The organism is Parabacteroides sp. AT13, from assembly GCF_002272965.1.
In the GTDB taxonomy this organism is placed as follows: Bacteria; Bacteroidota; Bacteroidia; order Bacteroidales; family Tannerellaceae; genus Parabacteroides; species Parabacteroides distasonis.
In genome coordinates this window covers 461,374-576,716 of the sequence record NZ_NQMH01000002.1, presented here as the reverse complement: position 1 = coordinate 576,716, position 115,343 = coordinate 461,374, and the positions used below count along the sequence as shown (strand labels likewise).

The window sequence follows — 115,343 nt, the reverse complement described above, 5'->3', positions numbered from 1 at the left end:
CGGATACGATCTCCATCTCAAGGCTTGCCAAGATACTTTTCACGGTTTCTACCGGAATATCCTTACCGATCAACGTATTGATCTTCTCGTAAGTCACCTCAACCGTATACGGTTCCGCCACGGCAGGATAAACATCCTGTACAGCACCCGTGATCTTACCTCCCGCCAACTCTTGTATCAACAAGGCGGCACGTTTCAATACATACATCGTATTGTTCGGATCCAAACCACGCTCGAAGCGGAAAGAAGCGTCCGTATTCAAGCCAAAACGACGGGCGGTCTTGCGAATCCACGTCGGATGGAAACAAGCGGATTCCAAGAATACGTCGGTGGTCTCCTCCGTCACGCCGGAATCCAAACCGCCGAACACGCCACCGATACACATCGGTTCCTCGACGTTACAAATCATCAAGTCACGATCGGTCAACGTACGCTCCACGCCATCCAACGTGACGAATTTCGTACCAGCCTCGGCCGCCTTGACAATCACTTTATTTCCTTTGATCTTACCCGCATCAAAAGAGTGTAAAGGCTGCCCTAACTCATGCAGGATAAAGTTCGTTATATCCACTACGTTATTGATAGGACGAAGGCCGATCACACGCAAACGGTTTTGTAACCACTCCGGGCTCTCCTTCACCGTAACGCCCTTGATCGTAACACCGGAATAACGGGGACAAGCCTCCATATTCTCTACCACGACCTCTACGCCCGGTGTCTCGTCGTCAATCTTGAAAGCGTCTACCGAAGGACGTCTCAATTCGGCGGGCTTGCCGTTTTGCTTCAAATAAGCGGCCAAGTCACGGGCGACACCGAAATGGGAAGTAGCGTCTACACGGTTCGGGGTGATATCCACCTCCAGCACGTAGTCGCTCTTTACATTATAATAATCTTTAGCTAACGTACCTACAACAGCGTCGGCGGGAAGTACGATAATACCGTTATGGTCGGTACCGATACCGATCTCGTCCTCGGCGCAAATCATACCGTTGGACTCAACGCCACGGATCTTGGATCTCTTGATGGTAAAGCATTCGTCACCGTCGTACAGTTTCGTACCGTTCACGGCTACGACCACTTTCTGTCCGGCAGCCACGTTCGGGGCACCGCATACGATTTGTAAAGGAGCCTCGCCACCTACATTTACGGTCGTAATATGTAAATGGTCAGAATTCGGGTGTTCCTCACAAGTTAACACTTCACCGATAACCAGTCCCTCAAGTCCGCCCTTAATGGTTTGAACTTCCTCTACTCCACCGGTTTCCAAACCGATAGAGGTAAGCGCCGCAGCAACTTCTTCTGGCTCCAGATCGAAATCAAGATACTCTTTCAGCCAATTGTAAGATATATTCATCGCTATAAAATTTATTCTCTAAAGAGACGGCCTCTATTGATAGCCGCCGAATTGACGGACAAAAGTACGAATAATAATTCAAACGATACAAAAATATCCTCATGAACTTCTACGAACTCTTAACTGCGCCAACGCATGCGTTTCATTCATTCTTAATTTTCTATCGCGAATCATAGATAATAGAGACTCACTTTACGATGAGTCAGAATAAAGATGTACCTTTGCGGGAGGTTTTAACGTTACAACTATTTTTTATGCGTATAGATATACTTACCGTACTTCCCGAGATGATCGAGGGGATGATTAATTGCTCTATCGTCAAGAGGGCGCAAGATAAAGGATTAGCGGAGATTCATTTACATAACCTACGGGATTACACCACTAATAAATGGAGGCGGGTGGATGATTATCCGTTCGGAGGAGAGGCCGGAATGGTGATGCAGATCGAACCGATAGACCGGGCGATCTCAGCGTTGAAAAGCGAACGGGAATATGACGAGGTAATCTATACCTCCCCGGATGGCGAGACACTCAACCAGCCCATGGCCAACAGCATGTCTTTACTAAATAATATGATTATCCTCTGCGGGCACTATAAAGGGATCGACTATCGTATCCGTGAGCATTTGATAACGAAAGAGATATCCGTAGGAGACTATGTCCTTACCGGAGGAGAGCTGGCCGCCGCTATCATAACCGACGCCGTGGTACGCTTGATACCGGGAGCGATCGGCGACGAGCAAAGCGCCCTCTCCGACTCCTTCCAAGATGACTTACTGGCCCCGCCTGTTTATACACGTCCCGCCGATTACAAAGGTTGGAAAGTACCCGAGGTACTATTATCCGGGCACCAGCGCAAGATCGAAGAATGGCGCTTGCAACAAGCACAAGAGCGTACGGCACGCCTCCGGCCGGATTTATTGAAATAGCAGCGTTAAAAAACAAGGCCGGGGATCATCCCCCCCGATGATACCCCGGCCCCTCTATCCACAAACAATCATGGCTACAACATCACTCTTATTTATTGAAACGTTCTTTCAATTTAGCTAACATGTCTTTTGTCATGGCATCCAAATCATACTCCGGCTTCCAGCCCCACTCTTGGCGGGCGCAAGTATCATCCAAGGAGTTCGGCCACGACTCGGCGATAGCCTGACGCAAAGGATCTACCTCATACTCCATCTGGAATTCAGGCATATATTTCTTGATATTATTAAAGATGATCTCCGGATCGAAACTCATCGACGCAATGTTGAAAGAGTTGCGATGAACGAACTTCGTAGAATCCGCCTCCATAATCTCGATAGCGGCACGCAAGCCGTCCGGCATGTACATCATATCCATGAAAGTACCGGCTGCGATCGGGCAAACGAATTTCTCGCCCTTAGCGGCCGAATAGTAAATATCGACAGCGTAATCCGTCGTACCACCACCCGGAGGTGTTACGTAAGAGATCAATCCGGGGAAACGAACCGAACGTGTGTCCACGCCGAAACGGATATTATAATAATCGCTTAACAACTCGCCGGATACCTTCGTCACGCCGTACATCGTACGAGGATTACGGATCGTATCTTGAGGAGTCTTGTCTTTCGGGGTATTGTTACCGAAAACGCCAATAGAGCTCGGCGTAAATACGGCGCAGTGCATCTCACGGGCCACCTCAAGCACATTGAACAAGCCCCCCATTCCGATCTTCCACGCCAACTGAGGTTTAGCCTCTGCTACAGCCGACAAAAGAGCCGCCAAGTTGTAGATCGTATCAATATTATATTTTGATACCGTCTCAGCGATCTGCTGCTCGTTCGTGATATCCACGATAGCGGAAGGTCCCGATTCTAACAACTCGCCTTTAGGTTCCGCACCCGGGATATAACCCGCTACTATGTTCCCACCGTAGATACTTCTTAATTTCATGGTTAACTCTGATCCGATCTGACCGGTAGAACCAATTACTAATACATTCTTCATCGCGTTTAATGAGATTTAAGTTTTTTTCCGTCGGCAAAGGTATAGAGAATAAAACAGTTTAGACATGAATTTCTTCTCTTTTTTAGTATTAAAATTCAAAAAAAAAACAGACCTTTGTCTGTCGCTTTGACAACGAAGCTACTACTCACATCTAAATACTAATAAAAAACGAAGTTTTTATGTACGGAAAACTTAAAGAATTCTTGACAAATGAACTTGAAGGCATCAAAGCCGCTGGTTTATACAAGAACGAGCGTATCATTACTACGCCGCAGAGAGCCGACATCAAAGTAAATGCCGGAAGTGATGTTTTAAACTTCTGCGCCAACAACTATCTTGGCCTGTCCGATAACCAACGACTGATCAAGGCCGCGAAAGAAGCCATGGATACACACGGTTATGGCATGTCGTCCGTTCGTTTCATCTGTGGAACGCAGGATTTGCACAAGCAATTGGAAGCAGCCATCTCCGACTATTTCAAGACTGAGGACACGATCCTTTACGCCGCATGTTTCGACGCTAACGGTGGTTTGTTCGAGCCATTGTTCGGCGAGGAAGACGCTATCATCTCGGATGCCTTGAACCACGCCTCTATCATCGACGGTGTTCGTTTATGCAAGGCGAAACGTTATCGCTACGCTAACGCCGATATGGCGGACTTGGAGCGTTGCCTACAAGAGGCGCAGGCCCAACGTCACCGTATCATCGCCACGGACGGCGTGTTCTCCATGGACGGCAATGTCGCTCCGATGGACAAGATTTGCGAGCTTGCCGAGAAATATGACGCATTGGTTATGGTGGACGAGTCTCACTCTGCCGGTGTCGTAGGCCCGACGGGTCATGGCGTAGCCGAGCAGTTTGATGTTTACGGACGTGTAGATATCTTCACGGGTACGCTGGGTAAGGCGTTCGGTGGTGCCATGGGTGGCTTCACGACCGGAAAGAAGGAGATTATCGATATGTTACGCCAACGTTCTCGCCCCTACTTGTTCTCCAACTCCGTGGCTCCGGCCATCGTAGGCGCAAGCTTGGAGATGTTCAAGATGTTGAAGGAGAGCGACGCTTTACATACGAAATTAATGAACAACGTAAGCTACTTCCGCGACAAGATGCTGGCAGCCGGTTTCGATATCAAGCCGACTCAATCCGCTATCTGCGCCGTTATGTTGTACGACGCTAAGTTGTCTCAAGATTTCGCCGCCAAGATGCAGGAAGAGGGTATTTACGTAACCGGTTTCTATTACCCGGTAGTACCGAAGGGACAAGCTCGTATCCGTGTACAATTGTCCGCCGGCCACGAGACTGAGCATCTGGACAAGGCTATCGCAGCGTTTATCAAGGTAGGAAAAGAGCTAGGCGTTATCAAATAACACCTCTCTCATTCATCATACAAGGCCACATCCGGGCAAGATGATCTGGATGTGGCTTTTTAATCACTAAGAACAATCATGCAACTCAGTAACTACCATAGTCATTGTACTTTTTGTGATGGAAGAAGTATTCCGGAGGATTTCGTGAGATTCGCCATAACACACGGGTTCCGTGCGTACGGTTTTTCCTCCCACTCGCCGCTTCCGTTCGAGACTTTCTGGAATATGTCTAAAGACGATATGCCGGAGTATCTGCAAGAGATAAAACGACTGAAACAGAAATACAGCGATCAACTGGAAATATATGCCGGTCTGGAGATTGATTATCTGGACGAGACCTATAACGCCTCGATCCCCTATTTCCAAGAGTTGCCCTTGGACTACCGGATCGGTTCCATCCATTTCTTGCCCGTATCAGAGCGTCTGGTCGAAGAGAACATGGTCTGTATAGACGGCTCATTCAGGGAATACGCCCACTCCGTGGAGCGTCATTTCGAGGGAGATGTCCGGTTGCTTGTCAAGCGTTTCTTCGATACCACGATGAAAATGATAGAGGCCGGAGGCATCGATATCGTCGGGCATATGGATAAGATCTATATGAACGGACAGAAGTACGAGATCTTCAATTTTGAGGAGGATTGGTATCGGAAGCCTTTTGAGGCTTGTCTGGATCTGGTTCAGGAGAAAGGATTGATGGTAGAGGTCAACACCAAGAACTGGACCAAGAAAAAAGAGCTTTACCCCCGTGTGGAATACCTATCACGGATGCGGGAAATGAATATCCCTGTCATGGTGAACTCCGATTGCCATTATCCGGATTTGGTGAACGACGGTCGCAAGGAGGTTTTTGAGTTGCTAAAGCAAGCCGGCTTCAAGTCCACCCGTGAGCTCGTGAAAGGCAAATGGCAAGATATCGCCCTCTAGGATTTATTTTTCCGCTTATACAGAAAGGATTGCCAACGCTCCTCGGCGTTCCCTTGACGAAACATGTCATAACGTGCCATCGTAAAGAACAGATCCGATAAACGATTCACGAACGCCATGATCCCGGCAGGAACCGGGTCTTTCCGATTCAATGTCCACAAGCGGCGTTCGGCCCTGCGGGTGATCGTACGGGCCAATTGGAGGTGCGCCGAAACAGGTGTGCCTCCCGGAAGGATAAAATACCCGTTATCCTCCATCTGGGCGGATAGATCATCGATATGGGACTCACAAAAGACGGTCAAATCATCGGGAAGCGGATTCGGATTCTGATCACGGATCGCCGATGGTGTCGCCACATGAGACATCACGGCCATCATCTCACGCTGTATCCTACCCAGCAACACCTGCCATTCATGATCGGGAGGCAGCAACGTACGGACAATACCGATCTCGGCGTTCAACTCATCCAACGTCCCATTCGCCTCGATACGGATGTCATCCTTATCGACACGCTCACCGCCATGTATGCCGGTTTTTCCTTTATCTCCTCCACGGGTATATATTCTCATAGGATACTCATTTTAGGACTTATGAAAAAAGACTACCGTATTCCGGTGATAAACACTATAGTATTCATCTTCAAACACTACTGTGTTTATCCACGAATACTATAGTGTTCTCACACGAACACAGTAGTCTTTTCTATTCGTTAATCAAAGAAGTGCTTAAACTTACTGAAGATTTTCTCTTTCATCGTCTTATTAGGCTGGAAGTTCGGTGAATTCTCCAATCCGTTCAGCGTCTCTTTCTCCGTAGACGACAAAGTCTCGGGGATATATACACTCACGTTCACCAACAAATCGCCCGTACCATAACTATTGATGGAAGGAAGTCCTTTATTACGCAAACGAAGCACCTTACCCGGCTGCGTACCCGGCTCGATCTTCAATTTCGCCTTCCCGTCAATGGTCGGAACCTCTACCGTGGCTCCCAAAGCTGCTTGCGGAACACTCAGCAGGAGGTTGTATAACAGATCGTTCTCATCACGAATCAACTCCGGATGCGGTTCCTCCTCGATAAGGATCAATAAGTCACCGTTGATTCCACCATGTCGTGCGGCGTTGCCTTTACCATTCATGGAGAGTTGCATGCCCTCGGCTACACCGGCAGGGATATTGATCGTGATAATCTCATCGTCGCGAACGACGCCCTCACCATTACACTCCGTACATTTCTTGACAACGATCTTGCCCTCGCCACCACAAGTAGGGCAAGTCGTCTGCGTCTGCATCTGCCCTAGGATCGTGTTGGCGATACGGGTAACGACACCGCTACCTTTACACGTATCACACGTCTTCACACCCTCCGAGCCTTCCGCCCCGCTACCGTGACAATGCGAACAAGGCACATACTTCTTCACCTTGATCTTCTTTTCCACGCCGTTAGCGATCTCTTTCAGGTTCAGCTTCACCTTCACACGCAAGTCCGATCCACGGTTCACACGGCGTCCTCCACGAGAACCGCCGAAACCACCGAAGCCACCAAAACCGCCAAAATGTCCACCAAAGATGTCGCCGAACTGTGAGAAAATATCCTCCATGGACATACCACCACCGAAGCCGCCACCTTGTGAAGCCCCGCCGACACCCGCATGACCGAATTGATCATAACGCTGACGCTTTTGCGGATCGCTCAACACGTCGTATGCCTCAGCCGCCTCCTTAAAGTTCTCCTCCGCTTGCTTATCGCCCGGGTTCTTATCCGGGTGGAATTGTATCGCCTTCTTGCGGTACGCTTTCTTTATCTCATCCGCCGAAGCATTCTTCTCAACGCCCAGCACTTCATAGTAATCCCTTTTAGCCATCCTTGTATTTGTTATTTGCCGATTTTCCGATTATTCTCCCACTACTACTTTAGCGTGACGTATTACCTTGTCAAATAAGGTATATCCAGTTTGTACGCAATCCAATACCTTGCCCTTCATGTCCGGTTCCGGAGCGGGAATCGTAGCGATAGCCTCAAACTCCTCCGTATCGAACGGCTTGCCTATGGCCTCGATCGGCTTCACGCCCTGCTGAGACAGATAGCCCATGAACTTACCGAAAATCAAGTCCACGCCTTCTTTAACGGCCTCTACATCCTCCGCCGCACGGACGTTCTGCAAGGCACGCTCGAAATCGTCGATAATAGGAAGAAGGTTCTTTAACGCACCCTCGCCGCCAGTCTTGATCAAATCGGCCTTCTCACGCATCGTACGTTTACGGTAATTGTCAAACTCTGCCATCAAGCGCAGGTGGGAATCGTTCAATTCGTTATATTTCTTTTGCAAGGCTTCCACCTCGCCCGACACATTGTCAGAGCCGGCAGTTTCATCTGCCGCATTTGACTGTTCTTCCTGCAAATTTGTCGCTTCCTCATTATTCACGTTTTCGTTTTTTGAAGCGTTTTCTTTTTTCTCGTTTGGATTCATCTTGCTCATAATCTATCTGATTTTTTTCATTACTAACTAATTGTAAGCGAAATACGGTACCACATAAATACCCTTAAAAAGTATATACACAGCATCCATATCAAGTTCATACACTATTATAGCAGCAAATATATTGCCAACTATTCCACCACATCAAAAATATCTTTACCTTTGCCTATGTTTTAAACGAAACAGGTATTTTTAGAGTAAATAAAATTCCAGAATATGATGAGAAGTGTGATTTTATCAACGTTGCTATTAGTATTGGCGGTCTGTACGGTTTCCGCCCAAAACAGGAATACATCCATCTGCCGACTAGGCTTCACATACGATATCAGCCAGAGCAAGAACTGGGGAAACAACAAGCCGGTCATTAAAAGTATCATCCCTTATTCATCCGCCGAGCAAGCAGGTATTAAGAAATATGACGTGATCGAGGAGATCAACGGGGTACCCGTGACGGAGGTATCTGTCGACGAGATCCCTCAACTGCTGAATCCCGCCGGAAGAAACGATGTCCTATTGACTATCAGCAACCTTTCCTCTCCTTCTAAACAAGTATTGGTAAAGAAGGACTGCAAGAAAAGTAACGCCATCACGGAAGACCAGCTGGCGTCCGCCTATGCGATGTATAGCTTGGAGACAACCAATGAGCAAGAATTCGTATGCCCGTTCAAGACTACCGTCACATCCGACGGCGTAGATTTCGGTAACTTCAAGACATTCGCCTTCTCGACCATCGACGAGAATAACCGTAAACTGGAAACGGTCATCAACGAATGCATCGAGAACGAGTTGACCAAAAAAGGACTTACGGTTGATATCGCAAAGCCGGATTTATTGATACAGACTTTCTATTTCTTCGATAAGAACCCGAACTATCTGGGAGCGAATAAAGTATTGGTAGAAAAAGAACCGACTTACCGGTACAACTTCTCGCACAGTAAGATGGAGAAATTCCCGTTCTTGAATTACGCCGCCGCCGAAGCGGAAGCCGAATATCTGTTGCAATTCGGTATCCGTATCATCGATCAAAAAGATATCCCCGGACGTGTACTCTGGGAATGTGAGGCGAACGAGTTGCTGGAAGACTCTTATCGTTTAGACGAATACGCCCGGGTGCATGTCCCGTTGATGTGTATGCAATACCCATACACGAAATACGGACGTAACGTACCGTTCAAGGTGAGCAAGAAGACCTATAATTATACGGGGATCAGCTACGATATCGACAAATTGGATCAAGTGGTTGACGTAGATCGTAACTCTCCCGCTTATGCGGCAGGCATCCGTCCTCGTGACATTATAGAAAAGATCGGCCGCCATAAGATGGATCATTCGGCAGAGGAGTTCTCATCCGCCTACAAACGCTTTATCACGAACACGATGCAATATCGTGATCCGAAGACGATGTTTACGGACGCGAACGGTTTCAAATATTGCATGTTTTGGGACGTATTCAAATATCCCCAAATAGCGGATGCGTCGCAAAGCTCCGATTACTTGCCGGCGTTCTCTTATTTATACTATTTCGCCCCTTATATTAATCCGTCCGGCAACAACGCCTGTACATTTAATATAAAGCGTGGCAAGACAAAATTAGAAGTAATTATCCGTCCTACCATTCGCTCTGAAGTGACGGTAGAGATCAAATAAAGATTTTACAAACACGTGATATATCCACAAAATTTTGAACAAAAGACGGGCTTTGATAAGATCCGTCACTTAATCACAGAAAAATGTTTAAGCCCGCTCGGGGAAGAGCGGGTAGCGGAGATGGGATTCTCCGCCGATTTCGAGGTCGTATCCAAGCGATTGGAACAAACCGATGAGTTTATCCGTATCCTACACGGAGACACAGAATTCCCCGCCAGTTATTTCTTCGACGTGCGCTATTCCTTGAAACGGATTCGGCCGGAAGGTACTTGGCTGGATGAACGGGAGTTGTTCGACCTCAAACGTTCCTTGCAAACGATCAATGACATCGTACGCTTCTTCAAGCCCATGGACGATGAGGAAATCAAGTATCCGGCCTTGACTGAATTGGCGGGAGATATCTTTGTCTTCCCCCAATTGATTGGAAAGATCGATAGCATCCTCGATAAATTCGGCAAGGTCAAGGACAGTGCTTCCTCCACCCTATCGCAAATCCGCAGGGAAATGACGATCACGATGAGCGGTATTTCCCGCAGCCTGCAATCCATCCTCCGTGCGGCACAATCGGACGGGGTTGTCGATAAGGACGTGACACCGACCATGCGCGACGGTCGTTTGATGATCCCGGTAGCCCCGGCCTTCAAACGAAAGATAAAAGGTATCGTACATGATGAGTCCGCCAGTGGCAAGACGGTCTTTATAGAGCCGGAGGTGGTCGTGGAAGCGAATAACCGCATCCGGGAACTGGAAGGGGAAGAACGCCGGGAAATCATTAAGATACTGACGGAATTCACGAACGTGATCCGTCCTTTAGCTCCGGATATCCTACAATCTTACGAGTTTCTTGCCGACATTGACTTCATTCGTGCGAAAGCGTTATTCGCGGAGCAAGTCAAGGCGATCAAGCCGATCGTGGAGGATAAGCGACAAATGGATTGGGTACGTGCCGTGCATCCGCTCTTATTCCTGTCTTTACAGAAACAGGGCAAGCAGGTAGTTCCCCTCGATATCGAGCTGACCGAGGGAAAACGGATCTTGATCATATCCGGTCCGAACGCCGGTGGTAAATCCGTTTGCCTGAAAACGGTCGGATTACTTCAATACATGTTGCAATGTGGTTTATTGATTCCTTTGCATGAGCGATCAAGAACCGGGATCTTCGAGCATATATTCATCGATATAGGCGATGAGCAAAGCATCGAGAACGATTTGAGTACCTACAGTTCCCACCTTACCAACATGAAGTATTTCGTGAAGAATTGTAACGAGCGGACCATTATCCTAATCGATGAGTTCGGTAGCGGTACGGAACCCCAGATTGGCGGCGCTATCGCCGAGGCTTTATTGGATCGCTTCAACCGGAATCATAGCTTTGGGGTAATCACGACCCACTACCAGAATTTGAAGCATTTCGCCGAGGATACGGAAGGTATCGTAAACGGTGCCATGTTGTACGACCGCCATTTGATGCAGCCCTTGTTCAAGCTTTCTATCGGAAATCCGGGTAGCTCTTTTGCCGTAGAGATCGCACGCAAGATCGGTCTGCCCGAGGACGTGATAGCCGACGCTTCCGCGAACGTCGGAGCGGATTATATCAATATGGACAAATACCTGCAAGATATCGTACGCGATAAACGGTACTGGGAAAGCAAACGGCAGAATATCCGTCAGCAGGAGAAAAAACTGGAAGATGTCACTTCCCGTTATGAACAAGACTTGGAAGCCGTAAACAAGCAACGGAAAGAGATCATCCGGGAGGCAAAGGCCGAGGCCCAACGTATTCTAGCGGAGGCTAACGCCAAGATCGAGAATACCGTCCGTGAGATCAAGGAGGCCCAAGCGGAAAAAGAACAGACCAAACTGGCCCGCAAAGCCTTGGAAGAGTTCAAGAACTCCGTCATGGCGACCGAAGAAGAAGACGATAAGATCGCACGCAAGATGGCGAAGCTCAAGGAACGGAACGAACGGAAGAAACAGAAACAAAAAGTGACGGCCCAGCCGATATTTAATAAAGAGGTGATAGAGGTCGGCGACAATGTACGCCTTAAAGGGCAGGTTTCCGCCGGAACCGTTATGGAACTACAAGGAAAGCAGGCCGTAGTAGCATTCGGGATGATCAAAAGCACGGTTAAGCTGGAGCAGTTGGAAAAGGTAAGCAAAGGCCAGATCAAACGGGAAATCCAGAAAAGCACGTTCGTCAGCTCCCAGACCACTGACAATATGCATGAGAAGAAGATAAACTTTAAGCAAGAAATCGATGTGAGAGGAATGAGGGGCGATGAGGCATTGCAAAGCGTGACTTATTTTATCGACGACGCCATTCAAGTCGGGGCAGGCAAGGTTCGCATCTTGCATGGAACCGGTACGGGTATCTTACGTCAGCTAATCCGGGATTATCTGCGCACGGTTCCCGGTGTCCGTCGTTTTCAAGACGAGCATGTGCAGTTCGGAGGCGCCGGCATCACCGTTGTTGAATTCGATTAAAAAGAGATCCTTATTATGAGACGGAATGAATATACACACAGGAGAAGACATATATCCAACCGGCATTTATCGGACAAGTATTATTACGCCGGCGAACATGAGACAGCAACCGGCATCCGTCTCACGCAATACAACGAACAATCTTTGCATACGAAAGAGGTGCGGATAACCGACACCTCTTTCAGCAAACTATCCGACCCGGATCAGATCAATTGGTTCGAGGTTAGCGGATTGACCAACGCGGATGCCATTACCCGTATCGTAAAAGATTTCGGACTGCATAATCTGGACGCTAAGGATATCTTGACTCCCCAACACGTGGTCAAGGTAGAGGAATACAAAGGACGAATGCTTATCGTATTAAACTCCTGCTATTACGATGTCAATAACGAGATGCGGTCTGAGCACATCAGTATACTGGTAGCGAACAATACGGTTATCACTTTTACGGAAAGCAACAACCCCGTATTCGAGGCCGCTCATAAAGCGCTACTATCCAACATGCTGAACATCCGGAAAAAAGGCAGTGGATTGCTGCTCGCTTTCCTTCTAAACACCATCATAGCGAATTTAGTAGAATCCGCCTCAAAGGTAGAAGAGATACTAGAGGATATAGAAGAGACTTTGCTCGATCCTAAGAACGATCAGGGTAATATGGGTTCCCTAATCCAACAACACCGCCATGAGTACATGATTATCCGTAAGAATAGCCTACCGCTGAAAGATCAATTCTCAAAACTATTACGAACAGAGAACGGGATTATCACCCCGGATATCCTGCCGATCTATAATGACCTGCAAGACCAACTCCAATTCGTTATCCAAACAACGGAAAGCTGCCGGGAAATCACCTCTTCCCTTGTCGATCTTTATATATCCAATAACGATCTTAGGATGAACGCCATCATGAAACGGCTGACGATTGTCTCCACCCTTTTCATCCCTTTGACATTCTTGGTGGGCGTATGGGGTATGAACTTCAAGATAATGCCGGAATTGGATTGGCGTTACGGTTATTTCATAGCTTGGGCCGTCATGATAGCTACCGGAGTATTGACTTGGCTATATATGAAACGAAAGGATTGGTATTAAAACCAATCCTTACGATCTGAAGAATTTCTTCCTATACTTATAAAAAGTATTCTTAGAGACGTTGAAATGCTCGCAAATCGATCCTACCGATTCTCCCCGCTCCAACATGTTCATGATCTCCCCCTTATGGGCGTCTAAGAAGAACAACTTGGATTCCGAGCCTTTAGGACGTCCCAACCGCTTTCCCGTACTTTTCACCTGTTCCAAGGCGTCTTTTGTACGTATGGAAACCAGACTGTGATCAATCTCGTCTACTTGCTTGAAGACATTAATCATCAATTGGCGATCCATCCGGTCATCGAATATATAACGGTCGTTTATACAATAGACCGTCACGTCCTTCTCCATGCAAACGGTAAGTATCCCCATCAACTCATATAAGGTAAGACACAAACGGGTAATATCCGATACGATCAAGGCATCCCCTTTCTTCAAGCGTTCGAGAACAAGTTTTAACTTTGGTCCCGGCTGTTTCGCTTTCTCTCCGGATACTTCCATGACCCATTTATCCACATGGATATCTTTGGCCGCGGCAAAAGAAGAGATCTCTTCCCTTTGAATATCCAAGTGTTGCCGGTCTGTAGCCACATTTAAATACGCTATCGTCATAAATTTCACTAATTGTTTCTAGCGTGAAGGTACAAAAAGAATGAGTATATCTTCAAGATTATGGGATGTTTAACGCTTTATTTCGTACATTTGCGTTTATATTCATATATTATGATAACACATATACGAGTAGCTAGCCAACAATTGGAACAACCCCGATTCGAGTCCCCGAAAGAGTTGGTCTCTTGGATGGGCGCTATCCAGGCGCAGGAGTATGAGATGGCCAAATGGGCGATCGGTATTCGCTTGAGATCCTCTTCCCTTGAAAAGGTAAATGAGGCTTTGTACAAAGGTGATATTCTACGTACCCATGTGATGCGTCCTACTTGGCATTTCGTGGCCGCCGAGGATATCCGTTGGATGCTTATGCTATCTTCCGAGCGTATCAAGGCTGCCGTTATGTCGTACGCCAAGGGACATTTCGGGAAGATAGAAAAAACGCTGTTCACAAGATGCCTAGATCAGATCGGAAAGATACTGGAAGGATACAAAAGCCTGACCAAACAAGAAGTAACGGCGGAATTGCAAAAATCCGGGATTTTGCCCACCATAGATCACGTAAACCTTTTCCTTACATGGGGTGAGGTGGAAGGCATCGTCTGTAGCGGGATCGATAAAGGAAAGAAAACGACTTACGCCTTATTGGACGAACGTGTCCCTCCTACTCGTGAACTTTGCAGGGAAGAGGCTCTGGCGAGATTGGCATCCAGATATTTTCAAAGCCACTCCCCTGCCCAGTTACAGGATTTTGTTTGGTGGTCCGGGCTAACCGCTACCGAGTGTAGGCTCGCTATCAATCTGATCAAGGCGGAGTTAATGACCGAGACGTTCGATTCCCGTGAATATTTCATCCACCAATCATGGAAAGGAAAAAATGAGAGCGAACCTGTACTGCGTCTCCTCCCCGCCTTCGATGAATACTTGATCAGTTACAAAAACCGCACGGACGTATTGCCGCTAGAACATCATCCAAAAGCGTTCAACCGATTCGGCACCTTCTACCCGGTTATCTTGTATAACGGAAAGATAATAGGCAATTGGGGCCGCTCCGTCAAGAAAAACTCCATCCAAATAGAAATGGACTTTTTCGAGAAGAAGCCCCGCATTCCAGTGAAACTAATCCAGCAGGCCGAAGCGCAGATAAACGCTTTTTATGGAGGCTTATCGCACCACCCAGCGCTTCAATGTCGGGAAAAATAATTTCATATTCGCTACGGCCTCCTCTTTCGTATAATGAAAGTCCGCATCTTTATTGAACTCATCGACAAACTGGGCACAATGATCGATCATCTGATCCATCGTACAGTCCATCGTGAAGGCCCCGTCCTTATAACAATAGCAACAATATTCCTCATTCTTGCTTCCGTCATGGTTCGTTCCTAACTCCTCATTCTTTTGCAGCGGCATACCGCAGCTTTGGCAAAATTTTGTTTCCATACTAATTTATTTTATTGGTATATAAATCTTTGTCACTTGCGTATCGTCATCCTCTTCCGAATAACTCACATATTCCTCAAACGCCATTCCATGCCGTTTGGTATAATTGAAATCTATATTTATAGTATTATATAGTTCTTGTAATCCCGCATAACTACCTTTTAAGGTATAAACCGCATATTTTCCTTTCTGCAAACGAATCGTACCGAACATCCCTGATGGAATAATCTCCTTCCCGACCGAAGCGCAAGCATAAAAACGACATTGGTCCGGATGAGTGACGTTCGGGTCATCAAAACTTAGACCAATAAAGCGGGTGTCCTCTGATAACGCTTGATTCTCTTTTAAGAATCCGATCAACAGATTCCATGCCTCCTCATAGGGTTCGGCCTCACCATATTTTCCAAAAATCCGGATATAAACCAAATCTAAATCATCTACCTCACAAACCTCAACTTCAAGATCGTGTGGATTACTCCACTTCTCGGTCTCTTCTCTCAGACGTGCTCGCAACTTATCCATATAAGCTTTCGGAGATACGCTGAATTGTTTCTTGAACGCTTTCGAGAAAGATTGGGGGTTATCATAGCCTACCCGACTCGCTAGATCTGCCAGACTCATATCTTCCGTATGCATATATAGAACCGCTCGCTCTACACGTTGCCTCGCCACATAAGCATATAATGACTCATTCAAGGCTCCTTTCATAATACGTAGTAGCTGCCGCTCGGACACGTTTACTTGCCCGGCTATTATATCCAGTCGTAAAGGGAGATGCAAATTCGCATTGATATAATCAATTACTTGATTGATTTTCCGTTGATATATGTTTTCCGTATCAGGCTTCATCCTATAGATTCTTATGATGACAAAAATACATAATCCCAACAGACTGACAATTGTCCAATCTCGCCAATTTGAGATATCCCCTATATTTGTTTAAAAGCCATCAACTTCAAGATTCTATAGATTGTAAAATCAGTAATTCTGTTACACTTATCAGTAATTGGTATACAAAAGTAATGGAATATCTTAAATAATTTTGTGATATGGATAAAATCAAGAAAACAAATATGAATATAAAGAAAATAACCATTGCCATGTTGATCACATTAATCTCTATTGGCAATATAAACGCACAAGAAATGAAAACTGAAATTCCAAAAATTAGTGAATTCCCTACAGGAAATGAAAACACCGGGTTTGAACAATATTTCTCGGGGAAGTCTTGGCTAGCGCCATTAACAAGCAATAAGGATTTAAACGTACCAATGTTTAACGTAACGTTTGAACCTAACTGCCGAAACAACTGGCACACGCATACAGGAGGGCAGATACTCATCGCCGTAGGTGGTGTGGGTTATTATCAAGAACGAGGTAAAAGCGCCCGTCGTTTACTACCCGGGGATGTTGTCGAAATCGCACCAAACGTAGAGCATTGGCACGGCGCCTCACCGGACAGTTGGTTTTCGCATATCGCCGTAGAATGCAATCCCCAAACCAACAAAAATACTTGGCTTGAGCCGGTAAGTGATGAGGAATATGGGAAGGCCGTAAATGATAAGTAGTAAATTTTCCTTATCGTTTACACAAACCGAGCCTAAAAGACACTCCAGTTTCCATAGGAAGAAACTGCAGTTTCTTCCTATGGAAACTGGAGTTCCCTCCTTGGGAAACTACAGTTTTCTGCTAAAAAAACTATAGTTTCATAAGGTAGAATTACGATAAAACTGTAATACACTAGTAAACAATATATTGAATAAACATTTCCTCATCCTATAAAAGAAGTTGGAATCTCTCTATCAAAGAATTCAATCCGTACAATTAATATCATTAACAGATTCATTCTCATACACAGACTTTTGTGATTTTATAAATATATCACGGTACTCATCAAGTAAGTTAATGTCCTGCAAATCATTAACGCCTAAAATCTCACGGATTAAATCCGCCTTGCCTGCTTCTATCTCCACTTTCGGTATCATATATCTTAATTTAGATTAATAAATAAAATCATCTGTTTGGTGTTTTAAACAGACATCGTCACCCTTTTGTTTATACAAAATTTAAATTTAACACAACAAATTTTACAGTATCGAAATTTATCCCCTTAACTTAATCAACCAATAAGGATAGTCAAATCCCTTTCTAAATTGTTATTCACTAACAAGGATATTTCAAAATCAAAAAATCAATCTTATGGAGAAAAATATTTTCTGGTTAGAAAATGACCAACTCAAAGAGATAGCCAGTTCATTTCGGGAAAAGGTTGAAGAGGGATTAAAACATGAAAATGCGGAGATACAATGCATACCGACTTTTATCTCTCCCAAAACCTCTGATATTAATGGAAAAGCATTGGTTCTCGATTTAGGAGGAACCAACTATAGAGTAGCGACCGTCGATCTTGGACAAGGATCACCAACCATCCATCCCAACAATGGGTGGAAAAAAGACATGTCGATCATGAAATCACCGGGATATACTCGTGAGGAGCTATTTAAAGAATTAGCCGATATGATTGTCGGGATAAAACGGGATGAGGAAATGCCAATCGGCTATTGTTTTTCTTATCCAGCAGAATCCGTACTCAGTGGAGACGCCAAATTGTTACGTTGGACAAAAGGAGTCGACATTAAAGAAATGGTAGGGCAATTAGTAGGCAAACCACTTCTCGACTACCTAAACGAACATTGTAAAATCAAATTTACAGGTATTAAAGTATTAAACGATACTATCGCCAGCTTGTTTGCCGGCCTAACCGACAATAGCTATGACGCCTATATCGGTCTGATCGTAGGAACAGGCACCAACATGGCCACTTTCATTCCGGCGGATAAAATAAAGAAATTAGATCCGAGCTATAATATACAAGGCTTAGTCCCTGTCAACCTAGAGTCGGGTAACTTCCATCCTCCATTCCTCACGACAGTCGATGATACGGTTGACGCCATTTCAGGCAGCCTTGGAAAACAGCGGTTTGAGAAAGCGGTTTCGGGTATGTATCTAGGCGATATATTGAAAGCAACTTTCCCTTTGGATGAGTTTGAGAATAAATTCGATGCCCAAAAATTGACCGCTATCATGAACTATCCGGATATTCACAAGGACGTATATGTAGATGTAGCTCATTGGATCTACAACAGATCAGCACAATTAGTCGCCGCATCGCTACTGGGCCTTATTCAGTTACTGAGATCATATAATAAAGATATACGAAAAATCAGTTTAGTAGCCGAAGGTAGTCTATTTTGGAGCGAGAATAGAAAAGATAAAAACTATAACATTCTTGTTCTGGAGAAATTACAAGAACTCCTTAATGAATCCGCATTAGCGGATATAGAAATCCATATCAACAATATAAATAACGCAAACTTGATAGGAACAGGTATAGCGGCGCTCTCTTGAAATCAATATGAATGAAGTGAATCTTGAACTATAAAATTACGTTTTTCAAAATAAATAGAAAGTGCGGGTATTCTTTACATACGACACCCGCACTACTTTTTCCGCAGAAAAATGATTGTATAATTCACTTATAGCGCATCGCACAAATGGGTTCAGCCCCAGAGAATGAAATATAACCGTAATCATATCAATATTAGCTAGTGGTTTGGATTGGATATCGTAATCAATAGAGAATACCGAAATTTCCCGCCTTATTGATAGCTTCGATCGCATTATCTACATTTAGCTTTGCCAATATATTCTTTCGGTGATTATTTACCGTATAAATACTAAGATTTAGCTTATAAGCGATCTCTTTGCTCAGAAAACCTTACCGAATTAATATTAGTATTTCTTTCTCACGCTTGGTTAATTGAGGTTCGGCTAGAACAATCGTCGACGCAAGTATCAGTCCTGTCTTTCTATTGATAACTGTCCGTTTAATTCTTTCGGTAGGCGATACAATCGGGATAATACTTGGTTCCGAAAATCTGTACCCGCTGATATTGTGCAAATTGTATCTGTTCTCATTTATCTATTATGCTTTACTTTGCATTATTTTAGTTTTCAAATATATTTAATGATTATGAAGTTGAAATTTGCCAAAAGAATGTCTTATATAAAGGCTTCGGAAATAAGAGAAATACTCAAAGTTACAGAACGGGAAGATGTTATTTCATTTGCTGGTGGACTACCTGCCCCTGAGCTATTCCCCATAGATGAAATTAACAAAATGAATCAGGTCGTTTTGCAAGAAGCAGGAGCAAAAGCTCTTCAATATACGACTACTGAAGGGTATTATCCTTTACGTGAATGGATTGCCAAACGAATGAATGAACGCTTAGGGACATCGTTCGATAAGGATAATATTCTTATAACTCACGGTTCGCAACAAGGATTAGATTTATCCGGAAAAGTATTTCTGGACGATGGTGATATCGTATTGTGTGAAAGCCCCACCTATTTAGCAGCAATTAGCGCATTCAAATCATATGGGAGTGGCTTCATTGAAATTCCAACAGATGAAGAAGGCATGGATATGGCTACTTTGGAAGAGGTACTGAATAATACTCAAAATATAAAACTAATATATGTAATACCAACCTTTCAAAATCCCACTGGAAAAACATGGAGTTTGGAAAGACGAAAAAAACTGGCTGAACTATCTGCTTTATATGATATTCCTGTTATTGAAGATAACCCTTATGGAGAATTAAGGTTTGAAGGAGAGTCTTTACCCTCTATAAAGTCTTTTGATAAGGTAGGTAATATCTTATGCACTGGTAGTTTTTCTAAAATCTTTTGTCCGGGCTTTCGGATTGGGTGGATTGCAGGTGATAAAGATATTATCCGCAAGTATGTGTTAGTTAAGCAGGGCACTGATTTGCAGTGTAACACAATAGCTCAAATGACTATTGCCGAATATCTAAAACGATATGATATTGATGAGCATATTAGCAAAATAGTAGAAGTCTACAGAAAACGCAGAGATATAGCTTTAGAATGTATTGAACGCTATTTTCCTAATGACATAAAATATACTCATCCTCAAGGCGGGTTATTTACTTGGATTGAATTACCCGAAAATATTTCAGCGCATGACATCCTGCAAAAATGCATTGAACAGAAAATAGCCTTTGTACCCGGCAGTTCATTTTATCCTGTTGAGCACAAAGAAAATACTTTTAGAATAAATTACTCTAATATGCCAGAAGATAGAATCATGAAAGGACTTCAAGTAATAGGGGAAGTACTAAAAGAATACATACATCAGTTAAAGTGATTTTTAATTATATCCCCCAATTGTTTTAAGCGTTCTTCAAGAAGTGGAGTCCATCGTTGTCCATAGCTTAAACGCATACAATTGGTATATTGCTCTTGTAATGTAAACATACGTCCGGGGGCTATGCTTATTTTTCGCTGCATAGCCCGATAATAAAGTTCTGTTGTATCAATCTGTTTGTCTAATTCCACCCAAAGCATAAATCCTCCTTGTGGAGTAACAATTTTTGTATTCTCGGGGAAGTAATCCATGATGGAATGGGCAAAATGAATACTGTTTGCGTATAATTCTTGTCGCAGTTTACGTAAATGGTTTTCGTATCTGTCATTCTCCATGAAATTGGCAACCGCTTCTTGATTAAGCGCAGGCGTAGAAATAAGGTGAATATTCTTTTGGCGAATAATAGCATGTTTAAATTTGCCGGGAGCAATCCATCCTACCCGATACCCCGGCGCTAATGTTTTAGATACCGCACCACACCATAAAACAAGCCCCTTCTTGTCAAAAGCCTTGCAGGGCTTAGGACGTGAATTTCCAAAAAATAAATCACCATATAAATCATCCTCGATCAAAGGTATATCATATCCGGCCAGCATATCAACAACTACCCTTTTATGTTCATCAGGCATACAACTTCCCAATGGGTTATTAAAGTTGCTTATAAGCAGGCAAGCTTTAATTTGTGGTAAAACTTTTTTCAGCGCATCTGGATCAATCCCTGTTACTGGATTGGTAGGTAATTCCAATATACGTAACCCCATACTATTGGCTAATTGTAACATTCCAAAATAGACCGGACTTTCAACCGCAATAGTATCTCCTACCTTAGTAATTACAGATAAAGCTAAAGCAACCGCATTAGTAACTCCGGCAGTTGTCACTATATCATCTTCTGTCAAGTTTCCCTTCCAACTATACGTAAAACGAGCTATAGATTTACGTAATCGCATATTTCCCTGTGTTTCATCATACCGGGTTCCATTACCCGGAAGTGCCTGCATAGCTCTTATAAGTTCTTTATTAAGTTTTGCAATTGGTAATAAAATATCTTCGGGCATTCCTAATGAAAATCGAGTGATCGATTTATCTCCTATTTCTAACGAGCTGTATACGTCAGCAATCAAATCTACCACCTCTTTGCTCTCAGGCTTTACAGACGGTTGTGTTGTCGCTGGAACAGATAGGCGTATGGGTTTGTAATTGACAATATACCCTGATTTTGGGCGTGATATTATAAATCCGTCTTTTTCCAATTCATAATATGCCTGAATTGCCGTATTAAGACTTACACCATTTTCATTGCTAATAGTGCGTAAAGAAGGTAGTTTCTCACCAGCTTTCCACACGCCTTTCTTAATTTGACAGGCAATAGTTCTCGCTATTTCTTGATATAGGATTTCTTTTTTCATACTTGTTAGGTGTTATCTGTATCCTGCAAATATACAAAAATCGTGTCTGTATCTGTTTTGGACTTTGAAATACTTTTACAGAATGACTTTTGTATTGCTTTGCTATTCTTAAATGGAAGAAAGGTATTCAAGTAAACAACTGAATTTAACCACCATTAATAAAAAAATCACAGTAAAACAGGTTTCAGATGATAATATCTAAAATCAATACAGAGATTGAAACCTTCTGCATAGATAGTGATTTCCGACAATCGTACCCCCTAATCGTTTTTTTGGGAAGGGGGTACGATTTGGATACTCAACCGTGTCTTTTCGTGCCCCTTTTTTGTCTTTTAAGCAAGACTGAAACAAAAAAAAAAGTCCTACAATACGTTGATATTGTAGGACTTGTCTCTTTTTTGTCGCCGTTTGGCTTTGTTCTTATGTGATCCGCCTGGGATTCTCCTTGCAGAGTTAACATGCTGATATTTAAAAGTTTATATTTTAGCTTCAAGCATATCCCATGAATTATCCCACTAATTTGCTACGTGTTTTTGCGGTAGTTTGCTCATGGAGAATACTGAATACAAAGATAATGACTTCTTGGATTTTTGCAAAGTTTAAATAAGTATTTCTCATGAGCTAATATTTTGTTTTTTATAGTTGAATAAAAACCATAGTATAGTATTTTACAAATATAAGCTGGTAATATTAAATACACCCCATTATGATTGTAATTCAACAATTCTATTTTCTACAGAATAATTCATTTCATCCTCCAATTCTGTCCATAAAATTTTGTAAATAAAATCAGGAATTAATGGACTTAAAATACGGTTGTTAAAAATTCTATCTTGTATATTACGTAGTTCTTCAATTTCTATTACATCATTTCTAGATAATGAGGATAATTTATTCTCAATTATTTCTCTTAATTTCTGCAGATTATCCACTGATTCTATATTTTGATTGATTTCCTTATAAGTGAAATTTAGAATAGGTATGGAAGGTAATATTACTTCTATAATAAATTTTTTTAATGAAAAATCGTTTGTTAAAGAAATAATAAGCAGTGTTATAAATGTTAGAACAGAAAGGGAAATGAGTAGTTTATTATATTTCTTTTTTATGTTTTGATCATAGCAAATATTCATTCTTTGACAAAATAGTATTGCTATGTTAGTCTGCAAACAATCTATTCTAGTAGAATACCAATTAGTAACCCTTGATATTTTGTTTGCATTCAACTTGTCTTTCTTTGAATATTTTCTAACTATGTCATGGTCTATGAAAACGGAATTAAGAAGTTCATTTTCCGGTATATCAAAAATATTAGTATCAAATTTTTCTTGTATAGAAGCCGCTGTTTTTTTATTTCTGTCGATGAAAATTTCTAAGATTTTTTCTCCGAATATAACTACGATAGCATAAATCGTATAAATCCAGCTTGTGTCATCTATTCTTAGATTAGAAAAATTGGTAACAAAAGCGATTAAGACTGGAATTATAACAGTAATGGCAATAAGAATATATTGCATTATTTTGGCATTAGAATATAATCTTCTTTGTGCCAGCAGCCTGTCTATATTAACATCTAGATTCTGCTTATATAGAATTTCTTGACCTTTATTCATATTTAGGATATTTATTACCGAAAATTTCACGCCATTTGTTTATTGCTTTTTCTTGGTCTTTTTCCTTGATTTCAGCATCAATAGCTTCTACAGCTTTATCATGTGCCCATTTAGCCTTTTCTGAAATGGACTTTCTTTGTTCATATGTTAGACAGTTCAAATCACCTTGTATTCCCTTAGGATCATTTACTGCATAGTATATATATGTTGATAAGTAGCTGAAAAAGTCCTTGATATTAATATCAATCCATTCACTTAATGCTGTTTTACTTTTAGTGAAATTTATAACAATTTGCTCAAATAAATACGACGATAAAGTAAAAGAAGAATTATGTCTATTCCAAAATTTCAAAATTCTAATTAATTGAAGAAGTCTCCCTGCATAATTTTGATTAGTTTCAGTTACGAGATTCTGATCAATTCTTGGATCTGTTGCTTTCCAGTTACCATTTCCGTCTGGAATTAAGTATAACTCTGTGTCTGTATAAAAACAAGGAACAATGTCATAAACCCACTCATAAGTTAATAGATTTAAGGTCGCTGCTTCTCCACGACTATGTAATTCTGCAGATTTATAATGTTCAACTTCTGACAATGCTGATTTTAATTTGTTGACAACTTTTCTCGAATTTAGAATATCATTGTCAGATAGATTTTTCAATCTACTACCCGCATTAGGGGTATTTATATAGTATGTAGAACCGTATAAAGTATATGTAGCTCCATTTGCTGTTAAACAAAACATCAAATCAATATCATCTAACTCTCTAATTTTTGTTTTTCGAGCAAAAGAACCAAATTTTATATGTTTATCCTCATATTTGAAAGGAAAGTTTAAATTTTCTTTTGAATCTAACTTATTTAATTGTCCCCATAGCCAATCTCTGCTAGAAATAGCTTTGCTCGTTCTGTCTGGATCTAAATTAACTACATTTTTATTAAACTCCTCAAAAGCACTATTTACTGTTGCTGCCATAATAATTAGATTTATTAATTATTTCAGTTAATTTACAATCAAAAACTATTCCAAAACAGATTGTGTGACAAAATGGCAGAATAATATGATGATCTGTATACTGAAAACTTCTTTTTTGTCAAGACTGACAAATTTATTATCATAAAGAGGATGATTTGTTTATTTCTACTCTTTCAAAAGCCATAAGTAGAAGTCGGCTTTCAATTCTTCGGATGCGTAAATACAAATCTATTCAGCTATTCCTACGGGGAGTAATAACGTTATCTTCTGTCAGCCTTACAAGTGATTTGCGATACTTGAGCTGCTCCATCAGGTAACAATCTATTTTAGCTCTTAACTGTTTATATTTTATCATCTTCTTATTCCCTTTCGTTTCTTCTTTTTACGTTTCTGTGCTTGTAATTCCTCTGTCAATGTAGCATCATAGCCATTGTCATCTTTCAATGAGAAGATAGATAATAGAGAATCACCGCCACTGTTATTTTGCTGATCGTTAGAGTGGCTATTTTTTGTCGTGCGATCAAGATTGCAAGAAATATTGTTTTCTTTTTCACCAGATTGGAATATCTCTTTCTTCTTTTCGCCAGTAAAGTTTTGATTCTGTATTTCAAGTTGTTCAGAGACAGAACCATTCTTCATCGTATTGTGGTAATCAAACGATTCGGACTGTTGGCGGTTGTAGCTAAAGAGTTTATCAAAACCTTGTTCCACTTGTTGGAACAGATTTACACGGTTAAAGCCACCTTTGATTACTCCGTTCTTCGTGTTTTTGTGATTGGTAAGTGGTGAAAGTTTCTTTTTATTAGCTTGGTCTTTCCGGCTCACTATTAAATGACAGTGCATATTCTGTTTATTATCAGAACGACTACGGTCAAAATGAATCTTGCCATAGAACTTTATATCCGATGCTGATAGTCCTTTGTTGAAGTTCTTGGCATATTCAGGGATAAATACCTCACGAATGTAGCGTTTCATCGCTTCGGCTTGTTCCTGTTTGGTGTTACCCATTGCCCGAAGTTCACTTTCCGATGGGCTGACATGGATAGCGTAAAATTTAGCATCTGTTTTCAGCAGTTGCCCGATATTACTGTCTATATCCTTTATCAAAACCGATTTATAGATATTATCCTTCGTCAGATTAAAAAATCCATCGGTATAGATTCCCTTTTCCATACGCTCCAAATCTTCATGTTCCATGTAACTTGCCAGTTGTCGGCTACTCCCTGCATTGTTGTATGTCCCTTTTGAGGGTGGAGCAAAATCTATGTGCATAAGCCTATGTATTTATCAGGTTTGTAATCTCTACTTTTAGGTTTTCTTTCCGTTTGCTATCCATCACACCACAAGCGGAGAGTTCAGAATATAGCTGTATCAGGTGGAGTAGCTTCTTATAGTCCCGTTGATGTATCTGATAGAGTGTCGAAAGTTGTTTGCCCTGCTGATTGATTACATCGGCATGATTATAGAACTGTTCACTTAACTTTTTTAGCACGGCTGCTTGTCTCTCTTGGCTGGCTTCCAGTTGAGAGAGAATAAGAGTTTCCAAAGTTTTGCCGATAGTATCGAAGCGCAAAGCAATAGAATTAGTTACCCGTATCATGGGATTCAGTTGTTCTTCCTCGTAGTGACGAATGAAGCGGATAATATCATCCTGTCTCTTATTTATTTTCGCCAGTTCTGATTTTACGGATTCAGGTGCTTCGGATGGGTTGATATGTGCCTTGTCTATATACCCGAACGCCAACTTTACAACTTCACTCTTTTTCAGTGAATAGCGTTTGCATATCTTCTCTACCAAAGCTGCCGTTTCCTTGTCTATGGAAATGGTAGTGAATATCGTTTTTCGACTGCTGTTTGGCATGGTAATTACTTTTTTATAGAAACATGAATAGATAAATTCCTGATAATAAGCATTACAAAGAAAATGCTTATTACAGGTGTCATTACAGCGTGTTACAAGAACACGCTAAAGCCGAAGGCTTTGCCCCGCAGGGCAAGAGGGAAGAACAGGACTTGTCCAGTTCCCTCTTGCTCGATTTAGTGAAACGGGCTGAACCGATGGGTGAAGCGGTTTCTGCTAAATCGGGGTGGTGACACAAAGGGATAGCTTAAACACAAGCTTCTTTCCTCTGCTGCATTTTGCTGTCAGAGTTTGTTTTCTAATTGATTGGCTTTTTCAAACTGTTTATAAGTTTGATAGTCGGCTCGTTCACGTACAAAAGCTCTAATATCGCTAGCCCGATAGTAGGTTTTATGCCCAATAGTAAAGTAGGGGAGCTTACCTTTTAGTCGATAGCGTTGTAAAGTTCTGAAAGACACTTTTAACAGAAATGCTAAATCCTGATTATCAAGTAATCGTTCATTTTCATCTAATACCTGATCGGTATTGATAAAGGATTTTAAGTCTTGTCCTATCTCAGTGAGTTTCTTAGATAGCTTCTCCATCCATTTATCGAAGTTTTCGTTATCTATATACATTTTGCTTCATTTTTTAGTTTAACATTATTGTTCTCAATCGATTGATGAAGCAAAATTCAGTAAAACAATGTAGCAGAAAAAGAGGAGTAGTTACCTACTCCCCGAAAAGAGATTTGCAAATCTCTGGAAATAAACAGTTTGCACAAATATCTTTTTTGATCTTTATCGGTTCTTACGTTTTCGATCCTCTTTGATGATAGCATTTCGTAAGGCATCCAATGTTTTGGTAAGGTTGTACGGCTTGCGGGTAAATACTTCACCTGCCTTATCGTAAATACTTCCGAATTTTAGATTGAAAAGCTGCTCAAAGCCACGAGCTAAACGAACTTCTGGGACAGGTTTTCCATCTTCGCCAACGATTTGCCCCTGTAGAAACAGAGCTAATACGATTTCTGCGATGCCAATAATCCCCAAGTCTTTTGACTTAGGGATTACATATAGGTCGGACTTGAACGCTGTAGGAATAGATAACTTAAATTGTTCTGGATGGTTAATTTTTAAGTTGATTAATTGTAGCTCGGCATCAATTGTCGATAACGCTTTGTGGACATAGAGAATTTTAAGCGCATTTTTCCCCCTGCCCACATTGATATAACTCTTTTAGGGGTACTATCTCAATACGGGTGAGATTTAGCATCCGAAAGATATAGGAATAATCTTCTGAATTGCTAATAGCGACTATGTGCTTGACAAATTCTCCATAGGCATCTTGCATTTCTGTGTTAGTAACTTCTTGTGAAGTTTTAGACAATAGCTCAAAAAACTTCATTTTCAATAACTCATTCATAAGCATAATTTTTAGATAGTGAATAATATTAATTCGTATAATCGTAAATTCAATATGCTTATTTAGGGGGCTATATTTTTATATATTCGGTATTAATAGTATCGATTTTAGAAGAAACTATATTTTTGTGCTGTATCTATTATATAATATGTAAATCAGTCCGCCAGAAAGAAATATAGTTGGTAGAATAAACCAATAGTTATTACTTATTAGAAACTTGGCTATCCAAAAAGAAGGGAGAAATGAAAATATATATTGGGTACTATCTGTAATAACAAAAGGTATAATTAGCCCAACCATAACTAAAGCAGATACTTTTGCAAGTGCCATACCTTCCACTTTATTTCCCGCGTATGCCAAAATAATCATAGCAGCCACAACGCTTAGTATTGTAGCCAATATTGATATTATAAATGTAGTCCATAATGACATACCTGATACAGAACAAAAAGAAAGCAGCACAAAAGAAACAATAGCTGCAAATAAAACAGGAATAAGCAATCTTGATATAAGATAACCCTTCTTCCCAAGTGGAGTGATTGTGATATACCTGTTGATTTTCATGTCTGTTTCGTCTAATACCACTAAGACCGAAGCGAAGCAAATCATGTAAGGACACATAATTGCAAGGAATAAATCCAATATCGGATAATATAGACTGAAATCCTTTAGCATCGGATAATGCTGTACAATTAAGGGGAAAACAAACCTATATATTGCCGCTAATATTAGCGGAATACATATTATTGCAGATAACATACCATCTGAGAATATGTTTCTGATAAACATTTTGAAAGAAATAATATTCTGATTCATAATTATATCGTCATCATTTTTTTTACTGACAGACAAGAAAAAATATACATCACAATGCACCAAATGCTTATTACCATTAGAGACATGACGCTGATATTTCCAGACATAAGTTCTATAAAACTTATACTTGGATGTAATAGCATAGCTCCCGATTTATAGCCCATTGTATAAACAGATATGGGAGCTACAGATATTATTAAAGTGGCAACCATAATCAGCATAAAATTATTCATGGTTGAAATAAAAGCAGAAAGTGATATTCCAACCAGTGTGAATAATGCTGAACCTAACATAATTCCAACAGCAAGATGTATGTAAGAATGTTCCATGCCTGAGAACAATGCGATGAGAACTCCACTTAGCAAAGAAATTAGTCCAATGGAAATTACCTTTGACAAAATGTATGTGTGTATCGATATGGGCGAAACAGCTAATGCCTGCATTACTTTTTCGCTTTTCTCGAATAATATTATTGCTCCCATAAACATTAATCCGATCAGTACGGGATCTGAAAATATAAGGGTAGTTGTACATAGTTCTTTCCACGGCATAGGAAGAATGCGCAATACTGTAATATACATTAGTGTAAATAACGTATATAGGGCATAAAAACCATATTTGTATTGTTGCCGAATATCACCTAGTATTAAACCTTTAAGCTTCATAGTAATTTCCTCCCTGTTATTTCTGAGAATATATTGTCTAATGTTGGCTCATTGCTATGTATTGATAATAAGGCATTAGCTTGAATCAGAGATTGTAGCTTTTTATCTGTACTTATTTTGTCAAGTGCGATTGTAGTATTTAATTCTTTTTGATTCTCCAAATATGAATATGTTACTTCATTATAACGCCTTGACATGATAAGATTATGAGGAGTGTCCATAGCTTTAATGTTGCCATCAACAATAAATGCTACACGATCACAAAGTTCGGTTGCATCGTGCATATTGTGAGTAGTCAGAATGATTGTTACTCCTTTATTTTTAAGATCAAGAATAATGTTTTTCATCACTTGGGAGTTCGAAGGATCTAAACCAGATGTTGGCTCATCCAAAAATAACACTTTGGGCTGATGAATAATTGACCGGGCAAAGTTTAATCTGGATTTCATACCTTTAGAAAAACCTGCCACTTTCTTATTGGCATGTTGTGATAGTCCAACCATTTCTAATAATTGTTCGATAGGAATCAGCTTACAGTCATATAAAGAACCAAAGAATTTTAAGTTCTCCAATGCGGTGAATTTCTCATAAAAACTAGGAAATTCAAAATCGACACCAATACTCTCATAGAACTGGTCAGACTTATTTCTAATTTCATTATTATTAATAGAAACACTCCCTTTATATTTAGGGAGCATACCTATTAATATCTTTTGGAGAGTGCTTTTTCCTGCTCCAGAAGGTCCTAAGAAGCCAAATATTTCTCCGCTTCTTACTTGAAAATTCATATTCTCAATAAATGGTAGTTGAGAATAACTAAACGATAAGTTTTTTACTGTAATCATAATTTTTAAATTTTATATCGTATGACTAAAATTGTTTATATAGTCATATTGTAAATTCAAAGTATCGCTATGTAACATATTTGCACATAGTCAGTTGATATTATATAATCTTGTTGTATTGGATTAGTCTTTAAATAGTTGCTGTACTATTCCCCTAACTATAAACTTGAAAACTTCATTGTAAATATCTGTTCCAATTGTTTTCTCGTTTAGAATAGTCAAGAATGCAGCTCTTAAAGCCCCTGCAAATACTTTTGTATCAATTAATTTACTTTCTGGAATAAATTTCAGTAGTTCGTTTGCTAGCATGACATCATCATCTACGTGTTTTGAAAGTACTTCTTGAGGGAGCTTTCTATTTAGATATTCCACATCACTATTAACGAAGATAGATACAAAGTATGGTTTGTTGTTGATTAGCAAGTCAGATATAATATCTGTCAATGTATCAACCGTAATATTATTGGTATGCTTATTTATGGCATTAAGAAATTCTTTTTCCAATTTCTTATGATAGTCTATTATTGTATCGAAAAAAAGAAGTTCTTTTGATGTATAGAATAGATAAAATGCTCCTTTAGAAATATTGGCATATTTAACAAGCTCATCTACAGAAGTTTTACGTACCCCTTGTTGCTGGATAAATAGCAAAGCTCCTTCTTTGAGTTTATCCTTTATAAGCTTTCTTTCGTTGTCATCAAATGCTTTTGCCATACCGTGTGACTACTTTGTTATTATTGGTCACTGCAAACATAAGCGTTATTTTTGAATTGACAAAGAAATATCGGTTTATTTTTCTTTGTTTCTATATGATCTGCCTAAATCAATGAGTATTTGGTCTATAAATCATTGTATTATGTTGCCACGATAAGTACATATTAAGTCATTAAGAACTTTACTTCGCCACTTTCGGACAGTTTTGAAAACGGCTCATGATTCTTCTTTTATTTGCCGATGAAAATAAAATCGACACGTTTTATAAACCTTTTAAAATTGAAAGTATGGAAGTAGTAACTATTGAAAAGAGAACCTTTTCGTATGTCTGCGAGAGGTTCACGGAGTTTGCCAAACGGATAGAAAGTTTGTGCAGCACTCATACCCAGAAAGTCGAAAACTGGCTGGATAGTCAGGAAGTGTGCCTGTTGTTAGGCGTTAGTAAGCGAACTTTGCAGTATTACAGAAGTAGCGGAAGATTGGCTTATTCTCAAATTGGTAGTAAGATTTATTATAAGCCTTCCGATATTGAAAGAATTATTGCAGACAGTGAAACGCAAAATCAATCACCCAAACACCCCACGTCTTATGAAAAGAATTAAAAAAAATTATCCGTTTTTCAACCTGTTTTCCATTGTTGGCACATGGGAAAGCATTAATCTGAATCCTACGGTTATCATCTATCGGAATGATAAAGAATACCTTCTTTCTATTATATATGTATCGGAAACTACCAAACAGGCTTCACCCGCTACTTATGAGATACAGCAAGATGGTAGCCAGTATTTTATTGCCACTGCATCCAAACGGCTCTATGTAGATTATGATCCGGCAAAAGATGTACTTAGCATTTCATCGCTGGGTGACTATCTGCGTAACTAGCCAGCTATCTAGCCATCTTGAAATCAATATTTCAATAAAACAATCTTTCAATCATGGAACTAATAAATAAAGATACCCCGCAAGTTAAAGAGTTTGTTTCTTCGCTTGATTCGATGCTGAACGGTATTGAATCTATAGTCAAGCATTATAAACCCCACCTGGACGGGGAGCGTTTTCTTTCTAACAATGAAGTTTCCAAGAAACTGAATGTCAGTTTGCGAACCCTGCAAGAATGGCGAGATACAGGGCTAATCCCCTTTATCCAGATAAAAGGTAAAATCATTTACCGTCAGAGTGATATTGATAAACTGCTTCAAAAGCACTACTTTGAAAGTTGGAAAGAGTAACCTGCCAAGCCCAAAACATTTTTTTTCGGAATTTAATTTGAATCATTGACTTTTCCAGTGAAGTATTTAGCCTGTGCAAGTCTTTGGATAAAAATACGCTCGGAATGAAATGGAGAGGAAGATTTTTATTCAAACCGAAGGCTCGGACTTGAACAGACTGAATACGGAACTTACCTTTGTCAATACTTCATATTAAGTTTTGAAAAATTTACCTTAAAAAAAGGATTGAGAAAATGAAATTCATTCTTCCCAATCCTTTTTCTATATTGGCTACTACCTTTATTATATAGTTAATTCTGATAAACAGCTATTTACTTTTTGCATATCCTTGAAAATATTCTGATCCAATACCCTTGCATAGTGTTTTGTTACGCTTGTATCTGCATGACCTAACATCTTAGCAACATTCTCCATACTTACGCCATTTGCAAGGCAAATGCTTGTAGCATAGCTATGACGGGCGGTATGTGTGCTAAGATTTTTATGAATTCCGCACACATCGGCAATCTCCTTCAAATAACTGTTCATGCGTTGATTACACAATACAGGTAAAAGTTTTCCGGTACACTCTGCCACATCCTTATATTTATCAAGTATAGAAGCTGCCACAGGCAGCACAGGAATGTTACACATGATTTTTGTCTTTTGCCGGTTCTTCCTTATCCAAAGTTCCCCTTTGTTGTCTTTTACCAAGTGTTCGGGTGATAAATCTTTTACATCGCTGAACGCCAAGCCAGTAAAAATGCAAAAGACAAAAACGTCACGTACCTGTTCTACTCGTTTAATTGTAAACTCTTTGGCGAGAATGATTTTAATCTCGTCCATCGTCAGAAATTCAGGATCGGTTTCTTCCAATTTGAAACGGTAGTAAGCAAACGGATCTTTCTTTATCCAGTCGTTTTCCAAAGCAATACGGATAATTTTCTTTAAGTTTTTCAATCGGGTTATAGCCGAATTCTGTGCACAACCCTTTTCAATCTTCAAAAAAGCATCGAACTTAGAAATGAAGTTGGCTTCCAAGTTGTTCAGAGCAATATCCGATAGCTGGTATTCTTTTTTAATGAATTCTTCCAAATATCGGGTAGTGGTTTCATACCGTTGAACGGTTTTACTAACAAAGTCTTTGCCGATCAGCTTACGACTTTGTTCGTTGTGTTCTCTGAATACTTGCAAAAGGGTTTTGCTTTCTTCATCCACACCATAATACAGTTTTCTCACAAGATCAACGGTGATAACCTTGTCGGAAGTTTCCAGTTCCCTATAAATTTGGTGTATGCGTGAGCGTGTGATTTCCAAGTAGTGGTTCAGTTCCACCGACATACGGTCTTTTCCTTTTGAATTCTCTTTTGCTTGATTCCATAGGTTTACGGGACAACTTCTTTTGATAGAAATATCTACCATACAGCCGTTTACAGTGATTCTCATGCACACAGGTGCTTCTCCGTTCTTTAATAACTTGGCTTTTTTGATAAAGAACAAAACAGAAAATGATTTTCGAGCCATTTTTACATCGTTTTTTAAGTTACAAAACTATGTATTCTCTTCCAAAGTAAGTCTATGCAAAATGCTATGAATCAGCGAGAAAGATGCAAATTCGTGGGACTTTTTAGAACTAAATTTTAGTCCCACGATTTATCCACCGATAATATGCTTGAAACGGCTATTTTCTGCTACCTGCTAGAAAAAAGAAATCCCTGATAATGTCTGATTATCAGGGATTTGCTTGATTTTTCTTTTATTTTCGGTGATCCGCCTGGGGCTCGAACCCAGGACCCCAACATTAAAAGTGTTGTGCTCTACCAGCTGAGCTAGCGAATCATCCTGTGCGTTACTTTTGTAATGCGAGTGCAAAGATAGGGGGTTTTATTTTATTATACAAATTTCAAGAGGGGTAAATTTTAGTTTTTTCATGGGGAGCAAATGCAAGAAACAAGATATAAGCACTTTACATCACGTATTACATCATGCATAAACCGGTTACATATCTTCACAAGACGAAGACGAACCACAATCCTAAATCGTTAGGATCACACAACCTAAAGCCACATGATCGCACAGTCCTAACCACAACGCCGCACAACCTCTCCTACCCTCATTTATGATAACGCTAAAGCTCAACTTCCGAGGCATAGCATATCTACCGGCTTCTTGCACAAGAGAATTGAACCGAGTAATCTCCACACGCCAAACTTGGCAATCGGTAGATATCTGATACCTATGATCTTTGTTAATTTGTAAAATAAAAGATATTTACGTAGATTTGTACACCATTATTTTAAGTTAAGGAACCAATTAACACACAAAAAATTATATGGCAGACGATAAGAAGATTATTTTCTCGATGGTAGGCGTGAACAAGATCTTTCCGCCTCAAAAACAGGTTTTAAAGAATATATATCTGTCCTTTTTCTATGGGGCGAAGATCGGAATCATCGGATTGAATGGTTCCGGTAAATCTACGTTGCTGAAGATTATCGCCGGTATCGATAAGGATTATCAGGGAGAGGTGGTCTTCTCCCCCGGGTATTCCGTAGGGTATCTGGAGCAGGACCCTAAGTTGGAGCCGGGCAAGACCGTGAAGGAGATCGTGCAGGAAGGCGTGCAGGAGATCGTGGACACCTTGAAGGAATATGAGGAGGTGAACGAGCGATTCGGCGATCCGGAGGTGCTGGAAGATCCGGATAAGATGGATGCCTTGATCAACCGTCAGGCGGAGTTGCAGGACAAGATCGACGCTACGGACGCATGGAACCTCGACAGCCGTCTGGAACGTGCCATGGACGCTTTGCGTTGTCCGCCGGAGGATCAGGTGGTGGATACGTTGTCCGGAGGCGAGCGTCGCCGGGTGGCCCTTTGCCGATTGCTGCTCCAGCAGCCGGACGTATTGCTGTTGGATGAGCCGACCAACCACTTGGACGCCGAGTCGATCGACTGGCTGGAGCAACATCTGCAACAATATGCCGGTACCGTTATCTGCATCACGCACGACCGTTACTTCCTAGACCACGTGGCCGGATGGATCCTTGAGCTGGATCGTGGCGAGGGTATCCCTTGGAAGGGTAATTACTCCTCTTGGCTAGACCAGAAGACGAAGCGTATGGCTCAAGAAGAGAAGCAAGTCAGCAAGCGCCGTAAGACCTTGGAGCGTGAGCTGGAATGGATCAATATGGCGCCGAAGGCCCGTCACGCCAAGGGTAAGGCACGTCTGAACTCGTACGAGGCCCTCTTGAACGAGGACCAGAAGGAGCGTGAGGCTAAGCTGGAGATCTTCATCCCGAACGGCCCTCGCTTGGGCAATAAGGTGATCGAGGCACAGCACGTGGCGAAGGCGTTCGGCGATAAGCTGCTGTTCGATGATTTGAACTTCATGCTTCCCCCGAACGGTATCGTGGGAGTCATCGGGCCAAACGGTGCCGGTAAGACTACCTTATTTAAGATGATCATGGGCATGGAAAGCATCGACAAGGGGACCTTCGAGGTGGGCGAGACCGTACAAGTAGGTTACGCCGACCAGACCCATAAGGATATAGACCCGAAAAAGACCGTTTACCAAGTCGTATCCGGCGGACAGGAATTCATCCGTATGGGTGGCAAGGAGGTGAACGCACGGGCTTACCTGTCTAAATTCAATTTCGCAGGAGCGGATCAAGAGAAGCTATGCGGCGTACTCTCCGGAGGAGAGCGTAACCGCCTGCATCTGGCGCTGACGCTGAAAGCGGACGCTAACGTATTGCTGCTCGACGAGCCAACCAACGATATCGACGTGAACACGCTACGTGCCTTGGAGGAGGGTCTGGAGAACTTCGCCGGTTGCGCCGTCGTTGTCTCTCACGACCGTTGGTTCTTGGACCGTATCTGTACGCATATCCTGTCGTTCGAGGGTGATTCCAACGTGGTCTTCTACGAAGGGACCTATTCCGAGTACGAGGAATACAAACGTAAGACCTTGGGCGACGCCGAGCCGAAACGGGTACGCTATCGCAAACTAATCGTTGATTAATCATACTATAAATAGAGTTTAATGCCATGAAAAAAAGAATGCTATCTTTGGCTGTATTAGCCGCCTCCCTCTTCTGTTTCTCCAATGGGGCGAACGCACAGAAGACCGAGAAACTGTTCAACGGGAAAGACCTGTCTAACTGGAATTTCGTAGTCGACAAAAACTCCGTCCCCGCCGATCAGGTCTATTCCGTACGCGACGGTAAGATCTTCATCACCGGCCAGCCTTTCGGCTATATGTACACCAAGGAGAAATACAGCGACTATAAATTGCACGTGGAATGGCGTTGGCCGAATGGGGATTCCAACGCCAATAGCGGTATCTTCTTACACATCGTAGATTTCCAGAATCCCTTCCCGAACAGTATCGAATGCAATCTGCAAGCCGGGAGGGCCGGATTGTTCGTATTGCTGGGAGGCTCCGACCTTGTCGAGTACCAGCAACGCCCGGGAGAGGAACGTCCCTTCTTCCCTGTCGTAAAGAACGTGAACCCGTCCAGCGAGAAGCCCGCCGGAGAGTGGAACGAGGCGAACATCTTCGTGAAAGACGGCGTCATCACCGTTTACATCAACGGCGTATACCAGAACACCGGAACCAACAAGGTGAAGGAAGGCCATATCGGGCTACAGAGCGAGGGTAAGGAGGTTGAGTTCAGAAACGTAACCCTCACCAAGTGGTAAGCGGAGCCATTTCCGGCGCATCTGTAATAATTAAACGGAATCTTTTAAATAGTATTAAAATAATATAGTACATTCGCGAGGATTCCTTTTCAATGAGGAACATATCATTGCAATAACCAATTTAAGAGGTAATGAAAAGAGACAACATCATTTTTGACATTATCGAGAAGGAGCACCAACGCCAATTGAAAGGCATTGAGTTGATCGCTTCCGAGAACTTTGTCAGCGACCAGGTCATGCAGGCCATGGGAAGCTGTCTGACCAACAAATACGCCGAGGGATATCCCGGCAAGCGTTATTATGGGGGTTGCGAGGTAGTAGACCAAAGTGAAACGATCGCTATCGAACGGTTGAAAAAGCTATTCAACGCCGAATGGGCCAACGTGCAGCCTCACTCCGGGGCGCAGGCCAACGCAGCCGTATTCTTCGCCGTATTGAATCCGGGCGACACGTTCCTCGGGTTGAACCTGTCGCATGGCGGACACCTGTCCCACGGTTCACCAGTAAATAGCTCCGGCGTTCTCTATCACGCTACCGAATATAATGTAAAGGAAGATACCGGACGGGTGGACTACGACCAAATGGAGGAAGTAGCCCTTCGTGAGAAACCGAAATTGATCGTTGGCGGTGGTTCCGCTTATTCCCGTGACTGGGATTACAAACGTATGCGTGAGATAGCCGACAAGGTAGGCGCCTTATTGATGATCGATATGGCTCACCCGGCAGGCCTGATCGCCGCCGGTTTACTGAACAACCCGCTGGAGTACGCTCACATCGTAACGTCTACGACGCATAAGACCCTGCGGGGTCCTCGTGGCGGTATCATCCTGCTGGGTAAGGATTTCGAGAATCCTTGGGGCAAGAAGACACCGAAAGGCGAGATCAAGAAGATGTCTCAGTTGTTGGACTCCGCCGTATTCCCGGGTATCCAGGGTGGTCCGCTGGAGCATGTGATCGCGGCCAAGGCCGTAGCCTTCGGAGAGGCTTTGGAGCCGGAATACAAGACGTACCAAGCACAGGTGAAAGCGAACGCCGCCGCTATGGCCAAGGCCTTCACGGACAAAGGGTACAAGATCATCTCCGGCGGTACGGACAACCACAGCATGCTGATCGACCTGCGCACGAAGTTCCCCGACCTGACCGGTAAGGTGGCCGAGAAAGCCTTGGTAGCCGCCGACATCACGGTGAACAAGAACATGGTTCCGTTCGACAGCCGCTCGGCCTTCCAGACCTCCGGTATCCGTGTGGGTACGCCCGCTATCACGACCCGTGGCGCTAAAGAGCCGCTTATGGGCGAGATCGTGGAACTGATCGACACCGTATTGGCCGCTCCCGAATGCGATAAGACTATCGGCGCCGTTCGTGAGAAGGTGAACGGTATCATGAAGGAATATCCTATCTTCGCATGGTAAATAGGAAATTGAGAATTGAGAATTGAAAAGGATGCCAAACGGCATCTTATCTTCAACTCTCAATTCTCTTTTTAAACTCTCAAAAACATCTAAACAATATTCAATTTTCAACTTTCAATTTTTAATTCTATGAAAAAGCTCCTTGCTACAATCTGCGCCGGCGCTGTCTTGGGCCTGATGGCCTCATGTGATGATGCTCCCGGTAAAGCGAAAGCTTACAACCAAGGTATCAACATCATCCCGACACCGGTCAGCCTTACGCAGAACGAAGGAAACTTCAAGCTAAACAAAAACACGAAGATCTACGCTTCCACCCCGGAGGCGAAAACCGTAGCCGAGTTCTTCGCGGCTAAAATGAACACGGCGACAGGCTACCAGATAGCTACCGCCGACAAAGAGACTTCCGACGGTATCTCGTTGGTTATCGACGGCGCTCTGGACGTAAACGACGAGGGATACACGCTCGACGTAGCCGACAGCGGCGTCCGTATCAAGGCCAAGACCCCTCAAGGTCTTTTCTACGGTATGCAATCGTTCCTGCAATTGCTGCCCGCCGAGATCGAGAGTCCTTCCGCCGTGCAAGGTATCGCATGGACCGCCCCGGCCGTATCTATCAAGGACGAGCCTCGTTTCGGCTACCGCGGTATCATGCTCGACCCCTGCCGCCATTTCATCCCGGTAGAGAATATCAAGAAGCAGCTGGACGTATTGGCCCTGTTCAAGATCAACCGCATGCATTGGCACCTGACCGACGACCAAGGATGGCGTATCGAGATCAAGAAGTACCCGAAACTGACCGAGATCGGCTCTAAGCGCATCGATGGCGAGGGTACCGAGTACGGAGGCTTCTATACCCAAGAGGAGGTGAAGGAGATCGTTCGATACGCGGCGGATCGTTTCATCACGATCGTTCCCGAGATAGAGCTTCCGGGACACGAGATGGCCGCTATCGCCGCCTATCCGGAGCTGTCTTGCGAGGGTAAGCAGGGTACTCCCCGTATCATCTGGGGCGTGGAAGACATCGTATTATGCGCCGGCAAGGAAGAGCCCTTCCAGTTCTTCGAGGACGTGATCGCCGAGGTAGCTCCCCTATTCCCGGGCGAGTATTTCCATATCGGAGGCGACGAGTGCCCGAAGACGAGCTGGGAGAAATGCCCGCTTTGCCAGGCCCGTATCCGTAAGGAAGGCTTGAAAGGCGACAAGGAACATTCCGCCGAGGAGAAATTGCAGAGCTATTTCGTACAACGCATGGAGAAGGTCGTAAACAAGCACGGCAAGAAGATGATCGGATGGGACGAGATCCTTGAGGGAGGTCTGGCCCCGTCGGCCACGGTCATGTCTTGGCGAGGTGAGGAAGGCGGTATCGCCGCCGCTAGCATGAACCACGACGTGATCATGACCCCGGGAAGCGAGGGCATGTATATCGACCAGTTCCAAGGCGACTACAAGATCAACCCGGTATCTATCGGAGGATTCACCACGGCGGAGCGGGTCTACAAGTACAACCCCGTCCCCGACACGCTGGCAGCGGCCGGTAAAGGGCATTTCATCAAGGGCGTGCAATGCAACGTATGGAGTGAGTACCTGTATAACACGGACATCATGGAGTACCGTATCTATCCCCGTATCCTAGCCCTCTCCGAGATCGCTTGGAGCCCGCTGGACCGGAAGGATTACAAGGACTTCGAACGCCGTCTGGACAACGCTCAGGTTCGCCTAGACGGACACGGTATCAACTACTACATCCCGCAGCCCGAGCAACCGAACGGTTCTTGCAACTTCGTGGCTTTCACGGACAAGGCTACCATGACATTCACCACGAACCGTCCGATGAAGATGGTCTACACGCTGGATGGCACCGAGCCTACCCCGGAATCTACCGTATATACGGCTCCTTTCGACATCACCGAGACTACGACCGTGAAGATCGCTTCCGTATTGCCTTCCGGCAAGATGGGTAAGCCTCGCACGATCCTCGTGGAGAAACAAACGCTGGCTCCCGCCAAGGAGGTAGCCAAGACGGCTCCGGGCCTCGACATGGAGGTATTCGATGGCATGTACCTGAGCGTAAAGGATCTGGAGGCCGCCCAGAAGACCGGTAAGAAACAGGTCATCAAGACGACCCGTGAGCTGACCAACCAAGTGCCCGCCCCCGAGTCCATGCGAGGCGTGAAGCAATACGCCGCTATCGCTACCGGCTACGTGAATATCCCGGAGGATGGCGTTTATTACATCTCTTCCGATTTAGAGGAGGTATGGATCGACGGCAAGCTGATGGTTAACAACGGTGGCGAGGTAAAACGCTTCTCCCGCCATGACACCTCCGTGGCCTTGGCGAAGGGCTTGCACGAGATCAAGCTGGTATTCCTCGGACACATCATCGGAGGTTGGCCTTCCAACTGGAACGACGGTAGCGTACAACTCCGTAAATCGGATGCCGAGAAATTCACGCCGATCACGGCTGAGATGCTAAGTCATTAAGATCATTTCCGAAGGGGGGAAGCGAGCGATCCTCCCCCCGATATATAAACCGCAGGGGCGGGATTCGTCCGCCCTCCCACGCATACACGGGAGGGCGGACAGATCCCGCCCCTACCGCATTCTTCCGGCGAATATAATTGTGTTTAATAGCGAACACTACTGTGTTCAACCTTGAATACAATTGTGTTCAACCGCGAACACTACTGTTTTTTTACCCTCAACTCATACAAGTCGTGGCGACGGTCCCGAAGGTTACGCACGCTACCGTACGTATGCAACTCGTTGAGCAAATCAAGGTCCACGTCCGATACGAGGATCATCTCCGTATTCGGGGTTGCCTCCGCACGCTTGCCATCGGTAGGGAAAGCGAAATCGCAAGGCGTGAACACACCCGACTGGGCGTACTGTATATCCATATTATGCACACGAGGCAGGTTGCCCACGCTGCCCGCTATCACCACGAAGCACTCGTTCTCGATCGCCCGGGCCTGGGCACACACACGAACCCGAGAGTAACCGTTCTGCGTATCCGTAAGGAAAGGCACGAAGAGTATCTGCATCCCTTGGTCGGCCATGATACGGGAAAGCTCCGGGAATTCCACGTCATAGCAGATCAGCACGCCGATCCGGGCGCAATCCGTGTCAAACGTCTTCACCATCTTCCCGCCCGAGAGTCCCCAGCTCTTCTGCTCGTCCGGGGTGACATGTACCTTCTCGTACATCTCGTAGGAGCCGTCACGACGGATCAGGTATCCCACGTTATATAGCGCCCCGTCCTCCTTCAGCAAAGGCATGCTACCGGTGATGATATTGATATTGTAACTGATGGCGAGGTTCACGAATCGCTCACGGATCTCCTCGGTGTACTGGGCCAGCCCACGGATGCTCTGCGCCTCCCCCAGATGGTTGAACTTGGCCATCAGCGGAGCGTTGAAATACTCGGGGAAAAGGATGAAGTCGCTCTTGTAATCGGACACGGCGTCGACGAAGAACTCCACCTGCTCGAACACGTCGTCCAGTGTCTTATAAGGCCGCATCTGCCATTGTACGAGGCCGACACGCACGGTTGTCTTCTTATCCACGTAATCCGTCGTAGGCGGCTGGTAATAGATATTATCCCATTGCAGCAGGGTAGCGCAATGCTTCGACTCCTCGTCGTTCGGCAAGTAGTTCATCATCACCTTCCGCACGTGGAAATCGTTGGAGAGCTGGAAGGTGAGCACCGGGTCGTAGATCTGGCGTGAGCGCACCTTCTCGATGTATTCCTTCGGACGCATATGGTCGGCGTATTTATAATAGTTCGGGATACGTCCGCCGAACATGATCGCCTTCAGGTTCAACTTCTCGCACAGCTCCTTCCGGTACTCGTACATACGGCGGGCCAGCCGGAGGCCCCGGTAGTCCGGATGGATGAACACCTCTATACCATATAATATATTCCCGTTCGAGTTATGCGTGTTGAACGTCTCGTTACCCGTTACCTTGGCGTAGGTATGATCCCCTTTCACCATGTCATAATCCACGATGATGGAGAGGGCGCATCCTACGATCCGGTCATCCACCAGCGTCACGACCTGTCCCTCGGGAAATATCCGTATCAACGTCTCGATCTGCTTGCGGGTCCAGAAAACATCCTTGTCGGCGTACACCCTCTTGAAAGATTGCGACAACTGCGTATAGTCCTCAAGCTGCAAGCTCCGGAGCTCTACCTTGTTTATCTTATGCATTGGTTCCATAACACATTTTTTTGTTAAAGTCGCCGCGAAGTTAGGATAAATACAGATAAAGTGTACCGGCCCTCCTGCCCTATCTGGCCTACTCCATGTATAATTTCAAGATCGTCACCGAATTAGGCGGGAAATTATAGATAAACGGGCCGCTCATCGGGAATACGACAGGCTCGGTGACAGGCGTTACGGCCCCCGGGTTCTCAAACGTATTACGGGCCTCCGGCTCCCCTCTCAATTGGATCAGCTCCGCCTCGTTACGGATATTAACTCCCTCGATACGCAAAGAGGTCTTCTCCTCGTGGCGGGTCGTATTCACTACCTTCAGGTAAATCACCCGGTTCTCCTTGTCGAGGGTAGCGACGGATACCAACGACGGGATCGGGCGCATATCCACCTCATGCAGCAATACGCCGTCCACATAGCAACGGACGCGCTCGTACTCGCACGTCACGCGAACCGTATACCACCGGTTACTCTCAAAAGGGAAGCGCACGGGAGAGACCAAGCTATCCTTCACGCCACCTACCTGATGGTACAGCTCGCTCGTTCCCGCCCCGATCGTAAAGGCGATATAATCCGCCTGCTCGCCCGTCCGCCCGTTGTCGCGGAGGCGAAGCTGTATCTGCCCGCTACCTTTCGTACGCCGGACGGTAGCCGTATATTCATAGGCGTAGCTCGTAGAGTCGCCGAACAATACATGGTTCCACCGGTTGGCCTCCGGCACCAACGTACCAGCCTCCGGGACCTTCCATCCCCCGCTCATCACGGATATATCCGATACGGGCACGCCGTCGATCCGCACGTCCTTGAACTCATAGCTATTATCAAACATCTCTACGCCCGCCCGGCCCGTACGTACCTGTGGTTTCTCGTAGGTATCCACGATCGTCTTCAGCACCTCATCCCCCCGATGGCGGGTAAACATCTTTAATAAATGGTAGGAAGGAGAGACCACCGCCTGATGGGTGTTGAAAGAGATCAACGGATGGCGCTGGTTCTCGAACCCGGCGTTGCCCAATACCGGGGCATACGCCAAGCGGCGTACCATATCCGGGTTCTCCTCCGCCCCGACCAAGAAACAGGCCTCGGCCACCGCCGCCCGGAGCGTACCGGCCAAGGGCCGCTCCGTCGTCCCGAACTCCCCGATAAACACCGCCGGCGAACGCCGGGAATACCGGTCGCTATTGAACCGGCCGGAGTTAGACAGGAAGAAATGCTCCCCGGCGTAATAATGGGAATCCACCCACTCGCTACGGCCTCGCTTCGTGAGGGGCGAACTGCTGATAACGGTAATCTCCGGATAAGCCTCCTTGATCGCCTTGCGGAAAAGCTCAAAGCGCCTGAAATACTCCCCGCCATAGTTCTCGCTGCCGATCTCGACATACTTCAAGTTGAAAGGTTCCGGATGCCCGTTCCTCGCACGCAGGGCGCCCGGCAGGGAATCCGCCGGGGCGTTCGCGTAGGCGATAGCGTCCAAGGCATCTCCCGTGAGCTTATCCATCGCCGTGATATCCTCGTAGCGGGGCCGGCGGCTTTGGCTCGTGATCCCGCTATTAATAACGTAGATAGGCTCCGCCCCCATATCCTCGCACATTTGCAAGTACTCGTGGTAGCCCATGCCGTTCGTCGTACCATAGGCCCATACGTTCCAGAAATGCTTACGCTCCGAGATATCGCCCAGCGTCTCCCTCCAGATAGGGTACGTACCCGCCGTATACCCCTCCACGAAACTGCCTCCGGGGAAACGGATAAAACGAGGGGCCAAGGAATCGACCAGCGCCGCCAAGTCCGGTCTCAGCCCGTTCTTCCGTCCCTTCCACGTATCCTCCGGGAAGAGGGATACCACATCCAGCCAAAACACGGCGGAGGTATCGGCCGTGATCGTCAAGACCGCGTTCGGCGCATCCTCCGTAGCCGTAAACGTATGCCTGTATCGTTTCCACTCGTATAGCGGCGCTACCTGAAACACATCGCTCAAGACCGTATTAGCCATCGAGTCCTCCAAGGCCACCCGGATGGTACGGGGCACCATATTCGCCCCCTTGGCGAAAAACGATAGATCGTATCGTTCCCCTTTCCGGATCGGTATCCCCCGGTATCCCTCGGCTATCACGCCTCCGCGCCCCGACTCCCCGGAAGTCGATACGGCCACGAGCAACGACCGCCGGTTCTTATCATTCACCAGCTCCTTCATATCCGGGTATATCTGTGTATTAGGGACGATCCGCCTCCATCCCGGTACGGAATCTCCCCGCATGAAAGGGATCGTCCAGCCATTCGGGGTAATCAAGACGTTCCGGGCGGCGTCGTAAGGGCAGTTCAAGGGTGGCACGCCATCCTCGAAGCTCCGGTTCTGGATCAGCTCGGCGTACAGCCCCCCATCGATCCCGTGGTTGATCTCCTCAATGGTCAAACCATACAGATCCGGGTTCACGGGAACCGTCAGGCCATCCGCCTCCACGGTTATCGTAGAGATCACCGGCATCTCCGGCTGGCAAGAGGACAAGCCCATCCCGACAATAGCGCCAACCAATAAATGAATAACATCAAAATCTATATATTTCCTCCAACGCATCTTCGAATACTCATCTCATTTATGTGCGTACAAACTTAATCAAAAAATCGCAGTTTCCCCTATTTTCAAAGTCCGAACTGTTTTTTCAAAAAAACAATTGAAAAACATAGATTTTTTCAATTTAATATCCTAAATTTGCATAATAGATAAAACAAAAGACGACAATATTATACGACTCTATGGAGAAATCTGTTCTTTTAGTGGATGACAAGCAAGAAATCGCAAAGATAATCATGCTTTATTTATCAAGTACTTACAAGGTATCCTATAAAGAAAATCCTTTGAAAGCGATCGCTTGGCTTCAAGAAGGCAATTTACCGGATTTGATCATCTCTGACTTGAATATGCCAGAAATGTCCGGAGAGGAATTCTTGGTTTATTTAAAAGCGAACGATATGTTCAGCCATATACCGGTCTTGATCCTATCGAGCGTAGAGAGCAGCTCAAATAGAATACGTTTGTTTGAGGAAGGGGCGGAAGACTTTATCTTGAAGCCTTTCAATCCAGAGGAATTAAGGGTAAGGGTAAAACGAATATTAAGATAATGAATTATGTCTTTTTCGGTAATAACGTGCCGTTGGCCGAACGTTTACGTAAGGCATTAGGCACCGGGGTCATAGAATGTATAACGCTTCTGCAGATGAAAAACACGCTTCTTCCTGCCGAGGAAATGGATTATTGTGTATTCATCGAGAAAACAGATCCTACGTTAAACATTCCTGCGATCATGCATTTGCATAAGACGTTTCAAAATATCTATATCGTATTAATCGCCCCGGAAATGACCCGGGAGGAGAAAATATCCTATTTGCAAGCCGGAACGGACTGTGTCATCTCCGAGTCTACCTCTAAGGAAGATTTAGTGAAGCTACTGGGTATCGCCGAGAAATGCAAGAGAATGGAAAAAGCGCGTAAGCCTCAAATAAAAGAGCCTGATCTCGCCATTTTCAAGCTGCCTTTATGGAAAAGGGTCTTCGACATCATTTTCTCATCCATGGCGCTCCTCTGCCTCTCCCCTATCTTTATCATCACGGTGATTTGGATCAAGCTGGAGGACAAAGGCCCCGCTTTCTACAAGTCGAAACGAGTAGGCAGCAACTATAAGGTTTTCGATTTTTATAAGTTCCGCTCTATGTATATGGATGCGGACAAGCGCATAACAGAGTATAAAAAGCTTAATCAGTATACGGAATCTATTGCTGAAGAGGCTGTAGCCTCTTCAGCAACTTCTGTGAATTCACAGAATGCGACCTCTTTTTTTAAAGAGAATAAACAAAATATCATTTTATATTCTGATAATGACGCTACTCCTGAAAACGACTATTTAAAAGTAAAACGTCACGAACGTTCCAACGCTTTCATCAAATTAGAGAATGATCCCCGTATAACAAAGATCGGCCATATTATCCGGAAATACAGCATTGACGAACTCCCCCAGCTATTCAATATATTAAAAGGAGACATGTCAATAGTTGGTAACCGCCCTCTTCCCATATACGAGGCTGAGCTACTGACCAGTGACGAATACATACAACGCTTCATGGCTCCTGCCGGCCTTACAGGCCTCTGGCAAGTAGAGAAACGTGGCAATTCTGGTAGTATGTCCGCCGAGGAACGTAAACAATTAGACATCAAATATGCTCATACATTTTCTTTCTGGCTGGACGCAAAGATTATATTCAAGACATTCACGGCGTTCGTGCAGAAAGAGGACGTATAATTCAAGAGTTTTATGAGAAAGATACTTATCATGCTTTTTATTGTATTAGATATTTTCTATGTTTTCGCACAGAAAAAGAAAAGTACTTATTTCGATAAGGCTACAACTATTACTGCGACGGCTGGGTCAGATTCGATCCTTTCCATGCTGGATGACTATGAGCGTATTCAACTCCCTCCATTATCCGTATTCCTCGAATCCGTATACGATCATCCATCCATACGAATCTATGAAGCAAAGCGAGAGGAAGCTAACGCAGAAATGAAGATAACAAAACGGGAATGGCTAAGCTACTTTCGAGTTTTTGGCCAATACCAATATGGCAGAGTCATACAATTAACATCAAGGGAAACCATAGACGATCCATTATCCATGGCCAGTATGGGAACTAATCAGCACCTTTATAACGCGGGAGTTTCCTTATCGATCCCTCTAGGAGATTTATTTAGTCGTAAACAAAAGGTCAGGGCAAAAAAAGCACATTATCGCCAATTAGATTATGAGTATGAGATATCAATCGAAGAACGGAAATTAAAAATATTACAAGCATATAATGAGGTATTACTCGCTTTGTCAACGTTAAAAGCCAAATCCGATGCGGCGGCGTTATACAACGCCCAGATGAAAATATCGGAACAAGATTTTATCAACGGAAAGATAGATATCATCGCCCTTTCACTGGAAAGAGGAAGGCGGTCTAGCGCTGTAGTAAACTACCAAGAGGGCCAAGCTACGCTTCACAATGCCATTACACTCCTAGAGATGTTGACAAACGTGAGAATCATACAAGACAAATAAGAGATTATGGATATTACCGTGTATATATCAAGATTCCTTTACCGCATACGCTATCAACTATTATTTGGTAGTATGCTGGTAACTCTTTTAGTGGCCTATTTTACCCAGTTCTTACCCAAGACCTATACGGTAAGCACAAGTATATATACGGGTATCGTTTCATCCTCCGGATTAAGCGAGGATAATAAGACTAGCTATTTCGAGCAAAACAGCACGTTCGACAATATCATTAACCTAACCAAGTCCAAAGGAACTTTGGAAAAGGTATCCTTGAAATTATTCGCTTTAAACATGATGTACGGAAACCCCAATGCTGATAACAAGTACATCATGGCAAAAAATTACCGTGCGCTCTTAAAAATAGTACCCGAAAGCGTCCATAAGCTCATCGACAAGAAATCATTTGAGAATACAGTCCGGAATTTAGAAAAATATAGGACAGAGGAACCAGACAATTTCCTATACGGACTATTCAGCTACGACGCTGCTTTTTATAGTTACAACGCTTTAAAAACCGTCATTGTCCGACGGATAAACAATAGCGACCTAATCGAAATTTCCTATAAATCCAGTGATCCCGGAATCTCCTTAAGCACAGTTAAATTACTTAGCGAAGAATTGAGCAATGCTTATAATAACCTACGTTTCAAGACAGTAAACGACATTGTCAAGTATTACGAAGAGCAACTCCGGATACTCCAAGCACGATTGACAAAGCAAGAGGACGAGCTGACCAACTACAACGTAAAGAACAACGTCATTAACTATTTAGAGCAAACTAAGGCAATCGCTATCTCTCGAACCAATTACGAAGACCGGTGCGAGGCCATACGCCGTGAATACGAGAGCTCATCGAACCTAGTCAAACAACTAGAGCAACGCATGGAGACACGGGCTAAATTGTTCCGAGCCAACACGGAGTTTATAGATGCATTAAGTGATATCACCACGATCAACGGCAAGATCACGGAAATACAGAACTTTAGCACAGAAGAAGCACAAGCTAACGACCCCGACTTAAAAGAATACCAACAAAAACTGAAAGAGACCGAGAAGAAAATCGGAGCTATCAGCAACGATATCAATGAATATAAATACTCCACCGAGGGGGTGGCTATAGATGATATGGTCAGCCAATGGCTAGACGCAGTCATACGTAGTACAAAAGCGGAGGCAGAACTAAAGGTATTGGAGAAAAGGGAAAAAGATTACGAGGAACAATACAAAGTATTCTCCCCGGTAGGTACCCAAATCCACCGAAAAGAAAGAGAGATCAAATTCACAGAAGAATCTTATCTCGAGGTATTGCATGGCTTAAACCTAGCCAAGCTAAAGCAAAAGGATTTAGAGTTGACTTCCAGTAATTTAAACACGATCACCGCTCCTACATTCCCATTGATGAACGACAACAGAAAACGTGCGTTGCTGGTAATAGCGGCATTTATCGGTAGCCTCATCTTTATCCTCGGATATTATATGGTACAAGAATTATTGGATCGTACCCTGCGAGACGCCGAGCGTACCCACCGCCTCACCCGGACAAACATACTGGGAGCGTTTACGGGAAACGTACAATTAAGATACCGTGGCTATATCAAGGCTTGCAACCGTATATCCGCCTCCTATGCCTGCAACAGGCTTACTCCTTACCTGCGGAAAGGAGAAACCACCTGCGTCAATTTATTAAGTATTGAGAAAGGGGAAGGAAAAACCTTTATAGCAAATTACTTCAAGGAATACTGGGAAGAACGAGGGTTACGGGTATCTTACTTTGAAGTAGAGAAAGAAATCTTGGAAAATCCGTCTTTCCTCTTGAGCACAGATTTCAAAGAACTCATAGAGTGCCACCAGCATCCGGACATCCTGTTAATAGAGCAGGCCTATGCCCAAAGCCATATGATCCCCAGTGCCCTCATAGGGAAAGCAGATGTCAACTTGTTAGTCGCCAACGCTCAGAGAGTATGGAAGAACAGTGACGACGAGCTTTTGGGATTCTTGAAAGAACTATCTGGTGAAACACCGTTTTATATCTATCTCAATAACGCAAGTCGCTTTGCGGTAGAGGACTTTACCGGACAATTGCCACCCAAATCGTCGGTAAGCACAATCGCTTACCGGATGCGATACCTAGGTTTCACCGCACGAAAAGACAATGTCAAATAGCAATGAGGCTAGGATATAACGACATAATAAACCAAAGGTTATTCCCTCCCATATTCATATTAGGCTTGGCAGGAATAGCTTTATCCCTATCCATGGGGCAGCTACCTATAGCAATGGGCCTCATAGGCTTACCTGTTTTGTTCATAATGGCGATACAAAGCGTAAGGTATCCGGTAGCCCTATTTTTCATCATCTTCACCGTGAACTATTATTTATTAGCGGCAACCCGATATATACAAATAGATGGTATCAGTTTCTTGATGGATTCCTTGATGGCCCTCCTTTTCGTGCTTATCATCATCCATTCCGCCCTGTCAAGAGATATCGAATGGAAACATGCGATCAACACGTTTACCATAGGTATGTTCATCTGGTTGCTCTATTGCCTCGCCGAGATAGCGAACCCTACCGGGTTACTTGAAGCTTGGCTCTTATCGAGATCGCTTATCTTGAATGGCTTTCTCATCTCGCTGATCATCTCGTTGGTAATCACCAAAAACGGCCAAGTGAGATGGATCATCACGCTCCTTTCCATATTCTCGCTTAGCGCCGCCCTAAAAGCATTCGCACAAAAATATATCGGTTTTGATTACGGTGAGCTCCAGTGGCTCAACAACGGAGGTGCCCTCACGCATATCATCGGTTATGGCACACGGTATTTCTCGTTTTTCACCGACGCGGGAAACTTCGGTTCCAATATGGGATGCGCTAGCCTGCTATTCGCACTGATGGCGATATACGTATCCAAGATCGGACAAAGAATCTATTACTTCTCGGTAGCAATCATTTGCCTTATTGCCATGTTCATGTCCGGTACGCGGGGAGCCATGATCGTACCCATAGGCGGGCTTATGCTTTACACGCTTATGAGCAAGAACCTCAAGGCTTGCATCCTAGGAGGGTTATCGCTAATCTTTCTCTATGTATTTTTCGCTTTCACGACGATCGGTCAAAGCAACGTGATGATACGAAGGATGCGGACCGCATTCACTCCCTCTGAGGATGCGTCTTTTAACGTACGGAAGGAAAATCGACAAAAGCTTGCCACTTATATAAACACGAGGCCCTTCGGCGAAGGCATAGGGTTATCCGGCGTAGAGAACCAAAAAATATCCTACAGGTTCACCACCTCTATACCCCACGACTCCTTCTATGTCAAGATCTGGGTGGAGACGGGGATCGTGGGCGCCATCCTTTTCTTCGGAGTCTACTTCATCAGTGTGTTCCGGGCGGCGTGGATTGTCATGTTCAAGGTAAAGGACAAGGAGCTGAAAGGCCGGCTCACGGCTCTCCTTTGCGGCATATTCGGCATGTTATTAAGCGCCTACGGAAATGCCTTTCTCGGTCAATTCCCCACGTATATAATTGTCATAACCGGTATAACGCTAGCCTTAAAAGGCGAGTATTTTGATAAAGAAATAAGCGAGACAAATAAATTAAATGCAAATAACGACAAAATACCTGATATAATACCATGAATAAATTCATCTATTTAGGATCCGAATGGGCAGAAAGCCATGAGAAGCTCTATTTATTGGGAGATTCCATATTATTCCTCCTCTTTTTATTGGGGGTACTCTACCTTTTTATTTTCGCCTTTTTCTCCTTGAAAAAACGAAAAGACACATACCCGAAAGCCCGGAAAAGATATCGTTTCGCCGTGTTGTTTCCGGCTTACGACGAAGACGAGGTAATCCTTCATTCCGTCGAGGATTTCCTCCGGCAAGAATACCCAAGGGATAAATATGACATTATCGTCATATCAGATCACATGAGCGACGAGACGAATGAGCGGCTCCGAGATTTATCGGCAAAGGTAGTCAAGATTACGGAGGAAAAAAGCACCAAGACAAATGCCTTGCAGAAAGCGATAAAGTACATCGAGGACAAGCAAGAGGTATATGACATCGTTGTCATTCTCGATGCAGATAATCAAGTACCCACAAACTATCTAGACAAAATCAACGACGCTTTCTACTCTGGTTGCTCGGTCGTACAGACGCACCGGGTAGCGAAAAACCTAAATACCGATACGGCCGTGCTCGACGCAGTAAGCGAGGAGATCAACAACTCCATCTTCAGGAAAGGGCATGTACGGCTCGGCTTCTCATCCGCCTTGATCGGCTCGGGGATGGCGTTCGAATACCCCTTGTTCCAAGAGAACATATGGAAGGTAGGTCCTATTGGCGTAGATAAACAATTAGAGAAAGTACTGCTATCGCAATACATATACATAGAATATTTAGAAGACGTATTGGTATATGACGAGAAAATACAGGGCAGCAGAGGATTCTACAACCAACGCCGACGCTGGTTGGCAAACCAATTTTCCAGTTTGATGTCCGGGATCACCCAATTACCGATAGCCCTGCTAAAAGGAAACTGGGATTATTGCGACAAGCTCTTCCAATGGGCCATGCCTCCCCGCGTCATCCTGTTAGGGTTCATAGTATTATTCTCGGTATTCTTCACCTTTTTCGACTGGGTACTATCAATCAAATGGTGGTTCTTACTCGTGTTGCTCGGCATAACTTTCAGTATCGCCGTGCCCGACAACCTAGTGGATCACCGCTTCAGGAAAGCCTTGAAACACTTGCCACTCCTATTCATCTTGATGTTTCTCAATTTTTTTCGTCTAAGGGGAGCAAACAAGAAATTCATACACACAAAACATAGTCACATTGATAAACTCCCCGTCAAGAAATGAGAATAGCGATAGAAGCACAACGAATATTCCGGCCCAACAAGCACGGGATGGATTTTGTAGCCCTTGAAAGCATCAAGGAACTGCAGAAGAAGGATCACGAGAACGAGTACTTCATATTTGTCAGTCCCGGGGAGGATCATTGCCTGCGGGAATCCGACAATCTGCGTATCATAGAGCTTCATTGCCCCACCTATCCACTGTGGGAGCAAGTGGCCCTGCCCCGTGCCGTAGCGAAGATCAAGCCCGACCTATTGCACTGCACCAGCAACACGGCCCCGATCCATTGCCCGGTACCCTTGGTGTTGACTCTTCACGACATCATATTCATGGAGCCCCGGAAAAGCGGCAATAAGTCCCTCTATCAGAATATGGGATGGCACTACCGCCGTCTCGTGGTGCCCCGGATACTGCCCCAATGCCGGAAGATCATAACGGTATCCCATTTCGAGCGAAACCGTATACGGGAGGCGCTACGATTACCAGACGGGCAGATCACGACCGTATACAACGGATACAGCCGTCATTTCTACCCTCAGGAAGATCCCTCTCCCATTACCCGGAAATATATAGAGGAGTCCCGGTATTTATTTTTCTTGGGAAATACGGATCCCAAGAAAAACGTTCCACGCACGTTAAAGGCATATAGCCTTTACCGGGAAAAATCTCCCAAACCCCTTCCTTTGCTGATAGCGGATATAAAGGAAGAGATCCTCGGCAGCATCTTGCGAGAGCAGGGAATCGAGCACGTCCGTCCCCACATCGTCTGCCCGGGCTATATCCCGAATACAGACTTGCCCTATCTCTATAGCGGCGCCTTTGCTTTCCTGTATACATCGTTACGGGAAAGTTTTGGTATCCCCTTGCTGGAAGCGATGGCCTGCGGCACGCCGGTCGTCACCTCCAACACCTCCTCCATGCCAGAGGTAGGCGGCCCGGGTGCCTTGCTATGCGATCCCACTGACGCCAAGGATATCGCCCACAAGATACTCTCCTTAGAAAAAGACCCCGCATTATACCGCCAGCAGATACAATACGGGCTGCGAAGAGCAAAGCGGTTCTCTTGGGAAACAACCGCCACGGAGCTACTGTCAATATATAAATCCATATAATCATAATGCCATGATAACAGGAAAGGATTTCGTATTCACCGGATTACAGCCTTGGGATATCCCGATAGGATCGAACGCAAGAGATATCGCCTTGGAGGTATCCAAGCATAACAGGGTACTTTATGTCAACACGCCGCTTGACAAGAAAACATACAAGAGCAAAAGCGAGGCACCGGATATTGTCCATCGGCAAGACACTGTCGATGGCAAAGCACTTCATTTAAGGCAAATAAACCCTAATCTATGGATACTGGATTATCCTTTCACTGTTTGGCCCATCAATTTCTTGCCAGACGGGAAGTTGTTTGACTTAGCGAATAAGGCAAATAATATCAAAATGTATTCCTTCGTAAAGAAGATTTTAAGACAATTAAATTTCAATGAATATATTCTATTTATAGACAACGACATTTATCGCAGTTTCTACGCTATTGATTTATTACAACCCGTCTTCTCCATATATTATAGGAGAGACAATTTGACTTCCGCATACTGGCGCAAACATGCTCCTCGCCTAGAACCCCTATTGTGTGAAAAATGCGATCTGGTAGCGACAAACTCATCCCAACTGGCAGAAGCCGTATCTACCTATAATCCCAACACGGATACGATCGGACAAGGACTCGACCTTAGTAAATACGACCATAAAGCCAACTATGCCTTACCCCCCGATATGATCAACATCCCACGTCCTATCATTGGTTATGTAGGTTGGATCACAGATCGTAGATTAGACGCAAATCTCATTTATGAAGTAGCCAAACAATGTCCTTCTTACTCATTTGTCATGGTAGGAGGAGAAGATGAGTATTTTAAAGTGCATAAATTACATACTTTAAAGAATGTCATATTTCTCGGCGAGAAACCTCAAGCAAGTATACCCTCATATGTAGCGCATTTTGATGTCTGCATGAATCCCCAGAAAATAAATCATATAACGATCGGGAATTATCCACGCAAAATCGACGAATATTTGGCACTAGGAAAACCAGTCATCGCAACCCGGACAAAAACCATGAGCCTATTTGAAGATCATGTATGGAACTGCGATGATACCACCGAATATGTCGAGGCCATACATACGGCTTTACAGACGAATAATCAAACTTTAATAAAAAAAAGGATACAATTCGCTCATATGCACACATGGGAAAACTCAGTAAATAAATTATATTCATTCATCAATCTATAATACAATTATAAATATGTTAAACAATCATCCTCAATTAAAAAAAAACCTTCATTATCTGTTGATACATCCGTATACCTCCCGTCCTCGCTTGTGGGCTAGGATTTTTCTTATTCCATTCGTAATTAAAAAAGGGAAAGGGGCTATTATCAGAAGAAAAGCGAGATTAGATATAATCCCTTCAAAAAAAATTACATTAGGAATAAAAAGCGTAATAGAAGATTATGCCATTATCAACAATGGTATGGGAGATATTACAATTGGAGATTACACTCATGTAACCTCAAGAGTGAAATTAGTAGGCCCCGTCACCCTAGGAAATTATGTTACGATCGGAAGTGGAGCCCAAATAACCGGACTGACTCATAATTATCTGGATGTAGATAGACCAATCGCTAAACAAGGAGTAAGCCCCAACCGCACGATAATAGAAGATGATGTTTGGATTGGCGGTAATTCTTGTATAAATCAAGGGATTACAATTGGGACACATTGTGTCATAGCTTCTGGAAGTGTCGTTACAAAATCTGTCCCTTCTTACTCTGTCGTGGGAGGCAACCCCGCCCGTATATTGAAACAATATGACTTCGAGAAGAAGGAATGGGTCAAGGTAAATAAAAAATAACATCATGGTATCAATCATAACCGTCAATTACAACGGATACAAAGATACGCTCGAGCTAGTGGAAAGTTTCCGCCAGTTCGAGGATTATCCTCATGAGTTCATCGTGGTGGACAATGCCTCGCCCAACGGTGACGGCGAGAGGTTGGAGAGAGCGCTAGGCGACACTACTCGGGTGATCCGAAGCGACAAGAACCTCGGGTTCGCCGGGGCGAACAATCTGGGGTACCGGGCGGCAAAGGGAGATTACATCTTATACATCAATAACGATATAATCATCACATGTCCCGTACTGAAGGTATTAGTGGAGCGCCTGCGGTCGGACTCGCGAATTGGCGCTGTCTCACCCAAGATCAAGTATGAGTACCAACGGGACACGATACAATACGCCGGTTACAAATCCGCCAATCCCATCCGGGCAAGCTATCAACTAGTGGCGGGCTACCAGTTAGACTGTGCCGACTTTGACCAGCCCAAACGCACGGATGCCATCCATGGAGCTTGCGTGATGACCACCCGAAAGGTGATCAAGGAAGCGGGACCTATGACAGAGGCTTATTTTCTTTTCTACGAAGAGCTTGACTGGAGCCTGCAACTTCACCGCCATGGCTATGAGACATGGTACGAACCCGCCGCCACGGTATTCCACAAGGAAAGCATGACTATCAAGCGAGGCAGTCCGCAACGGCTTTATTACCTTACCCGCAGCCGGATACTGTTCGTACGCCGTAACCGAAAAGGCCTCTTTTTTCTCCTCTCCATCATGTACCAATTAACTATAGTAATCCCCAAAAACATCTTTTATCATCTGCTACGCAGGGAATGGGTTTCCCTGTCAGCGTTTATAAAAGGAAGTTTCCATGGGCTGACGGACAATATTCAATATTAAATACAACCATATTTAAATTATTATGATAATGACAACCACTCTTTCAAAAACAATTTCCGCATTAAGAACCATACTTTGTTTCCAAATCGTGTTCTTACATGCGGCCATGACAGGTTTGACCAATCAAGAACTTAGCGCATCGTATGATGGATCTTATGCCATTTATAAATATTTGTCCACAGCCTTGACTTTGACAACAAGGACAGCTGTTCCATTGTTTTTCATTATATCCGGATATCTTTTCTTCATAAACTACAAAAACACATTTATTGATTATAAAAAACACCTAAAGACTCGGGCTAAGCATTTATTACAACCTATCATAATATGGACTACTCTATATTTACTGCTTTATTACATTGCCCAGAAAATACCTTATACTGCCAGCCTTTTCTCTGGTAATAATTTACTTATCGAAGATTACAAATGGAAAGACTTTATCAGCGCATATTCAGGTCTTTTCAACACGAGCATGTTCGTAGGACAATTTTGGTTCTTAAGGAATCTTTTTATTATGTGCGTATTTTCTCCCCTTCTTTGGTATTCATACAAATATACAAAACACTATAGTTTATACGTTATCGGTGGAATTTGGTTTTTCCATAAATCACTAAACATTAATATATATATAATCGACACTATATTCTTTTTCACTCTTGGCGCATGGTGCGCATTAGGAAGTTACGATATAGAAAATTTTATAAAGACAAAGGCTAAATGGTTTTACCCTTTATTTCTAATAAGCTTGATTATAGCCACTCTATATCAAGGATACCCATATCATCATTATTATTATTTGATAAATATCCTTCTAGGCATTCTATGCGTATCTCACATATGCCTAACAATCATCGAAAAAGGGAAAGGAGAATTACTCATTGGATTATCGGCTGGTAGTTATTTTTGCTTCTTATTACATATGCAAATACAAATGTTCCTAAAAAGAGGGTTATACAAACTACTAAAGCCAGATAGCAGCTTTTCCATGATACTATTATATTTCCTCATCCCCAGCTTCATAATCGTGATTTGCTATCTATTATTCTATTACCTAAATAAATTCCACCCAACCTTATTGGCGATTCTCACCGGGGGTAATACAAAGAATATTCATAAAAAATAATATATATAAACATTCATTATACAGTATATTATCCCTTCCGGAATTTAGTAATTTATTCACACTATAAAGAACAAATAAGCATATTTATAAACATATATTTAAAGCATAAAATACTTTGTATTTATTAAATATTATACCGATCTTTGTGGAATGAATTTATTATTTATTTAACCATCACGATCTACATAAAAAGAGTGGAACATTCATTCCGTTACGATTTACGTCCATTGTGAAAAAGCTATCTGAACATCATGGAATTTTGTTTAAAAAAAGAATGGCGGCGTAACGTCGCCTCTTCTCTTTTCTTATCTTTACTAATATACTTATATATAGTCGTGCGAAACGCAGTGCGAAAAAAGATAACCATTTTTATCCAATACGCTACAAATCAAACGGTTGGTCATGCGAAACGTAGTGCGAAATGCGGTGCGAAAATAGAAAAGGAACCAGACAACGCCCCTTGGGTATAATCCTATCGACCTATGTCTAAACTATTTAGCCCTGACGATTTGCGTCGGAATGGCTACACCCGATACCCCAGACAGTTCCTGAGTATCCTTATCAAGGATTATTGCAAGGACAAGAAATCCTCGGTGAAGACCGGTATCATGCTCTACCTGTACAGCAAGGCCAGCTATAGCGGGTACTCGTATATGTGGAATGGAGAGCAGTATGCCATCAAGGAGGGACAATGCATCATAAAGATACCCGAGATGGCAGCCTTTTTGAACTGCTCGGTCTACGCCTTGCGCAAGAACCTGAACGACTTGGCGGAAAAGAAAGTGATCACCAAGAAGAAATTCACCTGCGGACTTGCCGTGGAGATCATCAATTATACAAACTTATTTATCGATCGACATGAATAACACTTCATTCAAACAAATCCCCGCCAGCCTCACGCTACCCGAAGAGCGGAAAGCGGAGAAAGCCCTGCTCTTCGGGCTGCTGGCCTCACGCAAGAGCCTTCCCGAGATCGCCTTCAGGATAAGGCCCGAGATGTTCACCCACCCGGATATCGCCTTGGCGATAGAGGCCTACCTCAGCCTTCACGGGAAGGGGGAAGGAACGGATATACTCTCGGTGGAGAAAGAGATACGGAGGCTCTCGCCGGAGAGGGCCGGGCAACTGCCCGACCTCTTCGAGCTGGCCCGGCAAGACGGCTACATGGAGGTAGGCGGAGAGTTCGTACGGCAGCATTGCCAGTACATAAGGGAGGCCTTCGTGGCAAGGCGGCTTATCCTGAGGTGCCACGAGCTGGCGCATAAGGCGGCGGCCGACGACCGGGATACGCAAAAGCTGATATCGGAACTGGGAACGGTGGCCGACGAACTGGGCGAGCAGCTCTCCCTCACCCACGAGATACCGGACATGCCTACCGCCACCGCCGAGGCCATGGCACGGGTACGGGAGATACGCGAGCGGGTAGCCCGGGGCGGTACGGCGGGCATACATACCGGGCTGGGGGGACTGGACAGGCTTATGGGAGGGTTGCGGACAGGCTCGCTCCACGTGTTCGCCGCCCGCCCGGGCATGGGAAAGACGGCCTTCGCCCTTTTCATGGCGGTGAACGCCGCCAAGCAAGGGGTACCGGTTTGCGTCTACAGCCTGGAGATGTCGAGGGAACAGCTGATCTTCAGGATGCTGGGACAGATAGCCGACGTGGAGCCTTCGAAGATCACCAAGGGAACCGCCACCGAGGAGGAGATGAGAGCCTTGGAGGAGGCGAGCCGGCAGCTGAAAGAATTGCCGATATGTATCAACCAACGCTCGGACATCCAAATAGACGAGATACGCTGCGACATCTCCCTCAGGAGGCGGCAAGGGAAGTGTTCCCTCGCCATCATCGATTACTTGCAGCTGGTAAACCGGGACGACAAGGGGCAGACCCCGAACGAGGCCATCTCGAACATCACCCGCAAGGCCAAGATTACGGCGATGGACGAGGAGATACCGATCGTGCTGCTCTGCCAGCTGAACCGCAATTGCGAGACGAGGGGGACCTACTCCTTCAGGCACCAGCTATCCGACCTCCGGGACTCCGGCTCTATCGAGCAGGACGCCGATACGGTGGCCTTCATCAGCCGCCTCTCCGTGGTGAACATACACGAGGACCCGGATACGCACCTGCCTACCCGGGGGAGGGGCACGATCCTGCTGGCCAAGAACCGCCAAGGCGAGCTGGGACACGTGCGCTTCATGCACAACGAGGGCGTGACCTCCTTCTGGGACGACACCCAGCCGGCATGCGTCCGCAAGGCCCGGGCAGCGGAGCCTAAACCGAAGGGAAAGGGCCTCTTCGAATGCTGACGGACGATACGCTGCGCAAGGTGCGGGAGACAGCCCGCATCGACGAGGTAGCCTCCGGTTACCTCACGCTACATCGCTCGGGGAAGGACTTCGTGGCGCTGTGCCCGTTCCACGACGAGCGGCATCCCTCCTTCCGCGTCTCCCCGGCGAGGAACATCGGGAAGTGCTTCAGTTGCGGCGAGGCGGCGGACCCGATACGGCTCGTGTGCCACATGGAGGGATGCGGCTTCGAGGAGGCAGTACGCCTACTGGCACGCAAATACAATATCGAGGTGGAAGAGACCGCTGCCGCTGGTCGTGAGCGGCGGCGGGACGAGCGGGAAGCGTTGTTGCTGGCGAACGCCTCGTTCGCTAGCGGCCTGCTACCGGGCCACCCCGTAGGTACGGCACGTACGGTAGAGGATCGCCATGGGCTGGAAGAGACCTACCGCGGCTTCGGCGTGGGACTTTGCCCGCCCGACGTCCCCCAAGTGTTCCGCCCCTTCCTAGGCCGGCTCATCTTCCCGATACACACCACCGGGGGACAGGTGGCCGGGTTCGCCGGACGGAGCCTTACCCCGTCGGAGAAGGGGCGGAAATACGTCAACTCCCCCGACAGTCCCGCCTACCACAAGGGGCATATCCTCTACGGCCTGCACAAGGCGGTGAAGGCCGTTCGCTCCGAGGGGCGCATCCTGCTTTGCGAGGGATACAAGGACGTGCTCGCCTTCCACGCCTCCGGCATACGGTACGCCGTGGGGCTATGCGGCACGGCGCTCACCGAGGAGCATATCCGGGCGATACGGAGGCTGGCCGGGCAGGTGACGCTCTCTCTCGATCCCGATCCGGCGGGACGGCAGAACACGGTCCGGTGCGCCCATATGCTCCTGTCCGAGGGATGCGCCGTCAGCCTGCTTCCCCTGCCCGACGGCATGGACCCGGACGAGGTGTACCGCCGGAAAGGGAGCGACGAGCTGGCACGCCTAGCACGGGAGGGTACCCTCGATTACCTCTCCTACCGCATCCGCCAAGCGGCTTCCCGCCCTCACACGGACACCGCCGCCATCAACGGGGCGTTGGGCGAGATCGGCCTCCTCTCCTCCCCGCTGGCCGTGTACCGAAGGATCGGGGAGCTATCCGGAGCGACGGGAATACCGATAGAGGTACTACGGCAGGAAATCTCCGTCGCCACAGGCCCGAAAAACGTACCGGTACCGGTGCCGAAGAAGGAAGCCGCAGGCCTCACGCCCGCCCTGCCACGAGAAAGGACATTACTGCGTTTTTGCCTCACGCACCATGACCGGATGTTCTACGACCCCGACGGAAACGGGATTTCCCTGCCCGCATGGGTCTCCGGCGAACTGGCGGACAACGAGCTTCCCCTAGAAGACCCGGAGCACGCCCGCTTGCTCCACCTCCTCGCCGAGGGCAAGCATCCGGACGGGATAGCGGACGAACGGCTCTCCGCCCTTGTCCTCTCCCTCCGGGCCTCCGCACCGCAGGATACCGGACCGGTACCGGACGAGCGGCTTCCCGACGAGACCCGCTTCCAAGTGCTCCTCTACGGCGAGTCCTTCGCACGCCGGAAGCTAGCCCGGGCTTTGGAGTCCGTCCGCATGGCGGCGACACCCGGCGAGCGCCTGCGCCTACAAGCCACGCTCGAGAATCACTTCGCCCTGAGCGACCGTATCGCCCGGGAATTGCAAAGCCAAAGTATCCTGCCGGAGGGGATATAGGGGGGGAGACAAAAAAAACACTACTGTGCTTGGCGCCGAACACTATTGCGTTGGGAAGCCAACACAGTAGTATCCGAAGCCAAACACAGTAGTGTTCGGACCGGAAACACGATAGTCCTTTTATTTCATGCTATCCAACCAACGCTTGCCGGATGGCGTGTACATCCAAACGATAAACACCACAAGTATCAATAGCATTACCCCGAAAAGAAATGTCAATGGATTCATAGCTCTTTATTATTTCAAGATTTTATTACCACAGAAAGCTAACCCGACAGAGAACAAGATCCCTACCATGAACATTCCAATCATACTTATCTCTATCTTTTCCGATTGGAATAACATAGCTATTCCACCCAGCACCAACGCCGTGAACGTCAGTTTTGACAAATCATAAAAATATTTGCCCAACGTCTCACGCTGGCACTTCACCCGTTCACGGGACTCACCTCTCACGTCTCGCCGCTTGTCTTTCTCTTTCATACCGTAAATTTTTCATGTCAATCGAATTTTGATAAGGCAAACATACGGTTATTTTTCTTGACAAACAAGCATTATCCCCCCTAAATCCAACTCTTTACCCCCATTCACCCGACCTCGCCCCCCTTCGTCCCCGTTAACCGGAATCCCACCGGCGGCATGTCGTACCTTTACAACGTAATCAAAAAAACACCAGACATTATGCCGATCAAGTACCGATTAGTCTTACGAAAAGACATGACCAAGGGAGCCGCCGCCGACTCCAAGTTGTATTACGCCGTGAACAAGTCCACCGGCACCTGCGATTTCGAGGAGCTGTGCGACCAGATCGCCGACCGCAGCACCGCCTCCCGGGGCGACGTGCACGTCGTGGTAGACGGCCTCCTCTACATCCTCAAGCAACGCCTCCAGAAAGGGGAGACCGTCCAGCTAGGCGATCTCGGCCACTTCCAAGCCGTGATCGGCAGCAAGGGTACCAAGCTGGAGTCCGACTTCAACGCCTCCCTTATCAAACGTCCTCGGATCGTCTTCCGTCCGAGCGTGACGCTAAAGAGCGTCACCGGCCTCGCCAAGTTCGAGAAGATCGTGCCCGACGCACCCGCCCCGGGAGGAAGCGACAGCGAATCCCCCGACGAAATCTAAATCAGGGCTCCCCTAGGTGCGACACGATGCACTCCCGCTGACGGGGCGATAAGATCCGTTGGCGGGGATGCCATCCGCACTCCTCCAGCCGCTCCATCAACTTTCCGCTGACACGTATCCACCGGGACAGCTTATCCGAGGCTTTCTTCTTCGACAATAAGGGAAAATAACTCATCGCTATATCACAAAAATAATAGGCGCCGACACCGGTCTCCCGCTTTTCCATACTGATGCTGTTTATTTATTAACTTATTCAAAGATAGTAATTTAAGATTAATTTTCCAAGAAAAATCAAATCATAATTCATCGTATATATCATGAAACAAGCCTATATCTCCACCCACCTTGCCGACGCCCAGTCCGCCGGCGACCGCTTCCACCTAAACCCCATCATCCTCCTTGCCCAAGCCGCCCTAGAAAGCGGCTGGGGCACCTCCCGCCTAGCCCGGGAGGCCAACAACCATTTCGGCATCACTGGCTACGGGGCGAGCAACGCCTTCTGGCACGGGGGCCGCGTCACCGCCCGATACAAGCGGGGCGAGTTGCTGTTCCGCCGCTACGACTCGGCACGCAACTCCTACCTCGACTTCGCCCGCCTCCTCGTCTGCTCCTACCCGCAGGCCGCCGCCATGAGCCGTTTCCCCGCCGACTACGCCAAGGCCATCGCCTACAGCCCCTACATCAGCGAGCTGAACGGCGACAACCGGGAGCGCTACCGGGAGACGCTGGTACAGCTCTGCCACGAGATCGAACCGATTTACTCATCCCTAAAAAACAACAATTGATATGAATAAGATACGACAAATACTTGCCTTCGTCCGCAGCCTGCTGGATTTCTTGCTAAACCTAGGATCTCACACGCCCCAAAAACAACCGCCCCATGACACGACCGACACTCCCACGGAGCCCACGCCCCCCTTTCCCCCACTTCCGCCTGCTCGCCTTGGCCAGCCTCTTCCTGCTGGCGGCACTCTCCCTCCTGCTGGACATGCGGGAGGCGGCGCTGGCGGCTATCGGGGCGATACTCTCGCTCTCGTCCACCCCTCGCCCGGCCCCTTGAACCTGCTGGGCTGGGGGCTGATACTCTCGGCGGCGCTGAGCTCGCTGGGAAAAACATATGGCATACTCTTTTAGCGACCCTAAAACCAAGAGAAAATCCATGAAAATGAACAACTCTTGGTTTTTATTTATTATTTTTGTCCATTCAAAGAAAATATCAGAGTATCAATCATCGCAGATATAAAAGGAATGACACAAACTAATAAGAACTCGCATATCGAGACCCTCCGGGGAATCGCCATCCTTCTCGTGGTGATAGGTCACGTGATAGGTTCTACCCCCGAGGGTGGGATGAGAATAGATTTTCCCTCGCCTTGGCGTTACCTGTATCTGTGGATCAACTACATCCAGATGCCCCTATTCACGGCGATAGCCGGATGGGTATATGCGCTCAAGCCTGTCAAAGCGGGTTCCTCCGGTACGTTTATGAAGAGAAAGGCATATCGCTTGCTCGTACCGATGGCAGTGGCCGCCACGCTCTATTTCTTGATCCAATACATAACGCCGGGCACCAACCAGAAAGGAAACCTAGCGGATATATGGAGAATATACGTATTCCCATACACGATCTACTGGTATCTGCCATCCCTGTTCTTGATGTTCGCGGCCATCCGTATGATAGATGCCAACAAATGGATGGATAAGTTTGGCGGTTGGGCCATCTGCCTCGTATGTGCCTTTGCCGGCTTAGTAGTACAAAAGATATTCTTGAGCAATGGGCAAATCCCCAACCTATTCAGTTTCATGGGAGCGATGGCCCAGTTTCCCTATTTCGTAGCCGGAGTCGGGATCCGCAGGTTCTCCAAGCAAATAATCACCCATAAGACAAGTGTCGCCTTATCTTCGCTCGCCATAGTGGGTGTCCTCTCATTGCAGCTCGAGTGGTTTTACCCAGCGGTATCGAAAGATCTCCTCTACGGCCTCACACGGCCTCTATGGGTCATGGCCACTCTAGCCTTGCTACTCAGCCAAAGCTACTCCAGTCGCCTATTCACGTGGGTAGGAAGCTACGCTTATATTATTTACCTATATCACGGTTTCGGTACTTCCGGAGGCCGGATTATATTGAACCGGCTTGGGGTAAGCTCGGAGATCCTTATATTCATGTTCGCTACCGCAATGGCTATATTCATTCCCGTCATTCTCCAGCGAATCGCGAACAGGAACAAGATACTGAGGTTCCTCACGTCAGGAACGTAGGTGCCATTCACTCCATCAAACAAGTAAAAATAATACAAACAATTACAACAAATCATGAAAGAACGAAATCCAATAGACCGGCATGATTTACGGATCAACAAATCCGATAAGGTACTGGAAGTCGGGAGTGGGCATAATCCTACATACCGAGCCAACGTCATCGTGGAAAAATATATATCCTCCAATTACCATAGAGGAGGCGATATAAAAATATACCCACACCAGAAATTCATAAACGCTGACGGTTCCAGCATGCCTTTCAAGGATAAAGATTTCGACTATGTCATTTGCGCACAAGTATTAGAACATGTAGACGACCCCATCGCTCTCGTTAATGAATTACAACGAACCGCCACTCGTGGCTATCTGGAAGTCCCCAGTTTCATCGGAGAATCCTTGTTCCCTAAAAAATCACATAAATGGGTTTGCCTAGAAATCAATGGGAAACTCGTGTTATTCGATAAGGCGAAACTCCCCTCCCTGTTTCCCGATTATGGTAAGACATTCCTGAATTTCCTGCCATACGAAAGTATATCCCTTCGCATATTTTATCTGGCCTATCACCAAATAACGACAGTTCGATATGAATGGAAAGATTCCATCGATATCTTAGTCAATCCGGACGATCCTTATTACAGGGCGTTTTTCGAGCAGGATTGGTCTGACGAGATGATCAGAACGATCTTTCCGTACAGGGATAAGAAAAACGATCTGCAAATCACCATATCCGCATTCTTTCATCTGGTGAAAACGTTGGTAAAAAGAAAGATGCAACGGCAAAGCCCAATCACGCTTGAAGAATATCTAAAACGAACCAATCAAACCCTATAGATTAATTTTTTCCTTGACAAGATGTTTTATCAAATCAAACTCTTGAAAATTAAACAAATATGAGAGATATAAATAATAAGCGATCCCGACGCTCCCCCCAATGACTAATTGCGCGAACGGAGGTATGCTTAGTAACGTTATTACATAAACGATCCCTCCCATAGTAAACGTGAGGAATAAAATCGGCGATAGTTCACATATCTGCACGAACATACCCAGTCTCGTGAGTTTGCGGGTATAATAGGTTATTATTATCATATCCACGAAAGAATATAGAATAAGACCGGCGCACATTCCTTTCACGCCCAATGGAATAGTAGCGAAAAGAATCAAGAAAGCCATGGTCTTCTTCAATATCTCCGCATACAGGAAATAATCCGAGCGCCCCTTGACATTCAACAAGCTATTATTTATCTTCATTACCGGGTCCCACATGTATGCGATACAAAGTATTTGCAATAACGGCACCGCCTCAATCCATTTATCTGTCAACAGCAAACGAACCAAAGGATCAGCCAACGCACACAAAATAAGCATGACTGGAAAAACCAGGAAACACGCCATTCGCATATATCTCAAGAACATGCGGCTCAGAGCTTCCTCGTCATCCTGCAACCTACATTGTATCGGGTACACGGCTCGCACGATCACGTCCGTCAAATTCGTCGAGGGGAATTGGGCCAGCGTAAAGGCACGGTTATAGTATCCCAGCTCGGCCGCCGAGAATTTCTTTCCTATTATCAATGTATATAGATTCTTGTATAAAGTATGTAACAATGAGGACAGCAACAACTTCGAGCCAAACGAGAATAACGTGCGGAACGACTCCAAGGAGAAACTCCTGCCGGGCATCCAGCCGGAGAAAAACCAGACAAGGACGACACGAAAGAAATTATTCAGCAAGGACTGGTAGACCAATGCCCAAGCTCCATAACCGGAATAAGCCAGCCAGACACCTACACCGCCACTCAGCACCACGGCCGACAAAGAGGCCTGGGCTTGGCGCTTAAAATCCAAGGATATCGTCATCTTGGCCTGCTGGACGATCCCAAAGGAGTTGATAATGAGCGTAAGCCCGATGCCCCGGGCGATCGGAGCCAACTGGTCTTCTTCATAGAACTTGGCGATCCAAGGAGAAGACATGTATAATAACAAGTAGATCAAGACGGAAATGACAATATTAAAATAGAACACGGTACTATAATCCGCGTCCGTCCTATCCTTCTTCTGGATTAAGGCATTCGCAAAGCCGCTATCGATAAAGGTCTGGGCTATCGACATGAATATACTCAACATGGCGATCAAGCCATAATCGGCAGGCAGAAGCAGGCGGGCGATTATCAGGCTCAATATAAATTGGACTCCCTGCACGGAGAATCGTTCTACCGCGCTCCAGAAAACACTTTTAGTGACTTGCTGCTTGATCGACATATTATTCGAGTATCAAAAGCTTAAACAATCCTTATTCCCTATAAATCGCTCCCACCAGATCGCCAATGTCAGCAAATTGAAATATTGTATCGCCCTATTTTGTCTATACCAAAACCAGTTATCCTCATTATGAACCTCCAAGTCATATCTTCTCACGAAGCGCTCCACGGTCTTTCTATTCAAGTAGTCGCCAACCACTGAAGAGCTAAGAATAAAGTCCGCTATACGAGTCCTTTGCCTGTCATCCTTGAAAAACAGGGGCATCGGGGCGAAGCCTCCTTGCTTTTTCTTCGAGGTGATCGCCTCAGGAAGCAATGGCTTATAATGATACTTCAACAGATATTTTGCCGTGGCATGGCCTCTGGCGATCTTGGCGACACTATCACCCTTGCACTTATAGCAAACCGGCAATTCCGACAAGAAACGATACAAGTCAAGATCCATATACGGGAAAGCCAAGTTATTGCCAAACATATCGGCCATCTTGGAAGCCTTAAATAAAATGACCTGGTTAATGATCCTCTCCACGTCGCTTTTATAAAGATGCTGCGTGTAAAGAGCCTCGAAGCTTCGCGTATCGGGACGGTGCCGATCCGGTGCCGGCAAAAAGTCTTGATCAAGCATCAAATCCTTTAGCCAAAAAGAGGGAAAACCGAATAAATCACCTTGCAATATATGCAATATCTTATCCAAATGGAAACGAAGTCGATAAAGCGAGTTATTCGTATCAAAACCGGATTGATTCAAGAACCCATACAATAAGCGCATCAATGGTTTCATCCCGATACGGGACGTCAAGTAATGCAACGCTACCTCCCTGCCGGAAGTCCCGAAATATTGATCACTGCCATCGCCTCCTAACAGGATATCCGGCTTGGCTTGGCCGATCAGACGCATGACCGAGTAATTTACCATTAAGCCTCCTTCGACGAACGGATCACCCAGAAACTCTACGATATCCGGCAAAGAAGAGATTTCGCTTCCATCTATCTCATATTCCGCATGAATCGTATGAAACGTATCGGACATACAACGTGCCAAAGGCAACTCGGTCCAGTTATCACCTTTGAACCCTATGGAATAGGAACGGATATCTCCATTATAGATCTTTCGCAAGGCCGCTAAATTACAGCCGGAATCATATCCTCCGCTCAATAGGATACCGACGTTGGCACTAGAGCCGATACGTCTTTGGATAGCCACGGCATGCAATCCGGCATATTCTTCCGCGTATTCTTCCAGACTTTTTCGAGGAGTAGCAGGAGCCATGGTGTAGGAAGGAAATAAAGACATACTTCTCAAATCCCCATCCCGCCATAACAGGAGTTCTCCGGCACCCAGCTTACAGACCCCTTCCAACGCACACATAGGGGTCTCTATATAGCCTATGGAAAGAAATGAGCTTAAGGCCTTATAATTAGGGACTGCCGTAAATCCGTCCATATCTTTTAAACGCATAAGCGAGGAGGAAAAATATTGACTCGTATAATAAACCTGATAAGATGTACCATGATGGTCCCTGAATATCACCGCCGAATCCGGAGTTCTCAACAAGCAAGTAAATGAGCCGTCTAACCGGGCGAAGCCTGTGTAACCTTTTTCTCGATAAATCTCAATGATTATTTTAGCCTCATTAGCGGCAGGATCATAACCTAATGTCTTTTTATTATAAAGTACCCCAAAGAACCAAACAGATATCCCATCGACCTTATGAATCCGACAAGAACCCTCATAAAGGAAATCTTCCTTTCTCTCAACATCCCATTTACCGATAAACATAATCACACCTAATTTATTGTTTTACCCCATGTTCCGTATGTATGAATTTTTTGTTCGCCCCCCTTAACCGGAAGAGATTCAAGAACATCTCCCAAAATGACCCGGGCAATGAGATCAACGCCTCGCAAAGCCTTCTCGTATACAATTCCTTGGGTATAGCCAACGCCAAGGATAACAACAGAAGGCCAAGCAGTATCCACCATTTCACCGAGGCAGGCCAGCATATAAATGACAACACGACCGACATAATGAATATAACCCCCATTATAATGATCCTCGGAAGGCTCATTTGCTGGAATATCTTATCACAAAAATCCCATTTACCCGCTTTTATGGCAGAAGGAAGATCACCGAGGGACTCGCCTAAATAATGAAATTGAGCAGATAGCCAACGCCTGCGTTGATTGGCGAAATCTTTCTGATTCTGGATCTTCTCATCCCATACATAAGCGTCCGGCAAATAACCGATCCGCTTGTTATTTTTAAACAGGGAAAGCTCTAAAGCACGATCAAAACCGCCTACCGCATGAATGCCGGCCAACTCGTTCTTTATAAAATCATACTGAAAGGCCATGCCTGACCCGATCAAGGCCGAGGAAAATCCGAGATTCACATGCCCTTGCCGGAAAATACTATTATTAATCTCCTCACTTACAGCATCCAGATAAGCTAAATTCGTATTCAAATTCTTTGCCGTACGGTGCGCTTGGTAAGCTACGGTCGTATCCGTAAAAGCCGCTTGGTTTATCTTTCGCAAGAAATCTGGCCCTATCGTATTATCCGCATCCAAAATCAAAGCAATATCATAACCTTCCAAATGACTCATGGCCAGATTCAACGCCTTGGCCTTGGTGCTATTCTCAAAATGAACGATCTCTAATTGAATAGGCAACGATGATAAAGTCCGGTTCGTATCATCACTCATCTTATCGGAAATCACCACCGCATCATAATGGGTGGAGGGATAATCTTGGCATAAACAAGACTCGACACACTCCATGATTACTTTATCTTCCTTATAGGCCGGTATCAAAATCACGATCCTGCGCATACCGTGTTCACGACGCTCTTCCTGTTTCGCTACACGGAGACGGGAAGCGACACTAAAAACAAATAGATATAGTACCTTGATAGAAAACAAGGTAAACAAAGCAATTTCTAACCCCTGCAGAATAACCATATCGTGAATTTACAATTTTCGACAAAATTAGTAAATTCAAACTAGAAGACAGGTAACTTCCTAAGATTATCATAAAGAATTTTGTTTTTCATATTAAAAAGATGTTTCTTTGCCTATGCGTGATTAACATATAGTTATAGTTACATTATTATATTATGATAAAAAATTATTCAGCCATCATTGAGATCCTCTTCTGGATCGGCATCGGGATCGTTTTCTATACCTATCTGGGGTATGGGATCGTATTATACCTTATGGTCAAGATCAAGGAGCTGTTCGTAAAACCCCGGTCCCCCCGCCTTCCAGAGCCGCTGCCGGAGGCCACGTTGCTGATAGCCGCCTACAACGAGGAGGCGATCGTGGCGAGCAAGATGGTGAATTGCAGACAACTGGATTATCCGGCGGATAAGCTGAGACTGGTCTGGATCACCGATGGAAGCAATGACAACACGAATGAGAGACTGAAAGAGTACCCGGAGGTCACCGTACTGTACCAACCGCGGCGACAAGGAAAGACCGCCGCCTTGAACCGGGCCCTCCCCTACGTCAATACTCCCTACGTCATCTTCACCGACGCCAACACGATGCTGAACAAGGGCGCCATCAAGGAGATCATACGCCAGTTCAGCGACCCACGGGTAGGCTGCGTGGCCGGAGAGAAACGGGTAGAGATACAAGCCGAGCAAGGAGCCACCGCCGGAGAAGGCATATACTGGAAATACGAGTCCGCCCTCAAGCGACTGGACTACCGCCTATACTCCGCCGTCGGGGCGGCAGGCGAACTCTTCGCCATCCGTACCTCCCTCTTCGAGCAGATGCCCCCGGATACCCTACTGGACGATTTCATCCTCTCCCTGCGCATAGCGATGAAAGGCTATAAGATCGCTTACAGCAAAGAGGCGTACGCCCTCGAGAGCGCCTCCCTGAACATGCGGGAGGAGGAGAAACGTAAAGTACGCATATCGGCCGGAGGATTGCAATCGGTATGGCGGCTACGGGGATTATTGAATATCTTCCGGTACGGGATACTGAGCTTCCAATACATCAGCCACCGGGTACTGCGCTGGACGCTGACGCCGGTCGTGCTCTTCGCCCTCCTGCCCCTCAACCTTCTCCTAGCCTGTACCGGGCATACCCTTTACACGGTCATCCTTGCCCTGCAATTAGCGTTTTACCTGCTGGGATACTTGGGGTATAAAATGGAAAAACGGAACATCCGGAACAAGCTATTATTCATTCCTTATTACTTTTTATTCATGAATATCAATGTCATACGAGGGTATAGCTATCTCGCTAAGCATAAAGGCACAGGCGCTTGGGAAAAAGCCAAACGAGGCGCGGGATAAAAAAATAAAAAAATAGATGGATAAATAGTCGTTATATGTCGACTTTAATTAATACTTTTGCGCTATTGATACTATTTGAATATCAAGAAAACTAGAACACAATTTAGATACAATGGATAAATTGGCCTCAGAGTATAAAGTTCTTATCGTAGATGATGTCCCTACAAACGTCATGCTAGTACAAGCCATACTGAAGAAAGAGGGATATACGCTTTTGACTTGCGACAGCGGGACAAAAGCACTACGCATAGCTAACGAGAAACACCCAAATCTGATATTACTCGATATCATGATGCCTGAGATGGACGGATATGAGGTCCTCCAGCATCTGAAAAGCAATCCCGAGACTACGGATATACCCGTGATTATCATGTCCGCCCTAAGCGATATGCAAAGCATCGTGAAAGGTTACCAATTGGGCGCCACCGAATACGTCACAAAGCCTTTCCAACGTGAGGAGCTGGTGAAGAGGGTGGCCCACCGCTACGAGCTTTACAGCATCAAGCGCATCAAGGCCGAGCTGGAGAACACGATCGAGTCTAGGGATACGCTATACTCCGTTATCGCCCATGACCTGCGTTCCCCGCTAGGCTCGTTGAAAATGATGAATAACGCCATCTTGATGATGGTGGACAAGGAGCGGGTAGGCGACGAGGTGTACGAGATGATCCAGATGATGAACAAGACCTCCGAGGAGATCTTCCTCTTGCTGGACAACCTGCTGAAATGGGCCAAGAACCGCTTGAACAAGCAGCACGTATATAAGCAACAGACCGACATAAACAGTATCATCGACAGTACCGCCGAGATGTATGTCCCGATGGCGGCGCAAAAAGGCGTGAAGATTATCCTAGAAAATCTGGATAAAGAGCTGGTAGGCTTGGTCGATATCGATATGCTCAAGACGATTATCCGTAACCTGATCTCTAACGCCATGAAGTTTAGTTTCGAGGGGGGCACGATCACCTTATCCTCACGCTCCGAGGGGGATTTCGTAACCGTTAGCGTGAAAGATACCGGCAAGGGCATCAAGAAAGAGGATCAAGACAAGCTCTTGAAACAAGACTCGCATTTCACGACCTACGGGACGAAGAACGAGAAAGGCTCCGGTCTGGGATTGATGCTTTGCAAGGACTTCGTGGAGCTTCATGGAGGAAAGCTTTGGTTCGAGTCCGAGGGCGAGGGCAAAGGAACGACCTTCCTGTTCTCGATGAAGGCGCTGAACCAAGAGGCATAGCCGATCGACGTACCGCCTGTCTCTACCGATCGTAGACAAGTGTCGTACAAACAAACTAAATATTTCGTATATTTGCATCCCGGATTAATATCCGGGATTTTTTTGTGTGCCGAGGTGACATTAGGTACATTATTATTTATCGTATAAACATTATTATCGTATGTATACCGTAATTAAACGTATGGAGATCTCCGCTTCCCATAGCTTGAGATTGTCCTACCCCAGCAAATGTGAGAATCTACATGGTCACAATTGGATGATCACGGTTTATTGCCGCTCCAAGGAATTAAACGCCGATGGCATGGTGGTCGATTTCAGTCATATCAAGAGATCGGTGAAATCCCTGTTGGACCACCAGAACTTAAACGATATCTTGCCTTTCAACCCGACGGCGGAGAACATAGCCTTTTGGGTATACGAGCAGATCCCATCTTGTTTCAAGGTAGAGGTAAAAGAGTCTGAGGGTAACACGGCGATCTATGAGGAAGATTAACGAAATATTCTACAGCTTGCAAGGCGAGGGGTTCCATACGGGGACTCCCGCCGTATTCGTCCGCTTCTCCGGTTGCAACCTGAGATGTAGCTTCTGCGACACCCGCCACGAGGAGGGCGTAATGATGACGGACGAGGAGATCGTGGAGAAGGTATCTTCCTTTCCCGCACGGATAGTGATCCTGACGGGAGGAGAACCTAGTCTGTGGATCGACAAGGCGCTTATATCCCGCTTACGTGAGGCGGGGAAACAGATCTGTATCGAGACGAACGGCACACGCCCCTTGCCCGACGGCATCGACTGGGTGACTTGCTCGCCCAAGGAGAACGCCCCGGTGGTATTGGAAAGGATCGACGAGATAAAGGTGGTTTATACCGGGCAAGACCTGTCCGCATACGCCGAAATCCCCGCACGGTACCATTTCCTGCAACCCTGCTCCTGCCAAAATACGAAAGAGGTAGTGGATTACATCCTCCGGCATCCCCGGTGGAGGCTAAGCCTGCAAACCCATAAACTGATCGATATCCAATAGATAGGGTGAGACGGGGTATCTCCCCCGTCTCTACTACTATAGATAACGGACTTCTTTACCTCTCACGGCGTCATTCACCACTCCATCGCCATAGGCCAACTCGCCATTCACGAAAGTCTTCCATACGCCATGGTGGAACGTATAGCCCTCGAAAGGAGACCAACCGCATTTGTACAAGATATTCTCCTTCGATACCGTCCAAGTCCTCTCCGGATCGATCAATACGATATCGGCGTAGTATCCGGGACGGATGTATCCCCTCCTATCGATACGGAACAGCTCCGCCGGCATATGCGCCATCTTCTCGACCACCTTCTCGTACGTGAAACGGCCTTCCATCGCCAGCTCCAACATCGTGATCAAGGAGTGCTGGATAAGCGGTCCTCCGGAAGCCGCCTTCAAGCAAGAGCCTTGCTTCTCCTCCGGTAGATGCGGGGCATGGTCGGTAGCCACGATATCGATCGTATTGTTATTGACCGCCTCACGCAGCGCCGTGCGATCCTCGATCGTCTTGATAGAAGGATTCCACTTGATACGATTACCGAATTGGGCGTAGTCGCCGTCATGAAACCACAGATGGTGCACGCAGACCTCGCCGGTTATCTTTTTCTCGCTCAAGGGAAGATGGTTACTGAGCAACGATAATTCCTTCTCCGTGGAGAGATGCAGGATATGCAAACGGGAATCCAAGCGGGTAGCCAGTTCAACCGCCTCGGCCGAGCATTGGTAGCAGGCCTCCTCGCTACGGATCTTACTATGGAAAGAGATATCCAGATCCTCGCCATGCAGGTTCGTGTAATACTGGATATTACGCCGGATCACCTCCTCTTTCTCCGCGTGGATGGCGATCAGCATACCGGCCTCGCCGAAGATACGCTCCAACGAGTCTTTCTTGTCCACCAGCATATTTCCCGTAGACGAGCCGAGGAAGAGTTTCAGTCCCGGCACACGGCTACGATCCAGCCTGCGGATCTCGTCCATATTATCGTTTGTCCCACCGAAGAAGAAGGAGTAATTCGCACGGGAGACCTCGGCGGCACGGTTGAATTTCCATTCCAGATCGGCGATCGTCGTGGTCTGTGGCTTCGTGTTCGGCATGTCCATGAAGGTCGTCACGCCACCGGCCACGGCCGCACGGCTCTCGGTCCCGATATCCCCCTTATGGGTAAGCCCGGGGTCCCGGAAATGCACCTGATCATCGATGACGCCCGGTATCAACCATTTCCCCGTAGCGTCGATCACTTGGTTCGCCTCGGCACGCACGTTCCCGGGAACCTCCCCCTCGAACACCGCCGCGATCTTATCCCCCTCCACCAACACCGAGCCGATAAAAGAACGGCCCTCGTTGATGATTCTCGGATTTTGGATTAATATTTTATTCATCTTTCTTATTCTATTATAAATTGTCAAACTCTGTTTTCATTAGGCATGGCTCGCATGTTTCCTCGGATACTTCCTGAAGAAACTCCACCATTTCAATTGAAGGACGCCGAATAAAGCCTCCCCGAATATCGAAGAGTTCATCTTGGAGACACCCAAGGCACGGTTGATAAAGATGATCGGCACCTCCACGAGCTTGAAGCCGCACTTATAAGCCGTAAACTTCATCTCCACCTGAAAGGCGTATCCCTTGAAATGGACACGGTCCAGATCGATCGTCTCCAGCACCTCACGGCGGTAACATTTAAAGCCCGCCGTCGTATCCTGTATCTTCATACCCGTGACGATACGGACATACACCGAGGCGAAATAAGACATCAACACACGGCCCAACGGCCAGTTCACCACATTCACCCCGTTGCAATACCTCGATCCGATGGCTACGTCGGCACCCTGCCCGGTACAAGCGGCGTATAGCTTCGGCAGGTCATTGGGATTATGACTGAAATCGGCGTCCATCTCGAAAATAAAATCATATTTATGCTCGATAGCCCATTTAAAACCCCGGATATAAGCGGTACCCAATCCCAGCTTCCCCTTACGCTCCACGATAAAAAGACGCTCCGGGAACTCCTTCTGCAAGCCCTTCACGATAGCCGCCGTCCCATCCGGAGAGCCATCATCGATCACCAAGATATGAAACACTTTCTCCAGCCCGAACACGGCACGAATGATATTCTCAATATTCTCCTTCTCGTTGTATGTAGGAATAATGACGATACTGTCTGACATATACTTTAATCAATTAATTTTTAGCTCATTATATATACGACTGTAAACCATTTGTAAATAACTCTCCAAAGTTACATATTTTTTCTGTGTAAATCTATCATCCAGTTAGCCCATTCGTCTGTTCCATGATAAGCAAATGTATTTTGGCTTTTCACCCAACTTCTCCGATTTCCCCCTAAATGCCTAATACTCAAATTAAGCTGCTTTATTCTTCCACTTTTATTCGATTATTCCAGCGTTTTTCCGTAAGTTTGTCTTCATTAATTTCTAACGCTTGTAAAATTAAGTACTATGAATATACAGCAACTCGAATATATCCTAGCGGTGGATACTTATCGTCATTTCGCAAAGGCAGCAGAGCATTGTAGGGTGACACAACCGACATTGAGTATGATGATCCAAAAGCTGGAAGACGAACTAGGTATTAAATTGTTCGATCGAAACCTACAACCCGTTCGCCCCACACCTGCCGGACGTAAGGTTATTGAGCAAGCGAGAAATGTCCTCTATCAGGCTTCTCTTATCAAAGATATCGTGAACGAGGAGGAACAGTCATTGAAAGGTACGTTCCGCTTAGCGGTGCTACCGACTATCGCCCCTTATTTACTACCTCGCTTTTTCCAGCAATTATCGGAAAAGCATACGGATCTTGACATCCGTATGCTGGAAATGAAAACCGCTCCCACTATGGCCGCCCTGCAAAACGGGGAAATCGACGCCGCTATCATAGCGAACCAACCCACTGAATCCAATTTACAAGGAGATATATTATATTATGAGCAATTCTTCGGATACGTGGCTCACAACGAATCTATATTCAAAAAGGATTTGATCCGTACCGCCGATATCAACGACGAGCGGTTGTGGCTGTTGGACGAGGGACATTGCTTCCGTGACCAGCTGATGCGTTTCTGCCAGATGGAGAAGGTAAAGGTTCGCCAAGCCGCTTACCGTTTAGGTAGCCTAGAGACATTTATGCGTATGGTGGAAAGCGGTAACGGTATTACGTTCATCCCGGAATTGGCTACCCTGCAGTTAAGTAAAGAGCAGAAAGAATTGGTACGTCCGTTCGCCATTCCCAAGCCGACACGGGAGATCGTCTTTGTCACCCGTAAAGATTTTATCCGGCATACCGTAGCGGGTATTTTAATAGAGAGCATCAAGAAAGCGGTACCTAAAGAAATGTTGACTTTGCAGCCCGGACAAAAGGTTGTGTGATTTTTTTGATAAATCCCATAGGGTATTTCTTTCCTGGGCGATCATATAAGTACAAAGTGATTATTTACCATTAAAACAATACAAATATGAAAGCGCTCTGTAAACAAACTATGGGATTTATCCTGATGATACTGTTGGCTTGCGGTGTAACCTCTATAAAGGCACAGGATAGCGCAGACGATGAGTTTATCACTGTCAGCGGTGTAGTAAAAGACAAGCAAACACGAAAAAAACTGGAATACGTAAATATCTCTATTCCGGGAACCAACGTGGGAACGATCACCAATAATGACGGTGAGTTCTCTATCAAAGTGAAAAACGGCCTCCATGCCAGACAAGTAGAAGTATCGCATATCGGATATTTGAATGGCTTGATCCCCGTAAACGATAAGGACATATTAGAATGTACGGTATTACTCGAACCGAACATGAATACGCTCAGCGAAGTCATTATCCGGGCCGGAGATCCTCGATATATCGTAGAGGAAGCGATTGAGAAAGTAAATAAGAATTACATTACCACGGGTAGCATGCTTACTGGGTTCTACCGGGAGACCGCACAAAAAGGCCGTCGCTATATCAATATATCGGAAGCGGTTATCGATGTTTACAAAACTCCCTATAAGGACAGGAACGTGGAACGGGATCGGGTACAGATCTATAAAGGACGTAAATTATTGAGCGAGAAGGCTAGCGACACATTAGCCGTGAAATTATTGGGAGGCCCTAACCTATCCGTTTACGTGGATGTGGTGAAGAATCCGGATTTATTGCTCGACCCGAATATCTTACCTTATTACGCCTTCCGTATGGAAGAAAGCGTGATGTTAAACGACCGACCGCATTACGTAATCAGTTTCCAACCTCAAGCGATCTTGCCTTACGCTTTATATTACGGCAAATTATATATCGATAAGGAACGGCTTTCCTTCAGCCGTGCGGAATTCGCCCTCAGCATGGATGACCGGAATAAGGCTACCGAGGCCATCCTCCGCAAAAAGCCTTTTGGCTTGCGATTTAAACCCGTGGAGGTAGCTTTCCTCGTAACTTACAAAGAACGTGACGGCATGAGCTATCTGAGTTATATCCGCAATGAGGTTCGCTTTAAATGCGACTGGAAACGAAAACTCTTCTCTACCAACTACACGATCGTATCCGAGATGGTCGTTACCGATGGTAAAGAACAAAATAACTCCATCCCCTACCGGATGTCTTTTAAAGCGGATCAGTCTCTATCCGACAAGGTATCGGACTTCGCCGACGAGAACTTCTGGGGAGCTTACAACATTATCGAGCCTACCGAGTCTTTGGAGAATGCGGTATATAAATTAAAGAAGCAACATAAAAATTGACCGTGTAAATATACTATCGACAATGATATGGACAAATCATTATCTTTGTCCATTATCAATTATCTGTTGAAACCAAATTATTATGGATTTGTTCGTACTCAAAAAGATCAAGGAAGGGGATATTAAAGCATTCGAAAGTATTTTCAGGCTTTATTATACCCCTCTTTGCCTGTACGCAACCAGTATAACAGGAGAGCTGGAAGTTGCGGAGGAGATCGTCCAGGACTTGTTTTACGTGTTCTGGAAAGAAAGAGAATCTCTTCCGATCTTACGTTCCATCAAGAACTACCTTTATGGAGCTACCCGGAACCGGTCCTTACAATATCTGGAGCATCAGGAAGTACGATACCGATACCGGAATACGGTTTTAGCCGGAGAGAATCCGGAATCCGAATCGTATACCCCGCAAGATCAACTTGAGTACAAAGAATTGCAATCCTTGGTCAACCGGGCATTAGGTAAATTGCCCGAACGACGCCTCCGGATCTTTCGGATGCACCGTTTCGAAGGAATGAAATACGCGGAGATAGCCTCCAGCCTCTCATTGTCCATAAAGACAGTAGAAGCGGAAATGACCAAGGCACTACAAACACTAAGAAAAGAAATCGAGAATTATACCTAACAGTTATGAATCAAATAGAAAAAAATAAATTGAAGACAGACCAAGCATGGGAACAATTATATACTCGCTTGGAGCAAGACGGGCTGCTGGATAAGCCAATTTCCGGTACACAAATCCCATACCGGATCGGACTTATGAAATGGGCCGCCGCTATCATCATACTTTGTGTATCGGTAGCTACAGCTATTTTCCTTGGACAAGAACGGACACCGGAGACCACTCTGCTCACCCTGCATAATAACGAGGCTTCCACCACCTTGGTCACGACTTTGGAAGACGGGTCTATAGTTTATCTGGCCGATAACAGCCAGTTAAGCTATCCGGAACATTTCCAAAGAGAAAAAAGAGAGGTGTCTCTACTAGGAAACGCTCTTTTTGATGTAAGCGGGAATAAGGAACGTCCTTTCCTAATCGAGACAGAGCAGGCCCGGATCGAGGTATTGGGAACCTCATTCAATATCAAAAGCTCGGATAAAAGCGCCTTTGAATTGGCCGTTCGCCGGGGATTAGTGAAAGTGACACTCAAGAAGAACGGAGAACAAACGCTGGTAAAGGCCGGCCAAACCGTATCCTTATTCTCCAACCGTTTACAAGTAGTTCCGACTCAAGATAACGAACAATTTTCCGATTACACCCGCCGTATCCAATTTAAGGATGAGCGTCTGGGAGATATCTTGCATGTAATTAATCTGGAATATCCGAAGATGCCATTGAAGACAACGGCTGATTTAGAGAATAGACGGCTGACCGTTAGTTTCTATAATAACTCACCCGCGACGATGGCTGAACTGATCTGCGCAGCGTTAAAACTAAAATGTACGCAACAAAATAATATATGGATGATTTCCGAACCTTGAGACAGCTGGTCGTAGGATGGTTACTGTTACTCGTAGCTCTCATCCCTATGAATGCCCAGAATGGTAACGTACTGGGACAGGTCATACGATTGCCTAAATCAAAAGGAAATATCTACCAATTGCTGGGACTCGTCACGGAACGTTCCGGCTATCTTTTTATATACGACAGTAAGATTATCGATAATGAACAAACAACATCAATAAAAGGTGGAGATTATACGATACAAGAAGCCATATACGCTATTTCCGGTAATAAAAATCTGGCGATCCGTGCGATAGAGAACCATCTCCTACTTTATATGCCAGAGAGTCTCTCCGCTCCCAAAAGTGTATCCGTAACTCCCGATTCCATACAAACCTATTTCTCGATAGAAGGTTCTTTACAGGATCAATATACCCATGAGCCAATCGCATTCGGATCGGTAGGAATCGGTGAGGCCGCTATTGGCACCATCACCAACCAGAATGGAGAGTTCCGATTGAAATTACCGGACTCACTCCGGTTATCCAAGGTACGTTTCTCTCATATCGGCTATCTTCCCCAAGAGATAGATAGTCGGGAGTTAATAGATAAACATACCGTCTTATCTCTAGAGCCTAAAGTAATCTCTATCCAAGAAGTTATCGTGCGTCTAACCAATCCGAAACGCTTATTACAGGAGATGCTGGACAAGAGAAGAAGCAATTATTCCCAGCACCCGATTTACCTTACCACATTTTACAGAGAAGGCGTTGAACGTAAAAAAGGACTCGTAGGACTGACCGAGGCTGTTTTTAAGGTATATAAGGCATCTTACCACAGCAATGCCTTGGCCGATCAAGTGAAACTACTAAAGATGCGCCGCATCAGTAACGAGCAGGAAAAGGACACATTGATCACAAAAATGAAGTCGGGTATCTACTCCTGCCTTGTCTTGGACTTGATGAAACAGTTACCGGAGTTTCTGGATCCTAGCCCGGATTCACCCTATACATACGCCCATACCGACATCACGGTAGTGGATGATCGACTTGCTAACGTCATCTCTTTCGAGCAACGAAAGAGTATCAATGAACCGCTTTATCGGGGACAGATATATATCGACATGGAAAATAATGCCTTATTAAGGGTGGACTTTGAGGTCAATCCCCAATATATCGAGCAAGCGGCCGGCATGTTCGTCGAGAGAAAAAGCCGGAATTTACGGATCACGCCCCAGAAAGTAGCCTATACGGTATCTTACAAGCAATGGAATGGCACCTACTACATTAACCATATCCGGGGAGATCTGCGTTTTAAAATTAAAAAAAGAAGACAACTTTTTAACACAAATATTTTACATACTTGGTTCGAAATGGTTACCTGTAAGATAGATACAGCCAATGTGAACCGCTTCTCACGCATTGAATCCCTTCCAACCCGCACGGTTTTCTCGGATACTCACTTCAACTACGACGAGGGTTTCTGGGGAGATTTTAACGTAATATTACCCGAAGACAAACTGAATGAGGCTATTAGCAGAATCACCTCAAAGATAGAGGAAACGAACTACTAATCCCCTGAAAATCATAAAGAGAGCCTTTTCGCAAAGGCTCTCTTTATAGGTTTTTAATAGGTATTAGTCTTTAAGGCAAAAAGATTGTTTAGGTTATCTGCATGCAAAGATGGGCTAATTAATATAATTGAGCAAATAAAAAAAGATATTGTACAACACATTTTTTTAAGTTTATCGAAACTTCTTTGCAGCTTGTGTTACTTTTTAACAATTACAGACTCCAATAGATCATCTGATGGATGCTACCTCGATAGACTCCTTTCACGTCCGCCAACACGGCATGTTCATTCGTGATCGACATGAAGTAGGACTCATCCAGCTTCAAATAAGTCGTATGAGCGACAGCTACCACTACCGCATCATATTTCTTCCCGGGCCTCTCTACTAACCGGATACCGTACTCTTGCAATACTTCCAAAGGGGAAGCGAACGGATCCATCACATCGACCTCGGCTCCGAAGTCCTTAAACTCATTGATAATATCGGCTACTTTCGAGTTACGTATATCCGATACGTTTTCCTTAAAAGTCATACCCATCACCAACACATGCGCTCCTAGGATATTTTTCCCCTGCGAGATAATCTTTTTCACGACCTTCTTTCCGATATACCGTCCCATGGAATCGTTCACGTAGCGACCGGAGTTGATCATCTTCGTGTGATATTGCAATTCTTTGGCTTTATGCACCAGATAGTAAGGATCTACCCCTATACAATGCCCACCTACCAATCCGGGAGAGAAAGGCAGGAAATTCCATTTCGTTCCGGCGGCTTTCAATACATCAAACGTATTTACCCCCATTCGATCGAAAATAATGGAAAGCTCGTTCATAAGGGCTATATTCACGTCACGCTGGGTATTCTCGATAATCTTGGCGGCTTCGGCTACCTTGATACTAGGCGCACGGTGCAACCCCGCTTGAACGACCAGCTTATAGACTTCCGATATCGTTTCCAAAGCTTCGGCATCGCAGCCGGAAACGATCTTCACGGTATTTACCAAGGTATGTACCTTATCACCCGGATTGATTCGTTCCGGTGAATATCCAACCTTAAAGTCCTCTCCTACTCTCAACCCTGAAACCTCCTCCAAGATCGGGATGCAATCCTCTTCCGTACATCCCGGATATACGGTAGATTCGTATACTACATAATCGCCTCGTTTAAGGACTTTGCCTACCGTGCGGGTCGCACCCAACAAAGGGGATAGATCCGGCTCGTTATGGCTGTCTATCGGGGTAGGAACAGCTATAACGTAAAAAGAAGCCTCCCACAACTTTTCTATAGAAGAAGTAAATGTGATATCTTTATGTTCAAATACCTCAGTAGGAAGCTCACCACACGGATCAATACAGTTCCGAAGCTTGTCCAAGCGATCCTCGTTGATATCAAATCCGATAACGGAAACATGTTTAGCGAATTCCATCGCGATAGGAAGCCCGACATATCCTAGTCCGATTAGGGCAAGTTTCGTTTGTTTATCTAGTAACTTTGTATACATCTTATTATTTCATCATTCTACTTAAAAGTCCGGGTTCCAAGGAGTGTCCCAAACAGACGAGATTGTATGCAAATGTAGCAATCTTCAGTTTACCTAACGGAATAAAGGATGTTTTATTTCATAAAGAAGGTCCCTTATCTCGTTTCCAAAATAAGGGACCTTGTCTTCTAAGTATAAATATGTTTCTTTTACTGCAAACGCCGGATACCTATAGCCTTGTTATATTGGGCTAAAGAAGCCTTTTGCTGATACCAAGTCTGGATCAAGCTACTGTAAGACTGAATCCATGACAATTGGGCGGAGAGCACATCCAAGATCGGTAGTTTACCCTCGTTGTAGCTGAAGGTATTCAAATCAAGGTTCTCCTCGGCAATCTTACAAGCCTCTTCCGCGACGGTAATTTGTTTCGTATACTCGGTTAGGCTTGTCCATGCGTTCGCTACCTCTTGAGCGATCTTATCACGCGTATTGTCCAAGGCGTATTCCTTACTACGAAGGATGGCCTTCTGGGAATTTACCTCCTTGAAACGGGCTCCCCAACGGAACAAAGGTATCTTCAAGGAAGCGAAGACGGCCGGAGTCCACAACTGGTCCGAACCTTTCACGTTCAACATCGGCGTACCCCAAGTACCTTGAAAACCGATCGCCAAAGACGGGTTATATTTCGCCTTCGACAAATTGATCTGTCTCTTTTGATACTCTATGTTCAACTCGGAAATAGCGTAGTCCGGACGATTCCGAAGAGCTACATCCTCTCCTACTTGCAACGGCAAGGCCAAATAGGTCGTAATGGAATCTTCCACCTCGATCGGGTCTAACGGAGACACACCCATCAATGAGTTCAGGTTCTGTAACGCAATCTGATACTCCTTATAAGCCGAGCTTTTATTCAATTCCGCTTCTTTCAAGCGGGACTCCACTTGCAATAAATCGGTCTTGCTGATCTGGCCGTCATTGAAACGGATCGTCAACACGTTCGCCAACTCCCCGACAATGTCTACATACTGGCACATCACATCGTACATACCTTTACGTGCGGCGGCCGTCCAATAGTTCAAATCGGCGGAATAAACGATATTATCCGTTGTCAATTCTTCCGCTTGCTCGGTGATCTTGCCTTGTACCTGAGCTGCCTTATAGTTATTATAGATCTGTCCACCGGCATAGATGGGCTGGCTCACCGTAGCGCCTAGGCTATACGTATTATGGTCCATCTCTACGGACATGCCCGGTCCGAAATCCAAATCATATTTATTGATACGGTACTGATAACTGCCGGAGAAGTCCACCGAAGGGAAGAAACCGGTCTTAGCGGCCTTGATCGCATGCTGCATAGCGATACGCTCCTCAGAGCTTTGCTTGATCTGACGGCTGTATTCAAGGACCCGTTCCTTATATTCCACAGCCGATAGCCGGGTGTCTTGCGCTTTAGCGGACAAGGCACCCAACAATAAACAACCTATGATTATTTTATTTCTCATACCTTTTACTCTGATTTAATCTTAAAGAAAACACAATAAGTAACCGGAAGCACGAAGATCGTCAAGATCGTAGATACGAACAGACCACCCATGATGGTAGCCGCCATACCGGCGAACATAGCGTCACCCAACAACGGCAACATACCTAAGATCGTCGTACCGGAAGCCATCGTCACCGGAACGATACGGGTTTTCGTTGCCTCTATCACGGCATTCACCGGAGACAAGCCTGCGTTCAATTGTAAACCGATCTCGTCCACCAGCACGATCGCATTCTTGATATTCATACCGATCAAGCCCAACAGACCCAGCATAGCAAAGAAGTCGAGGGACTTACCGAACACCAACAATCCCAATACCACACCAATGAAGATCAACGGCAGCATCGCCATGATCAATACCGGTTTCCGGTAATATTTCGGGAATAAGAATAACAAGGTGACATAAATCAAACCGAACATCAACGGGATATTAGCGGCGATCGCCTTATTACCTTTATCTTGCTCGGATTGCTCACCGAAATACGTCATCTTATATCCTTCCGGCACCTGAATCTTCTCCTGTACCTCTTTCCACAAATGACTGAAAGCAGCCATCGTATTGGCGCCACGCTTCGGCTCACACTGCATAAGCATACACGGCTCACGGTTGAATCGTCTCACTACGTTAAACTCATAATCCAGCGAGAAATCATCGATCACCTGCTCCACTTTTACTGAACGGCCTTTAGCGCTATAAACCGGCAAAGTCTTTATATCATTCAGACTGATAGAATCCTTATCCGCATCTTTCAGTAAGATCGGCATAAACACGTCGCCCTCACGATACTCACCCAAAGGTACGCCATTCGTAGCCGAACGCAAGGAATAAGCCACCTGTTGACGGGTAATACCCAGACGCAAACCTTTCTCTTGGGAATATAGCGGCTTCCATACCGGAACCTTGTTACCCCAACTATTGCGAACCTCCATCACCTGATCATAATTCCGGGCGATCTCCTGCGCCCTTTGCGTCAAGGCAACCAACGTGTCTACGTTATCGCCGATAAAACCGATCTCGATCGCCGCATCCGGAACCGGAGACAAGGCGAACAAAGCCGAACGGGTCAATATATTCGGATAGTTAGCAACCATATAATCGTAGAACTTACCCTCTTCCGCTTGCGCATCCTCCGGATCTTGTGTCTCGATCAACACATTGGCGAAGTTTGGCTTCGGGCCGATAGAAGAACTGGCCAAGTAATAACGTACCGGCGAACCTCCCAAGGTAAACGAGTATGATTTGATATTCTCATTCTTGCTGAGATATTCCTCTTCTATCTTCTTCACGTTCGTCTCCACGTCGTAGATGCTATATCCTTCCGGGAAGATCAAGTCCGCACGGAAATAAGGCTTGCTCATGATCGGGAAGAAACTCTGCGGCATGATGCTCATCACGAACAAGGAAAGGAATAACGTAGCTACCACGGTAGAGATCGTTACATATCTACGCTTGATCAAACGGCCCAATACCGACTCAAATTTATGGTACAGCTTCGTATCGTACGGGTCTTTGTTCTCACCCGGTTTCGCCTCTTTCAAGATAAAATTACCGAAGGTAGTCGTTTGCGTCAAGGCCAAGACCCAGCTTAATCCCAAGGATACCGCCAATACGATAAACAACGGTTTCACAATCTCGGCCACGGATGCCGGTGCCAAGTACATCGGCAAGAAAGAACATACGGCGATAAAGGTAGCGCCCAACAACGCCCACTGCGGTTTCGTCGCGCCATCGATCAACGCCTGATAACGGGAAAGTCCCCGCTTGATACCGACTTGGGCATTATCCGTCACCACGATAGCGTTATCCACCAACATACCCATAGCGATAATAAAGGCCGCCAACGAGGTTCGGTTCAAGCCGACACCCCAGATCAACATGATCAATAAGGTACCACCTACCGAGAACAACAACGAACTACCGACCAACATACCGGCACGGGACCCCATCACGATAAAGATAATCACGATAACGATCAACAACGACTCGATCAAGTTCAAGATAAAACCGTTGTTCGCCTCATCCGCGATCTTGTTCTCCGGATAAATCGTTTTCAGGTCCATACCCACCGGGAACAGCTGCTCCATCTCCGCTAAATGATCCGCCACGGCGTTACCCACGGCAACCACATCGTCTTTCGAACCGGTAGCGACACCGATACCGATGGCACGCTTACCGTCCACACGCATCAGGTTCGAGGGAGGGTCCATATAACCACGCTCTACCGTAGCGATATCTCCCAAACGAACCTCACCGCCACTTTTCGTCACGATCAATTGGTCCCGGATATCTTGTATATCCTTATACGTACCTTCCGCACGCAAACGCAATTGATAATTACCGGTATTGATGTCTCCCGTATTCACCAACAAGTTCTGCGTTTGCATCACCTGCTGGATAGCGTTCGGGTCGATACCTAGGTTAGCCAGTTTCGGGATAGAGATCTTTACGTTGACAACTTGTGTCTGTTCACCGAATAGGTAGACCTTCTGTACACCCGGTACAGGAGATAGCTCCGTCTTGATCTTTTGTGCCCAATTACGCAGGTCGTCGTAAGTATATCCCTCATCGGCCGTCAAGGCATAATAAATTCCGAATACGTCACCAAAGTCATCACTAACGGATATCGAGGAGGCGCCAGACGGAAGGCGAGGCTGTATATTCGCCACCTTACGACGCAACTCGTCCCACTTGACCGGCATATAATCCGGAGACAAGGTAGGCTGCAACTCAATAGAAATCTTGGACATACCGAAATAAGACTCAGATTTGATCTGGAACACATCCGACATAGCCTGAATCTCCCGTTCGATCGGCTCAGTCACCAGCTTCTCCACCTCCTGAGGTGTCGCTCCCGGATATTGGGTAACCAAAACCGCTTGCTTGATTACGAAGGGAGAATCTTCCTTCTTCGGCAATTTAAAGAAAGAATATATACCTCCTATCAGCATGACCGCTAGGAAAAAGTATATAATCTTCTGATTCTCTAAGGAATATTTTGGAATATTCATTGTTTATCTCTTAATCTGTTAATACTTTTACCTGTTGTCCATCCACCAAACGAGTGGCTCCGGCTGAGACAACCTGTTCGCCGGGTCGCAAGCCATCCGTTACGATCACGCCATCCTTGCCGATCAGCATAGACTCGGTAATCTTGCGACGCTCAACCTTTTGAGACTGCCCATTATAAACAAACACATACTTATCGCTATTGGCATCGTCAGCCACGACAGCGGCTAGCGGAACCAATACGGCGCCTTGCGTGAAACTCTCGCTATCCACGTTCAAGATCACACGGCAAGAGAAACCTACGGCTACCTTATATTTCTCTAAATTAAAGTTCGGATCGTCGATATACAGATATACGGGAACGCCGGAACCATCCGGAGAGGCTTCCACGTATTCTTTCACCTTCGCCTTAAAACGAACGCCCTTGTAATTATCGAATTCCACATAAACAGAATAAGGAGAAGAGAAGTAATTGATATTACTCTCCGGCATCGTAAACACGACCTGTAACTTATTCGGGTTGATCAAGCAAACGATTCCTTGTCCGGCCTGTACCTTCTGGTAATTCTCCACATATTTCTTCTGGATAAATCCATCGAACGGCGCACGAAGCTTTGTCTGGTTCAATGTGTTTTGCGCATACTCGAAAGCCGCCTTGGCATTTGAGTAAGAGGCTTCCGTAGACTCATACTCTTGCTTGGAGATAGCTTGCTTGGACAATAACTTCTTCGCACGTTGCAATTGCGCCTCAGCGGTCTGGAAAGACGCTTTCTTCGCCTCATATTCCCATTTAAAGTCCAGCGGATCGATCTCGGCCACGATCTGTCCCGTACGGACCTTCTGGCCTTCATCCACGTTTAATGAGATCAGCGGGCCGGACATCTTAAACGCCAAATCACTGAATTGATCGGGCGATACCACTCCACTGAATGATTTCTCAACCATGTTCAGCGAAGTAACGTCCGCCAATTTAACTGGACGAGGACCTTGCTCCTTAACGGGTGGTTGACTACAGGAAACCAATGCTGCCAAAACAAACACAGGGATTAATTTTCCTTTCATGATAACTTGCATTTTGTTATTTAATTATGATTTCTTTTTCTTCACAGTAAATATAAAACATTCTCGCCTAGAGATTGTTGAGCATAACGTGCCTTAAAAAGACCAACTACCATCATTCACGTATGCTTCCATCGGATTTTCTATCGAATCAGGCAAAGAAGGGAAAAAGTCAATTCCGGTAACCTTCTCAACGCTATCGATAGGGATCATCATCGATTTCAACGGAGTCTTTCCATAGTCTTTATTATCAAACAGAAAACCTACCCCTTCCGGTTTACCGTTCGTTATCGTACAGATTACCTTATAAAAGGTCTTCGGGATTCCCACCCGATTCTTACCTAATCGTTTCAGGTCGTCCGTGATCACCGGGCCGGTCACGATCAACAAAGAGCCATTCTCTTTCGCCCACAAACGAGCCTGTTCTTCCAGATCTTTCCAGATACCCCGGTTCAAGCCGGGCTTTTGCGGACAGATATTACTTAGGTAGAATGATTCTCGCATGGCCTTGGCGGACCATTTCATATCGCCAGCAGGCGCCATATGTCCTCGGTCATAGCCGGAACGGGTATAGTCCTCGTTCGTGGCGGTAGCCCCTTTCACCATGGGGTCCGAGACGAACTTATTAGACCGCTCGTTCTTCTTACTTGTCGCCTCTTTCGAGGTCAGTTCATAGGCTACCCAATTGGCGATCTTATAATCGGAATTATAAGAAACCGTATAGCCCTCATGCTTTATAACCTGCTCTTTTTGTTTATTCTTTAGTCTCGGTATCTCAGCTCCCTCTTGAAAAGTATAAGCGGAGGTCTCTTTCTTTGGGTTCGTCGTTTGCTTGTTTTTCGTCGCTTGCGCGGCTTTCTTACCCGATGTTCCGGAACCGCCCTTGTCCGAGATCTTCGGACGGACTATTGTCTCCGCCCGATCCTGTTTCTTCTCTACAGGCCGTGTCTTGGATACCGGATAAAACCAGTTATATATGAATAATACACCGATAAAACAAACAACTACCGCAAAAGCGCCAAGAAGCATCTTCTTTACAGAGGACATGAATGATGATGCCCGCTTCTTCTTGCTTTTCCGGGGTTGAGGCTTACCTTTCTTTTTTGCCATACCTAAAACTTCCTATTCTTAACCTTTCGTATTGGGCGCAAAAATAGATAAATCCGGCATGTTATACAACACAATTCTAGGATAGTATTGGTCTCGATTACTATAAAAGACGGCTTAATTTAATACGCCGCTTAATTTGACCTTGCTTTCAAATCTAACTTCGAATCAAACTTTCACTATCGTCCGAATAGTGTACCGCATTCTTTTGTACGCATTCCCTACTTGTATTGGCATAACAATAGACACAGAAATGGCGGCAAGTGTTATACCTACCGATATCTTTGCTTATCATGCAACCACAGGCTTTCCGTTGGCCTTTGTCTTTTAGGTCTTTGCGTTTGTCGGGTAAAGCGGGAAACGTACCAAAAAGATCCGGTTCAGGTAATTGGCCTGTTCGAAGATAATAAACCAATTCATAATCCTCCTCAAACACACGCTCCATTAAATCACCGTCGATACACCGGTTATGTTCAATGCCATAAACCGTAAGGTCAATATCCTCGGCACAAGTAGCGAGTGTCACATTCCAACCAGTAGAAGCCCAAATTTCCCTCAACTTCACCAATCCCTCTACAGTTTCTTGACGTTGCGTCGCATTCATCTCAGCGGTTTCCACATCCTCTTTCGTAAAGCAATTCGTCTCTTTTATAAGGTTATTCTGTACCTTACGATACGCCTTTACATCTACGAAACTGAACACGAGCTTATCAGTATATCCTTTCAACAGATTGCCGATCTTCCAAATACGGCTAAGCAGGACACGAGGCGTGATAGATGGAGTCATAATCAACGGATCAAATCGCCAGATCACCCGTTCCTTCCCTATCATTTCCGACAACTCCCGAAATGTCTCCACCCGTTGCGTAACGCTCGGCACATTCGGCTCAAAGCCTTCGCTCACATAGTCATTCAACGTGAACTGGAAATAATAACGGATACCCCTCCTATCCAACTCATGCAAATAAGGCAATATCGGCTTCGGGTTCTTTGTCCAAAACACGATTGCCTTACACCGCTCAAACGACACATACATCTTCCGCCGATTAAACGGATTACACCAAACACAATACCCCTTGGCCAAACGATTAAAGAACCACTTGGCATAAAAGGCCGGGATATCCGTTGACCGGCTGGCCGAAATGATGATGGGAGCAAGTGCCTCGACTTGCTCACCGGAGTCCGTTGTGATCATTCTTCCGTATTATTATGTAATTAGGGTCATAACATCCGTAATTTGTCTACCGCAAGATAGGGATTATCTCGCTATTTTTGTATCCTAAAAATGAATGTAGAACCTAATAAATAACAGTAAACATGAAAAATGTATTGATTTTATCTTCCAGCCCCCGTCGTGGAGGCAATTCCGATACGCTATGCGATGAGTTTATGCAAGGGGCGATCGAAAGCGGTCATCGTGTGGAAAAGGTTTTTCTGCGAGACAAGACCATTCACCCCTGCACGGGATGCGGCGTGTGCAGCCAATACAAGAAGCCTTGTCCACAAAAAGATGACGCGGCAGAGATTATCGGAAAGATGCTTGCCGCCGATGTGATCGTGATGGCTACGCCGGTCTATTTCTATGCCATGAGCGCACAGATGAAGACGCTGATAGACCGTTGCTGCGGTCCTTATACCGAAATGAAAAACAAGGAGTTTTACTTCATCGCCACGGCCGCTGAAGACGATAACGGCATCATGGATCGCATTGTGGCCAACTTTATGGGATTCCTCGACTGTCTGGAGAACCCGACCGTGAAAGGAACGCTATTCTGCGGTGGTGTGTGGCACGTGGGCGAGATCGAAGGGAACCCGACCTTGAGGCAAGCATACGAGCAGGGAAAACGAGTATAATACTCTTGATTGCGACCAATACGTTCGGGTATAATCCATACAAGCGACCTACTTCTATGGGGAGCGAATACGGTAGTCCTTTTCTACGAGACCTTTTCCTCGTCTTACAGCTATACCCGTTTAGGGAAGATAGAGAATCCCGCAGGGTTGGTCGACGTACTTGGCAGAGGAAACGTGAGGGTTGCCCGCTTCTCCCTAAGTAAATAATGCTCCGATACCGCATAAATACCTTATCGGTAGCAGATGAATTCTTGTTCGCATACTGTATAATTCTACAAACCACGACGTGGTCTGTACAGATCAAGACGTGGAATATACAAATCACGACGTGGTCTATATATTCCACGGTGATAATTTGGAAATAGATCAAGTAGTAAGTATATTTGTATATAGTAAGAAGAATGTTTTTAACTTGAAGATACAAACAATTATACCTAGTAGCAGTTATGGCAGAATATATCAAGCAAGAGATGTGCGACCTGAACGGGACGGGGGAAAAGCCGGTGTATTATCGGATGAAGATACAACGGAACATGGATATGGAGGATTTCGTGGAACGGATCACCTACCCCGGATCGGGCTTGAGCAGGGGTAGCGTAATACAGGTGATGACGACAGTAGCGGAACATCTGGCCTATTGCATGGCGGAAGGGCAGTCGGTCACGTTGGATGGCATCGGTACGTTCACGCCCCGCCTAGGCGTAGCGAAGGACAAGGAGATCGACTCGCTGGATGGTGACGAACCGAAGCGTAACGCACGGAGCATCGAGGTGAATGGCATCAACTACCGGGCCGACAAGGAACTGGTACGGGAAACTAACCTGCGTTGCGACTTAAGACGGGGAGGTATCAGCCGTGTATGGAAATCGCCCTTCACCGAAGAGGAGCGCCGGACGCGGGCATTGGATTACCTTCACGAACACCCATTCTTGCGCATACAAGACTACATGGCTATCACCGGACTAAAACGCAGTAGCGCAAACCGGGAGCTACTACGACTCAGCAGCGATCCGGCGAGTGGGCTCACCATATCGGGTTATGGAAGCCACCGGGTGTATGTCCGCAGGAAAACAGAGGGCGATCGCTAATCCACCCAATGGTGCCCCGGGCCGGAGAAAACACATACATTTTACTCCGGCTTTTGACTAAGCATTTGTATTGTTTCAGTAAACTCCGCGACTATAGACTTCAAATTGGGATTATCGAGTCGAATAATAATCGCCGCATAATTCTGTATCCCATCTGCATCTCGGATGTCCGCAGACATGAAAGCGAAATCAGATTTACGCGGCGAGGAATGAAACCAAAACTCAAAAAGGCGATTGCGCATACTCTGCTTGCATAATAAATCACACCAAAGTCCGTAACAAACCGGAAACACATAGAATCCCTAAGAGCTGTTACCGCATAAGGAGAATTAGAATTTATACGTTCAAGGTTAAGGCTTACCATACTTCAAAATAAGTAGCTTCTTGCCCTGTACGTTTCTTAAACTCTTCTTTCATCTCTTTTTCCAGTTTAGCTACATACTCTCGCTTCAGCTTCCGTGCGGTCTCCAACCGACGCAAAGCCTCTTCTCTGGTAATCTTGCTATTTTTCTCTTTTTCCATATCCTTCGATATAATACTTATATATTACAAATGTAGGATAAATTCCGTTCTTTACCAAAATATTTATTCTTTGCTTCTGTTTTTGAGAAATATAACAAACACACAGATCACTAATCCACTTGATGGTGTCCCGGGTCGAGATGCTTGCGAGTGCCGTTCGGTCTTATCAGTTCGGCGGAGGTGCCTTCCGGGATTTGGAGATCGAACTTCATTCGCTTGCCTTTCTTCTTGATACTTACTTGGATGGTTCCATAATGAGTCTCTAGACTGGCAGAGGCTTCCGATAAGGAACCCAGTTGAGGCGAGATCTTAAAGGTACGGAAGCCGGGAGAGGTTGGCTCGATACCGCAGACCTTCTGGCTCAATAAGGTAAGCGGACCACCGCTCCAAGCGTGATTGATCGTGCCGCCACCGAAGCCCTCGGCTCCGATGCCCCATCCCTCGAACAAGGTCGTATATTCGGCATAATCCAGCATACGGGTGTAACGTTGCTTCATCCGTTCCAAGGCAAACGTCGGCTCGCCCATCTGGAAAAGGGCCTCTAGGACATACTTCTCCATATAAGGGCTGGCGTGATACTCCTTTTTAAGCACCTTCGTCAGCGCCGGATACTTATCTTTCGAGGCCAGCCCGGAAACAACCGCCATGGCTTGGGAGCGATCGTCCGTCTCCCCTTTATAGCCGGGGGAGCGATAGGCGGAACCTGTCCAGAACTTCGTGTCGAAACAACGTTCTATGCTACGCATCATCTGGGAGATCTCATCGGCATCCTTATCCTTGCCGAGTTGCAGGGCGAAGGCTCGCTCCGCTTTCAAGGCCAGATAATACCAGCAATTGGTCAATACACCCATATCGACGTGCTCGCCCCAGTCGCCCCAACTCCAAGCGCCTTGACGCTCGATCACCAAGCCACTCTTATCGACTTGCCAGACCTCGTGCAGGTAACGGCGCATCCGGTCGTATATCACCGGAACGAAACTACTGTCGGCACTATAATAATATTGTGTATAAAAACCGTACCAACCGATAGACGCCAACATCTGTAAAGGAAGCTCCTTATCCCAATTACCCGCCGGAACCGGAGCGTAGAGCGTTCCGTCCTCCCGCTGCCAATTCATTAATTCATGGATGCCTTTTACGGCTAGTTTCTGCCCGGACGGAGAAAGGGCGTAGAAAGCCTCGCCTAGCTCATTCACCTCGTCGCCCCACCATTGGGCACGTTCACGATCCGGACAGTCCATATAATTATCACGCATCGTTATGTATAAGGTACGGGCAGAACGTTGCCAAAGCTCGTCGTAGAACGGGTCGTCACAATGGAAAGAGCCGGCGAGGTCCGTGTTGTAACCGGTCTCACGGTATTTCACATCCAGCACCTTCACGCCCTCAGGGATGATGTAATAGACCTCATGGCCGTTCATCCAGCCATAGCTTTCGTATTCCTGCTCACCCTCATGGGTAATATATTCGGCACGTACGTTGCGCTCGCTTCCTCCCTCGTAATTATCCATCCGGATGTGGATAGTCTTCCCGGCCTCCGCCTCTACTTTCAGATACGGAGTGATCTGGGCATTATAGGGCAAACGACAGAACAGGGTATCGCCTCTCAAGGATTCCCGGACGGATACATAGGATAACAGGCCGCTGTTTTTCCACTGGGGTATCGGACGTTCCACCAGCTCCCCGAAAGGAGCTTTCCCCGCCTTACCGACGCAGACCGCCCCCGGAAGGGAACCTTCGAAACTCGTACGGTTCCAGTTTGTTATCGCTTGACGGGCATCGAAGCGGATATTACTCTCCGGCATACGGTAATTCGGGAAAGGGGCCTCGGTATTTTGATAAGCCTCATACAAGGCGCACTGCCAGCTCGCGTCGGAGACGATCTCCAGTCCCGGAGCGATCGCCTCGAATAACAAAGCTGCTTTCCCACTGTTGATATGACTGAAACCGTCTTTTCCGAAATGCCAGAGCAAGATAGCGATGGTGTTCGAGCCCTTTGTCAGGTAAGGGGCGATATCTACCGGATCGTAATAAGTCCCGGAAGGAGAAGGTCCTCTTTTCAAGCCACCCTCGAAGATAACCAGTTGGTCGTTGATCCAAAGCCAATACTTGGAATCGGCGGCGATACGGGCGATGAGTTGGTCCGGGACATCCGTCACGCCGAATGATTTACGGTAGATCAACCAAGTGTTCGTGGCGCTTTGGCAACGCTCGGTATTGATCCATTGGGCTTTCCAAGGGAAGGATTCGGGATGAGATGAAGCTGTCGCCTTTATCCAGCCGAAAGGCAAGAGGAACAAAAAGAAGGCAATGAGTAGCTTATTCATAAATTTAATCTTTAAAGTTCAACAGTTTATAATTATCTGGTTGTAGAGACGGGGCGTGCCCCGTCTCATCTCCCCAAAAGGTAACTTAAAGATACTATTAGCCGGTGGGAGACGGGGCACGCCCCGTCTCTACAACTAAGTATATTAAGCGGGATATGTAAATGTATGCGTACCGGCGGATACGGTCTCGGTCTGATCGCCTACCACGATATCGGCGGAGCAATCAGCCGGAATCGTCACGGTAAGCATAACCTTATCCCCTTCCCGTTTCCATTCGCTTGCGATACGGCCGCGTACGGAATGGTACTCACCTTTCGCCCAATCCAGTTCTTTCACGAAATGAGGAGTGATACGGATATGACGGAAGCCCGGATCCGAGTCGTCATGATTGATACCGGCCAGCTGGTTCATCATCCAAGCGGAGACATCTCCCATAAAGACATGGTTCAAGGAAGCGTCGGCAAACTTCGGACTAAGTGTCCACGTCTCCGGCAATGTGGAGTAACCCATCGTCTCTACCCAATATCCCCAAGAAGGTGCCTCAGTCTTCGTGATCATCTTCATGACATCCTCGATATAGCCATATTTCGTAAGCATGGCCGGAACGGTCTTACTGCCTAAAAGACCGAAGTCCAAGAAATAGTTATTTCCCGCTACCACCTCACGCAGCTTATCCGCCACGAGTTGTTCCTTTCCTTCCGGTACAAGTCCCAGATACAAGGCCAAGGCTTGCGCCGTTTGGGTCCCTTCGGCATACACACCGGTCTCGGCGTTGAAGAACTTCTGGTTGATCAAGGATTTGAGCGTATTCGCTTTCTCTTGATAAGGAGTGGCATCCTTGCCCAGCAAAGAGGCGAAGCGAGCCATCAACTTATAATCCAGATAATAGTAGGCGGTAGAGGTATATTCATTATTCGTCGTAGCTTTCCAATACACCCAGTCACCCAAGCCAAAAGGCAAGTAACCGTCTTTCTCTTTCGTCTTCAAATAATCCAGATACCGCAACATCGTAGGATATAAGCGCTCTATACTACGAGACTCGCCATAATAATCATACAAGGCGTTCGGGATGATAAACATGACAGCGTCCCAAACCGGACCCGGCCACTCGCCATATCCCCAACCGCTGGAAGGAATGATACCGGAAATCTCACCCGCCTCACGCTGGTTATCGATAATATCATTCATCCATTTCTCATAAAGCGTGATACCATCGAAGCCCAGCAAACCGAGGTCGATCGCAATATGCGCGTCGGCTGTCCAGCCATTCTTCTCCCGTTGCGGGCAATCGGTCGGGATACTGTGCAGGTTACTGCGGTAAGCCTGCATCGTAGCCTCCCAAATCTTATTCAATAGAGGATTCGAACAAGCGAAGGAACCGGACGGACGGACATCGGTATGCATAAACAAGCCGGTCAAGTTCTCTTCCGTTAAAGTAACGGGGCGGCTGCTCTCCACCTCCACATATTGGAAACCGTGATAAGAGAAGGAAGGCATGAAGATCTCCTCCTCTCCCGTACCTTTCAAGGTAAAGACATCCATCTGGAATACCTCGTCCGGCTTGACCGGATGATAATATACATTGATATTGCCTTGCTCCAAGCGACCATCTTTCTTCAACAACTCACCATGTTTTAACGTGATACGGGTTCCCGCCTCGCCTTTCACCTTCAAGCGGCAAAGGCCGGACATGTTCTTCGGGAAAGAATATACGTATAATTGATCGGAGAAACGTTTCATAGACACGGGTCTCACCTCTTCCGTGATACGGATTCCCGGCATTTGCTGGGCTACCAACAGAGGTGCCGGAGCCTGCGCCGGAAGTGCCGCTTCCCATTTACTATCGTCGAAATGAGCGGTTTTCCATCCGGCCTCTTCCAGCCGGGCATCGAATTTATCGCCGCTGTATATATTATTATAGGTATAGGCCCCGGTGGAAGTCTTCCAAGTCTCGTCCGAGCCAATCACCTCCGTCGTACCATCCGTATAGGTAATACGTAACTCACATAGCAGGCGGGGACGATCCCGCCAGCGTGCCTCATGAAAATTCCAGACCGCCACGGACTGCTCATTGTACCAGCCGTTTCCCAGAACAGCGGCCACGGCGTTGTCGCCTTGCTTCAGCAAAGAGGTAACATCATGCGTCACGTACAAAATACGTTTATCGAAATGCGTATACCCCGGGTCCAGATAATTCGTTCCGACCCGCTCGCCATTGATGAATAGCTCATGATACCCGGCGGATGCTACGTACACACGGGCATCCTTCACTTCCTTGCCTACCGGGAAAGACTTGCGGAACAGAGGGGCAGGCTCGAACTCCTTATCCTTATGATCGGTAATCCAAGAGGCGGACCAATCCGAGGGATCGAACTTAGCGGTCTCGAAAGAAGCCGTCTCCGAGGTAGCGCACGGACGCCCTTCACCATCCCATACCGTAACATTCCAGTAATAACGGGTATGAGGTTTCAGGGCCATTCCCTCCGCATAGGGCCGCAAGTCGTCCGGACTCGTACCGATCCGTACCTCATAGCGGGAAGCCTTAAAGCCCTCCTCATTTCCGGAGTATTCCCATGTAAAGCGAGGAGACGAAGTATCCAAGCCGATAGGCTCCGTAAGGTATTCCGTACGGAGATTCGTAGGTATCGTTAATTCATTATTGCTTTTGCAACCGCCTAATAAGAGGGCGGCGAAAGCATAGATGCAAATAGTTTGTTTCATATATTCTATAATTATATACATTCTACAACTAAGTATAAGAGCTACGGGGTAACTCGTATCTCTTCAGGAGCGTTGATATGGCTTATCACCTTACCGTCCGCACCTTTCTCATGCCGGATCTCAATCACCCCATAAGGCGTGGGAAACGTACCTTCCACCCATTCGAGATCTCCCAGATGTGGGATGATACGTACCGTACGGCAACCCGGTTCCACCACTTGTACGCCCAATACGTACTCGCTTAACCACGATGTGGGGCCCGAAGCCCATCCATGGCACAAGCTATGGCGGAAACCTTGATAGCAATACGCCCCATAATCTCCATGAATATCTTTCTTTCCCGCGGGGACCAGCTCATCAATACGCCCTGCGTCAGGAAGCCATTCCATATTGAAATCCTCCCAAAACGTCGTAGCGCCTACATCCAGCATAGCTCCCCAATACGTACGGATCACATCTAACGCACCTTGGTAATTACCAGCCAACGCCATCGCCCGTAGCATATAATACCCGTAAAACGTAGAGAAGCCTTTCGCCCCGTCCACTGCCAAGCAACGCTCGTTCGCCTCCTTAGCATCCATGATACCCGCCAGAGCCATCAAGGCGGCGGCTTGTTTATCCCCGGGCGTAATCCGATCTTTCTCCGAAGGGAACCGGGATTTCTTCCGAAGGGAAAACTCAATAGCTTTGGAAGCTACCGCACGGCATTCCGAGGCCAACGCATCCTCGCCTAAAACGGTACATAACTCCTCTCCCGCACGCATGGCTTGTATCATCAGCGATTGAAGGCCGGCATCGATAGCGGGTGTATTCTCACTGGAAGGCCAATCCAAGAAACGGTTCCCATCCAGTCTCTCTTGTCCGCTTGGGTCAACCTTCGAGATCAAGTGACGCAACAAAGCAGTCATATAAGAGCGTTGCTCTTGTAGATACGCAAGATTCCCTTGGTAATAATACCAATCCCTCTGGATCAACAACCACCAGATCGAGTACGAACTGATACCGTTCATCCAACTAGGCAGCGGCGTAATATCCCGAATCAAATCCAAGCTCTTAGGAACCACCTCATTATAACCGAAGACGGTACTGACCGTCATTACCTCCGGATGTAAATCCCCCACCCAGACCAGACGATCCCGTTTTACGCCGTCCCATAGATATTCCTGCATATTCAAGTGGACCGTGTACGCACCTGTCTTCCATATCCGGTTCAACCGCTCGTCATTACAACGGAAAGAGCCCAGATAAGGAATATCCCGAAACGTGGAGATCGCACGGACCTCTTTTAATTGCAACTCCGTAGAATCACCCAATACATCAATACGCACGAAACGGAAACCGGAATTACCGATCTCCTGCACGCCCAGCCAAGGGAGCGATACCACGAAATCCCGCATCGCATGATCGTTGCTCGCCCCGTTCGCGCCATCTATCTCGCACATAGCCTCACTAACGGACTCGCCGAAACGAACCCGTACGGAAACCGGATCGTGAGACGGCGGCATACCGGTCACCAGCTGAAGGCCGCCTTGCAACTCCTTCCCGAAATCAAGCAGCAAAGCGGGATGTTCGGTTGGCGTACTTTTCAACACACACAACCGATTATTCGCCAAATCCGACTGTCCGTTGCCCGGAACAAGCAAATGGTTCGCTCCCGTAATTCGCGAACTATCTTGCTGCCAGACAATACGGACCGGAGCGATATACTCCCGTGTCCGATGGTCTCGCTGCTGGGCGAACAACGTGAACGAACCGATCCCTATGAATAGAATGATTAATTTCTTTCGCATACGCTAGAGTCCAAAAGCCGGAACCAAGTCATCCAATTGCTGCTCCGTCATACCTTCCGGCTCGTAACCGGTCATGCGGGCACTGAAATAGATCTGGGCGGATTTACTCAACGTATCGATCGCATCGAAGCACTCGATCAGGTCCTCACCGACGGCAAGGATACCGTGCTTCTCCCAGAACACCACGTCGTGCTCCTCCAACTGACGGATCGTAGCGTGCGCCAACGCCAAAGTGCCCGGTATCTCGTAAGGAACGATACCGACCCCTTTCGGCACGATAATCCGACATTCCGGGATCATACTCCATAACGTGCGGGTAATCTTCTCCGAATCCAAGAACGGCTTACAATGCGTCATGCCGATAATATCCGTCGGATGCGTATGCAATACCACCCGGTTATCCCGTCCCTTCGCACGCAAGAAATTGTGCATCAACAAATGGGAAGGCAATTCGGAAGTCGGTGGGATCGGTTGCTCCGCTAGGATATCATACGATTTCCCATCGGCGGCGATACGGATCAAAGAGCCGTTGGCGAAAGGATCTTTCGCCACGTAACGCATCCGTTTTCCGGTACCCGTCACATAAAAGACGTGCCCACATAAGGCCGTCATCGCCTCTTGCAAGGGGATCGAGGAAACCAAAGCCGGCAACGCCTTCTCCTCCTCGCTCAATAAAGTAGTCAGGTTCACCGATATATTCCCGCCGTTTCGCTCAGCCCAACCCTTGGTCCACAAATAGCCGGCGACCTCGGCGATACGATCTATTTCCGCCATCAGGCGTTCATTGTTTCTTAGTATTATCATGTCTATTTTAATTAAACTATATTCGGATATAATAAGGAAAGGATCAAGATACACATGCCGGTAATCAATACCACGATTGTCCGGCGATCCACGCCCTTCCATTCTTTTAATAAGATGCCCCAGACATTACTGAAAATAACATTCAACGACATCAGGATACTCCACGAGAAAGCCAGCATAACCGGGGAATCCGAGAAATAGCTCTTTCCCATCCCCAGTCCGAAGAACTGCGAGTACCAAAGCACGCCTGCCAAAGCGCAAAATAAGACATTATTCAGCAATGTACCTCCCGATACCGAGAAATAATCCTTGCCCGTCCCGTTTTTCACGTTCTGGAAAATACAATACACAGCGTTCGTACAAAAGCCGCCCAAAGTAACCAACAGTATCACGGGATTCAAGGCGAACAGATCGCTAGCTCCCGCCTCTTTCGCTTTCGCCAGCACCTCGTTTCCCGATTCCAAACCCAAATTGAAGCAGGCGCTCATCACACCGGCAAGCAAGGCTACCGCCAAGCCCTTAGTCAAGGCAAAATCCTTCACCGCCGCTTTCTTCTCCTCCTCACTCATATTCCGGGCCCGCAGGCTTCCGGCGTAACCGATCACGGCGATACCCGCTAAGGTAATGCAAACACCGGTCAACAGGATCAATCCGGTTCCCTCAAACAGATTCGTTCCACCGAACAAAGCCGGGAAGAGCGTACCAAAGCCGGCGCATGTACCCAAGGCGATGCTCTGTCCCAAAGCTACGCCCAGATAACGCATACTCAACCCGAAAGTCAACCCGCCGACACCCCAGAGCATGCCATAAATAACCGCTCCCAAGCTACCCGGCGAACACCATAGCTCCAGCAAGGTACTCCCTTCCGGTACCGCCAACATCGCCCCGAGATAAGGGAAAACCAACCAAGCGAAGATACCTTGCACCAACCAAAAGCTTTCCCAACTCCAATCCCGGATCTTATTGATCGGCACGTACGAGCTACTCTGCCCGAAACTGCCGATCGCGATGATCAACAACCCGATCCCGATCTCTATCATTGCCGTCTTGAGGTAACGTCGGACTCATATTTCTCGATCTCAGCGATATAAGACTCTCCTACGGGGACCCCACTTTGCAGACAATACATATCCCAAACCGCACCCCAAGGCAGACTCTTCGCTTCCTCCTGCAAGGCAAGACGCTGGAAATACTTACCCTCATCCTCGTACTGGCGAAGCAAGGCGATCGGCTCCAGCAAAGCGAGCATAAAGGCTTTTTGCGTGGCACGGCTACCAATGACATAAGCACCGATACGATTGATGGTAGCGTCGAAATAATCCAAAACGATATGTACCCGGTCCAAGGCGTCGCAACGCACGATCTCACGGGCTAAATCCTGCACATCGTCATTCAAGATCACGACATGATCGCTATCCCAACGGATCGGACGACTTACGTGCAACATGATCTCGGGCGTAAACAGCAATAACGAGGAAACCTTGTCGGCGATACTTTCCGTCAAATGGAAATGGCCGGTGTCCAAGGTAACGATCTTATTCTTTTTCGCTCCGTAGCCCAAATAAAAATCATAGGAACCTACCGTATAACTCTCCAAGCCGATACCGAAGAGTTTCGCCTCGATACAATCTTTCATCCATTTATATTCGGTAGCGAATATCTCATCCAGCGATTCCTCCAAGATACGGCGATAACGTAAGCGGCTGGCCGGTACTTCCTTGCTCCCGTCATGTATCCAAAGGTTCATCATGCAAGGATCGTTCTGGGCTTTACCCATCTCATCGCTGATCCAGCGACAACGCTTCGTATGCTCGATCCAGAAGTTACGGATATCATCGCTGGGGTTAGCCAAGGTCAAATCTCCGCTTTTAGGGTGCGAGAAAGAGGTACTGTTGAAGTCTAGCTTGAAATCATTCTCTTTCGCCCATTGTATCCAGCTCTCGAAATGATGGGGTTCTACCTCGTCACGGTCTACTTTCTCCCCTTGGAAATCCCCGTAGATCTCATGCAGACTAAGCCGATGATTACCGGGGATATAGGATTTCGCCTTCAATACATCCCGACGCAACTCGTCGATAGTACGGGCACGTCCCGGATAATTGCCGGTCACTTGTATACCACCAGTCAAGGAGCCGCCTTGGTTCTCGAAACCGCTTACGTCATCGGCCTGCCAGCAATGCAGGGATAGGGATATTTTCTTCATATCCTCTAAAGCTTTACGAACGTCTACACCTACGGCCGCATAGCGTTCTGCCGCTACTTCAAATGCCTGTTGAATTAAACTGTCTTTTGTCATGGTATGATGTTTTTAAATTTATATGATTTGAATGTGTATCACCTTTCCGGATAAAATTCCTTGGGAGGGAATGCGGTGGCTATCAGTCTTCGCATCTCCCAACAATCCGTCAGTAATCCTGCCGACTTAGCCTGTATCAAGCAATTTCCAATGGCAGTCGCCTCAGACGGGCCTGCCAATACGGGAATACCGATAGCGTTGGCTGTCAACTGATTCAGCAGATCGTTCCGAGAGCCACCACCTATCACATGCAATCGTTCAATCGGATGTGGCGACATCGATTTGAGTATTTCCAACACCTCTTTATAACGATTCGCCAAGCTATAAAATATACAATGTATATAATCGGCGTCCGAAGCGGGAACAGCCTGTCCGGTTTCCTCACAATAGGCCGTGATCTCACGTAGCATATTCTCTGGATTGGCGAAACGGGGATCATCCGGATTGATCAAAGAAGTAAATTCGCTCAACTCCGCCATCCGAACCATATCATCGTACGAATAATCCAATCCGGACCGCTTCCATTGCTCCCGGCAACGTTCCAAGATCCACATACCTGTAATATTCTTCAAAAAGCGAGTCGTACCCTCGATGCCCCCCTCATTCGTGAAATTATTCTTGAAAGAGACCTCGTTGATAATCGGCTTCTCCACCTCGATACCCATCAAGCTCCAAGTACCGCTACTCAAGTAAGCGAAATTAGGAGAAGAAGCAGGAACAGCGGCTACCGCCGACGCCGTATCGTGACCGGCCACGGCGATTACCGGGATTTCCCCGATTCCTGTCTTACGGGCGATCGACTCGCTCAACCGTCCGATCAACGTTCCCGGCATCACCACTGGACACATCAAAGTAGGAGATACACCCACGGCCTCCAAGAGCTTGTAATCGAATTTATGGGTTTCCGGGTTCAATAATTGAGACGTGGAAGCGATCGTATATTCACATACCATACGCTCCGTCAACATATAAGCCAAAAGGTCCGGTATGAATAATATCTTTTCCGCCACTTCCTGCGGTATAAACGAGTCTTGCCCCGCCCTGAAAAGCTGGAACAAGCTATTAAACGGCATCACTTGAATACCTGTTCGCTTATAGACCTCTTCCTTGGGAATCCGTTTGAAAAAGTCCTCGGGAGCGCCGTCCGTATAAGGATCTCGGTAAGCACGAGGTAAGCCCAATAAAGAGCCATCCAAAGCCACATACCCAAAATCCACTCCCCATGTATCTATTCCGATCGAGTGCAACCGGATTCTTTGCCGGGCGCATATCGTCAAGCTTTCTATAAGAGAAGTATAAAGATGATAGATATCCCAATAAAACCGTCCGTGTAATTCCACCATCGGATTCGGGAACCGATGGATCTCTTTCATTTCAAATTTGGCATCCTTTAAGGTTCCGAGCACGGCCCGTCCACTGGTAGCCCCTATATCAAAGGCTAGAAAATTATATTCCTTCATGGCTTAACAAAGTTATTTGTTTGACGAAAGCAAAAGTAGAAGCATTATTGCTATATTTGCTTACGAAAATGATTTTAAACCTTTCAAATCTGACATGAACGAACTGCGGAATGATTTACTACGTTACTTGACGATCAGCGCTACGGATGAGGAATGGGGAATCGTCGTCACGACGGTCGGATATCAATTCATCCCGCCGGGTTGCGCCTATCCACTTTCCCGGCATCCGGAGAAGTATAATTTCAAGCCTCAGACCGGGCGCATCCTGAATGAGTATCAATTGGTATATATAACGAAAGGTAGCGGGTACTTTTCCTCCCAGTCTTGTAAATCGCAAAAGATAAACGCAGGGACGATGATCCTCCTTTTCCCCGGGGAATGGCATAGTTATTATCCGGACCGGGAAACGGGATGGGATGAGTATTGGGTAGGTTTTCGGGGTATTCATATCGATAAACGTGTGGAGAAGAAATTCTTTACCAAGGAAGAGCCGCTACACCGGATCGGGCTGAGCGCTACGATCGTCGGACTTTATGAGGATATACTGAAGTTCGCCTCGGAGGAGAAATCCGGTTACCAACAGATGATCTCCAGTATCGTGCTTCATATATTAGGCTCCGTATATTATAAGGAAAAGAACAACTCCTTCACGAACACCTATGTCGTAGATAAAATCAACGAGGCACGTATATTAATGAAGGAGAACATCGAGGACCCATTAAGTCCGGAAGAGATCGCTGCCCGTCTTGGTTTAGGTTATTCATGGTTTCGCCGGATGTTTAAGGAATACACCGGCGTCTCCCCCGCCCAATATCAATTACAACAGAAGCTCCTTCGTGCGAAAGAGCTTCTGACTAGCACCCCTTTGACGATCTCCGAGATCGCCTATAGCCTGCATTTCGAGAATGCCGGCCAGTTCTCCACATTCTTTAAGAAGAAAGAAGGGGTTACACCCTCGGAATTCAGGGATCGGACGCATTGAGCTGGAGTGAACCGCTCAATAAGGTTTATAAGGCGTACGCATGACATTCCATGTTTTTGGTAGCCACACTCTATAACGTTCTGCCTGATTCCACGTATTACCAGCTGATGCGAAATCGCACAGATGAATCGGGCGAGCCTTGCCGTTTCCTTCCAAATCCGTTCCTAAAACCATAGGAACGGTAAAAGCCATCCAAGCGAAATCGGGGGCTTGTACCGGAGTTAATTCCACATAACCATCCTTGCTGACGATCACGGAAGCCTCATCCACATCTCCATCCTTAAAGCGGCTATCTCTAGCCAGCACCAAAGGGCCTCTTACGATCGCTTGAGCCTCGTTCAGCTCCACCAAGCGAGCCCGCATATCCAACTCCACCGTAATTTCATCCCCTTTCTCCCAAGTCCTATGAATCGGTAGGTATGCTCCAGCCAACAGATCCGTTAAAGGCTCACCATTGACAGACACCACAGTTCGCTCACTCCACGCCGGGATACGCAAGGCGATCGTAAAATCACTCGTCTTCTCCGGTTCCACCACAATCCGGACTTGCCCGTCTATCGGGTAGTTCGTCTCCTGTGTCATCGACACCCTCGTCTTTTTATCCAACTCTACCTCCACGCTCGAAGCCGCATATAGGTTGACATCGATACGTCTGCCGTTTATCTGATAAGCGAATTGCGGAATCATCGCGAAAGCACGAGGTCCATTCGCATTGCAACAATTGATATGCATACCGCATTGCTCCTCTCCTTCATGCCGCCAGCCCTCCAACGGACTGTATTTCGCTATTTGAGAGGCATCCGCTTTCAGCGAGGCTAGTAAAGCGTTATACATAGCCTTCTCGATCTGGTCCGCATATAAGGAATTTCCGGTTAGTCCGAGCATCCTGTCACAAATCTGCATCCACGTGAACGTCACACAAGTCTCCATCGTATGATAAGTAGGATAAGTTTGTAACGCCTTGCCCCCATACCAGCACTCGAACGCACTACCGGAACCAGCCACATTGATTTCCTCATTGATAATATGATTCATCGTTTTCTCCACCACAGATAAATATAATGGATTCTTAGTGACCTTGTAAAGTTCCAACAAGCCCTCATAACAAGACATCATCTCATATGCTTTTTGTCCATTCTCCGGAGAGAACCAAACCTTTGGATGTGGAAAACGTCCGGCGACAGGAATATCCGCAATCGCCTTACTAATCAATCGAGGGCCTTCCGGAGTCTCCCATTGCTTTACGATGTACTTGGCAAAATCCAGATATTTATCTTGCCGGGTACGATTATACAGATACATCACCGGCTCAAGTACCGAAGAGCTTGGCATTCCTATATAATTACCGGTCGTCACGATATTCACTTTTCCGGGTCCCACCTGCGTCATCAAATGGTCGATCACCCGGCAGGCGGCATCCAAAGCTTTTCGATCCCCGGATAAGTCATAATAAGCGATCAAACCTAAAGCCGTGTATTTCCGCCCCCATATATCCCACTGGTTCAACTGCGCTTCCTCGGAATAATTACCGATATACCCATTCGGTAATTGGGTTTCCATCAACGACTCCGCTCCATTCTTAATAATCTTGTACAACTCAGGATCTTTATCATAACGGTATGAGGCGATCGCCCCTTGTATCCATTTTCCCCAAAATTCCGATTGCCAGCGCAAGGTCTCTTCCTTATGCCGGAAAGGTTCCACCAAATGATCCACATCTTGAGCTTTCACTCGATACTCGATACAAGCGTCGATCCGTTGCCCCAAATAACCGGATATCCTCAAGTGACGTACAGGATCAGTGTTTCTTACTTGCGCATTCATACAACAAACACAAAAACAAAAGAATAGACACGACATGCCTTTTGTTAATACGGATATACTCATAAACACAATTCTTAAAGTTAATAAATGTGATAAAGATAGCACATTCCACTTGTTCAGAACTTTCAGAATTGACAAAATAAATATGAATATTGACACACAAATCGTATCTTAAAATAAAATATCTATTATTTTTCCCCTGATATATTTTGTATGAATCCCAGTAAATACATATTTTTACTTCAAAAAAAATTTAAGTTATGAGGGTCATTTATCTTTTACTATCTTTTATGCTTTGTTTCTGTCCGGTCATGCAGGCGCAAAATACGACGAATCAATTTATGAAACAGGCACAAAGCAGCCTGGAAAAAAAAGACTACACCAAAGCTCGTTATCTTTTTTTACAAGCTTACAAGAGCTTATCCCAACAAGGTGATTACAAACAGGCAATCGATGCCGGTACGCAGGCGGCTTATCTATATTATTGCGAGAATTATTACCAAGAGGCATTCGATCTTTGCCGCCAGATGAACCAATTCATCTTAACCGAGGAACTGAAGTTGCAAAAATCGCTCTATGAGCAACGCTTCCAAGTAACGAAAGAGCGGTTGGAAATGTATATTAAGCTAAAGAACGCCGCCCAAGCGCAAGTTCAACTCAATACATTAGATAATCTGGCCAGCCAAGCGGGTGATGAGAAGTTATCGAACAATTTATTATATACCCAAGCGGGTTATTATTATACGTTCGGGCAAAACGAGCAGGGGGACGCTGCTTTCCAGAAACTGATCAACCAGTATAAGGAGAAAAAAGAATACGACAAGGTGAACGATTGCTACCGGAACCTGATCTCTATCGCTCGTAAGGCAAACAACGCCCCACTGATGGAACGTACCTACGACAAATACATCGTATGGACGGATTCCGTAAAGGCTCTTACGGCAGAGGATAAGCTAGGGGCATTACAACAAAAATACGATCAGAGCCTACAGACAATACAGGAGAAAGACGATAAATTGTCTGTTAAGCAATATATGATTGTTGGACTTATTACATTCGTGGTAATCCTTATAGCCGCCTTACTTTTCTTAGGATTCCTTTTGCTGCGCTTCATCGTGCTGAACAAGAAATTAAAGAAAATCATCCAGACGACAAACGAGCATAGCGAACAACAAGCCCAATTCATCCAAAACATATCGGTTCAGATGGAGCCTACCTTGAACAAGCTTAGCGCATCCGCCAAGGAATTACAGGCGGTAGCTCCGAAGCAGGCCGAGGATGTATGGACACGGGTAGAGGCTTTGAAACAGTTTACGGTTCATATCCAAGAGCTTTCCTCCTTGGAGAATACGTTGATGGAACCGTATGAGGTTAGTTCTTTTAATGTAGGAAACTTCAGTAAGAAAATCGTGGAGAAGGTTAAAGGGGATATTCAGCCGGAGGTCAACCTCGTAACAGACGTGCCCCAATTGGAGATTAAGACGAACGCCGAGCATCTGGAACAAGTCTTATTGCATTTGTTAAAGAATGCCGCATTATATACTTCCAGCGGTAACATTCGTCTGGAATTTAAACGGAAAGGCGCTCATGTTTGCCAATTTATCATTACCGATAATGGTACAGGCATACCAGATGATCTAAAAGAGAACTTATTCAAGCCATTCAATGAGGCGAAGGATCTAGCACAAGGCGATGGTTTGGGATTACCCATCTGCGCACTGATGGCTAGTAAATTAAACGGAACCCTATCTATCGATAAGGAATATAAGAAGGGATGCCGGTTCGTCTTGGTATTGCAGATATAAAATAGACTCACTTTGTTTGTCTTTTTACCGCGATGCGGATGCAGTGACGCTACAATCCGGGTTGCAGTAACACTGCATCCACATCGCGGTATCACTGCAACCCGGGTTGCGGTAGCTTATTCCGGCAAATGCTTCCGTAAGAACTCAATCCAGTTACCAGAGGCGATACGGTTGATAGCATCGTCCGTAAAGCCACGGTATTGAAGGATCGGGAATATCTTTTGGAGATCGGCGATCGTTACTAGGTCATACGGGCATTGCTCCGTACCGAAAGCACCATCCAGATCACTGCCGATAGCCACATGGTTCGCGTTTCCGGCCAATTGGCAGACATGATCGATATTGTTCGCCATAATCTCCATACCACAGTTCATGCCTCTTGGAGTAGACTCGCCTCGCACCCAGTTCGGTACCATCATCCAAGCGTCTAGGGCGATACCGATCACGGCGCCACGCTCTATCAACGCCTTGATCATCTCGTCGCTAAACTGGCGGTTGTGATCTACGAAGGCCCGACAGTTGTTATGGCTCGCCCAAATCGGTCCCTTATACAAATCCAATGCATCCCAGAAAGCCTCATCACATAAATGGGTCACGTCAAGAATCATACCCAAGCGATCCATGGTACGCAACAACTCTTTCCCCATGGCATTCAGATGACCGGTAGAATCCGTACCGTTGGCATATCTTCCGGGGCCGTAATGTGCCGGGCCAACCGCCCTCAAGCCATAAGCATACGCCCTTTCCACATGATTCACCGTGATGAACGAGTCGGCTCCCTCGATACTTAATACATAACCGATCGGCTTCTTGTCGGCGGGTTCACCGTCTTTCCAAAGAGCCAGATGCGTATCCAAGGCCTTCTTATCCCGGATCATGACCATCTGGCCCTCCTCTTCCATCGCCTTATACCAAGCAAGTTGGCCTTGGGTCTGCGCCCAAGCTTGTTCCGGGGAATGCCAACCGGGAAGTGGATTATCCGGCCCTACATAGCGACCGATCTGGGTGGCGACTACCAACCCGACGTTTCCTTTACGCAGTTCCTCAAACGATATAGTGGCGTTTCCACGGTCGGGCTTATCGGTCATACCGATTTCTCTCCGGTTTATTTCCTTTAGGGGTTGACGCAAATCCCGGTTCCACTCCAAAGCGTTCATGCTAAGGTCGAGATGAGCGTCGATAATAAATGGCTTATTCATTTTATTAATTGAGAGTTGATAATTGATAATTGAAAATTTGATTACCGTTAATAGGTGATGCGACGTGAACGGGCAATGATAGGCCATTCGCCGATCGCCTCACGATCCCGGATCACATAAGCCTTGTCGTATAAAGCGACCGTAGGACAAATATGAACGGGAATGCCATAGAATACGGAACCTAATGGATAGAGCCGACTGTCCGGGACTTCCAAGACCAGATGCTCCTCGCTCTGGGAGATAGGTTTCGCCTCCGGATGGTTCAAGAAAAACACACGGGGCAAAGGACTTTCCGAGGCTACCGCCTTGTAACCAAGATCTACGCAAACATGATGCTCATCCAGCACGGAAATGACCCGAGTTATCAATAAGGCAGCTACCTTGAACGGCATATCCGGATAAGCGTTTCCATACCCCCAATCCCAGAACACAAACGTGCCGGGACTGCATTCGCAATCCTTCCGCTTCGCGTACATCGGGAATGTAGGAGTACCTCCCATCACCTTTACCAATGGATAGGCAAACTTGCGGGATATCTCCCGGAACACACGTTCGGTCAAGGCGTACGCTGCATCCGCGCCTTGGCAACGTACCGATAGCTCCGCGTCATGTATATGTCCGTCGTAGCCATGCAACCCGATAATCTGCAGAGACTTCAGCGGCAGAATGGCATCCACCAGCGCCTCCGCTCTCTCCGGGAGGACTCCGGTACGATTCATTCCCACGTTCAGATCGATAAAGACATCCAAGGTGATATTCCCGGCCTCGCAAAGAGCCGAGATCGCACGGGCATTCTCCGCTTGATCTACCAAGCAGGAGTAATGGGTGGCGGGATATGCCTTTATCAAATCTAATAAGCGGGAAATCTTCGGACCTACCGGCTGATAGGCTAATAATACATCTGGGGCATTCATATGCCCCAGCATCTCGGCCTCGGCAATCGTAGCGCACTTGAACTTCCGGATTCCGGCATCCAGCAGCATGCGGGATACCTCAGCCGCCTTATTCGTCTTCACGTGCGGACGAAGCCGGTTCGTATCGCCTATGATCCTCTTGGCCAACTCGATATTGCCGGAAATACGATCCGGATAGAACGCCAAGGCTGGCGAGTCTATCCGGTCTACATTACTTATGACGTACCAATCGTCCATGGCTTATTCGTATAATTCGAACAAAGCCTCTATCTCTACAGGAATATTATCGGGAAGAGAACCGAATCCTACGGCGCTACGGGTACCTACACCGTTATCCGGCCCCCATACGGCGGCGAACAACTCGCTACAGCCATTGATCACATAAGGATGCTTTCCGAAATCGGGCGTACAATTTACCATACCCAATACCTTGATCACTCTCTTTATCTTGTTGAAGCTACCAAGGTTCGCCTGGATGGTCGCCAACATGGTAAGTCCTACTTGCTGGGCGGCGAGTTTGCCTTCATCCATCGTCAAGTCCTTGCCGATACGTCCGATGATCAAGGACTTATCATTCCGCACAGGCCCGTGACCGGAAAGATACAGGTATTTGCCATCTATCACACAAGGCTTGTAAACTCCGGCCGGAGCCGGTGCGGGAGGTAAGGTCAACCCTAATTTCTCAAAATTCTCATCTGCGTTAATCATGCTCATAATTTCTTTCATTTATATGTTAGTAAAAAAATATATTGATCTATTTCCTGACTCTTTCCGTTACCGGTTGATTCGTGGCGACAGAGATTCCTTGTAGCTCTACATACTCGACGCTTAAAGGATTCTTGGAGCTGGCTTTAACGTAGAGGGATTGGAGAATCGCCTGTTGGTTGTTGATCGTTATGTAGCATACATAGCGGGAATCACGTTTGGTAATCGTCAACTGGCGGGAGGGATAAGCGGTCAATGAGCATACACAAGCATTATCACTCGCCGAGATCAGTTTATACCCATAAGCCATTTTCCGTTGGATATAGCTCAAGCCATTGGTTTCCCCCGGATGCTTTTCCCGATTGACCCAATAAACGTTCAAGGGATCATGTGTATCCAGCTTACCATCCCTCAGATTCACATCGTAACAAACCAAGTTCTTATTCACGCTTCGTGCTATATGAAAAAGCCTCCCGACCGTTGGATAAGTACCTTCCTCCGGGTCCGCCGCAAACGAGGCGACGAAAGGGAAAAGCATAATAACGATACTAAGCAGCCATCTCTTTCTCATTGCTCAATCATTCTTTTATTATACAATCATATTTAAGATCATTACCCCGATCAATCCTACGACCGACACGATCGTCTCCATGATAGACCATGAGCAGATCGTATCCTTTATGCTTAGGTTAAAATATTCCTTGAACATCCAGAAACCGGAATCGTTGACATGCGAGAACATCAAGCTACCCGCTCCTAAAGATAAAACCATCAAGTTCGGGTTCGCACCCGTTTGCGTAACTAAAGGCATCACCACGCCCGCCGCCGTCAACGCCGCCACCGTAGCCGATCCCACGCACAAACGGATCACGGCAGAGATCAACCAACCCAAGATCAACGGATGAATGGGCAATTGCTCTAGGCTTGTCGCCAGCTCATTGCTTACCCCGCTATCCTCCATGATCTGCTTGAAGATACCGGAACCCGCGATGATCAAAAGGATCATAGAGATATCTTTCACGGCCTCCCCATAGACTGCCATAACCGACTTGATACTACGTCCCTGCCGGATGCCCAGCGTATATGTAGCGAACAACAAGGCGATCAGCATTACAATGGAAGGAGCACCAATAAAAGAGACTATCCCGCTCGCCATCTCGCCCATATCCTTAAAGCAATAAGGAATAACCGTCACGATAATCAGTAAAAAGACAGGCAACGTAGCGCTGATAAAACTATTCGCCTTGCCCGGCATGCTATATCTCCCGCTATCCTCTTTCTGCTCGAACAACGTGACCGGACCGGATTTTATATGTTTCAACCGACTGCCGAACACCGGCCCGGCGATAATGATAGCTGGAATCGCCAAGAACAAGCCATAGATCAGCGTAAGGCCGATATTTGCGTTGAACTGTACCACCAAGGCTACCGGAGACGGATGCGGGGGCAGGAATCCATGCGTCACGGACAACGCCGCCAACATCGGCAACCCGATATAGACCGCCGGAAGCTTGTATTTATACACGATCGAGAAGATCAATGGCACCAACAACACAAATCCGATCCCATAAAATAACGGAATACCCACGACAAAGCCTGTCACCATCAGCCCCCATTGTATATGCTTAGTACCAAAAAGCGACACCATCACGGAAGCGATCTTCTGTGCCGCTCCGCTCTCGGCCACCAACTTGCCTAGCATAGCGCCTAATACGATAATCAACGTCAACCCACCCAAGATACTCCCGATACCGTTATTCACCGAGTCCGGCAGCTTCTCCAACGGAATACCCAAAGCGATGCCCGCCAAGATAGAGGAGATCAGAAACGCGATGAAAGCATCCACCTTAAAGTAGGATATCAAGACAATCAATAAGGCCAAACAAAGTACGACAATGATAAATGACATGTTTTTTCGCTGTATTAGTTTATAATCCGTAAACGGGATACAAAGAAAACATTTATTTCCGAACTACCCCTTTTTACGATAACTAATTACCGCTAACAGATTAAAAAAAACAGCAAATAGACAGACAATCACAAAATGTCCCCGTAAATCGGCAAAGCCGCTCCCCTTTAAATAGACCATACGCATCACATCCACGAAATAACGCACCGGGTTCGCCAGCGTGATCTTCTGCGCCCATTCCGGCATACTGCTGATCGGCGTGAACAATCCGCTTAGCAAGGCGAAAATGATCAAGAAGAAAAACGCCGTAAGCATCGCTTGTTGCTGCGTGGACGAGAAGGAGGAGATCGCCAAGCCAAATCCCGTAAAAGCGATCAAATATACGGCGGCGAACAAATAGATCACCCCGAAACTCCCCTCCGGCACCAAGCCGTAGATCAGCCAAGCGATAAGGATCGCCACCGTCAGCAGGACAAAGCCTATCACCCAGAAAGGGATCAGCTTCGACAGCAGGAACAGGGACTTGGGCACGGGCGAGACGTTTATCTGCTCGATCGTCCCTTTCTCCTTCTCGCTCACGATATTCAAGGCGGAGATCGATCCCCCAATAATCGTCAGCAAGAATACCATGATGCCGGGAACCATATAGATCTTGTAACTCAGGTGGGGATTGAACAGGTGAATCGAAGCCACTCCCCTTCCCGATCCCATAGAGGCGAAACCTTTCTCCCTATTGAAATCCTGTATAATCGAGGAGAGGTAGGAGCTACCCAAGCCGCCCTTGGTCCCGTTCACGGCGTTAGCGGCGATCATCACGTCCGCCCTGCCCTCCTTACCCAAGTCCCGCTCGAAATCAGAGGGAATTTCCAGAATGATATCGGACTCATTGCTCTCCACCGAGGTCAGCGCCTCGTCGTAACGATCCGACCGGTCTGTCAGGCGGAAATATCCGGAGGATAGTACCTTATCTACCAATTGCATGGAGGTGACGGAATGATCATTGTCCACGATGCTAAGGTTAATATTTCGCATCTCGAAATTAGCGGCGAAAGGCAAGATGATCAACTGCATGATCGGGATGATGAAGATAATCTTCGGCATGAACCGGTCCCGACGGATCTGCTTGAACTCTTTCTCTAACAAATATCGTAACATAGCTTATAATCGTATTTTAAAACGTTTCACACTCAAGAATACCAGCACGACCGCCATGAACGACAGTATCCCGATCTCCTTCAAGATCGACACGGCGGGAAGCCCCTTGATCATCACGTCCTTCACGGCGATGATATACCATTTGGCCGGAACGATATGGGAGAACCATCGCAGGATATCCGGCATATTCTCTATCGGGAACATCATGCCGCTCAACAACATGATCGGAAGCATCAAGGCGATACCGCTGATCAACATAGCCGCCTGCTGGGTATCGGCTACCGTGGAGATCAGCAGGCCCAGACAGAGGGATACGATTGCGTACAGGATGGACACGGAAACCAGCAACAGCAGGCTGCCTTTTATCGGAACGTCCAGCAGGAAATAGGATAGCAGCAAGATCGTAGCGATATTCACCATACTCAGCAATAGGTATGGGATCGCCTTGGCCAGAATGATGTAGATGGGTTTCAACGG

The 115,343-nt window shown here is 46.1% G+C and carries 104 protein-coding genes, 1 tRNA gene and 2 pseudogenes (2 of these 107 only partly in view); 49 read left to right on the top strand and 58 right to left on the bottom strand.

Features of this window, described 5'->3' with window-relative positions; translation table 11 throughout:
- Positions 1 to 1,354, bottom strand: the 5' portion of a protein-coding gene (gene pheT / locus CI959_RS16790; protein ID WP_057317295.1) for a phenylalanine--tRNA ligase subunit beta. It extends 1,109 nt beyond the left edge of the window; only the first 1,354 of its 2,463 coding nucleotides appear in the window; its start codon is at positions 1,352 to 1,354; its stop codon lies beyond the left edge, outside the window.
- A 254-nt stretch (positions 1,355 to 1,608) separates the two neighbouring features.
- Here pheT and trmD point away from each other — a divergent pair, with 254 nt between their 5' ends.
- On the top strand, positions 1,609 to 2,283 hold the full coding sequence (trmD, locus tag CI959_RS16785) for a tRNA (guanosine(37)-N1)-methyltransferase TrmD (RefSeq protein WP_008772076.1): 675 nt from the start codon (positions 1,609 to 1,611) through the stop codon (positions 2,281 to 2,283).
- Between the two features lie 88 nt (positions 2,284 to 2,371).
- Here the strand turns inward: trmD and CI959_RS16780 are convergent, their stop codons facing one another.
- A complete protein-coding gene (locus tag CI959_RS16780) occupies positions 2,372 to 3,325 on the bottom strand; it encodes an NAD-dependent epimerase/dehydratase family protein (RefSeq protein WP_005856666.1) in 954 nt (317 codons plus the stop codon).
- A 179-nt stretch (positions 3,326 to 3,504) separates the two neighbouring features.
- On the opposite strand from CI959_RS16780, the gene kbl reads away from it, so the two are divergent.
- On the top strand, positions 3,505 to 4,695 hold the full coding sequence (kbl, locus tag CI959_RS16775; protein ID WP_005856664.1) for a glycine C-acetyltransferase: 1,191 nt from the start codon (positions 3,505 to 3,507) through the stop codon (positions 4,693 to 4,695).
- A 78-nt stretch (positions 4,696 to 4,773) separates the two neighbouring features.
- Entirely contained in the window at positions 4,774 to 5,619 is an 846-nt protein-coding gene (locus CI959_RS16770) for a histidinol-phosphatase (protein WP_057317296.1), read from the top strand.
- Here CI959_RS16770 and CI959_RS16765 read toward each other — a convergent pair.
- The 3 genes from CI959_RS16765 to CI959_RS16755 all read right to left on the bottom strand — a co-directional run bounded on the left by CI959_RS16765 (position 5,616) and on the right by CI959_RS16755 (position 8,098).
- On the bottom strand, positions 5,616 to 6,188 hold the full coding sequence (locus CI959_RS16765; protein WP_005856659.1) for a cob(I)yrinic acid a,c-diamide adenosyltransferase: 573 nt from the start codon (positions 6,186 to 6,188) through the stop codon (positions 5,616 to 5,618). The genes CI959_RS16770 and CI959_RS16765 overlap by 4 nt on opposite strands.
- A 140-nt stretch (positions 6,189 to 6,328) precedes the next feature.
- Positions 6,329 to 7,483 (bottom strand): molecular chaperone DnaJ, encoded by a 1,155-nt coding sequence (gene dnaJ / locus CI959_RS16760; protein WP_005856657.1) that lies wholly within the window; start codon positions 7,481 to 7,483, stop codon positions 6,329 to 6,331.
- Positions 7,484 to 7,513: 30 nt separating this feature from the next.
- The gene (locus tag CI959_RS16755) at positions 7,514 to 8,098 is read right to left on the bottom strand and encodes a nucleotide exchange factor GrpE (protein ID WP_057317297.1); all 585 of its coding nucleotides are present in this window, start codon (positions 8,096 to 8,098) and stop codon (positions 7,514 to 7,516) included.
- A 216-nt stretch (positions 8,099 to 8,314) separates the two neighbouring features.
- Here CI959_RS16755 and CI959_RS16750 point away from each other — a divergent pair, with 216 nt between their 5' ends.
- The 3 genes from CI959_RS16750 to corA are packed head-to-tail and all read left to right on the top strand — an operon-like array spanning position 8,315 to position 13,321.
- On the top strand, positions 8,315 to 9,745 hold the full coding sequence (locus tag CI959_RS16750; protein ID WP_005856652.1) for a DUF4136 domain-containing protein: 1,431 nt from the start codon (positions 8,315 to 8,317) through the stop codon (positions 9,743 to 9,745).
- Between the two features lie 15 nt (positions 9,746 to 9,760).
- Complete coding sequence (locus CI959_RS16745; protein ID WP_008772073.1) at positions 9,761 to 12,229, top strand: endonuclease MutS2; 2,469 nt, start codon at positions 9,761 to 9,763, stop codon at positions 12,227 to 12,229.
- Positions 12,230 to 12,244: 15 nt separating this feature from the next.
- A complete protein-coding gene (corA, locus tag CI959_RS16740) occupies positions 12,245 to 13,321 on the top strand; it encodes a magnesium/cobalt transporter CorA (RefSeq protein WP_008772072.1) in 1,077 nt (358 codons plus the stop codon).
- Between the two features lie 9 nt (positions 13,322 to 13,330).
- Here corA and CI959_RS16735 read toward each other — a convergent pair whose 3' ends face one another.
- Complete coding sequence (locus CI959_RS16735) at positions 13,331 to 13,930, bottom strand: recombinase family protein (RefSeq protein ID WP_005856646.1); 600 nt, start codon at positions 13,928 to 13,930, stop codon at positions 13,331 to 13,333.
- A 111-nt stretch (positions 13,931 to 14,041) separates the two neighbouring features.
- Here CI959_RS16735 and CI959_RS16730 point away from each other — a divergent pair, with 111 nt between their 5' ends.
- Positions 14,042 to 15,130: a winged helix DNA-binding domain-containing protein gene (locus CI959_RS16730; RefSeq protein WP_057317356.1), complete on the top strand. Its 1,089-nt coding sequence runs from the start codon at positions 14,042 to 14,044 to the stop codon at positions 15,128 to 15,130.
- Here the strand turns inward: CI959_RS16730 and CI959_RS16725 are convergent.
- Both CI959_RS16725 and CI959_RS16720 read right to left on the bottom strand, forming a co-directional pair.
- Entirely contained in the window at positions 15,092 to 15,367 is a 276-nt protein-coding gene (locus CI959_RS16725) for a zinc ribbon domain-containing protein (protein ID WP_057317298.1), read from the bottom strand. The genes CI959_RS16730 and CI959_RS16725 overlap by 39 nt on opposite strands.
- A 6-nt stretch (positions 15,368 to 15,373) precedes the next feature.
- Positions 15,374 to 16,216 (bottom strand): GyrI-like domain-containing protein, encoded by an 843-nt coding sequence (locus CI959_RS16720; protein WP_008772069.1) that lies wholly within the window; start codon positions 16,214 to 16,216, stop codon positions 15,374 to 15,376.
- 200 nt (positions 16,217 to 16,416) lie between these two features.
- On the opposite strand from CI959_RS16720, the gene CI959_RS16715 reads away from it, so the two are divergent.
- A complete protein-coding gene (locus tag CI959_RS16715) occupies positions 16,417 to 16,935 on the top strand; it encodes a cupin domain-containing protein (RefSeq protein ID WP_005856638.1) in 519 nt (172 codons plus the stop codon).
- A 243-nt stretch (positions 16,936 to 17,178) separates the two neighbouring features.
- Here the strand turns inward: CI959_RS16715 and CI959_RS21580 are convergent, their stop codons facing one another.
- Positions 17,179 to 17,352, bottom strand: coding sequence for a hypothetical protein (locus CI959_RS21580; RefSeq protein ID WP_172580098.1), 174 nt, complete (start codon positions 17,350 to 17,352; stop codon positions 17,179 to 17,181).
- Between the two features lie 214 nt (positions 17,353 to 17,566).
- On the opposite strand from CI959_RS21580, the gene CI959_RS16710 reads away from it, so the two are divergent.
- Complete coding sequence (locus tag CI959_RS16710; protein WP_057317299.1) at positions 17,567 to 18,775, top strand: hexokinase family protein; 1,209 nt, start codon at positions 17,567 to 17,569, stop codon at positions 18,773 to 18,775.
- Positions 18,776 to 18,998: 223 nt separating this feature from the next.
- On the opposite strand, the pseudogene CI959_RS22125 reads toward CI959_RS16710, so the two are convergent.
- Positions 18,999 to 19,274, bottom strand: a pseudogene (locus tag CI959_RS22125) (response regulator transcription factor); the annotation flags it as partial.
- A 126-nt stretch (positions 19,275 to 19,400) separates the two neighbouring features.
- Here CI959_RS22125 and CI959_RS16695 point away from each other — a divergent pair.
- Positions 19,401 to 20,597 (top strand): PLP-dependent aminotransferase family protein, encoded by a 1,197-nt coding sequence (locus CI959_RS16695; protein WP_005856630.1) that lies wholly within the window; start codon positions 19,401 to 19,403, stop codon positions 20,595 to 20,597.
- Here CI959_RS16695 and CI959_RS16690 read toward each other — a convergent pair.
- The 13 genes and pseudogenes from CI959_RS16690 to CI959_RS16625 form a co-directional block, all read right to left on the bottom strand.
- Entirely contained in the window at positions 20,585 to 22,006 is a 1,422-nt protein-coding gene (locus CI959_RS16690; protein WP_005856628.1) for a PLP-dependent aminotransferase family protein, read from the bottom strand. The two genes, CI959_RS16695 and CI959_RS16690, sit on opposite strands and share 13 nt — an antisense overlap.
- A 704-nt stretch (positions 22,007 to 22,710) precedes the next feature.
- Positions 22,711 to 23,619, bottom strand: a complete 909-nt coding sequence (locus CI959_RS16680; protein WP_095231500.1) for an S-4TM family putative pore-forming effector — start codon at positions 23,617 to 23,619, stop codon at positions 22,711 to 22,713.
- Positions 23,612 to 24,595: a nucleotidyltransferase gene (locus CI959_RS16675; protein ID WP_095231499.1), complete on the bottom strand. Its 984-nt coding sequence runs from the start codon at positions 24,593 to 24,595 to the stop codon at positions 23,612 to 23,614. Before CI959_RS16675 ends, CI959_RS16680 begins: the two co-directional genes overlap by 8 nt.
- 235 nt (positions 24,596 to 24,830) lie before the next feature.
- Positions 24,831 to 24,950 (bottom strand): annotated as a pseudogene (locus CI959_RS21900) (GNAT family N-acetyltransferase); the annotation flags it as partial.
- Positions 24,947 to 25,867: a DUF5712 family protein gene (locus tag CI959_RS16670; RefSeq protein WP_095231498.1), complete on the bottom strand. Its 921-nt coding sequence runs from the start codon at positions 25,865 to 25,867 to the stop codon at positions 24,947 to 24,949. The gene CI959_RS16670 and the pseudogene CI959_RS21900, both read right to left, overlap by 4 nt.
- A gap of 4 nt (positions 25,868 to 25,871) precedes the next feature.
- Positions 25,872 to 26,456 carry a BfmA/BtgA family mobilization protein gene (locus tag CI959_RS16665; protein WP_095231497.1) on the bottom strand — a complete coding sequence of 195 codons (585 nt, stop codon included), beginning with the start codon at positions 26,454 to 26,456 and terminating at the stop codon, positions 25,872 to 25,874.
- A 284-nt stretch (positions 26,457 to 26,740) separates the two neighbouring features.
- Complete coding sequence (locus CI959_RS16655; RefSeq protein ID WP_095231496.1) at positions 26,741 to 27,073, bottom strand: helix-turn-helix domain-containing protein; 333 nt, start codon at positions 27,071 to 27,073, stop codon at positions 26,741 to 26,743.
- Positions 27,074 to 27,235: 162 nt separating this feature from the next.
- Positions 27,236 to 27,658, bottom strand: coding sequence for a hypothetical protein (locus CI959_RS16650; protein ID WP_095231495.1), 423 nt, complete (start codon positions 27,656 to 27,658; stop codon positions 27,236 to 27,238).
- Positions 27,633 to 27,866: a hypothetical protein gene (locus CI959_RS16645; RefSeq protein WP_085978836.1), complete on the bottom strand. Its 234-nt coding sequence runs from the start codon at positions 27,864 to 27,866 to the stop codon at positions 27,633 to 27,635. Before CI959_RS16645 ends, CI959_RS16650 begins: the two co-directional genes overlap by 26 nt.
- Positions 27,867 to 27,977: 111 nt before the next feature.
- Entirely contained in the window at positions 27,978 to 28,424 is a 447-nt protein-coding gene (locus CI959_RS21895; protein ID WP_255223124.1) for a hypothetical protein, read from the bottom strand.
- 254 nt (positions 28,425 to 28,678) lie between these two features.
- On the bottom strand, positions 28,679 to 29,341 hold the full coding sequence (locus CI959_RS16635) for an ABC transporter permease (protein ID WP_095231493.1): 663 nt from the start codon (positions 29,339 to 29,341) through the stop codon (positions 28,679 to 28,681).
- The gene (locus tag CI959_RS16630) at positions 29,338 to 30,186 is read right to left on the bottom strand and encodes an ABC transporter ATP-binding protein (protein WP_007656984.1); all 849 of its coding nucleotides are present in this window, start codon (positions 30,184 to 30,186) and stop codon (positions 29,338 to 29,340) included. Before CI959_RS16630 ends, CI959_RS16635 begins: the two co-directional genes overlap by 4 nt.
- A gap of 123 nt (positions 30,187 to 30,309) precedes the next feature.
- Positions 30,310 to 30,900, bottom strand: coding sequence for a TetR/AcrR family transcriptional regulator (locus CI959_RS16625; protein WP_095231492.1), 591 nt, complete (start codon positions 30,898 to 30,900; stop codon positions 30,310 to 30,312).
- A 287-nt stretch (positions 30,901 to 31,187) separates the two neighbouring features.
- Here CI959_RS16625 and CI959_RS16620 point away from each other — a divergent pair, with 287 nt between their 5' ends.
- The 3 genes from CI959_RS16620 to CI959_RS16610 are packed head-to-tail and all read left to right on the top strand — an operon-like array spanning position 31,188 to position 32,129.
- Complete coding sequence (locus tag CI959_RS16620) at positions 31,188 to 31,502, top strand: helix-turn-helix domain-containing protein (protein ID WP_044656056.1); 315 nt, start codon at positions 31,188 to 31,190, stop codon at positions 31,500 to 31,502.
- Positions 31,489 to 31,782 carry a DUF3876 domain-containing protein gene (locus CI959_RS16615; protein ID WP_095231491.1) on the top strand — a complete coding sequence of 98 codons (294 nt, stop codon included), beginning with the start codon at positions 31,489 to 31,491 and terminating at the stop codon, positions 31,780 to 31,782. Before CI959_RS16620 ends, CI959_RS16615 begins: the two co-directional genes overlap by 14 nt.
- A gap of 53 nt (positions 31,783 to 31,835) precedes the next feature.
- Entirely contained in the window at positions 31,836 to 32,129 is a 294-nt protein-coding gene (locus CI959_RS16610) for a helix-turn-helix domain-containing protein (protein WP_044656054.1), read from the top strand.
- Between the two features lie 282 nt (positions 32,130 to 32,411).
- Here the strand turns inward: CI959_RS16610 and CI959_RS16605 are convergent, their stop codons facing one another.
- Together CI959_RS16605 and CI959_RS16600 are read right to left on the bottom strand one after the other, a co-directional pair.
- Positions 32,412 to 33,632, bottom strand: coding sequence for a site-specific integrase (locus CI959_RS16605; protein WP_095231490.1), 1,221 nt, complete (start codon positions 33,630 to 33,632; stop codon positions 32,412 to 32,414).
- Between the two features lie 242 nt (positions 33,633 to 33,874).
- A tRNA-Lys gene (locus CI959_RS16600) sits at positions 33,875 to 33,947 on the bottom strand.
- A gap of 493 nt (positions 33,948 to 34,440) precedes the next feature.
- On the opposite strand from CI959_RS16600, the gene ettA reads away from it, so the two are divergent.
- The 4 genes from ettA to CI959_RS16580 all read left to right on the top strand — a co-directional run bounded on the left by ettA (position 34,441) and on the right by CI959_RS16580 (position 40,702).
- Entirely contained in the window at positions 34,441 to 36,129 is a 1,689-nt protein-coding gene (gene ettA, locus CI959_RS16595) for an energy-dependent translational throttle protein EttA (protein ID WP_005856590.1), read from the top strand.
- A 26-nt stretch (positions 36,130 to 36,155) separates the two neighbouring features.
- Complete coding sequence (locus tag CI959_RS16590; RefSeq protein WP_057317310.1) at positions 36,156 to 36,809, top strand: DUF1080 domain-containing protein; 654 nt, start codon at positions 36,156 to 36,158, stop codon at positions 36,807 to 36,809.
- A gap of 131 nt (positions 36,810 to 36,940) precedes the next feature.
- Positions 36,941 to 38,221, top strand: a complete 1,281-nt coding sequence (gene glyA, locus CI959_RS16585; RefSeq protein WP_005856586.1) for a serine hydroxymethyltransferase — start codon at positions 36,941 to 36,943, stop codon at positions 38,219 to 38,221.
- 129 nt (positions 38,222 to 38,350) lie between these two features.
- Entirely contained in the window at positions 38,351 to 40,702 is a 2,352-nt protein-coding gene (locus CI959_RS16580) for a family 20 glycosylhydrolase (RefSeq protein WP_057317311.1), read from the top strand.
- Between the two features lie 200 nt (positions 40,703 to 40,902).
- Here the strand turns inward: CI959_RS16580 and CI959_RS16575 are convergent, their stop codons facing one another.
- Positions 40,903 to 42,438, bottom strand: a complete 1,536-nt coding sequence (locus tag CI959_RS16575) for a carbon-nitrogen hydrolase family protein (RefSeq protein WP_057317312.1) — start codon at positions 42,436 to 42,438, stop codon at positions 40,903 to 40,905.
- Positions 42,439 to 42,517: 79 nt separating this feature from the next.
- Positions 42,518 to 45,007: an alpha-L-arabinofuranosidase C-terminal domain-containing protein gene (locus CI959_RS16570; RefSeq protein WP_057317313.1), complete on the bottom strand. Its 2,490-nt coding sequence runs from the start codon at positions 45,005 to 45,007 to the stop codon at positions 42,518 to 42,520.
- Positions 45,008 to 45,186: 179 nt separating this feature from the next.
- Between CI959_RS16570 and CI959_RS16565 the strand changes: the two genes are divergently transcribed.
- The 14 genes from CI959_RS16565 to CI959_RS16495 all read left to right on the top strand — a co-directional run bounded on the left by CI959_RS16565 (position 45,187) and on the right by CI959_RS16495 (position 61,349).
- The gene (locus tag CI959_RS16565; protein ID WP_005856577.1) at positions 45,187 to 45,552 is read left to right on the top strand and encodes a PleD family two-component system response regulator; all 366 of its coding nucleotides are present in this window, start codon (positions 45,187 to 45,189) and stop codon (positions 45,550 to 45,552) included.
- Positions 45,552 to 46,727, top strand: a complete 1,176-nt coding sequence (locus CI959_RS16560; protein WP_057317314.1) for a sugar transferase — start codon at positions 45,552 to 45,554, stop codon at positions 46,725 to 46,727. Before CI959_RS16565 ends, CI959_RS16560 begins: the two co-directional genes overlap by 1 nt.
- Positions 46,728 to 46,739: 12 nt before the next feature.
- Entirely contained in the window at positions 46,740 to 47,525 is a 786-nt protein-coding gene (locus CI959_RS16555) for a TolC family protein (protein WP_057317315.1), read from the top strand.
- 6 nt (positions 47,526 to 47,531) lie between these two features.
- Entirely contained in the window at positions 47,532 to 49,688 is a 2,157-nt protein-coding gene (locus tag CI959_RS16550; RefSeq protein ID WP_057317316.1) for a hypothetical protein, read from the top strand.
- Positions 49,689 to 49,753: 65 nt separating this feature from the next.
- Positions 49,754 to 51,166, top strand: coding sequence for an O-antigen ligase (locus CI959_RS16545; RefSeq protein WP_230327199.1), 1,413 nt, complete (start codon positions 49,754 to 49,756; stop codon positions 51,164 to 51,166).
- Complete coding sequence (locus CI959_RS16540; protein ID WP_057317318.1) at positions 51,163 to 52,395, top strand: glycosyltransferase family 2 protein; 1,233 nt, start codon at positions 51,163 to 51,165, stop codon at positions 52,393 to 52,395. Before CI959_RS16545 ends, CI959_RS16540 begins: the two co-directional genes overlap by 4 nt.
- Positions 52,392 to 53,504, top strand: coding sequence for a glycosyltransferase family 1 protein (locus tag CI959_RS16535; RefSeq protein WP_057317319.1), 1,113 nt, complete (start codon positions 52,392 to 52,394; stop codon positions 53,502 to 53,504). The genes CI959_RS16540 and CI959_RS16535 overlap by 4 nt, the downstream gene beginning before the upstream one ends.
- 10 nt (positions 53,505 to 53,514) lie before the next feature.
- Positions 53,515 to 54,696, top strand: coding sequence for a glycosyltransferase (locus tag CI959_RS16530; RefSeq protein WP_057317320.1), 1,182 nt, complete (start codon positions 53,515 to 53,517; stop codon positions 54,694 to 54,696).
- Between the two features lie 13 nt (positions 54,697 to 54,709).
- Complete coding sequence (locus CI959_RS16525; RefSeq protein ID WP_057317321.1) at positions 54,710 to 55,318, top strand: DapH/DapD/GlmU-related protein; 609 nt, start codon at positions 54,710 to 54,712, stop codon at positions 55,316 to 55,318.
- A 4-nt stretch (positions 55,319 to 55,322) separates the two neighbouring features.
- On the top strand, positions 55,323 to 56,204 hold the full coding sequence (locus CI959_RS16520; RefSeq protein ID WP_057317322.1) for a glycosyltransferase family 2 protein: 882 nt from the start codon (positions 55,323 to 55,325) through the stop codon (positions 56,202 to 56,204).
- Positions 56,205 to 56,226: 22 nt separating this feature from the next.
- Positions 56,227 to 57,327, top strand: coding sequence for an acyltransferase (locus CI959_RS22120; RefSeq protein ID WP_057317323.1), 1,101 nt, complete (start codon positions 56,227 to 56,229; stop codon positions 57,325 to 57,327).
- A 482-nt stretch (positions 57,328 to 57,809) separates the two neighbouring features.
- Complete coding sequence (locus CI959_RS16505) at positions 57,810 to 58,193, top strand: hypothetical protein (protein ID WP_057317325.1); 384 nt, start codon at positions 57,810 to 57,812, stop codon at positions 58,191 to 58,193.
- Positions 58,186 to 59,634: a DnaB-like helicase C-terminal domain-containing protein gene (locus CI959_RS16500; RefSeq protein WP_057317326.1), complete on the top strand. Its 1,449-nt coding sequence runs from the start codon at positions 58,186 to 58,188 to the stop codon at positions 59,632 to 59,634. Before CI959_RS16505 ends, CI959_RS16500 begins: the two co-directional genes overlap by 8 nt.
- On the top strand, positions 59,628 to 61,349 hold the full coding sequence (locus CI959_RS16495; RefSeq protein ID WP_095231489.1) for a DNA primase: 1,722 nt from the start codon (positions 59,628 to 59,630) through the stop codon (positions 61,347 to 61,349). Before CI959_RS16500 ends, CI959_RS16495 begins: the two co-directional genes overlap by 7 nt.
- A gap of 237 nt (positions 61,350 to 61,586) precedes the next feature.
- On the opposite strand, the gene CI959_RS16490 is transcribed toward CI959_RS16495, so the two are convergent.
- Positions 61,587 to 61,832 carry a DUF6722 family protein gene (locus CI959_RS16490; protein ID WP_057317328.1) on the bottom strand — a complete coding sequence of 82 codons (246 nt, stop codon included), beginning with the start codon at positions 61,830 to 61,832 and terminating at the stop codon, positions 61,587 to 61,589.
- A 198-nt stretch (positions 61,833 to 62,030) separates the two neighbouring features.
- Between CI959_RS16490 and CI959_RS16485 the strand changes: the two genes are divergently transcribed.
- Positions 62,031 to 62,471, top strand: coding sequence for an HU family DNA-binding protein (locus CI959_RS16485; RefSeq protein WP_057317329.1), 441 nt, complete (start codon positions 62,031 to 62,033; stop codon positions 62,469 to 62,471).
- Position 62,472: 1 nt separating this feature from the next.
- Here the strand turns inward: CI959_RS16485 and CI959_RS16480 are convergent, their stop codons facing one another.
- Positions 62,473 to 62,697, bottom strand: a complete 225-nt coding sequence (locus CI959_RS16480) for a DUF4248 domain-containing protein (protein WP_005856539.1) — start codon at positions 62,695 to 62,697, stop codon at positions 62,473 to 62,475.
- Between the two features lie 91 nt (positions 62,698 to 62,788).
- Here CI959_RS16480 and CI959_RS16475 point away from each other — a divergent pair, with 91 nt between their 5' ends.
- On the top strand, positions 62,789 to 63,256 hold the full coding sequence (locus CI959_RS16475) for a glucosaminidase domain-containing protein (protein ID WP_009017926.1): 468 nt from the start codon (positions 62,789 to 62,791) through the stop codon (positions 63,254 to 63,256).
- Here the strand turns inward: CI959_RS16475 and CI959_RS21575 are convergent.
- Complete coding sequence (locus CI959_RS21575) at positions 63,229 to 63,588, bottom strand: hypothetical protein (protein ID WP_172680046.1); 360 nt, start codon at positions 63,586 to 63,588, stop codon at positions 63,229 to 63,231. The genes CI959_RS16475 and CI959_RS21575 overlap by 28 nt on opposite strands.
- A 131-nt stretch (positions 63,589 to 63,719) precedes the next feature.
- Between CI959_RS21575 and CI959_RS16465 the strand changes: the two genes are divergently transcribed.
- A complete protein-coding gene (locus CI959_RS16465; RefSeq protein ID WP_057317331.1) occupies positions 63,720 to 64,730 on the top strand; it encodes an acyltransferase family protein in 1,011 nt (336 codons plus the stop codon).
- A 54-nt stretch (positions 64,731 to 64,784) separates the two neighbouring features.
- Positions 64,785 to 65,561, top strand: coding sequence for a class I SAM-dependent methyltransferase (locus CI959_RS16460; RefSeq protein WP_057317332.1), 777 nt, complete (start codon positions 64,785 to 64,787; stop codon positions 65,559 to 65,561).
- On the opposite strand, the gene CI959_RS16455 is transcribed toward CI959_RS16460, so the two are convergent.
- From CI959_RS16455 to CI959_RS16445, 3 genes are read right to left on the bottom strand one after another with little or no spacing between them, the layout of a single operon-like run.
- Positions 65,556 to 66,992, bottom strand: coding sequence for a lipopolysaccharide biosynthesis protein (locus CI959_RS16455; protein ID WP_057317333.1), 1,437 nt, complete (start codon positions 66,990 to 66,992; stop codon positions 65,556 to 65,558). The two genes, CI959_RS16460 and CI959_RS16455, sit on opposite strands and share 6 nt — an antisense overlap.
- Before the next feature lie 12 nt (positions 66,993 to 67,004).
- A complete protein-coding gene (locus tag CI959_RS16450) occupies positions 67,005 to 68,771 on the bottom strand; it encodes an asparagine synthetase B family protein (RefSeq protein ID WP_095231488.1) in 1,767 nt (588 codons plus the stop codon).
- A 13-nt stretch (positions 68,772 to 68,784) separates the two neighbouring features.
- Positions 68,785 to 69,951, bottom strand: a complete 1,167-nt coding sequence (locus tag CI959_RS16445; RefSeq protein WP_057317334.1) for a glycosyltransferase family 2 protein — start codon at positions 69,949 to 69,951, stop codon at positions 68,785 to 68,787.
- A gap of 155 nt (positions 69,952 to 70,106) precedes the next feature.
- Here CI959_RS16445 and CI959_RS16440 point away from each other — a divergent pair, with 155 nt between their 5' ends.
- The 4 genes from CI959_RS16440 (at position 70,107) to CI959_RS16425 (ending at position 73,559) form a co-directional block, all read left to right on the top strand.
- On the top strand, positions 70,107 to 71,297 hold the full coding sequence (locus CI959_RS16440; RefSeq protein ID WP_057317335.1) for a glycosyltransferase family 2 protein: 1,191 nt from the start codon (positions 70,107 to 70,109) through the stop codon (positions 71,295 to 71,297).
- Between the two features lie 112 nt (positions 71,298 to 71,409).
- Positions 71,410 to 72,534 (top strand): hybrid sensor histidine kinase/response regulator, encoded by a 1,125-nt coding sequence (locus CI959_RS16435; RefSeq protein ID WP_005856527.1) that lies wholly within the window; start codon positions 71,410 to 71,412, stop codon positions 72,532 to 72,534.
- 160 nt (positions 72,535 to 72,694) lie between these two features.
- A complete protein-coding gene (locus tag CI959_RS16430; protein ID WP_005856525.1) occupies positions 72,695 to 73,027 on the top strand; it encodes a 6-carboxytetrahydropterin synthase in 333 nt (110 codons plus the stop codon).
- Positions 73,014 to 73,559 carry a radical SAM protein gene (locus CI959_RS16425; RefSeq protein ID WP_005856523.1) on the top strand — a complete coding sequence of 182 codons (546 nt, stop codon included), beginning with the start codon at positions 73,014 to 73,016 and terminating at the stop codon, positions 73,557 to 73,559. Before CI959_RS16430 ends, CI959_RS16425 begins: the two co-directional genes overlap by 14 nt.
- Before the next feature lie 36 nt (positions 73,560 to 73,595).
- On the opposite strand, the gene CI959_RS16420 is transcribed toward CI959_RS16425, so the two are convergent.
- Positions 73,596 to 74,942 (bottom strand): dihydroorotase, encoded by a 1,347-nt coding sequence (locus CI959_RS16420; RefSeq protein WP_005856521.1) that lies wholly within the window; start codon positions 74,940 to 74,942, stop codon positions 73,596 to 73,598.
- Positions 74,943 to 74,981: 39 nt separating this feature from the next.
- Positions 74,982 to 75,731 (bottom strand): polyprenol monophosphomannose synthase, encoded by a 750-nt coding sequence (locus CI959_RS16415; protein WP_005856519.1) that lies wholly within the window; start codon positions 75,729 to 75,731, stop codon positions 74,982 to 74,984.
- A 291-nt stretch (positions 75,732 to 76,022) separates the two neighbouring features.
- Between CI959_RS16415 and CI959_RS16410 the strand changes: the two genes are divergently transcribed.
- The 5 genes from CI959_RS16410 (at position 76,023) to CI959_RS16390 (ending at position 81,315) form a co-directional block, all read left to right on the top strand.
- Positions 76,023 to 76,949 carry a hydrogen peroxide-inducible genes activator gene (locus tag CI959_RS16410; protein WP_005856517.1) on the top strand — a complete coding sequence of 309 codons (927 nt, stop codon included), beginning with the start codon at positions 76,023 to 76,025 and terminating at the stop codon, positions 76,947 to 76,949.
- A gap of 86 nt (positions 76,950 to 77,035) precedes the next feature.
- Positions 77,036 to 78,301 carry a carboxypeptidase-like regulatory domain-containing protein gene (locus CI959_RS16405; RefSeq protein ID WP_005856515.1) on the top strand — a complete coding sequence of 422 codons (1,266 nt, stop codon included), beginning with the start codon at positions 77,036 to 77,038 and terminating at the stop codon, positions 78,299 to 78,301.
- Positions 78,302 to 78,383: 82 nt separating this feature from the next.
- A complete protein-coding gene (locus tag CI959_RS16400; RefSeq protein WP_009017919.1) occupies positions 78,384 to 78,923 on the top strand; it encodes an RNA polymerase sigma-70 factor in 540 nt (179 codons plus the stop codon).
- A gap of 5 nt (positions 78,924 to 78,928) precedes the next feature.
- Entirely contained in the window at positions 78,929 to 79,780 is an 852-nt protein-coding gene (locus CI959_RS16395) for a FecR family protein (protein ID WP_057317336.1), read from the top strand.
- Positions 79,759 to 81,315, top strand: a complete 1,557-nt coding sequence (locus CI959_RS16390) for an STN and carboxypeptidase regulatory-like domain-containing protein (protein WP_095231487.1) — start codon at positions 79,759 to 79,761, stop codon at positions 81,313 to 81,315. The genes CI959_RS16395 and CI959_RS16390 overlap by 22 nt, the downstream gene beginning before the upstream one ends.
- Before the next feature lie 211 nt (positions 81,316 to 81,526).
- Here CI959_RS16390 and CI959_RS16385 read toward each other — a convergent pair whose 3' ends face one another.
- The 6 genes from CI959_RS16385 to CI959_RS16360 all read right to left on the bottom strand — a co-directional run bounded on the left by CI959_RS16385 (position 81,527) and on the right by CI959_RS16360 (position 90,706).
- Positions 81,527 to 82,816 carry a nucleotide sugar dehydrogenase gene (locus tag CI959_RS16385; RefSeq protein ID WP_057317338.1) on the bottom strand — a complete coding sequence of 430 codons (1,290 nt, stop codon included), beginning with the start codon at positions 82,814 to 82,816 and terminating at the stop codon, positions 81,527 to 81,529.
- 188 nt (positions 82,817 to 83,004) lie between these two features.
- Entirely contained in the window at positions 83,005 to 84,297 is a 1,293-nt protein-coding gene (locus CI959_RS16380) for a TolC family protein (protein WP_005856505.1), read from the bottom strand.
- Between the two features lie 5 nt (positions 84,298 to 84,302).
- Positions 84,303 to 87,347 carry an efflux RND transporter permease subunit gene (locus CI959_RS16375; protein WP_005856503.1) on the bottom strand — a complete coding sequence of 1,015 codons (3,045 nt, stop codon included), beginning with the start codon at positions 87,345 to 87,347 and terminating at the stop codon, positions 84,303 to 84,305.
- Between the two features lie 10 nt (positions 87,348 to 87,357).
- The gene (locus CI959_RS16370; RefSeq protein ID WP_008778321.1) at positions 87,358 to 88,407 is read right to left on the bottom strand and encodes an efflux RND transporter periplasmic adaptor subunit; all 1,050 of its coding nucleotides are present in this window, start codon (positions 88,405 to 88,407) and stop codon (positions 87,358 to 87,360) included.
- Positions 88,408 to 88,500: 93 nt separating this feature from the next.
- Positions 88,501 to 89,514 carry a DNA/RNA non-specific endonuclease gene (locus CI959_RS16365; protein WP_057317339.1) on the bottom strand — a complete coding sequence of 338 codons (1,014 nt, stop codon included), beginning with the start codon at positions 89,512 to 89,514 and terminating at the stop codon, positions 88,501 to 88,503.
- A 154-nt stretch (positions 89,515 to 89,668) separates the two neighbouring features.
- Entirely contained in the window at positions 89,669 to 90,706 is a 1,038-nt protein-coding gene (locus CI959_RS16360) for a DUF1848 domain-containing protein (protein WP_057317340.1), read from the bottom strand.
- A 122-nt stretch (positions 90,707 to 90,828) separates the two neighbouring features.
- On the opposite strand from CI959_RS16360, the gene CI959_RS16355 reads away from it, so the two are divergent.
- From CI959_RS16355 to CI959_RS16345, 3 genes are all read left to right on the top strand, one after another.
- A complete protein-coding gene (locus CI959_RS16355) occupies positions 90,829 to 91,365 on the top strand; it encodes a flavodoxin family protein (protein WP_008780503.1) in 537 nt (178 codons plus the stop codon).
- A 9-nt stretch (positions 91,366 to 91,374) separates the two neighbouring features.
- Positions 91,375 to 91,572, top strand: coding sequence for a cyclophilin-like fold protein (locus CI959_RS16350; RefSeq protein ID WP_087880113.1), 198 nt, complete (start codon positions 91,375 to 91,377; stop codon positions 91,570 to 91,572).
- A 239-nt stretch (positions 91,573 to 91,811) separates the two neighbouring features.
- The gene (locus tag CI959_RS16345) at positions 91,812 to 92,453 is read left to right on the top strand and encodes a hypothetical protein (RefSeq protein WP_005856492.1); all 642 of its coding nucleotides are present in this window, start codon (positions 91,812 to 91,814) and stop codon (positions 92,451 to 92,453) included.
- Positions 92,454 to 92,494: 41 nt separating this feature from the next.
- Here CI959_RS16345 and CI959_RS21890 read toward each other — a convergent pair whose 3' ends face one another.
- From CI959_RS21890 to CI959_RS16305, 9 genes are all read right to left on the bottom strand, one after another.
- Complete coding sequence (locus tag CI959_RS21890; protein WP_224202317.1) at positions 92,495 to 92,695, bottom strand: DUF6169 family protein; 201 nt, start codon at positions 92,693 to 92,695, stop codon at positions 92,495 to 92,497.
- A gap of 115 nt (positions 92,696 to 92,810) precedes the next feature.
- A complete protein-coding gene (locus tag CI959_RS21570) occupies positions 92,811 to 92,975 on the bottom strand; it encodes a hypothetical protein (protein WP_005856488.1) in 165 nt (54 codons plus the stop codon).
- A gap of 110 nt (positions 92,976 to 93,085) precedes the next feature.
- Entirely contained in the window at positions 93,086 to 95,302 is a 2,217-nt protein-coding gene (locus CI959_RS16335; protein WP_005856486.1) for an alpha-L-rhamnosidase C-terminal domain-containing protein, read from the bottom strand.
- 144 nt (positions 95,303 to 95,446) lie between these two features.
- Positions 95,447 to 98,044: a family 78 glycoside hydrolase catalytic domain gene (locus CI959_RS16330; RefSeq protein WP_095231486.1), complete on the bottom strand. Its 2,598-nt coding sequence runs from the start codon at positions 98,042 to 98,044 to the stop codon at positions 95,447 to 95,449.
- A 20-nt stretch (positions 98,045 to 98,064) separates the two neighbouring features.
- Entirely contained in the window at positions 98,065 to 99,813 is a 1,749-nt protein-coding gene (locus CI959_RS16325) for an alpha-L-rhamnosidase C-terminal domain-containing protein (protein ID WP_057317341.1), read from the bottom strand.
- Positions 99,814 to 99,816: 3 nt separating this feature from the next.
- Positions 99,817 to 100,617 carry a rhamnulose-1-phosphate aldolase gene (rhaD, locus tag CI959_RS16320; protein WP_009017902.1) on the bottom strand — a complete coding sequence of 267 codons (801 nt, stop codon included), beginning with the start codon at positions 100,615 to 100,617 and terminating at the stop codon, positions 99,817 to 99,819.
- An 11-nt stretch (positions 100,618 to 100,628) separates the two neighbouring features.
- Positions 100,629 to 101,654 carry an L-rhamnose/proton symporter RhaT gene (rhaT, locus tag CI959_RS16315; protein WP_085931216.1) on the bottom strand — a complete coding sequence of 342 codons (1,026 nt, stop codon included), beginning with the start codon at positions 101,652 to 101,654 and terminating at the stop codon, positions 100,629 to 100,631.
- Positions 101,654 to 102,913 (bottom strand): L-rhamnose isomerase, encoded by a 1,260-nt coding sequence (locus CI959_RS16310; protein ID WP_057317342.1) that lies wholly within the window; start codon positions 102,911 to 102,913, stop codon positions 101,654 to 101,656. The genes rhaT and CI959_RS16310 overlap by 1 nt, the downstream gene beginning before the upstream one ends.
- 38 nt (positions 102,914 to 102,951) lie before the next feature.
- Positions 102,952 to 104,373 (bottom strand): rhamnulokinase family protein, encoded by a 1,422-nt coding sequence (locus CI959_RS16305; protein ID WP_005856473.1) that lies wholly within the window; start codon positions 104,371 to 104,373, stop codon positions 102,952 to 102,954.
- 94 nt (positions 104,374 to 104,467) lie between these two features.
- On the opposite strand from CI959_RS16305, the gene CI959_RS16300 reads away from it, so the two are divergent.
- The gene (locus CI959_RS16300; protein ID WP_005856470.1) at positions 104,468 to 105,355 is read left to right on the top strand and encodes an AraC family transcriptional regulator; all 888 of its coding nucleotides are present in this window, start codon (positions 104,468 to 104,470) and stop codon (positions 105,353 to 105,355) included.
- Between the two features lie 15 nt (positions 105,356 to 105,370).
- On the opposite strand, the gene CI959_RS16295 is transcribed toward CI959_RS16300, so the two are convergent.
- On the bottom strand, positions 105,371 to 107,242 hold the full coding sequence (locus CI959_RS16295; RefSeq protein ID WP_011966399.1) for a glycoside hydrolase family 127 protein: 1,872 nt from the start codon (positions 107,240 to 107,242) through the stop codon (positions 105,371 to 105,373).
- 197 nt (positions 107,243 to 107,439) lie between these two features.
- On the opposite strand from CI959_RS16295, the gene CI959_RS16290 reads away from it, so the two are divergent.
- A complete protein-coding gene (locus CI959_RS16290; RefSeq protein ID WP_009017898.1) occupies positions 107,440 to 108,984 on the top strand; it encodes a HAMP domain-containing sensor histidine kinase in 1,545 nt (514 codons plus the stop codon).
- A gap of 116 nt (positions 108,985 to 109,100) precedes the next feature.
- Here CI959_RS16290 and CI959_RS16285 read toward each other — a convergent pair whose 3' ends face one another.
- From CI959_RS16285 to CI959_RS16255, 7 genes are all read right to left on the bottom strand, one after another.
- Positions 109,101 to 110,183 (bottom strand): dipeptidase, encoded by a 1,083-nt coding sequence (locus tag CI959_RS16285; protein ID WP_011966400.1) that lies wholly within the window; start codon positions 110,181 to 110,183, stop codon positions 109,101 to 109,103.
- A 47-nt stretch (positions 110,184 to 110,230) separates the two neighbouring features.
- Positions 110,231 to 111,334, bottom strand: coding sequence for a D-TA family PLP-dependent enzyme (locus CI959_RS16280; RefSeq protein WP_008780489.1), 1,104 nt, complete (start codon positions 111,332 to 111,334; stop codon positions 110,231 to 110,233).
- A gap of 3 nt (positions 111,335 to 111,337) precedes the next feature.
- Positions 111,338 to 111,811 carry a RidA family protein gene (locus CI959_RS16275; protein WP_005856453.1) on the bottom strand — a complete coding sequence of 158 codons (474 nt, stop codon included), beginning with the start codon at positions 111,809 to 111,811 and terminating at the stop codon, positions 111,338 to 111,340.
- Between the two features lie 40 nt (positions 111,812 to 111,851).
- Positions 111,852 to 112,373, bottom strand: a complete 522-nt coding sequence (locus CI959_RS16270) for a DUF4833 domain-containing protein (protein WP_005856451.1) — start codon at positions 112,371 to 112,373, stop codon at positions 111,852 to 111,854.
- 18 nt (positions 112,374 to 112,391) lie between these two features.
- The gene (locus tag CI959_RS16265) at positions 112,392 to 113,711 is read right to left on the bottom strand and encodes a gluconate:H+ symporter (protein ID WP_057317343.1); all 1,320 of its coding nucleotides are present in this window, start codon (positions 113,709 to 113,711) and stop codon (positions 112,392 to 112,394) included.
- 63 nt (positions 113,712 to 113,774) lie between these two features.
- Positions 113,775 to 114,866 (bottom strand): ABC transporter permease, encoded by a 1,092-nt coding sequence (locus tag CI959_RS16260; protein WP_057317344.1) that lies wholly within the window; start codon positions 114,864 to 114,866, stop codon positions 113,775 to 113,777.
- A gap of 3 nt (positions 114,867 to 114,869) precedes the next feature.
- A protein-coding gene (locus tag CI959_RS16255) for an ABC transporter permease (protein WP_011966402.1) crosses the window boundary here: on the bottom strand, positions 114,870 to 115,343 show its 3' portion. It continues 612 nt past the right edge of the window; the window shows 474 of its 1,086 coding nt (coding positions 613-1,086); its start codon lies beyond the right edge, outside the window; it ends in the stop codon at positions 114,870 to 114,872.

Excerpts from the sequence above, each read along its gene's own strand:
- trmD (WP_008772076.1), top strand. The coding sequence starts at position 1,609 with ATGCGTATAGATATACTTACCGTACTTCCCGAGATGATCGAGGGGATG.
- CI959_RS16780 (WP_005856666.1), bottom strand. The coding sequence starts at position 3,325 with ATGAAGAATGTATTAGTAATTGGTTCTACCGGTCAGATCGGATCAGAG.
- kbl (WP_005856664.1), top strand. The coding sequence starts at position 3,505 with ATGTACGGAAAACTTAAAGAATTCTTGACAAATGAACTTGAAGGCATC.
- CI959_RS16770 (WP_057317296.1), top strand. The coding sequence starts at position 4,774 with ATGCAACTCAGTAACTACCATAGTCATTGTACTTTTTGTGATGGAAGA.
- CI959_RS16765 (WP_005856659.1), bottom strand. The coding sequence starts at position 6,188 with ATGAGAATATATACCCGTGGAGGAGATAAAGGAAAAACCGGCATACAT.
- dnaJ (WP_005856657.1), bottom strand. The coding sequence starts at position 7,483 with ATGGCTAAAAGGGATTACTATGAAGTGCTGGGCGTTGAGAAGAATGCT.
- CI959_RS16755 (WP_057317297.1), bottom strand. The coding sequence starts at position 8,098 with ATGAGCAAGATGAATCCAAACGAGAAAAAAGAAAACGCTTCAAAAAAC.
- CI959_RS16750 (WP_005856652.1), top strand. The coding sequence starts at position 8,315 with ATGATGAGAAGTGTGATTTTATCAACGTTGCTATTAGTATTGGCGGTC.
- corA (WP_008772072.1), top strand. The coding sequence starts at position 12,245 with ATGAGACGGAATGAATATACACACAGGAGAAGACATATATCCAACCGG.
- CI959_RS16735 (WP_005856646.1), bottom strand. The coding sequence starts at position 13,930 with ATGACGATAGCGTATTTAAATGTGGCTACAGACCGGCAACACTTGGAT.
- CI959_RS16730 (WP_057317356.1), top strand. The coding sequence starts at position 14,042 with ATGATAACACATATACGAGTAGCTAGCCAACAATTGGAACAACCCCGA.
- CI959_RS16725 (WP_057317298.1), bottom strand. The coding sequence starts at position 15,367 with ATGGAAACAAAATTTTGCCAAAGCTGCGGTATGCCGCTGCAAAAGAAT.
- CI959_RS16720 (WP_008772069.1), bottom strand. The coding sequence starts at position 16,216 with ATGAAGCCTGATACGGAAAACATATATCAACGGAAAATCAATCAAGTA.
- CI959_RS16715 (WP_005856638.1), top strand. The coding sequence starts at position 16,417 with ATGGATAAAATCAAGAAAACAAATATGAATATAAAGAAAATAACCATT.
- CI959_RS21580 (WP_172580098.1), bottom strand. The coding sequence starts at position 17,352 with ATGATACCGAAAGTGGAGATAGAAGCAGGCAAGGCGGATTTAATCCGT.
- CI959_RS16710 (WP_057317299.1), top strand. The coding sequence starts at position 17,567 with ATGGAGAAAAATATTTTCTGGTTAGAAAATGACCAACTCAAAGAGATA.
- CI959_RS16695 (WP_005856630.1), top strand. The coding sequence starts at position 19,401 with ATGAAGTTGAAATTTGCCAAAAGAATGTCTTATATAAAGGCTTCGGAA.
- CI959_RS16690 (WP_005856628.1), bottom strand. The coding sequence starts at position 22,006 with ATGAAAAAAGAAATCCTATATCAAGAAATAGCGAGAACTATTGCCTGT.
- CI959_RS16680 (WP_095231500.1), bottom strand. The coding sequence starts at position 23,619 with ATGAATAAAGGTCAAGAAATTCTATATAAGCAGAATCTAGATGTTAAT.
- CI959_RS16675 (WP_095231499.1), bottom strand. The coding sequence starts at position 24,595 with ATGGCAGCAACAGTAAATAGTGCTTTTGAGGAGTTTAATAAAAATGTA.
- CI959_RS16670 (WP_095231498.1), bottom strand. The coding sequence starts at position 25,867 with ATGCACATAGATTTTGCTCCACCCTCAAAAGGGACATACAACAATGCA.
- CI959_RS16665 (WP_095231497.1), bottom strand. The coding sequence starts at position 26,456 with ATGCCAAACAGCAGTCGAAAAACGATATTCACTACCATTTCCATAGAC.
- CI959_RS16655 (WP_095231496.1), bottom strand. The coding sequence starts at position 27,073 with ATGTATATAGATAACGAAAACTTCGATAAATGGATGGAGAAGCTATCT.
- CI959_RS16645 (WP_085978836.1), bottom strand. The coding sequence starts at position 27,866 with ATGCTTATGAATGAGTTATTGAAAATGAAGTTTTTTGAGCTATTGTCT.
- CI959_RS21895 (WP_255223124.1), bottom strand. The coding sequence starts at position 28,424 with ATGAAAATCAACAGGTATATCACAATCACTCCACTTGGGAAGAAGGGT.
- CI959_RS16635 (WP_095231493.1), bottom strand. The coding sequence starts at position 29,341 with ATGAAGCTTAAAGGTTTAATACTAGGTGATATTCGGCAACAATACAAA.
- CI959_RS16630 (WP_007656984.1), bottom strand. The coding sequence starts at position 30,186 with ATGATTACAGTAAAAAACTTATCGTTTAGTTATTCTCAACTACCATTT.
- CI959_RS16625 (WP_095231492.1), bottom strand. The coding sequence starts at position 30,900 with ATGGCAAAAGCATTTGATGACAACGAAAGAAAGCTTATAAAGGATAAA.
- CI959_RS16620 (WP_044656056.1), top strand. The coding sequence starts at position 31,188 with ATGGAAGTAGTAACTATTGAAAAGAGAACCTTTTCGTATGTCTGCGAG.
- CI959_RS16615 (WP_095231491.1), top strand. The coding sequence starts at position 31,489 with ATGAAAAGAATTAAAAAAAATTATCCGTTTTTCAACCTGTTTTCCATT.
- CI959_RS16610 (WP_044656054.1), top strand. The coding sequence starts at position 31,836 with ATGGAACTAATAAATAAAGATACCCCGCAAGTTAAAGAGTTTGTTTCT.
- CI959_RS16605 (WP_095231490.1), bottom strand. The coding sequence starts at position 33,632 with ATGGCTCGAAAATCATTTTCTGTTTTGTTCTTTATCAAAAAAGCCAAG.
- ettA (WP_005856590.1), top strand. The coding sequence starts at position 34,441 with ATGGCAGACGATAAGAAGATTATTTTCTCGATGGTAGGCGTGAACAAG.
- CI959_RS16590 (WP_057317310.1), top strand. The coding sequence starts at position 36,156 with ATGAAAAAAAGAATGCTATCTTTGGCTGTATTAGCCGCCTCCCTCTTC.
- glyA (WP_005856586.1), top strand. The coding sequence starts at position 36,941 with ATGAAAAGAGACAACATCATTTTTGACATTATCGAGAAGGAGCACCAA.
- CI959_RS16580 (WP_057317311.1), top strand. The coding sequence starts at position 38,351 with ATGAAAAAGCTCCTTGCTACAATCTGCGCCGGCGCTGTCTTGGGCCTG.
- CI959_RS16575 (WP_057317312.1), bottom strand. The coding sequence starts at position 42,438 with ATGGAACCAATGCATAAGATAAACAAGGTAGAGCTCCGGAGCTTGCAG.
- CI959_RS16570 (WP_057317313.1), bottom strand. The coding sequence starts at position 45,007 with ATGCGTTGGAGGAAATATATAGATTTTGATGTTATTCATTTATTGGTT.
- CI959_RS16565 (WP_005856577.1), top strand. The coding sequence starts at position 45,187 with ATGGAGAAATCTGTTCTTTTAGTGGATGACAAGCAAGAAATCGCAAAG.
- CI959_RS16560 (WP_057317314.1), top strand. The coding sequence starts at position 45,552 with ATGAATTATGTCTTTTTCGGTAATAACGTGCCGTTGGCCGAACGTTTA.
- CI959_RS16555 (WP_057317315.1), top strand. The coding sequence starts at position 46,740 with ATGAGAAAGATACTTATCATGCTTTTTATTGTATTAGATATTTTCTAT.
- CI959_RS16550 (WP_057317316.1), top strand. The coding sequence starts at position 47,532 with ATGGATATTACCGTGTATATATCAAGATTCCTTTACCGCATACGCTAT.
- CI959_RS16540 (WP_057317318.1), top strand. The coding sequence starts at position 51,163 with ATGAATAAATTCATCTATTTAGGATCCGAATGGGCAGAAAGCCATGAG.
- CI959_RS16535 (WP_057317319.1), top strand. The coding sequence starts at position 52,392 with ATGAGAATAGCGATAGAAGCACAACGAATATTCCGGCCCAACAAGCAC.
- CI959_RS16530 (WP_057317320.1), top strand. The coding sequence starts at position 53,515 with ATGATAACAGGAAAGGATTTCGTATTCACCGGATTACAGCCTTGGGAT.
- CI959_RS16525 (WP_057317321.1), top strand. The coding sequence starts at position 54,710 with ATGTTAAACAATCATCCTCAATTAAAAAAAAACCTTCATTATCTGTTG.
- CI959_RS16520 (WP_057317322.1), top strand. The coding sequence starts at position 55,323 with ATGGTATCAATCATAACCGTCAATTACAACGGATACAAAGATACGCTC.
- CI959_RS22120 (WP_057317323.1), top strand. The coding sequence starts at position 56,227 with ATGATAATGACAACCACTCTTTCAAAAACAATTTCCGCATTAAGAACC.
- CI959_RS16505 (WP_057317325.1), top strand. The coding sequence starts at position 57,810 with ATGTCTAAACTATTTAGCCCTGACGATTTGCGTCGGAATGGCTACACC.
- CI959_RS16500 (WP_057317326.1), top strand. The coding sequence starts at position 58,186 with ATGAATAACACTTCATTCAAACAAATCCCCGCCAGCCTCACGCTACCC.
- CI959_RS16495 (WP_095231489.1), top strand. The coding sequence starts at position 59,628 with ATGCTGACGGACGATACGCTGCGCAAGGTGCGGGAGACAGCCCGCATC.
- CI959_RS16490 (WP_057317328.1), bottom strand. The coding sequence starts at position 61,832 with ATGAAAGAGAAAGACAAGCGGCGAGACGTGAGAGGTGAGTCCCGTGAA.
- CI959_RS16485 (WP_057317329.1), top strand. The coding sequence starts at position 62,031 with ATGCCGATCAAGTACCGATTAGTCTTACGAAAAGACATGACCAAGGGA.
- CI959_RS16480 (WP_005856539.1), bottom strand. The coding sequence starts at position 62,697 with ATGGAAAAGCGGGAGACCGGTGTCGGCGCCTATTATTTTTGTGATATA.
- CI959_RS16475 (WP_009017926.1), top strand. The coding sequence starts at position 62,789 with ATGAAACAAGCCTATATCTCCACCCACCTTGCCGACGCCCAGTCCGCC.
- CI959_RS21575 (WP_172680046.1), bottom strand. The coding sequence starts at position 63,588 with ATGTTTTTCCCAGCGAGCTCAGCGCCGCCGAGAGTATCAGCCCCCAGC.
- CI959_RS16465 (WP_057317331.1), top strand. The coding sequence starts at position 63,720 with ATGACACAAACTAATAAGAACTCGCATATCGAGACCCTCCGGGGAATC.
- CI959_RS16460 (WP_057317332.1), top strand. The coding sequence starts at position 64,785 with ATGAAAGAACGAAATCCAATAGACCGGCATGATTTACGGATCAACAAA.
- CI959_RS16455 (WP_057317333.1), bottom strand. The coding sequence starts at position 66,992 with ATGTCGATCAAGCAGCAAGTCACTAAAAGTGTTTTCTGGAGCGCGGTA.
- CI959_RS16450 (WP_095231488.1), bottom strand. The coding sequence starts at position 68,771 with ATGTTTATCGGTAAATGGGATGTTGAGAGAAAGGAAGATTTCCTTTAT.
- CI959_RS16445 (WP_057317334.1), bottom strand. The coding sequence starts at position 69,951 with ATGGTTATTCTGCAGGGGTTAGAAATTGCTTTGTTTACCTTGTTTTCT.
- CI959_RS16440 (WP_057317335.1), top strand. The coding sequence starts at position 70,107 with ATGATAAAAAATTATTCAGCCATCATTGAGATCCTCTTCTGGATCGGC.
- CI959_RS16435 (WP_005856527.1), top strand. The coding sequence starts at position 71,410 with ATGGATAAATTGGCCTCAGAGTATAAAGTTCTTATCGTAGATGATGTC.
- CI959_RS16430 (WP_005856525.1), top strand. The coding sequence starts at position 72,695 with ATGTATACCGTAATTAAACGTATGGAGATCTCCGCTTCCCATAGCTTG.
- CI959_RS16425 (WP_005856523.1), top strand. The coding sequence starts at position 73,014 with ATGAGGAAGATTAACGAAATATTCTACAGCTTGCAAGGCGAGGGGTTC.
- CI959_RS16420 (WP_005856521.1), bottom strand. The coding sequence starts at position 74,942 with ATGAATAAAATATTAATCCAAAATCCGAGAATCATCAACGAGGGCCGT.
- CI959_RS16415 (WP_005856519.1), bottom strand. The coding sequence starts at position 75,731 with ATGTCAGACAGTATCGTCATTATTCCTACATACAACGAGAAGGAGAAT.
- CI959_RS16410 (WP_005856517.1), top strand. The coding sequence starts at position 76,023 with ATGAATATACAGCAACTCGAATATATCCTAGCGGTGGATACTTATCGT.
- CI959_RS16405 (WP_005856515.1), top strand. The coding sequence starts at position 77,036 with ATGAAAGCGCTCTGTAAACAAACTATGGGATTTATCCTGATGATACTG.
- CI959_RS16400 (WP_009017919.1), top strand. The coding sequence starts at position 78,384 with ATGGATTTGTTCGTACTCAAAAAGATCAAGGAAGGGGATATTAAAGCA.
- CI959_RS16395 (WP_057317336.1), top strand. The coding sequence starts at position 78,929 with ATGAATCAAATAGAAAAAAATAAATTGAAGACAGACCAAGCATGGGAA.
- CI959_RS16390 (WP_095231487.1), top strand. The coding sequence starts at position 79,759 with ATGGATGATTTCCGAACCTTGAGACAGCTGGTCGTAGGATGGTTACTG.
- CI959_RS16385 (WP_057317338.1), bottom strand. The coding sequence starts at position 82,816 with ATGTATACAAAGTTACTAGATAAACAAACGAAACTTGCCCTAATCGGA.
- CI959_RS16380 (WP_005856505.1), bottom strand. The coding sequence starts at position 84,297 with ATGAGAAATAAAATAATCATAGGTTGTTTATTGTTGGGTGCCTTGTCC.
- CI959_RS16375 (WP_005856503.1), bottom strand. The coding sequence starts at position 87,347 with ATGAATATTCCAAAATATTCCTTAGAGAATCAGAAGATTATATACTTT.
- CI959_RS16370 (WP_008778321.1), bottom strand. The coding sequence starts at position 88,407 with ATGAAAGGAAAATTAATCCCTGTGTTTGTTTTGGCAGCATTGGTTTCC.
- CI959_RS16365 (WP_057317339.1), bottom strand. The coding sequence starts at position 89,514 with ATGGCAAAAAAGAAAGGTAAGCCTCAACCCCGGAAAAGCAAGAAGAAG.
- CI959_RS16360 (WP_057317340.1), bottom strand. The coding sequence starts at position 90,706 with ATGATCACAACGGACTCCGGTGAGCAAGTCGAGGCACTTGCTCCCATC.
- CI959_RS16355 (WP_008780503.1), top strand. The coding sequence starts at position 90,829 with ATGAAAAATGTATTGATTTTATCTTCCAGCCCCCGTCGTGGAGGCAAT.
- CI959_RS16345 (WP_005856492.1), top strand. The coding sequence starts at position 91,812 with ATGGCAGAATATATCAAGCAAGAGATGTGCGACCTGAACGGGACGGGG.
- CI959_RS21890 (WP_224202317.1), bottom strand. The coding sequence starts at position 92,695 with ATGCGCAATCGCCTTTTTGAGTTTTGGTTTCATTCCTCGCCGCGTAAA.
- CI959_RS21570 (WP_005856488.1), bottom strand. The coding sequence starts at position 92,975 with ATGGAAAAAGAGAAAAATAGCAAGATTACCAGAGAAGAGGCTTTGCGT.
- CI959_RS16335 (WP_005856486.1), bottom strand. The coding sequence starts at position 95,302 with ATGAATAAGCTACTCATTGCCTTCTTTTTGTTCCTCTTGCCTTTCGGC.
- CI959_RS16330 (WP_095231486.1), bottom strand. The coding sequence starts at position 98,044 with ATGTATATAATTATAGAATATATGAAACAAACTATTTGCATCTATGCT.
- CI959_RS16325 (WP_057317341.1), bottom strand. The coding sequence starts at position 99,813 with ATGCGAAAGAAATTAATCATTCTATTCATAGGGATCGGTTCGTTCACG.
- rhaD (WP_009017902.1), bottom strand. The coding sequence starts at position 100,617 with ATGATAATACTAAGAAACAATGAACGCCTGATGGCGGAAATAGATCGT.
- CI959_RS16310 (WP_057317342.1), bottom strand. The coding sequence starts at position 102,913 with ATGACAAAAGACAGTTTAATTCAACAGGCATTTGAAGTAGCGGCAGAA.
- CI959_RS16305 (WP_005856473.1), bottom strand. The coding sequence starts at position 104,373 with ATGAAGGAATATAATTTTCTAGCCTTTGATATAGGGGCTACCAGTGGA.
- CI959_RS16300 (WP_005856470.1), top strand. The coding sequence starts at position 104,468 with ATGAACGAACTGCGGAATGATTTACTACGTTACTTGACGATCAGCGCT.
- CI959_RS16295 (WP_011966399.1), bottom strand. The coding sequence starts at position 107,242 with ATGAGTATATCCGTATTAACAAAAGGCATGTCGTGTCTATTCTTTTGT.
- CI959_RS16290 (WP_009017898.1), top strand. The coding sequence starts at position 107,440 with ATGAGGGTCATTTATCTTTTACTATCTTTTATGCTTTGTTTCTGTCCG.
- CI959_RS16285 (WP_011966400.1), bottom strand. The coding sequence starts at position 110,183 with ATGAATAAGCCATTTATTATCGACGCTCATCTCGACCTTAGCATGAAC.
- CI959_RS16280 (WP_008780489.1), bottom strand. The coding sequence starts at position 111,334 with ATGGACGATTGGTACGTCATAAGTAATGTAGACCGGATAGACTCGCCA.
- CI959_RS16275 (WP_005856453.1), bottom strand. The coding sequence starts at position 111,811 with ATGAGCATGATTAACGCAGATGAGAATTTTGAGAAATTAGGGTTGACC.
- CI959_RS16270 (WP_005856451.1), bottom strand. The coding sequence starts at position 112,373 with ATGAGAAAGAGATGGCTGCTTAGTATCGTTATTATGCTTTTCCCTTTC.
- CI959_RS16265 (WP_057317343.1), bottom strand. The coding sequence starts at position 113,711 with ATGTCATTTATCATTGTCGTACTTTGTTTGGCCTTATTGATTGTCTTG.
- CI959_RS16260 (WP_057317344.1), bottom strand. The coding sequence starts at position 114,866 with ATGTTACGATATTTGTTAGAGAAAGAGTTCAAGCAGATCCGTCGGGAC.